Origin of the sequence: Streptomyces sp. NPDC085596 (genome assembly GCF_044541565.1) — a bacterium.
Classification (GTDB): Bacteria; Actinomycetota; Actinomycetes; order Streptomycetales; family Streptomycetaceae; genus Streptomyces.
On the sequence record NZ_JBITTC010000004.1, the window covers coordinates 110,628 to 191,742 of the forward strand.

Sequence of the window (81,115 nt, forward strand, 5' to 3'; positions counted from 1 at the left end):
TCCGTAGCGGTACGGTGCGCCCTTCTTGGACGCCGCGACCTTGAGTGCCTTCGTCGCGGTGGTGGCGGCGGATGCGTCGGTGGCCAGTCCCGGCACCGCGATGGAGCCGCCGACGGCGGCCAGGGTGAGGGCCGAGGCCGTACCGGCCCTGGCCATCAGCGACGGGACACGATTGAGCGCAGTCATGCGCAACCCTTCGTCAGCCGCCTGTGAAGGATGACCTGTCGGATTCGGGCTGGCGAAGTTGCCCGGCCGTGTCACCACGGCTTCACCCCAAGGGCTGCTCGGCACGACCGCCCGCTGCTGGCGGACGTTCGTCCCGGCGACCCGTCTTGCTCGGGTCCTCCACTCCTGCCGATGCACTTCTGTCGACCGGTCATCCGGGCGGCGGCAGGACTCGGCGTCCGCCCGGATGCGCCCCGCCGGTGTGGCGGGGGCTTGTCGTCAGACAGGGATCTTGGCCCACTCCTGTCCGAAAATCCCAATGGAACCGGGGGTTTGTGGTGTTACTCACCACTCACCCGTTCGGGTGGACAGGGGGGTGTCCGAGCCGTCGTCAGTTCCCCTCCGTAGCCCCGGACCTGGGCTTCGACAGCCGCGCGGCGGGCCGCCGGGCGCGCCGCGCGCAACTCGGCGGGCGCGGAAACGGGCGCGGAGATACACCGGTCGGCGGTAGCACGTTCGGCCCGTTTCGGCTCGGCGGACGACACGCGGGGCGCTGTCCGGCCGGAGGCGGTGTCCGGGTCAGCCGACGCCATCGGGCGGGAGCGCGACGCGCGCGGCCCGGCGCTCCCCGTCCAGCACCCGCAGCGCGTGTGTCAGCGTGCGCCCGTACAGCTCCGTCTCGCCCCGCCCGTGCATCAGCGCGAGCGCGTCACGGAGCGCGGCCGCCGTGCGCACCAGCGCCTGCGCCGCCCTGAGTGCCCGGTACGTGTCCCCGTGCCGGGCCGGGTTGATCCGGCCGAGCAGGTCGGCCGCCTCCAGGTAACGGTCGATCAGCTCGCCCTCCGCGCGGGTCAGCGCGGGCAGCGGCGGCAGCTCCTCCGGCAGCACGGCCCGCTCACCGGGCGCCGGGCAGGTTCTCACGGGCACCCACGATCCCGTCGACCAGGCCGTGCTCCAGGGCGCCGGCCGCGTCCAGCATCCGCTCGCGCTCCAGGTCCGCGTGGACGGTGGCGGCGTCCCGGCCGGTGTGCCGGACGAACATCTCCTCCATCAGCTCCCGCGTCCGGACCAGCTCCGCGGCCTGGATGGCCAGGTCGCTGGGCTGTCCCCGCACCGGCTCGGCCAGCTCCGGCTGGCGCAGCACGACCCGCGAGCCGGGCAGTGCGAACCGCTTGCCGGGCGCCCCGGCCGCGAGCAGCACGGCGGCCACCGAGACGGCCTGGCCCAGGCAGTACGTCTCCACGTCGCAGCCGACGTAGCGCATCGTGTCGTACACCGCCGTCATGGCGTGGAAGTCGCCGCCGGGGCAGTTCAGATACAGCGTGATGTCCCGGTCCGGGGCGGCGTGTTCGAGCTGCATGAGCTGCGCGATCACATCCGTGGCCGCCGCGGCGTCCAGCGGCGTGCCCAGGAACACGATCCGGTGTTCGAACAGCTTGGAGTACGGGTCGAGCGTGCGGTGGACGCCGCCGTCGCGTTCGGTGAACTCGGGCAGGACATGTCGGGCGTTCGATCGGGTCATGGCACACCCCTCCTGATCGACGGGGCCGCTTGAGCCCCGCTTCTGTAAAAAATGTACAGGACGTACGTGACGTTAGAATGGGGTCATGGCCTACGAGATTCCGGTGACGCAAGCCAGGGCCGAGCTGGCCGACCTGATCAACCGCGTGGTGTACGGCGGTGAGCGGGTCGTGGTGACCCGGCACGGCAAGCCGCTCGTCGCGCTGGTCTCGGCCGCCGACCTGGCACGGCTGGAAGCGCTCGACGCGCAGGCCGCGTTCGACGGGCGAGAGCAGGACGAGCAGGTGATCAGCTCCGTCTCCGGCGTGCGCGAGATCTCCGCCTCCCCGCCGCAGGAGCGGCAGCGCTTCGGCATCGCCGCCGAGCACCGCCGGCCGGGCACCTCCTGAGGTCGCTGGGCACCTCCTGAGGTCAAGGCGCGCCGAACGCCCGCCGGTTAACGTCGCCGAAACGCCGGCGAACTAGCCTTCGCTCCCACGCCACCAGGGGTTTTCCGTACCAGCCGGCCCCGAGTCGTGGCTGCGGCAACCGGGCCCCGCACGGTCCGGAGCGAGGACTGTGAGGTGGGACGTGCAACTGACCCCGCACGAGCAAGAGCGACTGCTGATCCATGTGGCGGCCGACGTGGCCGAGCGGCGCCGGGCCCGCGGCGTGCGGCTCAATCACCCGGAGGCGGTCGCGCTCATCACGTCGCACATCCTGGAGGGCGCCCGCGACGGCCGGACCGTCGCCGAGCTGATGTCCTCCGGCCGCAAGGTGCTCACCCGGGACGAGGTGATGGACGGCATCCCCGAGATGATCCACGACGTCCAGGTGGAGGCCACCTTCCCGGACGGCACCAAGCTGGTCACCGTCCACGATCCGATCGTCTGAGGGGCCCGACATGATTCCCGGAGAGGTGCTCTTCGCCGACGGCCCGGTCCTCTGCAACGAGGGCCGCGAGATCACGCCGCTCACCGTCCTCAACGCCGCCGACCGCCCCGTCCAGGTCGGCTCCCACTACCACTTCGCCGAGGCCAACCCCGGCCTGGACTTCGACCGGGCCGCCGCGCACGGCAAGCGGCTGAACATCGCCGCCGGTACGGCCGTCCGCTTCGAACCCGGCATCCCCGTCGCGGTCGAACTCGTCCCGCTCGGCGGCGCCCGGATCGTGCCCGGACTGCGCGGCGCGACCGGAGGTGCCCTGGATGCCTGAGATCTCCCGCGCCGCCTACGCCGACCTGTTCGGCCCCACCACCGGCGACCGCGTCCGCCTGGCCGACACCGACCTCCTCATCGAGATCGAGGAGGACCGCTCCGGCGGCCCCGGCGCCTCCGGCGACGAGGCGGTCTTCGGCGGCGGCAAGGTCATCCGCGAGTCCATGGGCCAGTCCCGCGCCACCCGCGCCGAGGGCACCCCGGACACCGTGATCACCGGTGTCGTCATCGTGGACCACTGGGGCGTGATCAAGGCCGACGTCGGCATCCGCGACGGCCGGATCACCGGTATCGGCAAGGCCGGCAACCCCGACACCATGGACGGCGTCCACCCCGACCTCGTCATCGGCCCCGAGACCGAGATCATCGCGGGCAACGGCCGCATCCTCACCGCGGGCGCCATCGACGCCCATGTGCACTTCATCTGCCCGCAGATCGCCGACGAGGCGCTGTCCTCCGGAGTGACCACCCTGGTCGGCGGCGGCACCGGCCCGGCCGAGGGCTCCAAGGCCACCACCGTCACACCGGGCCCCTGGCACCTCGCCCGGATGCTGGAGGCGATGGAGGCGTACCCGGTCAACGTCGGCTTCCTCGGCAAGGGCAACACCGTCTCGCACGAGGCGATGCTGTCCCAGATCAGGGGCGGCGCCGTCGGTCTGAAGCTGCACGAGGACTGGGGCTCCACCCCGGCCGTCATCGACGCGGCCCTCATCGTGGCCGACCGCACCGGCATCCAGGTCGCCATCCACACCGACACCCTCAACGAGGCCGGCTTCGTGGGCGACACCCTCGCCGCCATCGCCGGGCGGGGCATCCACTCGTACCACACCGAGGGCGCCGGGGGCGGGCACGCGCCGGACATCATGACGGTCGTCTCGCAGCCCAACGTGCTGCCCAGCTCGACCAATCCGACCCGGCCGTTCACCGTCAACACCGCCGAGGAACACCTCGACATGCTGATGGTCTGCCACCACCTCAACCCGGCCGTCCCCGAGGACCTCGCCTTCGCCGAGTCCCGCATCCGGCCGTCCACCATCGGCGCGGAGGACATCCTCCACGACCTCGGCGCGATCTCGATCATCTCCTCCGACTCCCAGGCCATGGGGCGCGTCGGCGAGGTCATCCTCCGCACCTGGCAGACCGCCCATGTGATGAAGGGCCGCCGGGGCGCACTGCCCGGCGACGGCCGCGCCGACAACCACCGGGTACGGCGCTACGTCGCCAAGTACACGATCAACCCGGCGCTCGCCCAGGGCCTCGCCGCCGAGATCGGCTCGGTCGAGACCGGCAAGCTGGCCGACCTGGTGCTGTGGGAGCCCGCGTTCTTCGGGGTGAAGCCGCTGCTCGTCCTCAAGGGCGGCCAGATCGCCTACGCGCAGATGGGCGACGCCAACGCCTCCATCCCCACCCCGCAGCCGATCCTGCCCCGACCGATGTTCGGCGCGATCGGCCGGGCGCCGGCGGCCAACTCCTTCAACTTCGTCTCGCAGTTGGCGATCGAGGACGGCCTGCCCGAACGGCTGGGCCTGGGCAAGGAGTTCGTGGCGATCCAGTCCACCCGCGCGGTGACCAAGGCCGACCTGCGCGAGAACGACGCCATGCCGGACGTACGGATCGACCCCGACAGCTTCGCCGTGCACATAGACGGCGAGCTGGTCGAAGCCGTACCGGCAGCCGAACTGCCCATGGCTCAGCGCTACTTCCTCTTCTGATGTCCAGGGCCGCACTGCTCGTCCTGGCCGACGGCCGCTTCCCCGCCGGAGGGCACGCGCACTCCGGCGGGGCCGAGGCCGCCGTCAAGGCGGGCCGCATCACCGACGCCGCGAGCCTTGAGGACTTCTGCCGGGGGCGCCTGCACACCACCGGCCTGGTCGCCGCCTCCCTCGCGGCGGCGGCCGTACTCGGCATCCCCGCCCGGGAGTTGGACGCGGCCGCCGATGCCCGCACCCCGTCACCCGCACTGCGCACCGCCGCGCGGAGGCTGGGCCGTCAGCTGGTACGGGCGGCACGCGCCACCTGGCCGTCGCCCGAACTGGACGCGCTGACAGGAGAGTTCCCCAAGGGTTCCCATCAACCGGTCGTCCTCGGCCTCACCGCCCGCGCGGCCGGCCTGGAGCCGCTGGACGCCGCCCACTGCGCGCTGTACGAGAGTGTGAGCGGCCCGGCGACCGCCACCGTACGGCTGCTCAGCCTCGACCCGTTCGACGCCACCGGCGTACTGGCCCGGCTGGCACCCGAGCTGGACCGGGTGGCGGACCGTGCCGTGGAGGCCGCCCGGCGCGCGCTGACCGAAGGAACCGACGCCCTGCCCGCCGCGTCCGCGCCCCTGCTGGAGATCGGCGCACAGGCGCACGCCGCCTGGCCGGTCCGCCTCTTCGCCTCATAGGGCCCGCACCGAACCGCACTTGGAGCCGCACATGCATCTCGACCACCCCCACACCGGTCCCGCCGCCGTCAGCGCCGACGCGCACCGCCCCGACGGCGCCCGGCGCGCCCTGCGTATCGGCCTCGGCGGCCCGGTCGGGTCCGGCAAGACCGCCACCGTCGCCGCCCTGTGCCGGGTGCTGCGCGACGAACTCTCCCTCGCCGTCGTCACCAACGACATCTACACCCGCGAGGACGCCGAATTCCTGCTGCGGGAAGCCGTGTTGCCGCCCGAGCGGATCACGGCCGTGGAGACCGGCGCCTGTCCGCACACCGCGATCCGCGACGACATCTCCGCCAACCTCGAAGCCGTGGAGGATCTGGAGGACGCGGTCGGCCCGCTCGACCTGATCCTCGTCGAGTCCGGCGGTGACAATCTCACGGCCACCTTCTCCAAGGGGCTCGTGGACGCCCAGATCTTCGTCATCGACGTCGCCGGAGGGGACGACATCCCGCGCAAGGGCGGACCCGGCGTCACCACCGCCGACCTGCTCGTGGTCAACAAGACCGACCTCGCCCCGTACGTCGGCTCCGACCTCGCCCGCATGGCCGCCGACGCCAAGGCGCAGCGGGCCGAACTCCCGGTGGTCTTCCAGACGTTGCGCGTCCAGGGCGGAGTCGGCGAGGTGGCCGGATGGGTGCGCGAGCGGCTCGCCGCGTGGACGGCGTGACCGGAGTCCGCGCCCGCGCCCGGATCGAGGCCCGCGCCGACGGCCGGGGCGGCACCGCGCTCCCGGTGCTGGAGGGCGACGGCCCCCTGGCCCCGCGCCGCACCCGCGCCCACGGCACCGAGGCCCGCGTCCTGCTGGTCGGCGCGATGAGCGGACCGCTGGGCGGCGACCGCTTCTCGATCGACGCCCGGGTGGGGGAGGGTGCCCGGCTGCACCTGGGCTCGGCCGCCGCCACCCTGGCGCTGCCCGGCCAGGCCAAGGGCGAGGCCCGCTACGACGTACGGCTCGACGTGGCCGCCGGAGGCGAGCTGCACTGGCTGCCCGAGCAGCTGATCTCGGCCCGGGGCAGCGACCTGTACGTCACCACGCGCGCCGAACTCGCGCCCGGAGCGCGGCTGTTGCTGCGCGAGGAGCAGGTGCTCGGGCGGGCCGGGGAAGAGCCGGGGCGGCTCACCAGCAGGCTCACCGTCCGCCTGTCCGGTGCCACGCTGCTCGACCAGGAGCTGTGCTGCGGTCCCGGAGCGCCGGGCGGCTGGGACGGCCCCGCCGTGCTCGGCGGACACCGGTCGGTCGGACAACTGGTACTCGTGTCACCGGAGTTGCGGGACATCCCGGCGGAGCCCCGGATGCTGGGGGAGGGCACCGCCCTGATGCCGCTCACCGGACCGGCGGTCCTCGTCAGCGCCGTGGCGCCCGACGCGCTCGCCCTGCGGCGCCGCCTGGACGAGGCGCTGGCGCTACTGACCGCCGATCGGAACTGACCATCCGTTTATCGGATTGGTAAAGAAGGTCCGCCAACCCTGTTCTCAGACGGCTCACAGCCGAGAGGATTCCCCGCCTGACCACTCGCAGTGAAGTCACGGGGAGGGGACCCCTTGAGGGAGAACAAACCGAAGAGCCGTCTGCTGGCGCTCAGTTCGGCCGGCGCGCTCGTCACCGCCACGCTGATAGCCGGCGCGGTGACGGCGCCCGCGGCCAGCGCCGACAGCCGCCACGGCCAGGACCGGGAGGCCCGCGGCGCCGCCACGGCCGCCGCCCGCGCCGCCAGGGCCGGCATCGACTGGCAGGACTGCCCCGCCGACTGGGGGCTGGAGAAGCCCATCCAGTGCGGCTGGGTCTCGGTACCGCTGGACTACGCCAAGCCGAACGGCAAGCAGATCAAGCTCGCCGTCGACCGCATCGGCAGCACCGGCACCAAGGAGGAGCGCCAGGGCGCCCTCATCTACAACCCCGGCGGCCCCGGTGGCTCCGGCCTGCGCTTCCCGCGCCGGGTCACCACCAAGAGCGCGCTGTGGACCAACACCGCCAAGGCATACGACTTCGTGGGCTTCGACCCGCGCGGCGTCGGCCACTCGGCCCCCATCTCCTGTATCGACCCGCAGGAGTTCGTCAAGGCGCCCAAGGCCGACCCGGTGCCCCGCGACGAGGCCGACAAGCGCGCCCAGCGCAAGCTCGCCCGCGAGTACGCCGAGGGCTGCGCCGAGCGCAGCGGCGCGATGCTGCCGCACATGACCACGCCGAACACCGCCCGCGACCTGGACGTCATCCGGGCCGCACTCGGCGAGAAGAAGCTCAACTACCTGGGCGTCTCCTACGGCACCTACCTCGGCGCCGTCTACGGCACCCTCTTCCCCGGTCACGTCCGCCGGATGATCGTCGACAGCGTCGTCGACCCCGCGCGCGAGAACATCTGGTACCAGGCCAACCTGAACCAGGACATCGCCTTCGAGGGCCGCTGGAAGGACTGGCAGGACTGGGTCGCCGCCAACGACGCCGCCTTCCACCTCGGCACCACCCGTGCCGCGGTGCAGGCCCAGTGGCTGGGGCTGCGCGCCGCCGCCGCGAAGAGCCCGCTCGGCGGAGTCGTCGGCCCGGCCGAGCTGATCTCCTTCTTCCAGAGCGCCCCGTACTACGACTCCTCGTGGGTGCCGGTCGCCACGGTGTTCAGCAAGTACGTCGCCGGTGACACCCAGGCGCTCGTGGACGCCGCCGCGCCCGACCTGTCGGACACCGCGGGCAACATCTCCGCGGAGAACGGCAACGCGGTCTACACCGCCGTCGAGTGCGCCGACGCCAAGTGGCCCACCAGCTGGCGCACCTGGGACCGGGACAACACCCGGCTCAACAAGGACAACCCGTTCATGACCTGGGCGAACGCCTGGATGAACCTGCCCTGTGCCACATGGGGCGCCAAGCAGCACACCCCGGTCGAGGTCGGCACCCACCGCGGTCTGCCGCCCGTGCTGATCGTGCAGTCCACCAACGACGCGGCCACCCCGTACGCCGGTGCCGTCTCGCTGCACGAGCGGTTCAAGGGCTCCCGTCTGATCACCGAGAAGGGCGCGGGCTCCCACGGGGTGACCGGACTGGTCAACCCGTGCGTCAACCAGCGCGTCGACGCCTACCTGCTGAGCGGCAAGCTCGACAGCTCCGACGTCACCTGCGCACCGCACGCCACGCCCCAGCCGTAACGGCCCGGAGCGAGTAGAAGGGGGCGACCGGACACCCGGTCGCCCCCTTCCGCGTTCCCGGACACCCGGTCGCCCCCTTCGGCGTTCCCGGACGGCTCAGCGCCGCCGGACGAACCGGCGGGTCCGCGCCGCCTCCGCCTCCGCCTTCACCTCGGCCGCGTACCGGTCCACGTACTCCTGGCCCGACAGCTCCAGCACCGCGTACATGATCTCGTCCGTGACGGCCCGCAGGACCGCCTTCTCGTCCTCCAGGCCCGCGTAGCGGGAGAACTCCAGCGGCTCGCCGAAGCGGATGGTGATGGGGCGCAGCCTCGGGATCTTCCGGCCGGGCGGCTGCGCCTCGAACGTGCCGATCATGGCGCAGGGCACGACGGGCGCCCCGGCCTTCAGTGCCATCACCGCCACCCCGACCTTCCCCTTGTACAGCCGCCCGTCGTGCGACCGGGTCCCCTCGGGGTAGATCCCGAGCAGTTCGTCCCGGCCCAGCACCTTCAGCCCCTCGCGGACGGCCGCCTGCCCGGCCTCCTTGCCCGAGCGGTCCACCGGGATCTGGCCCGCGCTGCGGAAGAAGAACGCCGTCAGCCGGCCCTTGAGCCCCGGCCCGGTGAAGTACTCCGCCTTGGCGAGGAAGGTGATCCGGCGCTTCAGGATGGCGGGCATCAGGAAGTGGTCGGAGAACGACAGATGGTTCCCGGCGATGATCGCCGCGCCCGACTCCGGCACATGGTCCAGCCCCTCGATCCGGGGCCTGAAGGCCAGCCTAAGCACCGGGCCCAGCAGCACGTACTTCAGCAAGTGGTAGAACACGGCTCCCTCTCGCTCGCAGCGGCCTGTGCAGTCACCTGTTACCGCCCGCGGCCGGGCTCATGCTCATCGCGCGGCGAATTCGCGGAAGCGGCTCCGCCCCGAACCCACGACCCGGTGCATCCACACCAGGCGAATCGGGAGAAATAGTGGCAGATTCGCCTGAGAACGGCTGACCCAGCGAAGAGGAGGGCCCGTCCATGTTGACGGTCGACCTGGCCAGGTACCCCATGCTCCTGGCCGCCGCCGAGCCGGATCAGCTATTGCCGGCCAGGGAACAGATGGCCTTCACCCTGGGCTTCCACATCATCCTGGTGCCCTTCGGCGTGGCACTGACCAGCCTGATGCTCATCGCCAACTACCGGGGACTGCGCAAGGGGGACGAGGCCGCGCTGCTGCTGGCCCGGCGCTGGTCCAAGGTGGCCGCCCTGCTCTTCGCGGTCGGCGCCATCACCGGAACGGTCCTCTCCTTCGAGCTGGGTCTGCTGTGGCCGGGGCTGATGGGGAAGTACGGCGCCGCCTTCGGCTTCCCCTTCGCCATCGAGGGGCTGTTCTTCTTCCTCGAAGCGATCTTCGTGGCCATCTACATCTACGGCTGGGACCGAATGCCCCCCTGGGCCCACTTCTGGTCGGGCGTGCCGGTGGCGCTGGCCAGCATCGGGGGAGCGGGCGCCGTCATCGCCGCCAACAGCTGGATGAACCAGCCCGGCGGTATCACCATGCGGGGTGGCGAACTCGTCGATGTCCGGCCGGGCGAGGTCTTCTTCAACAACGCCTTCTGGCTCCAGTTCTGGCACATGCTGCTGGCCGCCTACATCGTCGCCGGGTTCTGCGTGGCGAGCGTCTACGCGGTGGGCATGATCAGAGGGCGGCGCGGCCATTACCAGAAGCTCGGCTTCCTGATCAGCTTCATCACCGCCGCGGTCGCCCTGCCGGTGCAGATCTTCGTCGGTGACACCATCGCCCGGCAGGTCTTCGACGACGAGCCCGCCAAGTTCGCGGCCATCGAGATGCTGCCCACCACCGGCACCCATGTGCCCGAGACACTCGGCGGTGTGCTCATCGACGGCGAGGTCCGCTACGGCATCTCGGTGCCGTGGGTGGCCTCCATCCTCGCCGGGTTCAAACCCTCGACCCGCATCCAGGGACTCGACGCCGTCCCCGTCGACGTCAGACCCACCACCGCACAGGTCAACATCGTGCACTGGGCGTTCGACATCATGGTCGGCACCTCCATGCTGATGCTCGCCGTGGCCGCCTGGTTCGTCTGGATCTGGTGGAAGCGCCGGAACACCCTCCAGACCAACCGCTGGTTCCTGGGCGCCGCCTCGGTGTGCGGCATCGTCTCCATCCTCAGTCTGGAGGCCGGCTGGGTGACCACCGAGGTCGGCCGGCAGCCGTGGATCGTCGTCGGGCTGCTGCGCACCAGAGACGCGGTGACCACCCAGGGCAACCTCTGGCCCACCTTCGCGGGGGTGGTGGTGCTCTACACGGCGGTCGGCGCCGGTGCCATCTGGGTGCTGCTGTCGATGAAGCGACGCTGGCAGAAACAGGGCGACGAGAACGTCCACGTGCCCTACGGCCCCGACGCCACGCCCGGCTCCCGGCTCGAGCGTTCCAAGGGGAAGGTGCTGTAAATGGCCGAGTTGGTCGCGGTATTCCTCTTCATCGGCGTCGTCGCCTACGCGGTGCTCGGCGGAGCCGACTTCGGCGCGGGCCTGTGGGACCTGATGGCGGGCGGCGCCAAGCGCGGCCGCGAGCCACGCCACCTGATCGACGCCTCCCTCGCCCCGGTCTGGGAGGCCAACCACACCTGGCTGATCTACTGTCTCGTCGTCCTGTGGAGCGGCTTCCCGACCGCCTTCTCCGCCATCACCACCACGCTCTACATCCCGATGGTCCTCGCCCTGCTCGGCATCGTGCTGCGCGGCGCCGGATTCGCCTTCCGCAAGGCGACCGTCCGCACCCCGGAGCAACGCCTGTACGGCGCCGCCTTCGCACTCTCCTCCGTCCTGACGCCGTACTGCTTCGGCGCCATCGCGGGCGGCCTCGCCTCCGGCCGCGTGCCCACGGCGGGCAACGGCGACGCGGTGTCGAGCTGGGTCAACCCCACCAGCATCCTCGGCGGCATCCTCGCCGTGCTGGCCTGCTCCTACCTCGCCGCCACCTATCTGACCGTGGAGGCGCTGCACCGCGACGACCAGAAGCTGTACCGCTACTACCGTGACCGGGCGATTGCCGCCGGAGCGGTCACCGGCGCGGTCAGCATCGCCGGCATCTTCGTCCTCCAGGCCGACTCGCCGCGCCTCTTCGACCGCCTCAGCGGGCCGGCGCTGCCCCTGGTGGTCGTCGCGGCCGTCGGTGGCCTGGTCGGACTGGCCCTGCTGTGGGCCAAGCAGAAGCTCGGGACACGGGTGGCGGCGGCGGGCGCCGTCGCGCTGGTCGTGATCGGCTGGGGCGTGGCCCAGACGCCGTACCTCCTCGGCACCCACCTCTCCATCAACGAGGCCGCCGCGCCGGACGCCACCCTGGCCGTCGTCGTCGGCGTCGCCATCGTCGCGGCGGTGCTCATCGTGCCGTCCCTGGTACTGCTGTTCCGGCTCAGCGGGCGGGGCGACGTGGGAGTGGACGACCGGCCCTTTCGGGGCACTGTGACGGAGCGGGACCAGCGTGCCGGAACGGAGGGCCGCCGGGCCGTCGCGACCAGGGGCCATCGCGGTGCCGGGACGGGCCGGGTCTCCATGGCGAAGGCCGGCGGCGACCAGGTTCCCGCCGTACCGCTGGACCGGACCGCCGTCCAGGACGCGCCCCGCCCCCGCTGGGTGCCCTACGCGCTCTGCGCCGGGGCGGTGGCCGCGACCGCGGTCGCGGGAGCGCGCGTGGTACGGCGTTCGCGGGAGCGCGCGCGGCACGGCCGGACGCCCACAGGGACCGCGCGCTGAACACCCCTGACGGGCGGGCGTTCGCCGCGGTCTGAACCCCCGCTGTACGACTCCCTCGTCGTGGTGGGCGTCCGCGCCCTGAACGCCGCTCGTGGGCCCCGCCGCGCACCCGGGCGGCGAGTCCCGCCGTAGCCCGCGCGAGGGGCGCTCGTAGGATGACCGGCATGGTCGGCCCCCTGCACCAGCGCACCCCGCGACCGCCCCTGCGGCGCCCGCTCGCGCTGCTCGTGCTCGCGGTGCTGGCCGGGCTGCTCGGCATGCACGCGCTGGCGCCGGTCGGCGGCACCGGGCACCCGGAGCACGCCCACGCCGTCCACGCGGGTGCCGTCATCGACGCGCCCGGCGACTGCCCCGACGGCCACTGCGGCGGCCACCACATGCACCACGCCGACCCGACCTGCGCGTGCGGTGCAGTCGGCGGCGGGCCCGAACTGCCGGAGCCGGTCGTGGGACCGGCAGGCGCGCCCGAGCCGTGCGGCGACCCGCGCACCCGTGCCGCCACCGCGCCGGACAGCGCCCGCGCGCCCCCCTCACTCGCCGAACTCCAGCTCCTGCGGATCTAGAGGCACCCACGACCGCGCGCCCCTGAAGCGCGGCCGTCTCCAGGTGTGCCCAAAACCCCATCCACCAGCAGGAGTTCCCGCATGACCACCTCCCACGCGATCCGCCGTGCCGCGCTCGGCACCGCCACCGTCGCCGCAGCCCTCCTCCTCGCCGCCTGCGGCGGGGACAAGCACACCGGCGCCCACGGCGCCCCGGCAGCGTCGGCCGAGGCCGACGCCCACAACGCCCAGGACGTCACCTTCGCGCAGGGCATGATCCCGCACCACCAGCAGGCCCTGGAGATGGCCCGGCTGGCCCCCGGTCGCGCCGCCTCCGCCGAGGTGAAGGCGCTGGCCGGCCGGATCGAGAAGGCACAGGACCCGGAGATCCGCACCATGACCGGCTGGCTGAAGTCCTGGGGCGAAGAGGCCCCGATGGCTGGCATGGACCACTCGCGGCACGGCGGCATGGCAGGCATGTCCGGGATGATGAGCGCCGACGACATGACGGCCCTGGAGAAGGCCACCGGCGCGGACTTCGACAGGAAGTTCCTGACCCTGATGATCGCCCACCACCAGGGCGCCGTGGAGATGGCCGGCACGGAGCAGGCCAAGGGCCGTGACGGCCGCGCGATGAAGATGGCGGACGACGTGATCGCCGCGCAGAGCGCCGAGATCAAGGAGATGAAGGGCCTGCTCGGCGAGAAGTGACCGAAATGGGCGGGGCCGGAGCCGCGAGCTCCGGCCCCGCCCTCACGGGCTCAGCCCGCCTGCCCCAGCACCTTCTCCAGCGTGCCCAGCGCCGACCGCAGTTCATCCGCCGTCACCGTCAGCGGGGGAGCGAGCCTGATGGTGGAGCCGTGGGTGTCCTTGACGAGGATTCCCTCGCGCATCAGCCGCTCGCTGATCTCCCGGCCCGTGCCCAGCGCCGGGTCCACGTCCACGCCCGCCCACAGACCCCGCGCCCGGAACCCGGTCACCCCGTGACCGCGCAGCGCCTCAAGCCCCTCCCGCAGGACCGTACCCAGCTCGTCGGCGCGGCGCTGGAACTCGCCCGTCTCCAGCAGCTCGACCACCGCCGTGCCCACCGCCGCCGCCAGCGGGTTGCCGCCGAAGGTGGAGCCGTGCTCGCCCGGACCCAGCACGCCCATCACCTCGCGCCGGGCCACCACCGCCGACACCGGCACGATGCCGCCGCCCAGCGCCTTGCCCAGCAGCAGCACGTCCGGCACCACCGACTCGTGCTCGACGGCGAGGGTGCGGCCGGTGCGGCCGAGACCGGACTGGATCTCGTCCGCGATGAACAGGCACCCCTTGCGCCGGGTCAGCTCCCGGACACCGGTCAGATAGCCCTCGTCCGGGATGATCACCCCGGCCTCGCCCTGGATGGGCTCGATCAGCACCGCGGCCGTCGTCTCGTCGACCGCCTCCTCCAGCGCGGCCAGGTCGTTGTACGGCACGATCTTGAAACCGGGCGTGAAGGGGCCGAAGCCCGCCCGCGCCGTCTCGTCCGTGGAGAAGCTGACGATGGTCGTCGTACGGCCGTGGAAGTTGTCCGCCGCGACCACGATCGTGGCCTGCCCCTCGGGCACGCCCTTCACGTCGTACGCCCACTTGCGGGCCACCTTGATGCCGCTCTCCACCGCCTCCGCGCCGGTGTTCATCGGCAGCACCATGTCCAGCCCGGTCAGCGCCGCGAGCCGCTCCGCGAACTCGGCGAGCCGGTCGTTGTGGAAGGCGCGGGAGGTCAGGGTCAGCCGGTCCAGCTGGTCGTGCGCGGCCTGGAGCAGCGCCGGGTGGCGGTGGCCGAAGTTGAGGGCCGAGTAGCCCGCCAGCATGTCGAGGTACCGGCGGCCCTCGACGTCCTCCACCCAGGCGCCCTCGGCCCGTGCCACGACGACGGGCAGCGGGTGGTAGTTGTGCGCGAGCACCGGCTCCTCCGCCCGGATCAGGTCGGCGGACGTGCGCGCGTGCGCGGGTGCGGTCATGAGCGGATCTCCTGAGTGCAGCACTTGATGCCGCCGCCTGCCTTGTGCAGCTCCGACAGATCGACGGGCACGGGGTCGTAGCCATGCGTCGCCAGGCGCTCGGCGAGCACCTCGGCCTGGGGGGCGATGAAGACGTGCCGGCCGTCGGACACGGAGTTCAGGCCGAATGCCATCGCGTCGTCACGGGTGGCGAGCACCGCGTCCGGGTACAGCCGCTGGAGCACCTCGCGGCTGCCCGCCGAGAACGCCTCCGGGTAGTAGGCGATGTTGTCGTCGTCCAGCACGAACAGCGCCGTGTCCAGGTGGTAGAAGTACGGGTCCACCAGGGTCAGGGCGATCACCGGGTGGCCGAAGAACTCCTGCGCCTCGCGGTGGGCGTCGCGGGTGGTGCGGAAACCGGTGCCGGCCAGCACGTACCGTCCGGTCCACACGAGGTCGCCCTCGCCCTCGGTCACCGCCAGCGGGCGGTACACGTCGTACCCCGCCGTCTTGAACCAGGAGTCGTAGTGCAGCGACTCCGGGCGCCGCTCGGGCGCGTGGAACAGCGAGCCGAACACCCGGCCGCCGACCACGAAGGCGGCGTTGGCCGCGAAGACCATGTCGGGCAGGCCCGGCACCGGGTCGACCGCGTCCACGGTGTGACCATGGGCGCGGTAGGCGTCGATCAGCGTCTGCCACTGGGACTGGGCGAGATCGACGTCCACGGGGGCGTCGGGGCGCATCCAGGCGTTGATCGCGTACTGCACGGTGAAGTGCCTGGGTTCGCAGACCAGAAAGCGCCGGGGGCGCTGCGCACGGGTTTCGGCCACAGAGGGTTTCCTCCGCTTTCCAGTGTGTTACTCACGGCGGTGACACCACGGTAGAAACACCGGCCGAGGCGCGACAAGCGACGAAAGCTGCGTGATCGCGCAGGATCGCTGCGTGTCCACTGGTCAGGACGCACGAGACCTGCGCGCTGGGCAGGTTTGAGCGTGGTTCGGGTGGCGATCACTCGGGCGCGGCCTGGGTGGCGCCCGCCTCGGGGCTTTCCGGGAGGAGGTGGGACAGCACCATCACGCTGATCGTCTTCCGGATGAACGGTTCGGCGCGGATGCGCTCCAGCACCCCCTCGAAGTGCTCCACGTCCCGCGCCCGCACATGCAGCAGGGCGTCCGCGCCCCCGGTCACCGTCATGGCGGCCGTGATCTCCGGGTGGTTGCTGACCACCTCCGCGAGCCGCCGGGGCGGGGCGGCGCCCTCGCAGTAGACCTCGACGTACGCCTCCGTACGCCAGCCGAGCGCGGAGGGTTGCACGGTCGCCGTGAACCCGGTGATCACCCCGGTGTCCCGGAGCCGGTCCACCCGCCGCTTGACCGCCGTGGCCGACAGCCCGACGGCCGCGCCGATCTCGGCGAAGCTGCTCCGGGCGTTCGCCATCAGCGCGGTGATGATCTTGCGGTCGAGGTCGTCGAAGGACGCGGCCCTGCTGTTCATGCGGGCACTGTAATCAGCCGCGCCCGCCTCCCGGCCACGGCGACGCGGCCTCCTACGACTGCGTGACGGCCAGCGCCGCCGTCAGCAGCCCCAGCACCACCCAGCCGAACCAGAGCCAGCCGTTGCTGCCGAGCGCGACCGTGTACGCCGTGACGACGACGAGACCGCCCACGGTCAGCGCCCCCATCGCCCTGGTGGAACCGTCCGCCTTGCTGGAACCTCGTATGGAACCGGGCATCGCGGCACCCTCCTAGTGGTCCGTCCACCACCATCGTGCCCCGGTTCCGGCACCACCGGCACACCGATGGGCCGCGCAATCCGTGCGGGAATCAGCCCTCGCGCGCGCTCAGCGAGGCCAGATAGGCGTTGTACGCCGCCAGCTCCTGGTCGCCGTCCCGGTCCGCCGCCCGGTCCGTGCGGCGGGCCTGCCGCTGCTCGGAGCGGTACCACTGGAACAGCAGCGCGATCAGCACCAGCACCGACGGGATCTCACTGAACGCCCACGCGATACCGCCGGCCGCGCCCTGGTCCGAGAGCGCGTCGATACCCAGTGAGGCGGGCGGGTTCTTGAACGTCTTCACCATCGGCTCCGACGCCATCATCAGCGCGATGCCGAAGAAGGCGTGGAACGGCATGCCCGCGAACAGCTCCAGCATCCGCATCAGATGGTTCGGGCGGCGCGGGCCCGGATCGACGCCGATGATCGGCCAGAAGAACACCACGCCGACCGCCAGGAAGTGCACCATCATGGCGATGTGCCCGGCCCTGGACCCCATCAGGAAGTCGAAGGCCGGCGAGAAGTACAGCGCGTACAGGCTGGCGATGAACAGCGGGATCGTGAACGCCGGATGCGTGATGAACCGCATGTACCGGCTGTGCAGCAGCGCCAGCAGCAGTTCACGCGGGCCGGTGCGGCCCCGCCCCGCCGTCGGCAGCGCCCGCAGTGCCAGCGTCACCGGCGCGCCCAGCAGGATCAGGATCGGCGACAGCATGCTGATCACCATGTGCTGCACCATGTGCACGCTGAACATGACCATGCCGTAGTCGTTCAGCCGGGTGCACATCACCAGGGCGATGGTCAGCACACCGACGGCGTAGGACACCGTCCGCGACACCGGCCACGCGTCCCCGCGCCGCCGCAGCCGCAGCACACCCCAGCCGTACAGCGCGAGCCCGGCCAGGCAGGCGGCCAGGAAGAAGGGGTCCGCCGACCACACGAGCCCCCGTCCCAGCGTGAACGGCGGCAGATCCGGCACCATGCCGTGCCCGCTGTGGTCCATCCGGCGGCTCCTGGTTCGTGGGGGTTGAGCGGTTTCTGTCCGCACTCAGGGTACGGGCGCCCCCGCGCCCGGCCGTGAGCGGGGTCCGCCGCCGCCCGCTACAGCACGCACTCCGCCTCGGCGTACCGCTCCGCCGGGACCGTCTTCAGGGTGCTGACCGCCTCGGCCAGCGGCACCATCACGATGTCCGTGCCGTGCAGCGCGGTCATCCGGCCGAACTCCTCCCGGTGCACCGCCTCCACCGCGTGCCAGCCGAACCGGGTGGCCAGCACCCGGTCGTACGCCGTCGGTGTGCCGCCGCGCTGCACATGACCGAGGATCACCGGCCGCGCCTCCTTGCCGAGCCGCTGCTCCAGCTCCACGGAGAGCTGCCGGGCGATGCCGGCGAAGCGTTCATGGCCGTAGACGTCCCGGCCGCCCTCGTCGAACTCCATGGAGCCCGGACGCGGCTTGGCGCCCTCGGCGGCCACCACGATGGCGAACCGCTTGCCCGCCTCGAACCGGGCGCCGACCCGGCGCGTCAACTCCTCGATGTCGAAGGGCCGTTCCGGCACGACGATGGCGTGCGCGCCGGCCGCCGTGCCCGAGTTCAGCGCTATCCAGCCGGTGTGGCGGCCCATGACCTCCACGATCAGCACCCGCTGATGGGACTCGGCGGTGGTCTTCAGCCGGTCCAGCGCCTCGGTGGCGACTCCCACGGCCGTGTCGAAGCCGAAGGTGACATCGGTCGCCGCGATGTCGTTGTCGATGGTCTTGGGCACGCCCACGATCGGCAGCCCGCTGTCCGACAGCAGCCGGGCCGCCTTCAGCGTGCCCTCACCGCCGATCGGGATGATCGCGTCGAGCCCGAGCTCCTCGACATGGCCCTTGACCCGCTCCACCCCGCCGCGCAGATGCTCCGGACGGACACGGGAGGAGCCGAGGATCGTGCCGCCGCGCGCCAGGATGCCGCTCACGGCGTCCAGGTCGAGCTTCAAGTAGTCGCACTCCAGCAGGCCCTTCCAGCCGTCGCGGAAGCCGATGACCTCGTCGCCGTGGTCGACGAGGGCTCGGTGCACGACGGACCGGATGACGGCGTTCAGGCCGGGGCAGTCGCCGCCGGAGGTGAGGACACCAATGCGCATAGCCCGGATTACCTTCTCGACGTGGGCCGGGAGACCGGACCACGTTGTCCGGCGGGTTCCCGGCCAGACTACCGGCGGCAGGGCCCCCTCACCCAGCGGGCGTCCGCCTGCTGGACGCACCCGCACAGGTGAGCGGACGACGCGTCAGGCGGGCCCGCGAGAGCTCGCGGGCCCGCCTGACGGGTGTACGGATATGCGGTTATCGCGACGATTACGCCGGCTGCTGCGCCGAGGCGATGCGCTCGTCACGCAGCGCCTCGTACCAGTGGTCGTCGATCGGCGGCAGCGCGTTCACGTCCAGCGCCAGCTTCAGCAGCAGGTCCGCGACCTGCGGGTTACGGGCCAGCACGGGGCCGTGCATGTACGTACCGAACACGGTCCCGTTGTACGCGCCCTCCGTGCCGTCACCGGTGCCGTTGCCCCGGCCCAGCCGGACCTGGGCGAAGGCGCGGGCGGTCGGGCCCAGATGGGTGACGCCCTGGTGGTTCTCGAAGCCGGTCAGCGGGGGCAGGCCCAGACGCGGGTCGATGTCCCCGAGCACATCGCCCACACACCGCTCGCCCTCGCCGCGCGTCGACGTCACGTCGAGCAGGCCGAGGCCCGGCTCGCGCTGGCCGAGGTCGTTGATGAACTCGTGGCCGAGGATCTGGTAGCCGGCGCACACGGAGAACACGATCGCGCCGTTCTCCACCGCGCGCTGGAGGTGCCCGTCGCGGCGCAGCCGCTCGGCCGCCAGCCGCTGCGGACGGTCCTCACCGCCACCGATCAGGTAGATGTCGCCCGAGGTCGGGATCGGCTGGTCGCTGCGCACGTCGAGACGGGCCACGTCCAGGCCGCGCTGCCGCGCCCGGCGTTCGACGACGAGGGCGTTGCCCTGGTCGCCGTAGGTGCTCAGCAGATCGGGATAGATCCACACCAGCCGCAGTTGGTTGTCGCTCATGAGGAGGTTGTCGCCCTTCTGGCTCAGTTGCCGACGCGGCGGCGCAGGTCCTGGAACGCGGTGTAGTTGGCGATGACCTCGATGCGGCCCGGCGGGGCCGCGGTGACGGCCTCGTCGAGGTTCTCGCACACCTGGAAGTGCTGGTTCGCCACTTCCAGACGGACGGCGAGGTCCAGCTTCCGGTCACCGATGACGAAGATCGGGTGGCCGGTGAGCCGGGTGTAGTCCACGTCCCACAGCCAGGAGGTGTCGGTGCCGTCCGCCCCGCGCGCGTTCACGGAGAGGATCACCGGGGTGGGCGGCGGGTCGATCAGGGAGAAGGTCTCCAGCCAGCCGGCCGGGTTCTTCGCCAGCAGCAGACGCAGGTCGCGGTTCTGGAACTGGACGACGTCATAGCGTCCGGCGACCGCCTGCACCTGGTACATGCGCTCCAGCGCCACCTGCGGCGGCACCCCGAACACGGCGGCGACGGCGGCCGAGCTGGCCGCGTTCGCCTTGTTGGCGCGGCCCGGCAGCTGGAGGTGGATCGGCCAGGCCGAGCCGTGCGGGTCCAGGACGTGGTCGCCGGAGAGCGCCCAGGTCGGCGTCGGACGGCGGAAGCCGCACTCGCCGCAGAACCAGTCGTCGCCGGGGCGCTGCATCACACCGCCGCAGGACGGGCAGGACCAGGCGTCGTCCTTCCACATCTGGCCGGCCGCGACCCAGACCACGTTCGGGGAGGACGAGGCCGCCCACACCACCAGCGGGTCGTCGCAGTTGGCGACGACGACGGCCTTCGAGCCGGACAGGCCCTCGCGCCAGTTCTCCGCGAGCATCCGGGTCTCGGCCGCGCGGTCCAGCTGGTCGCGGGAGAGGTTCAGCAGCGCGATGCACTTCGGGCTGGTGTCACGTGCCACACCGGCCAGGTACTTCTCGTCGACCTCGATGACACCGAACTTGGCGTCCGAGCCACCCGCGAGGGCGGAGGTGATACCGGCCGGCATGTTGGCGCCGAGCGCGTTGGACACGACCGGTCCGGCGGCGCGCAGTGCCTCCGCGATCAGCCGGGTGGTGGTGGTCTTGCCGTTGGTCGCCGACACCAGGACCACGTCCAGGTGGGTGGCGAGCCGGGCGAGCAGGTCGGGGTCGAGCCGCAGGGCGACCTTGCCGCCGATCACCGACCCGCTGCCGCGTCCCGCGGCGCGCGATGCCGCCGCGACCGCCTTGCCCGCGGTCACGGCCAGCTTGGCCCGCGGCGAGAGCGGGTCCGAGTTGCCTGCCATCAGTCCTCGATCCTCCTTGCGTACGCGCCGCGCCTGGGGCCATCCGGCAGCGTGGTGGGGGCCTCAGCCTATCGAGAACCGTTCGCACACCCGAATCCCGGTCCACCCGGCCCGCCCTCGCGCGCTCGGCGCGGGCCGAACGAACCGTACCCTTGCCGCCATGCGACACCGCTCGATACCGGGTGCCCACGGGCGCGTCCGGCCTCTCACCCTCCTCGGCGACCCCGTGCTGCACGCACCCTGCCGGGACGTCACCGACTTCGGGCCGGAACTCTCCGCGCTCGTGGCGGACTTGTTCGCCACCATGTACGCGAACGAGGGGGTGGGCCTGGCCGCCAACCAGATCGGCGTCGATCAGCGGGTGTTCGTGTACGACTGCCCGGACGACGAAGAGGTGCGCCACCTCGGCCATGTGGTCAACCCCCGGCTGGTCGCCGCCGACGGCCTGGAGTTCCTGGGCCCCGAGGGCTGCCTGTCGCTGCCGGGCCTGGAGGCGGGGACGGAGCGGTACGACCACGCCGTGGTCGAGGGAGTCACGATGGCGGGGGAGCCGGTCACCCTCGACGGCACCGGGTTCTTCGCCCGCTGCCTCCAGCACGAGTGCGACCATCTGGACGGCACGGTCTACGCCGACCGTGTGACGGGCCGCCGCCGGCGCAGACTGGACCGGCAGGTACGGCGGGCCCCCTGGCGCGGGTGAGGCCGGCCGGGGCGGTTCAGAAGCCCGGACCGCCCACGCGGTCACCGGCGGCCGCGAGGCGGCCCCACAGCAAGTCGGCCAGGGAGCGCACCAGTTCGGCTCGCGAGCAGGGGCGCTCGCCCAGCCACCAGTCTCCGGCGGCGTGCATCATGCCGACGATCCCGTGCCCCCAGACACGGGCCAGCTGCTGACTGCCCGGGCCGAGGTCCACCCGCTCCTCGATGACCTGGGCCAGCTCCTCGCCCATCCGGCGCAGCAGCGGGGCGCTGTGCTTGCCGACGTCGAAACCGTGGTCGCCGCCCTGGCCGCCCTCGGAGGGGTGCATCAGGAACCGGTACACCTGCGGCCGGGCCTCGATGGCGGCGAGGTAGGTGTCGAGCGTGGACTCCACACGCTCACGCCGTTCGGCCGGCGCGTCCAGCGCGGCGCGCAGCGAGTCGAGCAGGGCGTCGGTGTGCCGCATGGCGAGGGCCGCGTAGAGCCCGCCCTTGTCGCCGAAGTGGCGGTAGAGGATCGGCTTGGTGATGCCCGCCTCCGCGGCGATGGCGTTCATCGACGCCTGCGGGCCGTCGCGCAGCACCACCCGGTCGGCGGCCTCCAGCAGCTCCCGCCGTCGTCGGTCGGCGGACCGTTGCTGATCGGTCCGCTGTGTGGTGTCCATGTGGTCTCCCCACCCGTGCTGATTCGGTGACGCCTGCGCAAACTAACACTCACCGCGCCCCTGACATCGAACGGGATACCGAGGCGTCATCCGGAGTTGACTTTGCCTACCGGTCGGTAACACACTCTGGTTACCGCTAGTAACACCGTACGTGCTGCCGCTGGAGGGGACATGGCCGAGTTCACCATGGAGCTCAACGACGAACAGAAGGAGGTCCGGGACTGGCTGCACGGCTTCGCCGCCGACGTCATCCGGCCCGCGGCCGCCGAATGGGACGAGCGTGAGGAGACTCCCTGGCCGGTCATCCAGGAGGCCGCGAAGATCGGCGTCTACTCCCTCGACTTCTACGCCCAGCAGTTCTTCGACCCCACCGGCCTCGGCATACCGATGGTCATGGAGGAGCTGTTCTGGGGGGACGCCGGCATCGCCCTCTCCATCGTCGGCACCGGCCTCGCGGCCGTGGGCGTCCTCGCCAACGGCACCGAGGAGCAGATCGGCACCTGGATTCCGCAGATGTACGGCGATGTGAACGACGTCAAGGTCGCCGCCTTCTGCTCCTCCGAGCCCGACGCGGGCTCCGACGTGGCCTCCATGCGCACCCGCGCGGTGTACGACGAGGCCAAGGACGAGTGGGTGCTCAACGGCACGAAGACCTGGGCGACCAACGGCGGTATCGCGGGCGTCCATGTGGTCGTCGCCGTGGTCGACCCGGAGCTGGGCTCCAAGGGGCACGCCTCCTTCATCGTCCCGCCGGGGACGCCCGGGCTCAGCCAGGGCCAGAAGTTCAAGAAGCACGGCATCCGCGCCTCGCACACCGCCGAGGTCGTCCTGGAGAACGTGCGGGTGCCCGGTTCCTGCCTGCTGGGCGGCAAGGAGAAGCTGGACGAGCGGCTGGCCCGGGCGCGGGAGCGGGCCCGTAGTGGTGAGCGCGTGAAGAACGCGGCGATGGCCACGTTCGAGGCGTCTCGGCCCGCCGTGGGGGCCATGGCTGTGGGTACCGCTCGGGCCGCTTATGAGGTGGCCCTCGAATACGCCGTCACCCGTGAGCAGTTCGGGCGCCCCATTGTTGACAACCAGGGGGTCGCCTTCCAGTTGGCCGACATGCGGACGTCCATCGACGCGGCTCGGCTGCTGGTGTGGCGGGCGTCGTGGATGGCGGTGAACGGGAAGCCGTTCACCGCCGCCGAGGGGTCGATGTCCAAGCTGTTCGCCAGTGAGACGGCGAAGAAGGTCACCGGGCAGGCGATTCAGATTCTCGGGGGGAACGGGTACACCCGGGAGTATCCGGTCGAGCGGATGCATCGGGATGCGGCCATTTACACGATCTTCGAGGGGACGAGTGAGATTCAGCGGCTCGTCATTGCTCGGACCTTGGCCGGGGTGCCCATTCGGTAGCAGGTCGCGCCGGGCGCGGCGGAGCCGCATATGGGCACAGCCCCGCGCCCCTTCAGGTTGGCACTCTCACCGGTGTTTCAAGGGTGTGAGTTGCTCGATGTCGTAGCGCTTCCTCAACTCCTCTATCGCCTCTTGGTCCGGGGGGCCTCCCGCGTCCAGGATTTCCAGGAGTTCTTCGAAGTAGCGCTCGTGGTCCGGTGGGGGAGACGCCTGGAAGAACATGCGGGCCGGGGCGTCGGTCGGGTTGGCGAAGGCGTGGGGGCAGCCGGGCGGGACGACGATGACCGTGCCCGGTGTCGCCCGTACCACCCTTGTGCCCGAACTCGACTCCCACTTCTGCCAGTTGTCGGGGGTGCGGATGCGGGGCTCGAAGGCGAGGACATCGAGTTCGCCGTCGAGGACGTAGAACAGTTCCTCGCTGCGGGTGTGCACATGGGCGCCCACGTCGAAGCCCGGCGGGACCTCCACCTCGAAGGTGGAGGCCGTCCGCGAGTGGGTGCCGGTGACCTTGAACGTGACCCGCTGGGCGGCCGTCTCCATCACCCGGCCGTGCCCCGGCGGTACGAGCAGTCCCTCGGCCGTCGTCATGACCGGCTCACCAGGTCACCGGCAGGGCCTCGGGGCCCCGGATCAACGCGCCCTTGCGGAAGGGGACTTCCTCCGGCGGCACCGCGAGCTTCAGGCCCGGCACCCGGTCCAGCAGGACGTCCACCAGCAGCTCGGACTCCAGCCGGGCGAGCATCCCGCCGGGGCAGTAGTGCGGGCCGAAGCCGAACGCCACATGCGGATTGGGACTGCGCTCGACGTCGATGGTGTCCGGGTCGGGGAAGACCTCCGGGTCGCGGTTGGCGGCCAGGTAGGAGTTGTAGACCGCGTCGCCCGCGCGGATGCGGACGCCCCCGATCTCCACGTCCTCCAGAGCGATCCGGGAGAGGCCCACCGTGTTGCGGTGCGGGATGTAGCGCAGCAGCTCGTCGATCGCTCTCGGCCGGATCTCCGGGTCCGAGCGCAGTCGCTCGGCCAACTCCGGCCGGGTCAGCAGCAGATAGAACATCTGCCCGCTGTTGTTGGTGACCGCCTCGCCGCCGATCTGGAGCAGTACGGCGAGGCCGACCGCCTCCACCAGCGTGATCTCGTCCTGGTCCACGGCCGCGCTCAGCAGCGAGCAGACGTCGTCGCCGGGGCCGTACGCGCGGTGTCCGATGAGGTCCGTGAAGTAGGCGCTCATCTCGCGTTTGGCCTGCTCGCTGACCTCCTTGCCGTGCGCGGAGGACAGGATCAGCTGGGTCCACTCGTGCATGGCGTGCTGGTCGGCGGGCGGGACGCCCATCAGCTCGCAGATCACCGCGATGGGGAACGGGCTGAGCACCGCGCTGGTGAGGTCGGCGGGCGGGCCGTCCCGGAGGAGTCTGTCCACCAGCTCCTCCAGCACGGTCCGCGAGCGCTCCCGGACCCGTTCCACGCCCTTGGCGGTGAACGCGGCGGCTACCGCGCGGCGCAGCCGGGTGTGGTCGGGCGGGTCGAGGAAGCCGACCGCGCCCCGGTCCGGGATGAAGTGCGGAGCGAGCCGGGTGACCTGCTTGTCCATCACGGCTTCCCGGCCGAAACGGGGGTCGTTGGTCACCATCCGTACGTCGTCGTACCTGGTGACCAGCCACGCCCAGCCCTCGCCGTTGGGCAGCTGGATGCGGGTGACCGGGCCCTCGTTCATCAGCTCGGTCAGCACCGGGTCGAAGTCGGTGCCCGCCAGGTCGGTCGCGGGCCACTCCCGGATCGGGGGCGGGGTCCCGGTGAGCGTCTCGTCGGTCATGGCGCCCCTCCTAGTCCCGGTCGGCCCAGCGGCCGACGGTCATCTCGGCGGTGATGCCGGGCCCGAACCCGGCCAGCAGTCCGCGCGCCCGGTTCTCGGCACCGCCGTCGTCGAACAGCCGGCGCAGCGCGTCCAGGACGACGGCGCTGGCGATGTTGCCGTACTCGGTGAGCGTGGCCCGGCTGAACCGGAACGCGTGCGGCTCGACCTTCAGGAACTTGCTGAGGTCGTCGAGTATTCGGGGGCCGCCGGCGTGGATGATGTAGAAGTCCAGGTCGGAGGCGTTCCAGCCGTGGGTGCCGGCGAGGTCCTGGAGCGCCGGGGCCAGCGGCTCCATCGTGGTCGGCACCCGCTTGTCCAGCAGGAAGTGGAACCCGGTGTCCCGGACGTCGTACGAGATCCAGTCCTCGGTCTTGGGGATCAGGTACGAGCCGTTGCGCTCCAGTTCCACACCCGTGCCGCCCCGGCCGCGCACCACGGCGGCAGCGATGCCGTCGCCGAACAGGCCGTTGGAGAGCAGGGAGCCGACGCCGAGGTCGGTCGGCTGGTAGCAGAGCGAGCAGAACTCGCAGGCCACGATGAGGGCGTTGGCCTCCGGGTAGGCCGTGCAGAAGTCGTGCGCCCGGTTGATGGCGGCGCCGCCGGCCGCGCACCCCAGCTGGGCGATGGGCAGCTGCCGGGTGGTGCTGGAGAAGTCCATCTCGTTGATCAGCCACGCGGTGAGCGACGGCATCATGAAGCCGGTGCACGACACGTAGACGATGACATCGATGTCAGAGGTGAGGAGTTCGGCCGAGTCCAGCGCCTGCTGGATCACCGCGGGCACCCGGGCCTTGGCCTCGTGCTCGTACAGCTTGTTGCGCTGCTCGAAGCCCGGATGCTTCAGGGTCTCCTCGATGGGCTGCACGATGTGCCGGGTGCGCACTCCGGTGTTCTCGATCAGCCGGAGGGCCAGTGGGAGCTGTGGGTTGTCCGCGTGGTGCGTGCGGGCCAGCTCCAGGGTCTCCTCCATGGTGATCACGTGTTCCGGCACGGACACCGAGGGTCTGCACAAAGTCGCCATGAGCGGTCCCTGCTTTCGCCGTCCGGCGGGCCTTCGTCCGCCGGTCAGAAGGTGGTCCACCCACACTCACCCGGAAGGCCGACGATCTCGCGCCGAATTACTCCGAACCGGCGAGAACAGAGAGTCACAAAAGCGGGTTTCAGCAGCTCAGGGCGACTAGAAAAGGGGCGCGGGGAACTGCGCGACAAGCCACGCCGCCGCAGCACCCCACCACGCACCGGACCCCCTACGGCGCCCCACTGCTATGAGCGATGCACGCCACATCGATCCGGTCCGCCAGCTTCGCCAACTCAATGGTCAGCTCGGCAACGGTGTCCTCATCGAGCCCCCGCTCCCCAGCCTCCACCAGATGCACCCACCGCGCGCCCACGCTGCGCAGCAACTTGCTGACGTCGGACGCCGACACCCGCAGCGCACCACGCTCGTCCACGATCAGGGGCAGGGTCACTTCGCCGTTCACAGACCGGATCGTATCCGTGCGATCCTCACGCTCCCTGCCAAACGGTGGTGATGTTGCAGAACTCCCGGATTCCCTGCGCGGACAGTTCACGTCCGTACCCGGACCGCTTGATCCCGCCGAAGGGGAACGCGGCGTGCGAGGCGGTCATGCCGTTGACGAACACGCCCCCGGCCTCCAGGTCCCGCGCGCAGTGCGCCATCTCGTCCTCGTCCCGCGTCCACACGCTCGAACTCAGCCCGAACGGCGAGTCGTTGGCGATCAGGATCGCGTCCTCCAGGTCGTCCGCCCGGTACACGGTCGCCACCGGGCCGAACGCCTCCTCTCGGTGGATGCGCATCTCCCGCGCGACGTCCGCGATCACGGTCGGCGGGTAGTACCAGCCCACGCCCTCGGGCCGCTCGCCCCCGCACAGCACGGCGGCCCCGCTGCGGCGCGCGTCGTCGACCAGTTCCTCGACGTCCGCCCTGCCCTGCTCGGTGGCGAGCGGCCCGACGTCGGTGTTCTCGTCCATGGGGTCGCCGACGGTCAGGTCCCTCATCCCGGCGACGAACTTCTCCAGGAAGGTGTCGTACACGTCCGTGTGCACGATGAACCGCTTCGCGGCGATGCAGGACTGCCCGTTGTTCTGAACCCGAGCCGTCACCGCGACCTTCGCCGCCCGGTCGAGGTCGGCGGAGGGCATCACCAGGTACGGGTCGCTGCCGCCCAGCTCCAGCACCGTCTTCTTGACCATCTCGCCCGCGGTGGAGGCGACCGCCCGCCCGGCCGGTTCGCTGCCGGTGAGGGTGGCCGCCTTGATCCGCTCGTCCCGGAGGATCTCGTCGACGGCGGCCGAGCCGACCAGCAGCGTCTGGAAGCAGCCGGCCGGGAACCCGGCCCGCTGGAACAGGTCCTCCAGGTAGAGGGCGGTCTGCGGCACGTTGGAGGCGTGCTTGAGCAGTCCGACGTTGCCCGCCATCAGCGCGGGCGCGGCGAACCGGATCACCTGCCAGAGCGGGAAGTTCCACGGCATCACCGCGAGCACCGGGCCGAGCGGGCGGTAGACGACCCGGACCCGCGAGGCTCCGGAGTCCCGTACGTCGGCCTCGTCCGGCACCTCGTCGGCGAGCAGCCCCTCGGCCCGCTCGGCGTACCAGCGCATCGCCTTGACGCACTTGGCGGCCTCCGCGCGGGCCTGTGCCAGCGGCTTGCCCATCTCGGTCGTCATGACCCGGGCGACCTCGTCGTTGTCCGACTCCAGCAGGTCGGCGGCCCGGTTCAGCAGGCGGGCCCGGTCGGCGAACGCGGTCGTCCGGTAGGTCCGGAAGGTGGCCTCGGCGAGCTGGAGCCGGCGCTCCACCTCGGCGTCGTCCATCGGCTCGTACGTCTTGACCGTCTCGCCGTTCGCCGGGTTCACCGTGGCGATGGGCATGGCTGACCTCCTGGTACCGGGGTGTGCGTCGACCTTCGCGCGCGGCATGCGGTACCGCAACGCTTCGGTCCCCTGTTCAGCCCGAGTGCTCCGCCAGACGGTCGAGAAACGTGCCCTGTCCGGAGACCATCAGCGGCCGGGCCTCCTCGGGGGTGAACCAGGCCACCCGGTCCAGCTCGGGGAACTCCTGGACGCGGCCCGAGTGGGGCGGCCACTCCATGGTGAAGGTGCCGGGCGCGATGGTCCCGGGGTCGAGGTCGGCCTCCACCGCCCAGGCGGTGACGATCTTGCCGTTGCGCTGTGTGATCTCGCCCAGCGGCAGTGCCGGGCCGTCCGGCGGGACGAGGCCCAGCTCCTCCTGGAACTCCCGGCGGGCCGCCTCCCAGGCGGGTTCGTCCGGCTCGTGCTCGCCCTTGGGCACCGACCAGGCCCCCTCGTCCTTCTTGGCGAAGAACGGGCCGCCCATATGGCCGAGCAACACCTCCAACCCTCGGCCGGTGTGGCGGAACAACAGCAGTCCCGCGCTGCGCTTCGTCGCACGCACTGTCACGTCTTGACCTCCGGGTGGGCCGCGAGCAGGGCCTCCACGGTATCGGCGTCCTCGGGCCGTTTGTCCTCGCGATAGCGGAGCACCCGCGCGAACCGCAGGGTGACTCCGGCCGGGTAGCGGGTGGAGCGCTGGAGTCCGTCGTAGGCGATCTCCACGACCAGGTCGGGGCGTACGGTCACGCCCCAGCTCTTCTCCTCCACCGCGAGTTCGCCGAGCCGTTCGGTCTGCCAGGCGAGCATCGCGTCCGTCATGCCCTTGAAGGTCTTGCCGAGCATCGCGTAGCCACCGTCGGCCGTGCGGGCGGCCAGGTGGAGGTTGGAGAGCTTGCCGGTGCGGCGGCCGTGGCCCCACTCGGCGGCCAGCACCACCAGGTCGAGGGTGTGCACGGGCTTGACCTTCAGCCAGGACGCGCCGCGTCTGCCCGCGCTGTACGGCGCGTCGAGTCCCTTGGCGACCACGCCCTCGTGCCCGCGCGCCAGGGTCTCGGCCGAGAACTCCTCCGCCGCCGCGGTGTCCTCGGGCCCGGCCACCAGTGCCCGGCGCACCCGCATCGGCTCCGGCACCAGCCGGGCCAGCTCCGCGTGCCGCTCGGCGAAGGGCAGGTCCAGCAGGTCCCGGCCGTCCACCGAGAGGGCGTCGAAGAACACCGGGGAGACCGGGACCTCCTCGGCCGCCCTGGCCACGTCCACCCGCGAGCCGACCCGGCCCGCCGTCTCCTGGAAGGAGCGGGGCCGCCCGTCCGGGCCGAAGGAGATCACCTCGCCGTCCAGCACGAACCGCTCGCCCGGCAGCGCCAGCGCAGCCGACGTCACCTCCGGCAGCCGGTCGGTGATGTCGTCCAGCGTCCGGGTGTACACCCGCACCTCGTCACCGTCCCGGTGCACCTGTACGCGGATGCCGTCGAGCTTCTCCTCCACCGCGCACGCCCCGAGCTTCTCCACCGCCTCCGAGACCGAGGAGGCGCTGCGCGCCAGCATCGGCAGCACCGGGCACCCCACCGTGAGCCGGAACCGGTCCAGCGCGCCGGGCCCTTCGGCCAGCAGCGCCTGGGCGACCGTCTGGAGCGACCCGGCCAGCATCACCGCCCGCCGCACCGTGGCAGGGTTGGCGTCCGTGGCACGGGCCAGCCCCTCCACGGCGAGCGCGTCCAGGGCGCCCTGGCGGACCTCGCCGGTCAGCAGGCCCCGCAGGAAGCGCTGTTCGTCCTCGGTGGCCGCGCCCATCAGCTCCCGGACGATCCGCGCCCGCTCGGCCTGCGCACCGGTCCCGGACACCGCGCCCAGCTCGCTCAGCAGGGTGTCCACCCCGCGCACGGTGAGCGTGGGCTCGTCAGCGGGCGGCACCGCGCGGCTCAGCACCTTCCAGCCGACGCCGAGCCGGCCCTGCGGCAGCCGTCCCGCGAGATACGGGATGACCACCGGAACGTCGTCCGGTTCCGCGTCCCGGAACAGCTCCGCGAGCAGATCGGTCTTGCGGGTCCGGGACGCCGTAGCGGCGACCTGACCCGACACCTCCGCGAGCCGGGTGAGCAGCATGCAGCAATGGTGCACCGCCAAGGCCCCGCTCACACCTGCCGGATTGACAAACGGCGTTGCCGAATCTGCAATACAGGCATGAGTGAGACGAGCGACGCGGGCGCGGAGAGCACCGACGAGGTGCTGGCCGCCGTGGGCCCGAGGCTGCGCCGCATCCGCAAGGAGCGGGACGTGACCCTGGCCGCGCTGTCGGAGACGACCGGCATCTCGGTCAGCACCCTCTCCCGGCTGGAGTCCGGGCTGCGCCGGCCCAGCCTGGAACTGCTGCTGCCCATCGCCCAGGCCCACCGGGTCCCGCTGGACGAACTGGTCGGCGCCCCGCCGGTCGGTGACCCGAGGGTGCGGACCGAGCCGGTCAAGCGGGACGGCCGCACCTTCTATCCCCTCACCCGGCGCCCTGGCGGTCTCCAGGCGTACAAGGTGCTAGAACCGCGCCGGGACCGGCAGCCCGACCCGCGCACCCACGAGGGCTACGAGTGGCTGTACGTCCTCTCCGGGCGCCTCCGGCTGGTCCTCGGCGACCACGACGTGGTGCTGGGGCCGGGCGAGGCCGCCGAGTTCGACACCCGCGTACCGCACTGGTTCGGGTCGGCGGGGGACGGGCCCGTGGAGTTCCTGAGCCTGTTCGGGCCGCAGGGCGAGCGGATGCATCTGCGGGCACGGGCCGGGCGGCGGGCCGAGGGGGAGGGCTGACGGATTCCGGGGCCGGTGGACTGTTCTCCCGGCGGCTGTTCCCTGATCGGCAAGCGACCGCTTAGTATGCCGGGGACCCGGTGAAGACGACGCAGTCCCGTGGAGGCCCGGCATGCAGGCATGGCAAGTGCGCGAGAACGGCGAGCCGCGCGAGGTGATGCGCCTGGCGGAGGTGGAACGTCCCACGCCCGGCGAGGGCCAGGTGCTCTTGCGTGTGCGCGCCGCCAACGTCAACTTCCCGGACGCCCTGCTCTGCCGGGGCCAGTACCAGATCCGGCCCCCGCTGCCCTTCACCCCCGGCGTGGAGATCTGCGGCGAGACCGAGGACGGCCGCCGCGTCATCGCCAACCCGGCGCTGCCGTACGGCGGTTTCGCCGAGTACGCGCTCGCCGACGCCCGCGCGCTGCTGCCCGCGCCCGACGCGCTGGACGACGCCGAGGCCGCCGCCCTGCACATCGGCTACCAGACCGGCTGGTTCGGCCTGCACCGCCGGGCTCACCTGGAGGCGGGGGAGACCCTGCTCGTACACGCCGCCGCGGGCGGTGTCGGCAGCGCGGCCGTACAGCTCGGCAAGGCCGCCGGGGCGCGGGTCATCGGCGTCGTCGGCGGCGCCGACAAGGCCGCCGTCGCCCGTGAACTGGGCTGCGACGTGGTGGTGGACCGGCGCGCCGAGGACGTGATCGCCGCCGTCAAGGAGGCCACCGGCGGCAAGGGCGCCGATGTGATCTACGACCCCGTCGGCGGTGAGGCGTACGCGCAGTCCGCCAAGCTCGTCGCCTTCGAGGGACGGATCGTGGTCGTCGGCTTCGCGTCCGGCGCCATCCCGAGCCCCGCACTCAACCACGCCCTGGTGAAGAACTACTCGATCGTGGGCCTCCATTGGGGCCTGTACAACACCAAGAACCCCAAGCTGGTGCTGCGCTGCCACGAGGAGCTGACCGAGCTGGCCGCGCGCGGCGCGATCAAGCCGCTGATCAGCGAGCGTGTCCCGCTCGCCGGGGCCGCCGACGCCGTGCAGCGGGTCGCCGACGGCGTGACCACCGGCCGGATCGCCGTCCTGCCGCAGAACGGAGCCACCGCATGACCGACGCCGGTGAACTGCGCCGCCGCACACAGGAGTTGCTGGCCGCGCACCCGCCCGCCACCACCGACCGGCTCGACTTCCTCCGGGCCCGCTTCGACGCCGGGCTCGCCTGGGTGCACTACCCGGAGGGCCTCGGCGGACTCGGCGCCCCGCGCTCCCTCCAGGCCGTGGTGGACGAGGAGCTGGCCGCCGCCGGCGCCCCCGACAACGACCCGCGCCGCATCGGTATCGGCCTCGGCATGGCCGCCCCGACCGTGCTGCGCTACGGCACCGACGAGCAGAAGGCCCGCTTCCTGCGCCCGCTGTGGACCGGCGAGGAGGTGTGGTGCCAGCTGTTCAGCGAGCCCGGCGCCGGGTCCGACCTCGCGGCCCTGGGTACCCGTGCCGTGCGCGACGGCGACTCCTGGGTGGTCGACGGCCAGAAGGTGTGGACCTCCAGCGCGCATCTGGCCCGCTGGGCCATCCTGATCGCCCGCACCGACCCGGCCGCGCCCAAGCACGCGGGCATCACCTACTTCATCTGCGACATGACCGACCCCGGCGTGGAGGTCCGGCCACTGCGCCAGATCACCGGGGAGGCCGAGTTCAACGAGGTCTTCCTCACCGGCGTCCGCATCCCCGACAGCCGTCGCCTCGGCGAGGTCGGCGACGGCTGGCGGGTCGCCCAGACCACGCTGATGAACGAACGCGTCTCCATCGGCGGCATGCGGCTGCCCCGCGAGGGCGGCATGATCGGCCCCGTGGCGAAGACCTGGCGGGAACGCCCGGAGCTGCGCACCCACGACCTGCACCAACGGCTTCTGAAGCTCTGGGTGGAGGCCGAGGTGTCCCGCCTCACCGCCGAACGCCTGCGCCAGCAGCTCAACGCCGGCCAGCCCGGCTACGAGGGCTCCGGCATGAAGCTCGCCTTCGCCCGCCTCAACCAGGAGATCAGCGGCCTGGAGGTCGAACTCCGGGGCGAGGAAGGGCTTCTCTACGACGACTGGACCATGCGCCGTCCCGAGCTGGTCGACTTCACCGGACGCGACGCCGGGTACCGCTATCTGCGCTCCAAGGGCAACAGCATCGAGGGCGGGACCAGCGAGGTCCTGCTGAACATCGTCGCCGAGCGCGTCCTCGGCCTGCCCGCCGAACCGCGTACCGACAAGGACGTCCCCTGGAAGGACCTGGCCCGATGAGCACGCCGAACGCCGAGCCCGACCTCCTCTACTCCGAGGAGGAGGAGGCGCTGCGCGCCGCCGTCCGCGACCTGCTCACCGACCACTGCGGGCCCGCCGCCGTGATCGCCCGCACCGAGTCGGACACCCCGCACGACCCCGCCCTGTGGAAGCAGCTCGCCGAGGGCATGGGGCTGGCCGGACTGCTGATCCCCGAGGCGCAGGGCGGCCAGGGCGCCACCCACCGCGAAGTCGCCGTCGTACTGGAGGAGTTGGGGCGGGCCGTGGCACCGGTGCCCTACCTCACCAGTGCCGTCGTGGCCACCGAGGCGCTGCTCGCCTGCGACGATGCCGAGCTGCTGGGCCAACTGGCCACCGGCCGCACGGTAGGCGCGCTCGCCGTCTCCCTGACCACGGCACCCGGCGCTGCCTTCGCCGGCGTGCGTGTCGAAGACGGCTCGCTGCACGGTGAGTTGACCTCCGTCGCGGACGCGGTCGCGGCCGACGTGCTGCTGGTCCCTGCCGACGACGGCGACCTGTACGCCGTGGCCGCCGACGCCGTCACCCTCACCCCACAGATCCCGCTCGACCTCACCCGCCCGCTCGCCACCGTCACCCTCGACGGCGCCCCCGCCCGCCGCCTCGGCCCCGCCGAACCCGCCGTACGACGCGCTCTACGGGCCGGTGCGGGGCTGCTCGCCTCCGAGCAACTGGGGATCGCGGACTGGTCGTTGACCGAGACCGTGCGCTATCTGAAGGAGCGCAAGCAGTTCAACCGGCCGGTCGGCGGATTCCAGGCGCTCAAGCACCGGCTCGCCCAGCTGTGGCTGGAGGTGGTCAGCCTCCGCGCGGCCGCCCGCGCCGCCGCCGACGCGCTCACCACGGGCCACGGCGCCGACCTCACGGTCGCCGTCGCCCAGTCCTACGCCGCCCCCGTCGCCGTCCGCGCCACCGAGGAGGCGCTGCAACTGCACGGCGGGCTCGGCATGACCTGGGAACACCCCGTGCACCTGTACCTGAAGCGGGCCAAGGCGGACTCCCTCGCCTACGGCACCGCGGGCGCCCACCGCGAGGCCCTCGCCGGACTGGCGGACCTCCCGGTTCCCACGTCCGGCTGACACCACCCTTACGGGGGACACGTCAGCGACCCGGAACAACCCTCCGCTACGCCACACTTGCGGCCGAACGCCGCACACCGGGCGTGGCGGAGGAGGTTCCGATGGCTGTTTCCATCTCAGTGGTGCTGCTGCTCCTGATCCTGGCCGTGGTCTTCATGCGCAACGGCGCGCTGAAGATCTCGCACGCCCTGGTCTGCATGATGCTCGGCTTCTACCTGGCCAGCACCAGCATGGCCCCCACCATCAGCAGCGGCCTCACGGCCACGGCGGACCTGGTGAGCGGCCTGCGGCCGTGACGCGGGCCCGCTAGGAGTCGATCACGCGGGAGCGGATCAGGAAGCGGACGCCCTCCGGGGCCTCCAGGGAGAAGCCGCTGCCCCGGCCGGGGACCACGTCCACGATCAGACGGGTGTGACTCCAGAGGCCGAACTGCGACTTCGACATCCAGAAGCCGACCGGTTCCGGGACGCCGTCCACGGTCAGCTCGGCCAGGAGGACATCGGAGCCGCCGGTGCGGAACTCGCCCTCGGGGTAGCACATCGGGGCGCTGCCGTCGCAGCAGCCGCCGGACTGGTGGAACATCAGCGGACCGTGCTGCTCACGCAGCTTCCGCACCAGTCCAGCCGCCTCGGGCGTGAACTCGACACGCCGGCTCTCTTGCGTTTCCACGTTCACCGTCCAGGAAGAGCGGGGCGTCCGACACCCCCAGTCTGGGCGCTCGCCGGAAGGCAGTCCAGCGGTCAGCGATGGCTGAGCACGTTCACCACCCGGCCGCCGGGGTCCATGACGTCTCCTTCGCCGGGCTGGGCACGCGAACGGCCGTGGCCGGTCCCGGTGGGGGAGGGACCGGCCACGGCCGCAGTGTGTCAGTTCTTGGTCTTTGGCTTGGCCGGCTTCGGCGCGCCGGCGGCCGCCGGAGGCTCCTGCACGTCCACGTCGCTCGCCCGTACATAGGCCAGTCGGTGGTCGAGCTGGATCTCGTAGTACTCCTCCTGCCCCTTCACCACCGGCGCCGGGGTGTCGCCGAACGAGGACCGGTCGACGTAGGTGCCGTGGACGACGGACTGCGTCACATACCGCTGCCCCTCCTGGATCGTGTACGGCAGCGGCGCCTCCTGCTGCTCGTCCACCCCCTCCGGATACGCCGACTCCTCCGGGAGCGCCCGCCCGAACACCGGGATCTCCTGGCGAGACTCCTTCGGCGTCACCGTCCGGGCCCGCTCGCCCACGGCGGTCGGGTGGTCCTTCGGGTTCTTGAACCACGCCTTGTGGCCCTGGAACCAGATCGCCGTCCAGTCACCGCTGCGGTCGGCCACCGCGAACGTCTGGCCCGCCGACACCCGCGACCCCAGGTCGTTGACGTCCACCGTGGTGTCGTCGCCGTCCGGCTTCCGGCCGGGGTCCTGGATCAGCGCGGAGTCCTCGCTCGGCTCGGTGTGCAGCCGGACCGCGCTGGAACCGTGCGGCGCGCACTTCTCGCCGCTCTCCACGCACCCGGTGAACACCGGCTTGTGCTTGGCGTACTCCGGAAGGATCATCACCGTGTCGCTGTCCGGGCCGGCCGTCGCCTTCAGCGGGGCGCCGAGCAGGTCGAAGTAGTGCCGCCAGTCCCAGAACGGACCCGGGTCGTCGTGCATGTCCGGGATGGTGTCCTCGGTCGGCGCGGGCACATTGTCGTGGCCGAAGATGTGCTGACGGTCCAGCGGGATGTCGTACTTCTTGGTCAGGTACTTCACCAGCCGGGCGGAGGAACGATACATCTGCTCCGTGTACCAGGCGTCCGGCTGCCGCAGGAAGCCCTCGTGCTCGATGCCGATCGAGCGGCCGTTCACGAACTGGCTCCCCGAGTGCCAGGCCGCGTCCTTGGTCTTGACGTGCTGGGTGACACTGCCGTCGCTGGAGCGGATCGAGTAGTGCCAGGACGCCTCCGTCGGGTCCTGGACGGTCAGCAGCATCGAGGCCAGCGGCGCCTCGGTGTCATGGATGACGATGTACTCGATCCGCTGGTCCTTGGGCCGGTCGGCCAGGTCGTGGTTGCCGTACGCCTCGTCGTCGATCCTGACGTACGGCGCGCTCAGCCAGGAACACGACAGCTCCGCCGGGCACTCCACGTTCTTCGAGCGGGACGAGCCCGCCGCTCCGGCGTGCGGGCGCACCTTGGGGCTCGCGGCCAGGACGACGTGCTGACCGGCGTCGGTGACGCGGTCCGCACCCCGGCGGATGATGTCGAAGACATCGTTGGCATAGGCCGCCGCCGAGCCGGCGTCGCTGGTGCCCGGGAAACGCGACACCGCGTCCCACCAGTCGGCCGGGTCGTTGCTGAGCGGCTTGCCCAGCCCTCGCTGGGCCGCCGCGAGCAGTGCCGCGCCGCCGCGCACATTGGCGGCGTCGTCCGTGCGCAGCCGCTCCACCGGAAGACCGACCAGATCGGCCGCCCGCCGCAGATCCGCCGAGCGCTGTGCGTCCTCGGCCGCCTTCTGCGCCGGGGACGGGCTGGCCTTCTGCACCTTCGGATGGGGCGTCACATGGTGCGGGGGTGTCGCGGCCGGCGGTCCGGCCGAGTCCACCAGGTGCATCGGCCCGTAGCCGCCGATGACGCTGGGGGCGCCCTGGTGGGAGTCCCACCGCGACTGGAGATAGGACACCCCCATCAGCACACTGCGGGGGACACGGAACTCGTCCGCCGCGGCCGTGTAGTCGTCCTGGAGGCGTTGGTCGGGGGGTCCGCCCGAGTCGTCCGAGCGGTCGATCAGCAAGGGCACCAGAAGCGCCGCCGACGCGGCGGTCACGCAGACGATCCGCCGATGCCCGCGCATGGCACTGGACAGGCGGGGGGCGACGCGTTTTCTCATACGGGTGGCTCCAACGAGGTTCGGCGCGGCCTGGACATGCGGCCAGGGCGCGAACCAGGGCGCGCCCCGCATGTCACCCCGCTCACGTTTCCTTGCCTCGCGCGCCGCGTCGCGCCGAGCGTCACTGGCGTGGACCAGCCCCCGCGCTCAGGCCACCCGGTCGGCGGCAGCGGAGGCCGCCGGGTGGGGGGAGGGCGTTCACTCCTTCTCGACCGGGTCCACCCGCCAGTCGGGGTGGCCGGGCATGGGCGGGGTGTGCGACCCGTACAGCCAAGGGGCCAGAAAGCCCGTCAGGTCCTCGCCCGCCACCTTCGAGGCGAGTCTGACGAAGTCTCGGCTACCGGCCACCCGCCCCCGATACGTCGTCACCCAGGCTTTCTCGACGCGCTCGAAGGTGTCCGCGCCGACCTTCTCCCGCAGCGCGTACAGCACCAGCGCCGAGCCGTCGTAACGCATCTGCCGGAACAGGCCCTCCTCGTGCGGCTCGGCGGGCGCGCCGTCGTCGTGCCGCCACTGGTCGTGCTGCTCGTAGGCCGAACGCATCATGTCCTCCAGGCTCGGACCGCCCCGCGTGTCGGCGTACAGCAGCTCGTAGAAACGGGCGTGACCCTCGCTCAGCCACAGGTCGGACCAGCGGCGGATCGCCACGCTGTCGCCCGTCCAGTGGTGGGTCAGCTCGTGCACGAGATTGCGCTCGGCGGCGACCTGATCCCCCAGCAGATCCGCGCTCGGCACCACCGACAGCGACTGCGTCTCCAGCGCCACCGGCAGCTCGGTGTCGCCCACCAGCACGCCGTAGCGCCGGAACGGGTACGGGCCGAGCCGCTTCTCCAGCCAGGTGAGGTGGTCCGGCGTCAGCGCCCGGTACGCCCTGGTCTCCGCCACCAGCCCCCGTGGCACCACGTCCCGCAGGGGAAGCCCGTGCGGGCCGGTGCCGTCCACCACGTCGAACCGGCCGATGGCCAGCTGGACCAGCTGCGGCGCGACCGGGTGCTCGGAGTCGTACGTCCACCGGACCCGGCCGTCGCGCTGGGGTGCGCGGGTGACGAGCCGGCCGTTGGCCACCGCAGTCAGGCCGGGCGGGGTGGTGACGTGGAAGGTGAACGGCGCCCGCAGGCTGGGGTGGTCGTCCGCCGGGAAGATCATCCGAGCGCCGTTCGGCTGCGGCGACAGCACGGTGCCGTCGGCCGTGGGCACCCAGCCGTAGTCCTGGATCGCATCGGTGCGGTGACGATGCTGCGTGGGGTCGGCGGTGTAGGCGACCCGCACGGTGAAGGCGCGGCTCCGCGCGATCGGCCGCGCCGGGGTCACGACCAGCTCGTCCCCCTTGCGCGCGGTCCTCGCGGGCACGCCGTCGACCGTGACACCGCCCAGGGTGTTGCCCGCGAAGTCGAGGTCGAAGCGGGAGAGGGACTGGGTCGCGGTGGCGCTGATCGTGGTGGCGGCGGCGAACGGCGTCCGGGGCGCCTGCCAGTCGAAGTCCAGCGTGTAGCGGCGGACCGTGTAGCCGCCGTTCCCGTCCAGCGGCATGAGCGGGTCGCCGATGCCGGGGGCGCCGGGGGAGGGGACGTCCGAGGGGCCGGGGGCGGGATGGCCGGGGAGAGCGGGGGTGCGGGGTTCGTCCGAGGACAGGTCGAGCGCGAGGACGACGCCGCCCGTGATCCCGAGGGCACAGGCCAGCGCGAGGGCCGCGCGGCGGTGGCCGCCGTCCCGCCGCGCGCCGTTCTTACGGGGCGTGAGGGTCATGGCGGCACTATGCCAGCGGTCGGGCGGTATGCGGCTTATATGTCTACGTGTTTGTTCAGGCGGCAGGAGTCGGCGTGCTGGAGGGCCGACTGATAAAATTGAGCCCTTTATTACGTATGTTCCCGTGAGACCGTCAGGACAGTGACCTCGGGATGAGGACTCCCCGAGCCGACGCGCTCCGTGCCCCGCGCCGCGTGACCCGGCCGACGCCGTACGCGGCTCTGCTGATCGCGGGCTGCCTCCTGCCGGCGGGTGCGGGACTTCCGGTGCTCTCCGGACCGCCGGCGGCGATCGCCGTTTCCGCTCCCACCGACTCCGCGCTGAAGCCCATCGATCAGGCGGCGCTCCAGTCCGCCGTGGAGCGAGCGGCGCGGGGGCTCAAGGTGCCCGGTGCGGTGGTCCTGCTCCGCACCCCGCAGGGCACCTACCGGGCGACCGTCGGCACGAGCCGGCTCGGCGGCGACCAGGCGCCCACCACGGCCGAGCACTTCCGGATCGCCTCCAACACCAAGACCATGACCTCGGCGCTGATCCTCCTCCTCACCCAGGACGGCAGGCTCCGGCTGACCGACCCGGTGTCCGACTACGTGCCCGGCGTCCCGAACGGCGACCGCATCACCCTCGCCCAACTGCTGAAGATGCGCAGCGGGCTCTACAACTACACCGAGGTCCCCCGGCTCGCCGCCTCCCTGGACGCCGATCCCGCCAAGGCCCGCACCCCACGCGAGATGCTGGCCCTCGCCTTCCAGCACCCGCCGAACTTCGCGCCCGGCGCGTCCTACGAGTACAGCAACACCAACTACGCCCTCCTTGGTCTCGTCGCCGAGAAGGCGGGTGGCAGGCCGCTGGAGCGGCAGTTCCGCGAACGTCTCCTCGCGCCCCTCGGCCTCACGGGCACCTCACTGCCGGGCATCCACGACACCTCCCTGCCCACCCCCTACGCGCACGGCTACATGTACGGCGGTACGGCCTACGCGCTGACCGACCGCCCCTACCCGGCCCGGCTGGAGGCGGCGGCCCGGTCCGGGAAGCTCCAGCCCCTGGACTACACCCACCAGAACCCGTCGTACGCCACCGCGGCCGGAGGCGCCATCTCCACGGCGGACGACCTGGCCACCTGGATCAGGGCCCTGGTGACGGGCAAGGTCCTCGACGCCGCGCACCAACGGCAGTGGCTGCGCAGCCCGCAGGCCGAAGACCCCTCGGACCCGCCCGGCGGGCAGAGCTACGGCTACGGCATCACCCACCAGCGGTTCGGCCCGAACGCCGCGATGTACTACCACGGCGGCGAACTCCCCGGTTTCAACTCCTTCATCGGCCACGACCCGGACCACGACGTCACCCTCGTCATCTGGACCAACCTCACCCTGTCCCCGGGCGGCAACACCACGGCCAACGCCCTGCTGCCGACCGTCCTCAACGAGACCTACGCGGGGCTGTCCCTGCCCACCGACGCCGACTGAGGGCGCGTTCAGTGTCCGCCGGTCATCTGGTCCATCTCCCGGCCCGGTTCGGTGGGGCCGTACAGGGCGGTCGGGTTGTTCGTCTGGAGGGCCCAGTAACGGTCGCCCCAGCTCCAGTGCCACCACTCCGTGGCGTAGTTGACGAGGCCCGCCTCGGACAGAACGGTGGCCAGGATGTTCCGGTTGGCCCCGGCCTCGGGGGTGATGTTCGTGGCCGAGGTGTAGCAGGCTCCCTCGCTCTCCTCCGGGTCGGCGTTCATCCGGGTGCCCAGGTCCAGTTCGTGGCCGTCGACGTCCACCAGGGTCAGGTCCACGGCGGCGCCCGCGCTGTGCGGGGCTATCTCCGGCGGGGAGACGAAGCGGCTGGCCGCCTCCCGGACACGGGCCTGGGTCCAGCCGGGGTTGTCCCGGCCGAGCACGTCGACGTACTCCTCGAAGTAGCGGCGCTGGAGGGCGGGCGGCCGGTACCCCTCGACGAACAGCAGCCGCAGGCCGTTGGGCAGGAGCGACTGGGCGTGCAGCAGGCGGTGGAGGACGCCTTGACGCAGGTGCGCGAAGGCGCCCGCGGCATCATGCTTGCGCGGGTCGACCCGGAGGGCGCCGTGCGCCCGGACGTCGACCAGCGGTTCGCCGCACTCCCGCACCGGGATCGCCGCCACCCGCCGGTCCGACATCAGTACGACGCTCATTCCGTCCCCCAGTCCCAGGTGTCGAAGTAGGCGGCCACACCGGTGCGGCGGGCCTCCCGTACCGCGCCGAGCCGCGCGAAGTCCCGTGGCGGCATCAGCGGCCGCCACTCCGGAAGCGGCAGCACCCGGACCTCGTCGTGCTCACGCGGGTCCAGCACGATGTTCCGGATCTGCCCCTCGTCGAGCCGGCCGCCGTCGAAGACGAGCCCCATCGTGCTGTACGGCCACTCGGCGCCGGGCAGCCCGTACACCGTCGCCAGCAGTCTCGGCGGCCCGCTCAGCTCGATGCCCGTCTCCTCCCGGCACTCCCGGACGGCCGTCTCCCAGGGCCGCTCGCCGGGGTCCATCGTGCCGCCGACCAGTTGCCAGGGGTGGGTCGCGCTGTAGACCCCGTGGAGCTGTACGGGCCGGTCGCTGGTGTCGGTGAAGAGGAGGCAGGCGAAACCGGTGGCCTTCATGACCGTCTCGGCGTACTGCTCCAGCGGCAGCCAGACATGGCCGGTCCTCTCGTCCACCCGGCCCCGGACCGGCGGCTCGGGCCATGTCATCCGCATGGGCGCCAGGCTGCCGCAGAATCCCGAGGCGCGGAAGAGCGCCACCGAAGCGCCGGACACGTCCGCCTCCACGGGCGACACCCGCTCGGCCCGCAGCCGGTCCAGCAGCGCGGTCAGCACCGACCCGGCGTATCCCCGGCGCCGCCACGAGGGATGCGTGGCGACCGCGTGCACCCGCGCCGCCCGCCCCGTGGGCGACGCGGGCTCCGGCAGCACGGGGTGGAGCAGCGCGAGCGCACAGGACGCGAGGGCGCCGTCCGGGGCATCGACGACACAGGCACGGGCGTCGCCACCGGGAGCGAGCCGGGCGGCCAGTTCGGCGCCGGAGCGGACGATCCACTCCTTTGCCAACGGCTCGGCGAGGACGAAGGCGGACCGGAGCCGGACGATGCCCTCCGCGTCGGCGGGCGTGGCGGGCCGTGCGGCGTGCGCGGTGCCGGAGTGCTGGCGGCGGGTGTGCAGGGCCTCACTGTTCACGATGCGTCTCCAAGAGGTGCGACGGGCCGGCCCGGTGCCGAACTCCGCGGAGGAGGCGAGGGGTTGACGCCGGGAACGGGGCGGAGCCGGTCGGCCGTCGTGTCGTGGGCGATCGGGTCGTCCGGCCGCTGGAAGTGCACGGCCAGCCGCTCCCAGGAGCGGTACGCGTCCAGACCGGCCCGGCAGTACGCCACCATCGCGGCGGGGAGCGCGTCCAGCCGGACCCAGGTCATGGCGTCGCAGACGTGCGGCTCCATGAGGCGCGGCTCGCCCGCCCACCGCCGCACCTCGAAGAAGAAGCCGACCCGTGCCTCCCCGCCGGGGGCTCGGTGGTGGACGGTGACGGCGGCGCGTACGTCGGCCCGGTCGATGACGACACCGGTCTCCTCCCGTGCCTCGCGGAGCAGCGCCTCGACCACGTCCTCGTGCGGGCCGTCCAGGTGCCCGGAGGGCAGATGCCAGAGCCCGGCGGCGTACACCGCCCCGGCCCGCCGCGACACCAGCACCTCCGGACCGCTCCCGCTCTCCCGGCGCAGGATCAGATGCACGTCGACCGGCACGGTGTGCCGCTCCCGCCGGGCCCCGGGGATCATGGCGCTCATGCCGGGCACCAGCCCATCTCGGAGTAGGCGCGGCCCGTGCGGATGCCGTCGATGGCCGTGCGGGCGTACGGCACGAGCGGCTCCGGCAGCCGGTCCGGGTCCCACCAGCGCCAGTCGAGACACTTGTCCGGCTCTCTCAGCCACGGTGTCCCCTGCCAGCGGCGGGCGCGGAAGACCAGTTGTACGCGTGGCCGCGCGCTCGGACCGTGCAGCACATGCACCACATGGGCCAGCTCCACATCGCCCGGGTCGATGAGCAGGCCGGCCTCCTCGTGCGCCTCCCGCACCAGGCATGCGACGGCGGACTCCCGCTCGCAGTGCCCGGCCAGAAAATGCCAGGTGGAGCCCGCGAAGACCGCGTCGGGATGGCGGAGGCCGAGCAGTACGCGGCCGTCGTCGTCCTCCGCGTAGAGGTGGACCCCGACGATGTTCAGCTCCGTGCCGCCCGCGTCGGGGGCCTTCGCCGGGCGGGGGATCGCCGGGGTGCGCACAGCCGGGCGGGCCGCGTGGCGCAGGAGGAGTTCACGGGTCCCGGGGGCCAGCCGCAGCCGGTGCAGCATGTCCGGGCGGAACCAGCGCAGCAGCACGCCCTCCGCCAGCCCCACCCCGTCCGGATCGCCGGTCCAGCGGCCGGAGAAGACCTGCACCGGCACGCACAGCCCTTCGGCACCGGTGGCCTCCTCGACGGTGTACGGCTTGAGGTCGGCCGGATCGAGTCCCGGCACCTCCTCGGCCAGTTCACGCCGCAGGGTGTCCTCCAGCGTGCGGTCCCCGGGCTCGCGGCCGCCGCCGAGCAGGGCGAACGCTCCTGGCTCCCAGATGCCCGGAATGTGGTCGCGCAGATGGAGCAGGTAACGGCCCTCGCCGTCGTGGATCAGTGCCGAGGCGTTCACCGGCGCCGGCCTCCCGTCGAGCGCCGCCGCACTCGACTTGGCCCTGAGGCCGGCCGAGTTGAGCTGGTCGAGGGGTAACCAATCGACATCGGGCAGCGGTTCGGACAGGTCGCGGGCCAGGTACAGGGCGAAGGTGAACTCGTAGTGGGCGGGCCCCACGGCCTCGACATGGACCGGGGTGGTCAGGAGCTCCGGGGTCAGGCACAGATCGCCCGGTGCGAGCCGCGTCCGCTCGGTCACCGCCCGCAGCGCCGCCCCCAGCAACGTGCGGTCGCCCGTCCCGGCCCGCGCGCCTGGCGCCACGGGAAGGCTCCCGGCAGGGTCCCGTACCCGCAGGACGCGCCGCTCGCGGTCGATGACGAGCGCGCGGCAGGTGAGGTGCGCGGAACCAGGGGCGAACGTGCTCATGCCGTCGACCTCCTCCATCCGGGTGGCAAGTGAACTGGTGCTCTAAAAACGCGCCGGACACCGGCCTTGTTACGGCTCCGGCGAGGCAAATTCCGGAACATGTGTTCCCGTCGCCCGCCCGGCCCGGCGCGCCAAGGGTTGCCGTTCCCAAATTCGTTCGATCGAGGGAGGTGGAGTGCGATCAACGGGTCCGCCATGTCACGATAAGTAGCAAATGTGACCATCCTCCACGCCGAGGAGGTAATCGGCATGACGGAGACCTACCACGGTCAGGCCGCCCTGGAGGGCTTCCTCGACATGTGGACCACCGGTACCACCGCCGGCCGCCGCGCCCCCGTGCTGCGCAGGCCGGGCGAGGTGGGTCTTGAGTACGAGGACGTGTTCTTCCCGTCCATGGACGGGGTCCCGCTCGACGGCTGGTTCATCCCCGCCGACTCGGACAAGCTCGTCATCCAGAACCATTTCCTGCCGGGGAACCGGTATGGATATCCAGGCCAGTTGCCTGAATTCGGTGGCCTCGGCGGATTCGAGGTGAATTTCCTCCCCGAGTTCAAGGCCCTGCACGACGCCGGCTACAACATCCTCTGCTACGACATCCGGAACTTCGGCCTCAGCGGGGCCGGAAACGGTGACACCGTGGGCATCGGGCTGCTGGAGTACCGGGACGTGATCGGCTCGGTGCGCTACGCGAGGTCCCGGCCCGACACCAAGGACATGACGACGGTGCTGCTCAGCGTGTGCCTGGGTGCCGACTCGACCTGCGTCGCCATGGCCAGGCACCCCGAGGATTTCGAGGACATCCCCTCGCTCATCCTCCTTCAGCCGGTCTCGGGCAGTTACATCATCGAGGAATTCGTCAAGGCGAACGACATCCCGGACGGATACGCCCGCTTCGACAAAGGACTCGTCGAGCGGACCGGATTCCACCTGGCCGAGCAGTCACCGCTCGAATACGCCAAGTCGATCCACATCCCCACCCTCGTCGCCCAGGTACACCACGACTCGATGACCCGCCCCGAGGACGTGCAGTCGATCTACGACGCCATTCCGGCCGAAGACAAGAAACTCGTGTGGATCGAGGGCACGACCAGGCGCTTCGACGGCTACAACTACTTCGGCGAGCACCCCGAAGTGGCGATCGAGTGGTTCGACTCGCACCTGTCGTAGCCGCACCAGGGCACTCACCCTCAGGCAGCCGCTCCCGGGGCGGCTGCCTTTTCCGTGTCCGCGCACGCCGCTCCCGTCAGAGTCCCGTCAAAGCCGTGGCCATGGCCGTATGAGGGGCGTCAACGCGGGGCCCGGACCGGCCGGAGCAGGGGTTTCCTCGAGGGGTTCCCCTTTCGATCCCGAGTCCGTTCAGGAGTCCCAAGATGGCCGACCTGGCCTTCGTCGTCACCGTGCTCGCGGCCTTCGCGCTGGTGGCACTCGTCGCCAAGGGGGTGACGAAGCTGTGACCGCCGAGAACGTCGTCGGCCTGGTCGTGGCCGTCGCCCTGCTGGGCTATCTCGTCCTCGCCCTGATCTTCCCGGAGAGGTTCTGAGAGCCGGCATGGGTTCCGTACTCGCGGGCGTGCTCCAACTGCTCGCCCTCATCGCCGCGCTGGCCCTCGTCCACGCGCCCGCCGGAAACTACATGGCCAAGGTGTACTCCTCGCACCGGCATCTGCGGGCCGAGCGGTGGATCTACCGGGCCATCGGCGCCGACCCCGACACCGGGATGCGCTGGCCCGCGTATCTGCGCGGAGTACTCGCCTTCTCCCTGGCCGGTGTCCTCTTCCTCTACCTGCTCCAGCGGCTCCAGGGGGTGCTGCCCGGCTCGCTCGGCTTCTCCTCGGTGAACCCGGCACAGTCCTTCAACACGGCCGTCTCCTTCGTCACCAACACCAACTGGCAGTCGTACTACGGCGAACAGACCATGGGCCATGTCGTGCAGACGGCGGGGCTCGCGGTGCAGAACTTCGTGTCCGCCGCCGTGGGCATGGCGGTCGCGGTCGCCCTGGTGCGCGGCTTCGCCCGGTCGCGCACCGGCGAGCTGGGCAACTTCTGGACCGACCTGGTGCGCGGCACGCTGCGTGTCCTGGTCCCGGCGGCGGTGCTGGGCGCGCTGGTCCTGGTCGCCTGTGGGGTGATCCAGAACTTCTCCGGTATCCACGAGGTCGGCCAGTTCACCGGCGGCACCCAGCAGTGGAACGGTGGCGCGGTCGCCTCCCAGGAGGCCATCAAGGAGCTGGGCACCAACGGTGGCGGCTACTTCAACGCCAACAGTGCCCACCCCTTCGAGAACCCGACCCCCTTCACCAACCTGTTCGAGATCTTCCTGATCCTCGTCATCCCGTTCTCGCTGACCCGCACCTTCGGCCTGATGGTCGGCAGCGTCCGGCAGGGCTACGCGATCCTCGCCGCCATGGCCACCATCTGGCTGGGCTTCACCGCCCTGATGATGTGGGCCGAGTTCAGCCACCACGGCCCGGCGCTCCAGGCCGCCGGCGGCGCGATGGAGGGCAAGGAGGTCCGCTTCGGCGTCGGCGGCTCCGCGCTCTTCGCGGTGTCCACCACGCTCACCTCCACCGGCGCCGTGGACTCCTTCCACTCCTCCTTCACCGGGCTCGGCGGTGGTATCGCGATGCTCGGCATGATGCTGGGCGAGATCGCGCCCGGCGGCACCGGCTCCGGGCTGTACGGCATGCTGATCATGGCCGTGATCGCGGTGTTCCTCGCCGGTCTGATGGTCGGCCGCACCCCCGAGTACCTGGGCAAGAAGATCGGCGCGCGCGAGATGAAGCTCGCCGCCTGCTACATCCTGGTCACCCCCGCGCTGGTCCTCGTCCTCACCGCGGCCTCGATGGCACTGCCGACCCCGCCGCACTCCATGCTCAATCCGGGCGCGCACGGGTTCTCCGAGGTGCTGTACGCCTTCACCTCGGCCGCCAACAACAACGGCTCGGCCTTCGCCGGGCTGAACGCCGACACCGACTGGTTCAACACCACGACCGGTCTCGCCATGCTGCTGGGCCGCTTCCTGCCGATGGTGTTCGTCCTCGCACTGGCCGGCTCGCTCGCCGCGCAGCGGCCCGTCCCGGCCGGTGCGGGCACCCTGCGCACCGAGAAACCGCTGTTCGCGGGCCTGCTGGTCGGGGCGATCCTGATCATCACCGGCCTGACGTACTTCCCGGCGCTGGCGCTGGGACCGCTCGCCGAGGGGCTGGCGTGATGACCGTCCGTACAGACAAGTCAGAGGACTCGATGTCCACAGCTACTCCCGTCGGGGCGCCGCACAGCGATGTGCCCGCCGGTCACCAGCCCGCGGACGGACGCGTCGGCGCGGGCCTGTTCGATCCCCGGCAGCTGGTCAGATCGCTGCCGGACGCCTTCCGCAAGCTCGATCCGCGCGTCATGGTCAAGTCGCCCGTGATGTTCGTGGTGTGGATCGGCTCCGTGCTCACCACGGTGTTCTCCTGCACCGACCCCACCGACTGGTTCGGCTGGACGATCAGCGCCTGGCTGTGGCTGACCGTGCTCTTCGCCAACCTCGCCGAGGCGGTCGCCGAGGGGCGGGGCAAGGCGCAGGCCGACACCCTGCGCAGGGCCAGGGCGGACACCGTCGCCCGCCGACTGACCGGGGCCGCCGAGGAGCAGGTGTCCGGCACCGCACTGCGCGTCGGTGACCTGGTGGTCTGCGAGCCGGGCGATGTCATCCCCGGTGACGGCGATGTCGTGGAGGGGGTCGCCTCGGTGGACGAGTCCGCGATCACGGGCGAGTCGGCGCCGGTCATCCGGGAGTCCGGAGGGGACCGCAGCGCCGTCACGGGCGGCACCAAGGTGCTCTCCGACCGGATCGTCATCCGGATCACGACCCGGCCGGGGGAGACCTTCATCGACCGGATGATCGGACTGGTGGAGGGCGCGGCCCGGCAGCGCACGCCCAACGAGATCGCGCTGAACATCCTGCTCGCCTCGCTCACCATCGTCTTCCTGCTGGCCTGCGCCACGCTGCCGCCCTTCGCCGCCTTCGCGGGCACCCGGCTCACGATGGTCGTGCTGGTCGCCCTGCTGGTGTGCCTGATCCCCACCACCATCGGCGCGCTGCTCTCCGCCATCGGCATCGCGGGCATGGACCGCCTGGTCCAGCGCAATGTGCTCGCCATGTCGGGCCGGGCCGTCGAGGCGGCCGGTGATGTGTCGACGCTGCTGCTGGACAAGACCGGCACCATCACCCTCGGCAACCGCAGGGCCGCCGAGTTCGTGCCGGTGGGCGACGCGAGCGAGGCCGAACTCGCGGACGCCGCCCAGCTGTCCTCGCTCGCCGACGAGACCCCCGAGGGCCGTTCCGTCGTCGTCCTGGCCAAGGAGGCGTACGGCCTGCGCGAACGCCACCAGGTCGAGCCGGCCGGCGCCGAGTGGGTCGCGTTCACCGCGCAGACCCGGATGTCCGGCGTCGATGTGGACGGGCGCCGCATCCGCAAGGGCGCGGCGGGCTCGGTACTGCGCTGGGTGCGCGAGCAGGGCGGCACGGTCGCCGAGGACACCGAGCGGACCGCCGACCGGATCTCCCGCGCCGGTGGCACCCCGCTGCTGGTCGCCGTGCGGGACCGGAAGGGTGCCCGCGTGCTGGGCGTCGTCCACCTCAAGGACGTCGTCAAGGAGGGCATGCGGGAACGGTTCGCCGAGCTGCGCCGGATGGGCATCAGGACCGTCATGATCACCGGGGACAACCCGCTGACCGCCCAGGCCATCGCGGAGGAGGCGGGAGTCGACGACTTCCTGGCGGAGGCCACTCCCGAGGACAAGATGGCCCTCATCAAGCGGGAGCAGGCGGGCGGCAAGCTCGTCGCCATGACCGGGGACGGCACCAATGACGCCCCCGCGCTGGCCCAGGCGGACGTCGGCGTGGCCATGAACACCGGCACGTCGGCCGCCAAGGAGGCCGGCAACATGGTGGACCTGGACTCCGACCCGACCAAGCTCATCGAGATCGTCGGGATCGGCAAACAGCTCCTCATCACCCGGGGCGCGCTGACCACGTTCTCCGTCGCCAACGACGTGGCCAAGTACTTCGCCATCATCCCGGCGCTGTTCGCCGCCGTGTATCCGGGCCTCGACCGGCTGAACATCATGCGGCTGGCCTCGCCCGACTCCGCGATCCTCTCGGCCGTCGTCTTCAACGCGCTGATCATCATCGCGCTGGTACCGCTCTCCCTGCGCGGCGTGCGGTACCGGCCGGTCAGCGCCGACCGTCTGCTGCGGCGCAACCTCGCCGTGTACGGCCTCGGCGGCCTCCTCGCGCCCTTCATCGGCATCAAACTCATCGACCTGCTCCTCTCCTTGATCCCAGGGATCGGCTGACCATGAACAACTCCCTCACCGGCAGAGCCCGTTCGCTGGGTGCGGGCCTGCGCGCCCTGCTCGTCCTCACCCTCGTCACCGGCGTCCTCTACCCCTTCGCCATGACCGGCGTCGCCCAACTCCTCTTCCCAGAGCGGGCGAACGGCTCCGAAACCCGGGCGGACGGTCGGGTCGTCGGCTCCTCCCTCATCGGGCAGTCGTACGCGCTGCCGCAGAAGAAGGGACAGGAGACGCCGGAGCCGGACCTCAGGTGGTTCCAGGGGCGCCCGGCGGCCGGCCTCGGCACCAACAGCGAGAACACCCGCTACTCGCTGCTGCTGTCCGGCGCCACCAACCTCGCGGCCGACAGCAAGGTCCTGGTCCAGCGGGTGCGGGCCGCCAAGGCCGCGGTCGTCAGGGACAACTCCGTACCCGGCCACGCTGTGAGCCCGGCCGACGTCCCCGCCGACGCGGTCACCTCCTCCGGCTCCGGCCTCGACCCGGACATCTCCCCTCGGTACGCCCGGCTCCAGACCAACCGCGTCGCCGCCAGGAACCACCTCCCCGTGGCCGAGGTGGCCCGGCTCGTCCGCGCCCACATCGAGGGCCCCACCCTCGGCTTCCTGGGTGAACCCCGCGTCAACGTGCTGGAGTTGAACATCGCGCTCAAGGACCTGGCGGCCCGGCGCTGACGACGTGCAGCGTGTCGGCGGTGTCCGGAAGCCGCACCGGAACCACCGACTCCCGCCCGGATGACGTAGGTTGCTGCCGTTGATCCGGCGTACGACAGGAGGGCGCGCGTCCATGACACGGGTGCTCGTGGTGGAGGACGACCCGCAGCTCGTACGGGCCCTCGTGATCAACCTCCAGGCCCGCCGGTACGCCGTCGACGCCGCCCCGGACGGTGCCACCGCGCTCCGGCTCGCGGCCGCCCGCAGTCCGGACGTGGTCGTGCTCGACCTCGGGCTGCCCGACATGGACGGCGCCGACGTCATAAGGTCCCTGCGCGGCGGCCGCAGCCGTGTCCCGATCCTCGTCCTCTCCGCCCGGCAGGCATCCGAGGAGAAGGTCGCCGCGCTGGACGCCGGGGCCGACGACTACGTCACCAAGCCGTTCAGCATGGACGAACTGCTCGCCCGGCTGCGCGCAGCCGTCCGCCGCGCCGAGGCCGCCCGGACCGCCCCGGAGACCACGACGGTGCGGACGGCCGGCTTCACCCTCGACCTGGCCGCCAAGAAGGCCGTGCGCGACGGCAGGGACATCCGCCTCACCCCGACCGAATGGCATCTGCTGGAGATCCTCGTCACCAGCCCCGGCCGCCTGGTCAGCCAGAAGCACCTGCTGCGCGAGGTCTGGGGCGTCTCCCTCAGTGACAAGACCAACTACCTGCGCGTCTACATGGCCCAGCTCCGCCGCAAGCTGGAGGCGGACCCCTCCCACCCGCGCCATCTCATCACCGAGCCCGGTATGGGCTACCGCTTCGAGGGCTGAACCACCTTCGAGGGGCACCGCGTCGTCGCGCCCGGGTCCGGATGGGTGAATGATGTCACCCGGACTGGTCACGCCCGGATCTTCGCACTGAGTATGCTCATCCAATGTTGTCGGTCGACAACTTCTGACGGCGGGCGGCACGAGCGGAGCGGAAAGGGCGGGACCATGGTGACGTCGCGGGCTGATGCCGATGAGCTGATGCCGGTGACCGTGGACGGGATCGACACGGAGTGGGACGAGCGACAGCCGTCGGTCCTCCTGGTCGAGGACGATGCCGGCGACGCGCTGCTGGTCGAGGAACTGGTCGCCGACAGCGCCCTGAAGATGCGCCTGCGCTGGGTGCGCTCGATGGCCGAGGCCGCCGAGGTGCTCTCCGCCGAGCGCCCCGACTGCGTCCTGCTCGACCTGCACCTGCCCGACGCGAGCGGCCTCGAAGCGGTCTCCCTGGTCAAGGCGCGCGCCGACCAGGTGGCGATCGTCGTCCTCACCGGCCTGGCCGAGGAGCAGACCGGGCTCGCCGCGGTCACCGCCGGAGCCCAGGACTACCTGGTCAAGGGCCGCGTCGAACCCGAGCTCTTCGGGCGCGCCGTCCGCTACGCGATCCAGCGCAAGCAGGCAGAACAGTCCGCGGTGGCGCTCCAGGCCAGCCTGATGCAGGCCCAGGAGAACGCCCGCCTGGAACGCGGACTGCTGCCCCGCCCGCTGCTGCGCGCCGACGGCGTCCAGGTCGTCGCCCGCTACCGCCCCGGCCGCGCCCAGGCCCTGCTCGGCGGCGACTTCTACGACATCGTGCAGAGCGCCGACGGCACCGTCCACGCCGTGGTCGGGGACGTCTCCGGCCACGGACCGGACGAGGCCGCCCTCGGGGTCGCTCTGCGGATAGCCTGGCGCACACTGGTCCTCAGCGGTATCACCGGTGCCGAGCAGGTGGGCCGCCTGGAGGAGATCCTGGTCGCCGAGCGCGCCCGGGACGAGGTCTTCGCCACCCTGGTCAGCCTGTCCGCCGTACCCGGCGAGCACCGGGCCAGCGTGGTGCGGGCCGGCCATCACGGGCTGCTCCGGCGCGGCGGCGGGGACGTGGACTGGGTCGAGGTGCCGGGCGGGCCCGCGCTGGGCCTGGTCCCCGGCGGCGCGCGCTGGCCGACCGCGGAACTGCCGGTGCCACCGGGCGCCTCCGTCGTCCTCTTCACCGACGGCCTCTTCGAGGGGCACGTCAGCCACGGCCCGCAGCGGCTCGGCGAGGAGGGGCTGCTCCAACTCGCCCGCGACGCGGCCGGACTGGCGCCCGAAGAGTTCGTGGACCGGCTGATCGACGAGGCCGAGGGGCTGGCCGAGGAACGCGGCGGCCTCGCGGACGACGTGGCCGTGGTCCATGTGGGCTGGAACTGAGAACGTTGAGACGAGAGAAACGAGTGGGACGCGTGAGTGACGAAGCGGTTCGGAGCACAGGGTGAACAACGTCACGGGCAAGCCGTGGACCGGACGCCGTCTGACCGTGCAGGGCTGGTTCTACCTGGTGCTGTCGCTCATGACACTCCTGGTGCTCCTCGGCACCGTGGTCGGCGCCGCCCTGCTCAACCGCACGGCCCAGGCGACCGACACACTGCTGGAGGGCGTACAGCCCGCCCAGACCGAGGCGTACCGGCTCCAGTCCGCCATGGTCAACCAGGAGACCGGTATCCGGGGCTACGCCATCACCGCCGACAAGCGCTTCCTCGGCCCGTACACCGAGGGCAAGAAGAGCGAGGCGGAATCCGCCGCCCGGCTGCGCAGCCTGGTCCAGGACCGGCCCGAGCTGCGTGACGACCTGGCCGCCGTCGAGCGCCAGGCCGCCGAGTGGCGCCTCAACTATGCCGAGCCGCTCGTCACCTCCGTGACCCCCGGCGCTCCGAAAGCCGTCGACCAGCGCAAGGTGGAACGCGGCAAGGAGGACTTCGACAAGCTGCGCGCCAGTTGGGCCGACCAGAACGGCCACCTGGCCCGCGTGGTCAAGGACGGCCGCGCCCACATTGCCCAGGAACGGACGCTGCGCAACTCGGTGCTCGTCGCCATGGTCGCCGCGTTCCTGCTGACCGGTGTGGCCCTCGCCGTCTTCGTGCGGCTGCTCGTCACCCGGCCCCTGGAGCGGCTGCGCACCGCGTCCCGCCGGGTCGCGGGCGGCGACTTCGACCATGTCATCACCGGTGGCGGGCCGGCCGACCTGACCGCGGTGGCGGTGGACGTGGAGGGCATGCGCACACGGATCGTGGCCGAGCTGGAGGCATCCCGCGCCCACCAGCACATCCTGGCCACCCAGGCCGCCGACCTCGACGCCCAGGCGATCGAACTGCGCCGCTCCAACGTGGAGCTGGAACAGTTCGCCTACGTCGCCTCCCACGACCTCCAGGAGCCGCTGCGCAAGGTCGCCTCCTTCTGCCAGCTGCTGGAGAAGCGGTACTACGACAAGCTGGACGACCGCGGCCGGCAGTACATCGACTTCGCGGTGGACGGCGCCAAGCGCATGCAGGTGCTGATCAACGACCTGCTCACCTTCTCCCGCGTCGGCCGTCTCAACGACGACCGCGTGCCCGTCGGCCTGGACAAGGCGCTGGAGAAGGCGATGATGAACCTGGGTGCCGCCGTGGAGGACTCCGGCGCCCGCGTCGAACGGCCGCGGGAGATGCCCGACGTGGTGGGCGACCCGACCCTGTTCACCATGCTCTGGCAGAACCTGATCGGCAACGCCCTGAAGTTCCGCCACCCCGACCGCGCCCCGCAGGTCACCGTCACCTGTGAGGCCGACCCGGACGAGCCGGGCAGTCTGCGCGTGAGCGTCACGGACAACGGGATCGGCATCCCCGGCGAGTTCGCCGAGAAGGTCTTCGTCATCTTCCAGCGGCTGCACAGCCGGGACGCCTACGGTGGCACCGGAATCGGCCTGGCACTCTGCAAGAAGATCGTGGAACATCACGGCGGCAGGATCTGGCTGGACACCGAGTACACCGACGGCACCCGCTTCCGCTTCACCCTGCCCGTGGCCACCGCCCCGGACGAGCCCGGCATCCACTCCGAGGAAAAGGCCCTGACATGACGACTCCCGACGCCACCCCGATCGACGTCCTCCTGGTGGAGGACGACCCCGGTGACGAGCTGATGACCCGGGAGGCGTTCGAGGACAACAAGATCGGCAACACGCTGCACGTGGTCCGGGACGGCGAGGAGGCCCTGGACTTCCTCTACCGGCGCGGCGGCCACACCGGAGCGCCCCGGCCCGACCTGATCCTGCTGGACCTGAACCTGCCCAAGTACGACGGGCGCCAGGTCCTGGAGCGGATCAAGTCCGACCAGGACCTCGCGGACATCCCGGTGGTCGTCCTCACCACCTCGGCGGCCGAGGAGGACATCCTCCGCAGCTACAAGCTGCACGCCAACGCGTATGTCACCAAGCCGGTCGACCTGGACCAGTTCATCGCCGCCGTCCGCCAGATCGACGACTTCTTCGTCCAGGTGGTCCGCCTGCCCCGGCGGGGGTGAACCCGCGGTTCGCGCAAGCAGAACACCCCCCGACCGGCCCGGTCGGGGGGTGTTCTGTTCGCTGTCCTCAGCTCGCGGCCGGGCGGCGGCCGCCACGGCGGTCGGAACCGCCGGTGCCCGCCGTGCGCTCGCCCGGCGCCCTGCGGGCGGTGCCCCGCGCGGCCGCCTTGCCGGGAGCGGCGCCACCGGAGCTGCGGCGCCCAGAGGCGCCGCCGCCCTTGTTGCCTTCCGCGGCCGTACGACGGCCCGTGCCGCGCCCGCCGGACGCTGCGGAGCCACCGCTCGCCGCCGAGGCGCCCGGCTTGGACCGGCCCTCGGGCTTGCGGCCCTGCCCGCCCGTGGCCTCGCCGGTGGCACCGCCCGGACGGCGCCGGCGGCCGGACGACCGGCCACCGCCGTCCGACCCGGCACCGGACCTGCGGGCCGGACGCGACGCCTTCGGCGGCGTCGGCTCCGGGGCGGCGATGACGATGGCCACGCCGGAGGGCTCGCGGGCGCCGGTGATGGTGACCAGCTCCGGGGCGCTGGACGTGACGCGGGCCGTCTTCGGGCTGATGCCGGCGGCCGACATGAGCTGGTTGATCTCCCGCTTCTGCTCGGGCAGCACCAGCGTGACCACACTGCCGGAACCGCCCGCGCGGGCCGTACGGCCGCCGCGGTGGAGGTAGTCCTTGTGGTCGGTCGGCGGGTCGACGTTCACCACGAGGTCGAGATCGTCGATGTGTATACCGCGCGCCGCGACGTTCGTCGCCACGAGCGCGGTGATCTCGCCGGTCTTGAACTGCTCCAGGGCGCGGTTGCGCTGTGGCTGGGAGCGGCCGCCGTGCAGGGCGGCGGCGCGGACCCCGACCGACAGCAGCCGCTTGGCGAGCCGGTCGGCGGAGCGCTTGGTGTCCAGGAACAGGATGACCCGGCCGTCACGGGCCGCGATGCGGGTGGTGACGGCCTTCTTGTCGGTCTCGTCCTGAAGATGGAGCACATGGTGCTCCATCGTGGTGACCGCACCGGCGGACGGGTCCACCGAGTGCACCACGGGATCGGTCAGGAACCGCTGCACCAGACGGTCGATGTTCCGGTCCAGGGTGGCCGAGAACAGCATCCGCTGGCCGTCGGGGCGCACCTGCTGGATCAGCTTGGTGATCTGCGGCAGGAAGCCCATGTCCGTCATCTGGTCGGCCTCGTCCAGCACCGTGATGCGGACGTCGTGCAGCACGCAGTCCCCACGCTCCACCAGGTCGTTGAGGCGGCCGGGGCTCGCCACCAGCACCTCGGCGCCGCGCCGGAGCGTGGCGGCCTGCTTGGTGATCGACAGTCCGCCGACCACGGTGGCCATCCGAAGGTTGACCGCCGTCGCGTAGGGGGTCAGCGCGTCGGTCACCTGCTGGGCCAGCTCGCGGGTGGGCACCAGGATCAGGGAGAGGGGAGCCTTGGGCTCGGCGCGCAGTCCGGCCGTACGGGCCAGGAGGGCGAGGCCGAAGGCGAGGGTCTTGCCGGAGCCGGTGCGGCCGCGGCCCAGGAGATCACGGCCCGCCAGCGAGTTCGGCAGCGTGGCGGCCTGGATGGGGAAGGGGGTGGTCACCCCTTGCGCGGTGAGCGTCTTCAGCAGTGCCGCGGGCATGTCGAGGTCGGCGAACTCAGCGACGGCGGGCAGTGCGGGCGTCGTGCTCTCCGGCAGGCGGAATTCCTGGGGAGCCTGGGGAGACGACGAGGGCCGGGACGGCGACGAGCCGCGGTTCGGCTTCTGATACCTGCGGGGCATGCGGTTACTGCCTTCCTCAACACAGCACAAACCGGGGTCCGCACCATGACGGTGCGGACCCCGGTGAGCGGAATACGCGTTCAGCTATTAGGCGGGAACGATGTTCTCGGCCTGGGGGCCCTTCTGGCCCTGCGTCACGTCGAAGCTGACCCGCTGGCCCTCCTGGAGCTCACGGAAGCCCTGGGTGGCGATGTTCGAGTAGTGGGCGAAGACGTCCGGACCGCCACCGTCCTGCTCGATGAAGCCGAAACCCTTTTCGGAGTTGAACCACTTGACGGTTCCCTGTGCCATGACTTTCTCCTTCTGATGGCAGAGGCCCCATCCGGAAGATGCCGGAAAACAAAATGCGCCTAAAGAGAAAACATTTCCCGTCAGGCGCACATAAAGTTCATGGGTACCACAACTGCAACAAGAGAAAGAGTAGCACACATCCGGCTTGGCGGTCGGGGACGTCGTGCCGTCCCGGCGTGTCGGAGTCGATCACCTGACAGGGCATCGACGCCGGTCGGCGGGGGTGGAAGCATCACCGGTGCGACAAGCCTACGACCCCCGACGCTGTGGAGGACTCCATGACCGCCTACGCCGTAGCCCATCTCCGCGAGGCCGCGCCGCACCTGCAAATCGCGGAGTACATCGAGCGCGTCACCGCCACCTTCGAGCCGTACGGCGGCCGTTTCCTCGTCCACGGCGCGCAGCACGAGGTGAAGGAGGGCGGCTGGCCCGGCCATGTCGTGATCATCGGCTTTCCGGGAATCACCGAGGCGCGGGACTGGTGGGACTCGCCCGCCTATCAGGAGATCGCCCCGCTGCGCTCCCGGCACATCGCCGGCGACATCATCCTGGTCGACGGCGTCCCCGAGGGGTACGACCCGAGCGCCACCGCGAAGGCGCTGCGCGAGGCGCTGCCCGCCGAGTGAGCGCCCGTCCGACCGCGTTGTCAGTGCCGGTTGGTAGAACTTCTGCGTACGCCGTGGACCGCACACGTTCGCGCCCATCGCACGTCAGGAGCAGCCCGCATGACCATCGGTCACCACCTGGAGGAGCTGTACGGCCTCCCCGCGTTCGCCTTCCCCGGACCCGACGCGAAGGCCGAGCTGCCCGAGCCGGACGCCGTCGCCTGGCGGATCGCCGGGGACGTGTACGACGCGGAGGAGGAGTGGGAGGACGCCTTCGCCCGCTTCCTCGCCACCGTGGACACCACGCGGGTGCGGGCGCTGGTCGTCGGCGCCTGGACGGAGGCGTACGAGACGGACTCCTCCGCCGTCATGGCGGCGCTGCTCGCCGCCCGTGACCGGCTGCCCGCCCTGCGCGCGCTGTTCCTCGGCGACCTCGTCATGGAGGAGGCGGAACTCTCCTGGATCCAGCAGACCGATGTCACCGGACTGCTCGCCGGATTCCCGGAGTTGACCGAGTTCGGCGTGCGCGGGGGCACCGGGCTGAGGTTCCCCGCGCTCGGCCACACCGCGCTGCGCAAGCTGGTCGTGGAGACCGGCGGCCTGCCCGTGGAGGTGGTGCGCGGCATCGGCGGCAGCGACCTGCCCGCGCTGGAGCACCTCGAACTGTGGCTCGGCGACTCCTCGTACGGCGCCGACAGCGAGGCGTCCGACCTGGAGCCGATCCTCTCCGGCACCCGGCTGCCCGGCCTGCGTCATCTGGGGCTGCGCAACAGTGAGATACAGGACGAGATCGCGGCCGCCGTCGCCTCCGCGCCCGTCGTGGCCCGGCTGGAGACGCTCGACCTCTCCATGGGCACCCTGGGCGACGAGGGCGCCGCCGCGCTGCTCGCCGGTCAGCCGCTGACCCACCTCGGCTTCCTCGACCTGCACCACCACTACATCACCGAGCCCCTCCAGCAGCGCCTGCGGGAAGCCCTCGAACCGGCGGGCGTCCGGCTGAACCTGGACGCGGACGACGCCGACTCGTACGAGAACGAGGACGGCACCGTGGAGCGTTTCGTGGCCATCGGCGAGTGAGCGGCCGTCCATGAACCGGTGTTTCGCGGTGGTCGGCAACCCCGCCAACCGCAGGGTCACCCTGTTCGCGGAGGCGGTCCGGGCCGCCGGGCTGCCCGCGCCCCGCGTGGTGCCCTGGCTGGAGGTACTGCGCGCGGGCGGCGCCGACTTCGGCCCCGAAGAGATCGTCCGCGTCGACTCGCCCGGCGAGGACGCCGAGGTCGACCTGCTCCTGCGCGGCGTCCCCGACCCGACCCGCGTGGAGGGCACCGCCCGCTGGTACGAGCGCTTCACGGCGGCCCTGCGCACCCTGCGCGGCGGCATCCGGCTGGACGGCGCCGACGACGTGGCGGTCATGTTCGACAAACGGCGCTGCCACGCGGCCCTCGCCGGGGCGGACGTACCGGTGCCTGAGTCGCCCACCTCCGGTGCGGCGGGCGCCCCGGTGCGCGGCTGGGACGACGTGCGCGCGCTGATGCGCGAGCACCGGATGCCCCGGCTGTTCGTCAAGCCGGCGCACGGCTCGTCGGCTTCCGGCGTGCTCGCCGTCGACTCGGCCGGGGGCGGCCGGATCAGGGCCACGACCTCCGTCGAACTCGACCCCGAGGGGCGGCTGTTCAACTCCCTCAAGGTGCGCAGCTACCAGCGGGAGCGGGACATCGCCGCCATCGTGGACGCGCTCGCACCGGACGGCCTGCACTTGGAGCGGTGGGTGCCCAAGGCGTCCCAGGACGGCCGCGCCGCCGACCTCAGGGTGGTCGTGGTGGACGGCCGCGCCACCCACGCCGTGGTCCGCACCAGCGCCGGACCGCTCACCAATCTCCACCTCGGCGGCCGCCGGGGCGACCTCGCCGGGGCCCGGCAGGCCGCCGAGGCGGCGGGGCTGCGCTGGTCCGAGGTGCTCGGGATCTGCGAGCGGGCCGCGGCCTGCTTCCCGGACACCCTCTGCGTCGGCGTCGACCTGCTGCCCGCCGTCGGCTGGCGCCGCGCCTTCGTCGGCGAGGTCAACGCCTTCGGTGATCTGCTGCCCCGGCTCACCGGCCTGCCCGGCAGCGGCGCCGAGGGCCTCGACACCTACGCGGCGCAGGTCGCCGCCGCCCTGCGCCGGGTCCCGCTCACCGGGCGGCCCGGCCCGCATCACCCGCACAGAACAGGAACCACCCATGCCAGCGCCTGACCCGGCCACCGCCCGCCTGCCCGAAGTGGCCCCAGGCGTCCCGGACATGAACCGAATCGTCGGCAGCCACGACATCCTGCTGCTCACGCTCGACACGCTCCGTTTCGACGTGGCCGCCGAACTCGCCGAAGCAGGCCGCATCCCGAACCTCGCCCGCCATCTCCCCGGTGGCCGCTGGGAGAAGCGGCACGCGCCCGGCAGCTTCACCTACGCCTCCCACCAGGCCATGTTCGCGGGCTTCCTGCCCACCCCGGCCGTGCCCGGCCGCCATCCGCGCCTGTTCGCGGCCTCCTTCGCGGGCAGCGAGACCACGGCGGACGGCACCTTCGTCTACGACACCCCCGACCTCGTCTCCGGCCTCGCCAAGGCCGGGTACCGCACGGCGTGCGTCGGGGGCGTGGGCTTCTTCAACAAGCAGGGCGCGCTGGGCTCGGTGCTGCCCGGACTCTTCGAGGAGTCGCACTGGGAGCCGGAGTTCGGGGTCACCTCCCCGACCTCCTTCGAGTCCCAGGTGACCCGCGCCGAGGAGATCGCCGGCCGGACGGCCCCGGAACAGCCGCTGTTCCTCTTCGTCAACGTCTCCGCCCTGCACCAGCCCAACTGGTTCCATCTGCCCGGCGCGAGCAAGGAGGACGGCGACTCCCGCGCCACCCACGCCGCCGCGCTGGAGTACGTGGACCGGCACATCGGCCGCCTCTTCACCGTCATGAGCAGCCGGCGCCCCTGCCTCGCCATCGTCTGCTCCGACCACGGCACGGCCTACGGCGACGACGGCTGGACCGGCCACCGCATCGGCCACGAGTCGGTGTGGACCGTGCCCTACGCCCACTTCCCGCTCGACTTCCCGCTCGACCAGGGGGCCACCCGATGACCCCGGCCGCCGTGGCCGTCCCGGCCCCGTACCAGAGCTATGTGTACGCCTACCCGCACAAGACCGCGTACGGGGAGCTGAAGGACCGGCCGCTGCTGGAGGAGCTCTGGGCGAGGGAGCCCAAGGACGCGCTCTCCCTCTATCTGCACATCCCGTTCTGCGAAATCCGCTGCGGGTTCTGCAACCTGTTCACCCGCATCGGCGCCCCGGACGGCCTCACCGGCGCCTATCTCGACGCGCTGGAGCGGCAGGCGGGCGCCGTACGGGAGGCGCTGGGGGAGCGGGACCAGGTCCGGTTCGCCACCGCCGCCTTCGGGGGCGGCACCCCGACCTTCCTCACGGCCGCCGAGCTGACCCGGCTCTGCGACATCGCCGAGCACCGGATGGGCGCCGACCTGCGCGCCGTCCCGCTCTCCGTGGAGGCGTCCCCGGCCACGGCCACCGCCGACCGGCTCGCCGTCCTCGCAGAGCGCGGCGCCACCCGGCTCAGCCTCGGCGTGCAGAGCTTCGACGACACCGAGGCGCGGGCCGCCGTACGCCCGCAGCGCCGCGCCGATGTGGAGGCGGCGCTCGGCCGGGTCCGGGACGCGGGGATACCGGTGCTCAACATCGACCTGATCTACGGCATCGACGGCCAGACCGAGCACAGCTGGCTGCGCTCGCTGGACGCCGCCCTGGCCTGGCGGCCCGAGGAGCTGTACCTCTACCCGCTCTACATACGCCCGCTCACCGGCCTCGGACGGCGTGCCGACGCGGCCGACCCGGAGTGGGACGAGCAGCGGCTCCGGCTGTACCGCGCCGGACGCGACCATCTCCTCGCGCACGGCTACGAGCAGCGGTCCATGCGCATGTTCCGCCGCTCCGACGCCCCGGCCGAGGGCGCGGACGACTACGCCTGCCAGACCGACGGCATGATCGGACTGGGCTGCGGGGCCCGCTCCTACACCTCCGGACTGCACTACTCCTTCGACTACGCCGTCGGCATGCACGAGATCCGCGCGATCATCGACGACTACACCGCCCGCCCCGCCGCCGACTTCGCGCACGCCGAGTACGGGCGCCCGATGACCGGCGACGAGGCGCGCCGCCGCCATCTGCTCCAGTCGCTGCTCCAGGCCGACGGGCTCGCGGTCGGTGACTACCGTGCCCGGTTCGGCGGCCGCACCCCGGGCGAGGACTTCCCGGCCGAACTGCAGCGGTTCGCGGACCTGGGCTGGCTGGAGTCCGGCGCGGACCCGGTGCTGCGCCTGACCCCGGAGGGGCTGGCCCACTCCGACGCCCTCGGCCCCGAACTGTTCTCCCCGGCCGTGCGGGCCGCGATGGCCGCCTATGAGCGCAAGTGAGCCGCCCGTCATGGACCTGACCCTGCTGTACCGGGGCCCGCTGGCCTCCTGCGACTACGACTGTCCCTACTGCCCCTTCGCCAAGCGCCGGGACAGCCGGGAGCAGCTGCGGGCCGACCGGGCGAGCCTGGAGCGGTTCGCCGACTGGGCCGCCGCCCGCACCGAGGACCGGCTCTCGGTGCTGTTCACGCCCTGGGGAGAGGGCCTGGTGCGTTCCTGGTACCGGCGCGCCCTGACCGACCTCTCCCACCGGCCGCACATCCGCCGGGTCGCCATCCAGACCAACCTGAGCTGCCGCACCGACTGGCTGGCCGACGCCGACCGCGACACCCTGGCGCTGTGGTGCACGTACCACCCCGGTCAGACCCCCTACGACCGCTTCCTCGGCAAGTGTCACGAGCTGGACCGGCTCGGCATCCGGTACAGCGTCGGCATCGTCGGGCTGCCCGGGCATCTGGAGGCGGCCCGCCGGCTGCGGGCCGAGCTGCCGGCGCGGGTGTACCTGTGGGTGAACGCGGCCGAGGGGCACACCTACGACGACGCGGAGGCCGAGGTGTGGACCGCGCTGGACCCGCTGTTCCCGTACAGCCGGCACCCGCACGCCAGCGCCGGGCTGCCGTGTCGTACCGGTGAGTCCGTGATCTCGGTGGACGGCGACGGCACGGTCCGCCGCTGCCACTTCGTCCGCGCGGAACTCGGCAACCTCTACGACGGCTCCTACCGTGCCGCGCTCCGGCCCCGCCCCTGCCCCCTGACCAGCTGCGACTGCCATATCGGCTATGTCCATCTGGAGACGCTGCCCCTGTACGACGTGTTCGCGGGCGGGGTGCTGGAACGGATTCCGGCCGCCGTCGAATGAACCGGGGCCAAAGGGGCAGCCGGTGCAGGTAAGACCGGTGCCCCGGACACCGCCGCGAGCGGGTCCGCGTACCGGGAACCAGGGGGAGACGGGAGGAGTACGAATCCATGGCTCTCGACGGTAAGAGCGTCCTCGTCCTCACGACGAACTACGGGACGGAACAAGACGAACTTCAGAAGCCGGTGGCGGCCCTGCGCGAGGCGGGCGCCCACGTCGTGGTCGCGGCACAGAAACCGGAGGTCATCGCCACCCTCGTCTCCGACAAGGACCCCGGCGACAAGGTCGAGCCGGACACCACGCTCGCCGAGGCGACCTCCGACGGCTACGACGCGGTGATCATCCCCGGCGGCACCCTCAACGCCGACCAGCTCCGCACCGACCAGGACGCGCAGCGCCTGGTCACCGCGTTCGCGCGGGAGGGCAAGCCGGTGGCGGCGATCTGCCACGGCCCCTGGCTGCTGGTGAACAGCGAACTCACCGAGGGCCGCGACATGACCTCCTACCCGTCGCTGCTGGACGACCTGGTGAACGCGGGCGCCACCTGGACGGACCAGGAGGTCGTGGTCGACACCGAGGGCGGCCATCCGCTGATCACCTCACGCAACCCCGGTGATCTCGACGCCTTCTCGTCCGCGATCATCCGCAGTCTGGAGGGCTGAGCCCCAAGGAGCGGGGCGGTCAGCGGTTCCCGACCGCGGCCGCCCCGCTTCCGCGGGTCAGGGACCGCTGCAAGAGTGCCATCGCGTCCGCGAAGGAGCGGCGGATACCCAGCGCGGCCCGCGCCGCGTTGGCGCCGGGGGCGCCGTGCACCCCGCCGCCGGGGTGTGCGGAGGCGGAGGCGAGATACAGCCCGCGGACCGGGGTCTCGGGGCGGCCCGTGCCGGGGATCGGGCGGAAGATCGCCTGCTGGTGCAGGGCGGTCGTGCCGCCGTTGAGGGCGCCCTCGCTCAGATTGGAGTCGGCGGACTGGAGGGTGGGCGGCGCCAGTACGCGCCGGCTCAGCACCCGTGCGCGGAAGCCGGGCGCGAACTGCTCGACGCGCTGCTCCATCCGGTCCACCATGATCTCGCGCTGGGTGGCGTCCCAGGAGCCGTCGAGCCCGGCGTCCCCGGCGTCACCGCGCACCACGCGGGGCAGATGGGTGTAGGCCCAGGCGGACTCGGTGCCCGCGGGCGACCGGGTCGGGTCGGCGGTCGTCATCTGCCCCACCAGCAGGAACGGCCGGTCCGGGACGAGCCCCATGGCGATCTGCGCGGCGAACCGGGTGAGGTCGTCCACGCTGTCCGCCAGATGCACGGTGCCCGCGCCGGCCGCCGCGCCGGCCTTCCACGGGATGGTGGAGTCCAGCGCCCAGTCGATCTTGAAGGTGGCGAAGTCCCACTGGAAGCGCCGCATGTCGTCGAGCACCTGCGAGGGCAGATGCTCGGGCGCGACGAGCCGGCCGTAGAGGGCGGGCGCGGACACGTCCGCGAGCACGGCGCGCCGGGCCGGGACCGTGTCGCCGCCCGCCGTGCGCACCGCGACGGCTCTGCCGCGCTCCACGACGATCTCCGTCACCGGCTCCCCGCAGCGGATCACCCCGCCCCGGCGCCGAAGGCGGCTGACCAGGGCGTCGGTGAGGGAGACCGCGCCGCCGACCGGCACGGGAAAGCCGTACTGCTGGCCGAGCATCGACATGAGCCAGCCGAAGCCGCCGCCGATCGCCGACTCCGGGCCCAGGTCCGCGTGCAGGGCGTTGCCCGCGAGCAGCAGCCTGGCGCCCTCACCGTCGAACTCCTCCTCGCCGAGGCGGCGCACCGGCAGCAGCATGGCGCGGGCGAGCCGCAGGGCACCGCCGCCGCGCAGCTTCATCCCGAGCCCGGCGAGCGCCCGGACCGGCGGCATCGTGGTGAACAGCGCCTGGAGGAGGTCGTGGCCGGCCCGGTCCCAGGTCGCGCACTGGGCGCGCCAGGACCGGCCGTCCCCGGCGCAGAGCTCGTCCAGACCCTCGGCGGTGACGTCCATGTCGCGGTCGATCACCGCGCAGCGGCCGTCGGCCAGGGGGTTGGCCAGCACCTGCGGGGCGTGCGACCAGCGCAGTCCCTCGTCCTCCAGCCGGAGTCCGCCGATGACCGGTGAGGCGGCGGCCAGGGGGTAGAAGGAGCTGAAGACGTCGTTGACGAAGTCCGGGTGGACCTCGCGGTCGCTGAACACGGCGCCGCCGGGCCGCTCCTGAGCCTCCAGCACCTCCACGCTCCAGCCCTGGTCGGCGAGGAGGTTGGCCGCGACGAGGCCGTTCGGCCCCGCCCCGATGACCACTGCGTCACTCACGGCCCGCCTCCTCGGCGCTGGACGGCTTCGACGCGGAACCCTGCCGGGCCCCGTCGCGGGACTTCCGAGGTGTCTCCCGCTCGACCAGCCGGGCCAAGCGGCCCAGCATGCCCCGGTGCCGGAGCTGGATCACGGCGTCGAGCGCGACGTTGTGCAGCTTGTCGCCGAGCCCGCGCAGCGGGTGCTCGTCCACGACGACGAGGGACTCGCCGCCCCAGTCGCGTACGTCGATGGCGATGCGCGCGTTGCCGAAGGGTGCCTTGGCCTCCAGCTCCAGATACCTCGGCGGCTCGTAGCGGCGTACCACGGTGTAGCCCTCGATGCGCCGCGGGCCGACCTTCAGCGTGTAGGCGAGCGACGAACCCAGCTCGGGCCAGCGGCCCTCGCGGGGAGCGGTCTCGTGCGTTCCCACGACCCAGTCCGCGTAGCAGGAAGGCTGCTCGAGAACCTTCCACACGGCGGCCGGCGGACGCCGGATGAGCTGGTACCGGATGGCCACGGTTTCCTCCTTCGCGCAAACACCCGCCGCGGACCGGTGCCGCCCGCGCGCTGCCGCACGAGTAACCCGGTGACCACGGATCACGCGTCCGCGCGCCGAACGGATGCGGGGGGCGGCTGCCACACCTCGGGTCCGCCCGGGGAAAAGGCGGCATAAAAAACACGTAAAGATTGCCGGATTCAGGCAATGAAAAGGGCGAAAGCCTGTGTGAACATTCCGTCAAGCCGGAGATCAGCGGCTGACGGGAGGGGGACGGCGCGTATGGCCTGGTTTCTTGGAATCGGCATCACGGGGGTCGTGCTGCTCGTCCTGTCGCTGGTCTTCGACGGGCTGCTGGACGGCCTGTTCGACGGCGCGCTGGGGGGCGCGCTGGACGGGTGGCTGTCGCTGCCGGTCATCGCCGGGTTCCTGTCGATGACCGGCTTCGGCGGGGTCATCGCCCACGAGGGGCTGGGCATCGCTCCGGCGGGGGCCACCGCGATCGGCGCGGTGGCGGGCGTGGGCACCGCCTGGCTGACCTACCGCCTCAGCCGGATGCTGCTGCGCGACCAGACGGACGCCACGCCCACCGGGAACGACCTGATCGGCACCTCGGGCAACGTGGTGACGGCCATCCCGGCCGCCGGCTTCGGCGAGGTCCTCGTCCGGCTGGGCGGCCAGACCGTCAAGTTCGCCGCGCGCAGCTCCGTGCCGGTGGCGCGCGGAACCGAGGTGTGGGTGGAAGCGGTGCCGTCGCCGACCTCCGTCGTGGTGCGTCCGGTGGAGCGCTGAACCGGGCAGCCCGGTCCGGCCGTTCACCTCAACGAAGCTCAACCGCCCCTCGAGGGGCGGTTCTTTCCCACCCCTGCCGGGGTGTCATCTGGCCGGGGTGTCATCTGTCTGCGTCTTATGTCTGGGGGCATAGATATGAGTCCTGTCGTCATCGCCGTGGCCGGAGTCGTCGTACTCCTCGTCCTGCTGGCGCTCACCGTGGTCAGCCGTTACAAGGTGGCCGGGCCGAGCCAGGCGTTCATCGTCACCGGCCGCCGGGGCAAGAAGTCCACCGATCCGGAGACCGGGCGCGTCTTCACCGACAACAGCGGCCAGAAGGTCGTCGTCGGCGGCGGCGTGTTCGTCGTGCCGTTCGTGCAGCAGCGGTTCACCCTCGACCTGTCCTCGCGGCACATCCCGGTCGCGGTGCGCGGGGCCGTCACCCTGCGCGGGGTGAAGGCCAACCTGGACGGTGTCGCCATCGTCAAGGTCGGCGGCACCGAGGACTCCATCCGCGCCGCCGCCCAGCGCTTCCTGATGCAGCAGGACGGCATCGTCGGCTTCACCCAGGAAGTGCTCTCCGGCGCGCTGCGCGCCATCGTCGGCCGGATGTCCGTGGAGGACGTCATCCGCGACCGCGCCGCCTTCGCCGGGCAGGTCGCCGAGGAGGCCGAGGCCAGCCTGTCCGGGCAGGGCCTGGTGCTGGACGCCTTCCAGATCCAGGACATCACCACCGAGGGCTCCTACCTGGAGGACCTCGGCCGCCCCGAGGCCGCCCGCGCCAAGCAGGAGGCCGACATCGCCGAGGCGGTGGCCCGGCGGGCCGCCGAGCAGGCCCGGCTCAAGGCCGAGGAGGAGATCGCCGTCGCGCAGCGGACCTTCGCGCTGAAGCAGGCGGAGATCAAGGCGGAGACCGACGAGGCCGCCGCCCGCGCGGCCGCCGCGGGCCCGCTCGCCGAGGCCGCCCGCCAGCAGGAGATCCTCGTCGAGCAGGAGCGGGTCGCCGAGCGCCAGGCCGCCCTGACGGACCGTCAGCTCGACACCCAGGTCCGCAAGCCCGCCGACGCCAAGCGCTACGCCGCCGAGCAGGAGGCGGAGTCACGCCGGGTCGCCCGCGTCAAGCAGGCCGAGGCGGAGCGGCTGGCGGCCATCGCGGCGGCCGAGGCCGAGGCGGAGCGGGCGCGGCTCACCGGTGAGGGCGAGAAGCAGCGCCGTGGTGCGCTGGCCGAGGCCGACGCCATCGAGGGTCTCAAGCAGGGCGAGGCCGAGCGGTCCCGCCGTGCGGCGGCGGCCGAGGCGGTCCGGCTTGAGGGTGACGCGGAGGCCGCGGCGATCACCGCCAAGGGCGCGGCCGAGGCCGAGGCCATGCGCAAGAAGGCGGACGCGTACGACCAGTACGGCGACGCCGCCGTCCTCCAGATGCTTGTCTCGGTGCTGCCGGAGGTCGTCGCCAAGGCGTCCGAGCCGCTCAGCGCCATCGACAAGATGACGGTCATCTCCACCGACGGCGCCGGCCGGATTCCCCGCGCGGTCGCCGACAACGTGGCCCAGGGCCTGGAACTGCTCGGCTCCACCACCGGCGTCGACCTGACCCGGCTCCTCAAGGACGTCACCGGGCGCGCCGCAGCGAGCGTCACCCCTGTGGAGGGCCCCGTCCAGGGCAACGGCAAGGTCGAGATCACGGGCTGAGTGTCCGGAACGACAGGGGGCCCGTCCCGGCGGCGGGCCCCCTTCGCCGTGCTCACAGCTCCCGCGCGGGCCACCCCAGCAGCCGGGCCCCGATGACGGCCGTCTGTAACGTGTACCGGTGCACCGGATCGGCCGGATTGTTCCCGGTCAGCTGGTGGATGCGCTCCAGCCGGTACGTCAGCGCGCGCACGCTCAGCGCCAGCCGGCGCGCCGCCTCGGCGGCCCGGCACCCCGACTCGAAGTACGCCTCCAGCGTCCGCAGCAGCGGCTCCGCGCCCCCGCGGGCCTCCCGCAGCGGCCCCAGCGCGCTGAGCACCAGGTCCGCCATCGCCTGCCGGTCCCGCAGCAGCACCGGGTACACCAGCAGGTCGGCCGCCCGCACCACCGGTTCCGCGAGATCCAGCCGCTCCGCCAGCTCCAGCGTGCTCAGCGCCTCCTCGTACGACTGCACCACGCCGCCCGGGCCCTGCCGGGGGCGGCCGATGGCCACCCGGCCGCAGTCCGGGGTGACCCGCACCTGCTCGGCGAAGCAGGCCAGCACCTCCTCCTGGTCGCCGGGGGCGATGCAGATCAGCTTGCCGTTCTTCGTGGTCAGCAGGATGCGCCGCTCACTGAACCGGGTGATCAGCGCGGACTCCACCTGCCGGGTCACCGGGGCGGTGTCGACGTACGCCTCCGGACCCTCCGCCACCGCGACGGCGTGCGCGTGGGACAGGACGAGACCGAACCGCTCGGCCCGCTCGGCCAGCCGCCCCAGATCGCTGCGGCCGTACAGCAGGTCGTCGATGAACTCCCGCCGCGCCGCCTCCTCCTGCCGTACGGCGAGCCGCTGCGCCCGCTCGTACCCCTCGGCGAAGGCGTCCACCGCCTGCTCGACGGCGGCCAGCACGCCGCCCACCGACCCCGCCGGGGTGCCGTTCGGCCAGGCCGTCCGGGTGGCCAGCAGATGCGCGCGCACCAGGGCCCGCAGACTGTGCCCCGCCTCGGCGGCCCGCTCCCCGAGCGCGCGCCGCTCACCCAGTTCCGTACGGGTGGGGCGCCGCCCGGTGCGGGAGACCTCGGCCAGCATCCGCGCGTACCCGCCCAGATACTCGGCCATGTCCAGCTCCGCCACCGCGCCCTCCCGCTCTCCCCGCCACATCTGTTGATGTGCCCCTGACGTGATCCGTCCGGTGGAGCGTATCCGCCGCCACCGACAACGCACGCCGGGCGATGGGGAGCCGCGCGCGGGGAGGGGTACCCGGCCGTGCACGACGAGACGAGAAGGGAGACCCGTCATGGCCCAGCACGTGCGCGACATCATGACCAGTGAACTCGTGACCGTGGAGCCGCAGGCGTCGGTGGCGTCCGTGGCCCGGCTGATGCGCGACGAGGACGTGGGCACCGTCCTGGTGACCGAGGACGGACGGCTGCGGTGCCTGGTGAGCGACCGCGACCTGGTGGTACGCGCCTTCGCCGAGGGCGTGGACCCCGACGAGACCACCGTCGTCCAGGCGGCCTCGGACGACCTGGTCACCATCGGCCCGGACGAAAGCATCGACCACGCCGTGGAGTTGATGCGCGACCACGCCGTCCGCCGGCTCCCCGTGGTCGAAGGGGACCAGGCCGTCGGCATCATCGCGCTCGGGGACGTGGCCATCGAACGGGACGAGACCTCGGCCCTGGGCGACATCAGCGCGGCCGGGCCGAACAGGTAGGAGGGCTCAGTGGGCGGCCGCGCCGAACTCGGCGTGCTGGGTACGCAGCGCGACCGCCGAATCCTCCGCGGGCGGCCTGCCGAACCGCAGCCGGCGCGCCTCCTGCCGGGCCTCGCGCATCAGCTCACGGAACTCGTCCTCCGTGAGCCGGCGCCGAGCACGCGGCAGGTCCGCCTCGCCGGGTGCCTCGCTGTCCACGTCGTCCGGCATCTCCCGGCCCCCCTCACACCTGCGACGGATCTATCGGCCACGGGGTCTTACGGCCTGCCCGCTCCGCCGCCTCACAGCGACGGCACGCCCGCACGACCAGACCCACGAGACCGGCCACGGTGAGCAGCCACACGGCCGCGATCGCCCAGGCCAGATACGACTGCCGCAGCACGATGTCGAGGCCGAGCAGCGTCAGGGTCACCAGCGCGCCCAAGGCCACCCACAGTGCGAGCGCCCGGCGCCGCGCCCGGTGGACCCAGGTCACCGACCGGCTCGAGACGCGCATGGTGCTCAGCCGCTGGGCGAACACCTCGTCCTCGCTCAAGCTCTCCTCTATCTCGGCCAGTCTGCGCGATTCCTGCGGGGTAAGGCCGGCTGCGCCCACCGTGAACACTTCCTCTTGGCTGCTGGTACGACTGCCTGCGGGTATCCGTCTGTTTTGTCCTCAAACGCGAAACGTTCAATTGCTTGGCGGCTCGGCTTTGGGCCGACCCGCACGCGCGGCGACGGGCCGGCCCCGCATGTCCGCCGGACTCAGGGGTACCCGCGACGGACCGCTCGCCGCGATCCGCGCGCGGGCGGTGACCCCGGCCGACGAAGGAGGAGCCATGACGGAGCAGCACCACGACCCGGACACCCGGCGTGTCCCCAGGGATCTGCCCGACCAGCAGGCGAGCCATGGCGAGGACCGCTGGGACGCCCGTACGCGGGACGACGCCCGCGAGGTGCCCGACATGGACGAGGCGGGCGCGGGCCCGCGCGGGGCACCGGAGTCCGCCGGGGTGCGCCCGGACCAGCCCGTGCCCGACGAGCCCTCCGGCTGAGGCGAGCGGCGCGGTGTCCGGCGAGGCCGGCACCGGCCGCGGCCGCCATGCCGTCACCCGCATCTCGGGATGCGTCGGCTCGAAGGCGTCCAAGTGCCGCTCCAGGCAAGGCTTTTCCCGGCAGTACGCGGCTTGCGGCCAGGCATCGCCGGTGGCGCCGACGAGCACGGCCCGCCACGCGCCGGGTAAGCACCGGGGCGCCGGGTACCCGGCGGGGAGCGAGACGCAGCATCTACATCCCTGGAGGAGACATGCGCGCTCTCACCTGGCAGGGCAGGAAAGACGTACGGGTCGAGACAGTCCCCGACCCGCAGTTGCAGGACCCCACCGACGTGATCGTGCGCGTGACGTCGAGCGGACTGTGCGGATCGGACCTGCATCTGTACGAAGTCCTCGGCGCCTTCCTCGACCCCGGAGACATCCTCGGCCACGAGCCCATGGGCATCGTGGAGGAGACCGGTTCCGAGGTGTCCGCCCTCGCCCCCGGAGACCGGGTGGTGGTGCCCTTCAACATCTCCTGCGGCGAGTGCTTCATGTGCGGTCAGGGCCTGCACTCCCAGTGCGAGACCACCCAGGTGCGCGACCGGGGCAAGGGCGCCTCCCTCTTCGGCTACACCAAGCTGTACGGCCAGGTCCCCGGCGGGCAGGCCCAGTACCTCCGGGTGCCCTTCGGTGACCGGCTCCCCGTCAAGATCCCCGACGGGCCGCCCGACCAGCGCTTCCTGTACCTCTCCGACGTACTGCCCACCGCCTGGCAGGCCGTCGAGTACGCCGACGTACCGCCCGGCGGCACCCTGGTGGTCCTCGGCCTCGGCCCGATCGGCGCGATGGCCTGCCGCATCGCCCGGCACCGGGGCGTCGAGAACATCATCGGCGTCGACCTCGTCCCCGAACGTCTCCAGCGCGCCAGGGAAGACGGCATCACCGTCTACGACCTCGAGCAGTACGGCGACCGCCTGGCCGACGCGATCCGCGACGCCACCGACGGCCGTGGCGCCGATGCCGTCATCGACGCCGTCGGCATGGAGGCGCACGGCGCGCCCGTGGCCAAGGCCGCCCAGTGGGCCACCGGACTGCTCCCCGACGCCCTCGCCCAGCGCATCATGGAGAAGGTGGGCGTCGACCGGCTCGGCGCGCTGCACCTGGCCATCGACATCGTCCGCCGGGGCGGCACCATCTCGCTCTCCGGCGTGTACGGCGGCATGACCGACCCGATGCCGATGCTGACCCTGTTCGACAAGCAGATCCAGCTGCGCATGGGACAGGCGAACGTCCACCGCTGGGTCGACGACATCCTCCCGCTGCTCACCGACGAGGACCCGCTGGGCGTGGACACCTTCGCCACCCACATCCTCCCGCTGGAGCAGGCCGCCCAGGCGTACGAGACGTTCCAGACGAAGAGCGACGGAATGATCAAGGCGGTCCTCGAACCGTGGTGAGCCCCATCCCGTGGTGAGCCGTGTCCGACCGCGCCTCAACCCGGCCGCCGCCCGGCCGGGTTGAGGCGCGTCGCCGTCACCGCTCGCGCACGAGGCGCAGGACGACGACCACGAGGTCCACGGCGGCGAACAGCGCGAGGACCCCGCAGATGACGGCCAGCACCGTGAGCTGGGTGGGGTCCGGTACGTCCCGCTCCGTCACCGTGCCCGCCCACAGGGCGAAGAGCGCCGTACCGAGCAGGAAGACGAGCAGCCCGATCACTCCGAGCACGAGCCGCAGCCTCAGCGCGCTGCGGGCGGTGACCGGTTCGGTCCCCGTGTGCTCCCGGCGGCGGCCGGTCGTCCCCGGACGCGAGCGCGGCACGTGTGCCGTGTCGTCCTGAGTGTGTCGTCGGCTCATGCCCCTCATCCCCGTCCCACGTCGTAGGAAGGTGCGGCCCGCCGCACGACGGACGGCCGGGCTGCCCGGTGCCGCCTCCGCGTACCCGCGCGCACAGCCGGGCAATCACCCCCGCGCGCCCGGCGGGAGGCGGTGTGCGGGAACGGGGCCGGGGTACTCGGGCGGAGTACCCGGCGGGCCGACGACCGGCCCGCCCATCCACTCAACTCACCCAGCGGGAGAGGCGATGTCCACCGCACAAACGCTGATCGCCATTCTGGTTCTCATCGCGGTCATCCTGATCCTGATCGCCGCGGGAGTGTGGCTCGTGACGCGCCGCCGCCGGCGCCACCTCCAGGAGAAGTTCGGGCCCGAGTACGACCGGGCCGTGCAGTCCGGCGAGAGCAGGCGGGAGGCGGAGCGCGAACTCCAGGCCCGCGAGAAGCGGCACCGCGACCTCGACCTCAAGGAGCTTTCCCCCCAGGAGCGGGACCGGTACGCCACCGAGTGGAGCGGCACCCAGGAGCGGTTCGTCGACCACCCGGCGCAGAGCGTCGACGACGCCGACCGCCTGGTCACCCAGCTCATGCGGGACCGCGGCTACCCCACCGAGGGGTACGAGCAGCAGCTGCGGGACCTGTCCGTCGAGCACGCCCAGACCCTGGAGCACTACCGCGACGCCCACGACGTGAACCTCCGCAACGAGAACGGCGAGGCGACCACCGAAGAGCTGCGCGGCGCCATGGTGCGCTACCGCACCCTCTTCGACGACCTGCTGGGCAGCGGCCGGCCCCCGCACCACGAGAGCACCGGGCACGACGCGGCCTGACCCGGCGCGCATTCCATCACGGCACGAGCGGAAACGAGGTTGTCATGTCAGATCGGCACACCAACAGCGGCCCCGGCGAGGGCGAGTTGACCACGGAGGACCTGGCCCGCCCCGGCCGGGACAGCCGTCCCGACGCCCGCTCCGGCCCCCTGTCCGACGCGCCCGGGACGCGGTCCGGCGCGCCGTCCGACACCGGCCACGACGCCCCGCCCGACACCCGCTCCGGCCCGCTGACCGGCGCGCGCACCGACGACCGGAGGTCCGACACGCCCCCTCCGGCCTACCCCGGCGAGGCGTCGGCCGTATCGGAGGACCCGCGGGACTCGCGGGACTCGCGGGGCGCCAGGGACGAGCGGACCGGCAGGGACGAGCGGACCGCCACGGACGAGCGGACCGGCACCCCTGAGCCGTCCGGCCGTGACCAGCCGCGGGGCGAGCGTCAGCCGCGCTCGGTGGACGAGGGTGCCGACCCCCTGATCGCCCACCAGGAGGCGGACAACTACCGCGAGCGCTGGGCGAAGATCCAGGGCACCTTCGTCGACGACCCCAAGGACGCGGTCCGTTCGGCGGACGCGCTGGTCGCCGACGTGATCCAGTCGCTGGCCGCGACCTTCGCCGACCACAAGAAGGACCTCGAGGGCCAGTGGAGCCGGGGCGAGCAGGTCGAGACCGAGGGGCTGCGCGTGGCGCTCCAGCAGTACCGCACCTTCTTCAACCAGCTCCTGGACGCCTGAGCACCGCTCACGCCAGACGCGGTGGCGGCCCGGACCGAAGAGGTCCGGGCCGCTCGGCGTCGTACGGCGGTCACGGCAGCGGTGTGCCGCCGGTCGCGTTGAGGATCTCCGCGGTGATGAAGCTCGCGTGCGGTGAGGTCAGGAAGACGTAGGCGGGCGCCATTTCGGCCGGCTGGGCCGGGCGGCCGAGCGGGGACTGCTTGCCGAACTCGACCGTGTCCGGCATCGTCGCCGGGGTGGAGGGGATTCTCGGTCACGGGGACCTCCTTGCCGTATCGCCCTGCCGCGAGGTGCGCAGGGCGCTGTGCTGTTGCCGCCACGCCTTCAGCACATGGGCGCCGAACCGGTCCTCCAGCAGACCGGTGGCGTGCACGCCGAAGGCGATGTCGGCCTCGAGGTGCGGCTCGTCGGCCAGCAGCCCGCCGACCACGTCACGGCGGACGACCTGCTCGTGCACGGCGTCCGCCTCCACGTGCTCGTCGTAGAACCGCTGCGCGGCCGCCCCCGCCCCGGTACGGCGCAGGGCCGCGGCCATCCGCCGGGAGCCCGGCGACGACGTCACCTCGACCGTGGCGAAGTGGCCGACCAGGGCGCCCCGCAGGGCGCGGTGCAGCCCGAACAGGGACATCAGGTTGACCGTGGCCAGCGCGGAGGCGGGCGCCCGGTCGAGATAGCGGCCGTACGCCGTGTCCAGGCCGAGGTCGCTCATCAGGTCGGCGTACAGCTGGGCGTGGATCTCGTCCGGGCGTCCGGCGCCGAACTCGTCGAACTCGACGGCGACCATGGCCGCCTTGGCCCGGCCACGCAGCCTCGGGATGACCCAGGCGTGCGGGTCGGCCTCCTTCAGGTGGTACAGCGAGCGCAGGGCCGCGTACTCCTTCAGCTGCCACAGCTCGCCGTCGCGCTGGAGATGGTGGCTGACACTGCTGTCGTCGTGCCCCACGGGCTCGACCAGCAGCGCGTCCAGCGCCTCCGCGGCGCTCGCGCCCGGCGGCACGTCCCGGCGCAGCGCGGCGAGGAACGGCCGCTCCAGCGACCGGCGCAGCGCCAGCAGGCCGGGATCCCACTCCAGTTCCTCGGGCACACCCTCGAAGCCCCGGTAGTGCAGCTCGTAGAGGGTGTACAGGGCCAGCTGGAGGTCTTCGCCGTACGGGTCGACGGTAGCCGGAAGCGTGTGGTCCAGCGCGGTGTCCCCGCCGGTCAGCGCGGAGACGACCGAGGCGGACAGGTCGCCACGCGGCTGGGGGAGCGCGGGCGCCGTCACCTCGTCTCCTTCGCGTTCTTCGCGCGTCGGCGGTGGCTGGTGTCGCACCAGGGGTAGATACGGCTGCGGCGGCAGGTGCAGAGGGCCACCGTGAAGCGCCGCGAGGTGACGACCGTGCCGTCGGGGCAGGTCACCTCGACCGGGCCGGGCAGGAGCAGCGGGCCGTCGGGCGTGATCGTCACGCCGGTCACGGTCTCGGCTTCTCGGCGCACGGCTGACCACCGTCCTCTCGGCTCGGGTCCTCGCGTCCCCCCACGAGTACCCGCTGGAAGCCGGCGAAACGGCCCGTCCGGGTCAGTGGCGCACGGCGCGGATCACCACCAGCTCCTCCTGGTCCTCGTGCCGGTCGCGCAGCATGCCCCGGCTGTGCAGCCAGGACCGGCGCTCGCGCAGCACGGGACCGAAGGGCACGGTGGCCCGGTCCACCACGGTGGCGTCCAGTCCGGTGGCGGCGAGCCGGTCCAGGGTCGGGGTGGTGCCGCACAGGGCGGAGTGCACGAGCAGGAGGACCCCGCCGCTGTGCAGTACGCCGGAGGTGCTGTCGCAGATCCGGTCCACGAAGACCCGGCCGTCCGGCCCGGCGTCCCAGGCGCGGGCCGGGCCCCGGCTCGGCGGACTCGGGGCGGGCGCGGGGACGTAGGGCGGGTTGCTCACCACCAGGTCGTATCTTCGGCCCGGCACGGCCGCGACGAGGTCGCCGTGGCGGACGGTGATGCACTGCCCGGCGAGCAGCGCGTTGCACCACGCGGTGGCCAGGGCGCGCCAGGAGATGTCGACCGCCGTGACCCGTGCCCCGCGCAGCGCGGCCCGTACGGCGAGTGCGCCGCTGCCGGTGCACAGGTCGAGGACGGCGGAGCCGTCGTCCAGGCGTTCGTGCTCCAGGGCGCGGGCGATGAGGCCGGTGTCGTGCTGCGGGGTGTACACGCCCGGTGGTGTCGGCAGCGCTGCCAGTGTTCCCATGTCCGCCTCCTGGACGCCGGGCGTTCTCGTGCCTGTGTCTGAGTGCCCTTCGTCGCGGTGGCCACACGTCGGGGGCGACGGGCGTGGTCCGGCGTCACCGCATGGAGGCGGCCGGTGACGCACGAGCGCGCCACGGCCGGGGTGGCCGTGGCGCGCCGGGAGCGGGGCCCTCGTCAGCAGTAGAGGTTGCCGCCGGGGGAGACGCCGAGGATCTGGGAGAAGCGCTGGTAGGCGTCGACGCGGCTCTGCACCTGGGCGGGGTTGCGGCCGTCGCACTCCAGGGAGCCGTTGATGCTGCGGATCGTCTGCCCGAAGCCCGCCTGGTTCACCATGGCGTTGTGCGGGGTCATGGAGCCGGGGCCGGACTGGGTGTTCCAGTACCAGAGGCCGGTCTTCCAGGCGACGGCGCTGTCGTTCTGCACCAGGTTCGGGTTGTGCAGCAGGTCGATGCCGAGCGCGTCACCGGCCGCCTTGTAGTTGAAGTTCCAGCTGAGCTGGATCGGGCCGCGCCCGTAGTACGCCGCCTGGCCGGCCGGGCAGCCGTACGACTGGCTCCAGTCGCAGTACGTCGGGTAGTTCGCGGTGTTCTGCTCGACCACGTAGACCAGACCGCCGGTCTCGTGGTTCACGTTGGCGAGGAAGGCCGCGGCCTCCTGCTTCTTCACCGTGTCGCTGCCGCTGTTGGCGAAGCCGGGGTACGCGCCGAGTGCGTTCACGAGCCCGCTGTAGGAGTAGAACGAGTTCCGGTTCGGGAACATCTGGTTGAACTGGGCCTCGGTGACCACGAAGTTGCCGACGGGCGTGTTCCCGCCGCCGCCGTCGCAGTTGTACGGGTCCCAGTACCAGGTGCTGATGATCGGGTCGTAACCCGGGTTGTCGTGCTCGGCGATGTACGCCTTGCCGTCCGTGTACCGGACGATGTCACCGGCCCGGTACGACTTGCCGGCCACCCAGCTGGGGTAGCTCGAACAGGAGGCCGCCGGAGCGGCCGACGCGGCCGGCGCCGGAAGCAGCACGGGGGCCACGGCGAGGGTGAGCGCGGCCAGCGCGGCGGAGATGTGTCGTCTCGACACTGAATCAACTCCTTGGATTTTCACGGCCGTTCCAGCACAGGACAGAACGCGAGCGCGCTCCCTGCGGACACACCGGAGACACCGGCGAAGGCGTGGGGGGCGGCCGTGATGGGGGGTGTGGGGCCACACTCAAACGCATTGGTCTGTACCAGTCAAGCGGGTGGGCGGGGGAAGGGCGAAGTTCGGTCAAGTTGCTTGTGGGCGAATCGGCGTGAACCCCTGTCAAGTCCCGCGGGTGATCTCTACGGTTGGACCCGTCGGTGGAACGACAGGCGACCGGAACGTGGGGAGAGCGGTGGAAGCCGAGATGATGGCGCTGGCGGCCATGTGCGCCAGCAGCCTCATGGGACTGGCCCTGCAGGACCTGTGGGGATGGGGCAAGAAGCGCTTCGCCACCCTCCTCGACCGGGGTGCGCGCGGCCGGCACGCCCCGGTCGAGGACGAGTTGGAGAACCTCCGGCAGGTCCTGCTCGACGCGCGCGGAACCGGCGACGAGGACGCGGCCCAGGCCGCCTTCACCGCCTGGGCGCTTCGCTTCGAAGGTCTCCTCGCCCAGCACCCCGAGATCGCCGACCGGGCGCGCGCGGTCGTCGGCGAGACCATCGAACGCAGCCCCGCTCCGGTCGCCTTCGCCAACATCGTCCACTACGTCAACAACTCGGCCGTCCTGCGGGCGATGAACGACCACTGGACGCGCTGCACGGCCGAGCACCGCATGACCGCGATGTTCCTGTGCGGCCTGCCGGGCGTCGGCAAGCGCACCACGCTGCGCCAGTGGCTCCAGTCCCGGCAGGACGCGCTCCCCGACGAGGTGCTGCACGCCGACCTGTCCCCGGACGAACGCGGGCGCCCGGCCGACCTGGCGGCGATCCTGGAGCGCTGGCTCGACGAACTCGGCGTCCCGAGACAGGACCGCCCGGCCGACCTCGATCTGAAGGCGGCCGAACTACGGCGCGTCCTGCGCCGCCGGCCCAGGTCCGTCCTGCTGGAGAACGTGACCAGGCTCGGCCAGGTCCGCGCCCTGCTCCCGGACTCGCCGCGTTGCGTCCTGCTGATGACCGGACAGCAGGTCCCGGCCGCACTGGAGTCCCTGCTGGACTTCGAACCCGTCGACGTGACACCCCTGCGGGACGACCACGCCCTCGAACTCCTCGTCAAGGTCAGCCGCAGCACCGAGAGCCCCGAGCGACTCCGGCCGATCGTCCGGCAGTTGGGCGGGCTGCCCCTGGCGGTGCGACTCGTCGCGGGACAGCTCAAGACGCCGGTGCCGGGGGTGCTAGAGGACATCACCGCCCGTCTCGCGGACCGGGTTTCACGACAGGAGCTGCTGACCGTGGACGACGCGCAGAACCTGCCCGGCGCACTCGACACCGGCTACGCCCACCTCGCCGCGGACGCCGCCCTGCTCTACCGACGGCTCGGCGTCCTGCCCCGCCTGGACCTCCAGATGGACTCCGTACTGGCGCTCCTCCCGGACCGGGAACCGGCCGCCGCGCGGCGCGCTCTGCAAGCCCTCGTCTCGGCACGGCTCGTGGAGTTCGAGGGTGTGGACACCTACCGCATGCACCCCCTGGTCCACGACCATGCCGTGAGCGTCGCCGAACGCGGGACGACCGAGGCCGAGCGCGCGGAGACGGAGGGCTGGTTCGTCCGCCACCACCTGCGAACGGCCGAGTCCGGCGAGGCGGCCCTGTCCTCCCGCTGGCGGTACGACCCGATGAACGTCTACGCGAGCCACGTCCGCCGGCCGCAGAGCACTTACACCGAACGCGAACTCGGCCGCCGCCGCGCGGGCCTGCTCGCCGCGGTGCACCTGGCCCATGACACCGGACTGCACAGCGAGGCATGGCGCCTGTGCCAGGGCCTGTGGACCTTCTACCTCCGCACGGCCGGCCACGCCGAGTGGATCGAGTCCCACGAGGCCGGCCTCGCCTCGGCCGAGCGGACCGGCGACCCGCTGGCGACGGCGCGGATGCATTACCAGCTCGGCTTCGCCCACCTGGACCGCTGGAACGTGGAGGAGGACGACCCGCGCCGGGCGCGCGAACACCTGGAGGCCGCACTCGACCACGCACGCCCCGAAACACCGGACCGCGGCGAGGGGGAGCGGCGCACCCGGTCGAGCGCGCTGGAGGGCCTGGGCCTGCTGGAACTGAAGCTGAAGCGCCCGCAGCACGCCCTCGCACGCCTCGACGAGGCCATCGCCGCGCTCGACGGCGTCGACCACCCGCGTGGCCTCGCCCTGCTCGCGTACCACCGCGCCCCCGCCTACACCGCGCTGCGCCGCCACGACGACGCCGAGCGCACCCTGCGAGAGGCGCGCGAACGCTTCACGGCGCTCGGCGAGGGCAAGGACATCGCGCTCAACATCGGCAAGACCTGGCTCAGGTGCGCGGAGGACCGCCGAGTGCGCGGACAGCTCGACGCGGCGGCCGACGCCATGGACGCGGCCATCGCGGAACTGCCGAAGGCGGAATCCGCCTACACCCTCGCCGCGGCCCACCTGCTCCGCGGCGACATCCACCGGGACCGGGGCGACAGGGACCGGGCCGCAGCCGACTGGGAGAACGCCCGCGAACTCTTCACCGCCGCTCGCAGCACCCGCGCGGACGAGGCGCGCGAGCGGCTGGCTGAGTCAGCGGACGGGGGCGACTTCGAGTAGGGCGGGGGCGAGGCGGTCACCCGCCCGAACCTCGATACGGACGTGTTCACGGACGGGGAAGCGCTCTGCCCAGGCGTGGACGGCCGAGGCGGCGACGGTGAACGAAGCCCACGTGGGACGGTCGGTCCAGCGCGCCCGCAGACGTGTGTCGTCGGCGAACAGGACCGTGCAGCCCCGGTCGGCCTCCTCGACGGCGACCAGACCGCACGCGGGATACCGGGCGGCGAAGTCGGACCACTTCACCGCCTCAGCACGCGGACACCGCTCGCGCGGGAGGACCAGTACATCGGCCGACCTCGGCCAGCGAGGGTCCGGGTCGTCCGGGTCGGCGGTCAGATGCGCACCGGCGAGGTGACGCTGCTGACTGCCCTGCAACGGGCCGGGATGGCGCCGCACGGAGACGGTCGCTTCGCGTTCCTCGACCTCGGTGGTCACCGCCATGGCCGGCAGCTGGGGCAGCCGGCGCCCGTCCTCGGCCGGAATCGACGGTACGGGGATCGCCCGGGTCGCGGCCGGGTGCGAGGGCTCGGCCAGGTCCAGCCGCGAGTAGAGGAGTCGGCGCAGGAGGGCGGCCGACCTGCCCGGCTCCGACGTCACGCTTCCTCGCAGCGCGGCGAGTTCCGGGTCGTCGCGCTGGGCTTCGGCGGCGCGGGTGAGCTGATCGGGCAGCGGTCGCGCGGCATCGAGCCGGGGTACGAGGTCGCCCAGTTTCCGCATGGGGGAATCCGGGGCCACGACGGAATCCTGAAAGGCGCCGAGCAGGGTGGGAATTCCGAGTTCGATGCCGTACAGGCTCAGTGATCCACTGTCGCCTATCAGGAAATCCGCCGCGCAGAGTGCCGATTTCCATGTCTCGGATTCGGGGGAGGGGAGAATGAGGCCGTGGTCGAGGAGCGGGGCGAGCCAGGTGCGGATCTGCCAGGCGCCGTGTGCGTACCAGGCATTCGGGTGTATGGCCGCCAGAATTCGGAATTCGTCGGCGGGGAGTTCCGCGAGGGCGCGCCGCAGGGCGGTGGTACTCGGCGAGCCGAGAACGGAGCCGCGCCCCCAGGTCGACGACACGACCACCAGCCGCTGGCCGGGCAGGAGGCCGAGTGCCCGTCGGTACGTCTGACGGAACGCGGTACCTGTCGTCAGCTGGTCGAGACACGGGTCTCCAGCGACATAGGCCACCGGTAGCGCCTCCGGACACCCCTGGGCGAGCCGCCCGAGCTGTTCCCTGTGCGACAACACGATGGCGGACGGAATCACCTGCCCGTCGTGCATGAGCCACTCGTCCGTCAGGCCAAAGGCTTCCGGCTTCCGGCTTCCGGCTTCCGGCTTCCGGCTTCCGGCTTCCGGCTTCCGGCTTCCGGCTTCCGGCTTCCGGCTTCCGGCTTCCGGCT

Annotated in this window: 84 protein-coding genes, 1 pseudogene and 1 riboswitch (1 of these 86 running past the window's edge); of the genes and pseudogenes, 44 read left to right on the forward strand and 41 right to left on the reverse strand. The window is 72.0% G+C overall.

Annotated features, from left to right (window positions below; all coding sequences use genetic code 11):
• The 3 genes from ACIGA3_RS13625 to ACIGA3_RS13635 form a co-directional block, all read right to left on the reverse strand.
• Window positions 1-186: the beginning of a C40 family peptidase gene (locus ACIGA3_RS13625; RefSeq protein ID WP_399714284.1), read on the reverse strand. It extends 288 nt beyond the left edge of the window; the window shows 186 of its 474 coding nt (coding positions 1-186); its start codon is at window positions 184-186; its stop codon lies off the left edge, out of view.
• A gap of 2 nt (window positions 187-188) precedes the next feature.
• Window positions 189-319: riboswitch (cyclic di-AMP (ydaO/yuaA leader) on the reverse strand.
• A 425-nt stretch (window positions 320-744) separates the two neighbouring features.
• Window positions 745-1,053: a hypothetical protein gene (locus ACIGA3_RS13630; protein WP_399715376.1), complete on the reverse strand. Its 309-nt coding sequence runs from the start codon at window positions 1,051-1,053 to the stop codon at window positions 745-747.
• A 7-nt stretch (window positions 1,054-1,060) separates the two neighbouring features.
• Complete coding sequence (locus ACIGA3_RS13635; RefSeq protein WP_399714287.1) at window positions 1,061-1,687, reverse strand: ATP-dependent Clp protease proteolytic subunit; 627 nt, start codon at window positions 1,685-1,687, stop codon at window positions 1,061-1,063.
• Window positions 1,688-1,772: 85 nt separating this feature from the next.
• Between ACIGA3_RS13635 and ACIGA3_RS13640 the strand changes: the two genes are divergently transcribed.
• From ACIGA3_RS13640 to ACIGA3_RS13675, 8 genes are all read left to right on the forward strand, one after another.
• Window positions 1,773-2,075 (forward strand): type II toxin-antitoxin system Phd/YefM family antitoxin, encoded by a 303-nt coding sequence (locus ACIGA3_RS13640; protein WP_399714289.1) that lies wholly within the window; start codon window positions 1,773-1,775, stop codon window positions 2,073-2,075.
• Window positions 2,076-2,256: 181 nt separating this feature from the next.
• On the forward strand, window positions 2,257-2,559 hold the full coding sequence (locus tag ACIGA3_RS13645) for an urease subunit gamma (protein WP_399714291.1): 303 nt from the start codon (window positions 2,257-2,259) through the stop codon (window positions 2,557-2,559).
• A gap of 10 nt (window positions 2,560-2,569) precedes the next feature.
• Complete coding sequence (locus tag ACIGA3_RS13650) at window positions 2,570-2,881, forward strand: urease subunit beta (RefSeq protein WP_399714293.1); 312 nt, start codon at window positions 2,570-2,572, stop codon at window positions 2,879-2,881.
• The gene (locus tag ACIGA3_RS13655) at window positions 2,874-4,595 is read left to right on the forward strand and encodes an urease subunit alpha (protein ID WP_399714296.1); all 1,722 of its coding nucleotides are present in this window, start codon (window positions 2,874-2,876) and stop codon (window positions 4,593-4,595) included. The genes ACIGA3_RS13650 and ACIGA3_RS13655 overlap by 8 nt, the downstream gene beginning before the upstream one ends.
• Complete coding sequence (locus ACIGA3_RS13660; protein ID WP_399714298.1) at window positions 4,595-5,269, forward strand: urease accessory protein UreF; 675 nt, start codon at window positions 4,595-4,597, stop codon at window positions 5,267-5,269. Before ACIGA3_RS13655 ends, ACIGA3_RS13660 begins: the two co-directional genes overlap by 1 nt.
• Window positions 5,270-5,300: 31 nt before the next feature.
• A complete protein-coding gene (gene ureG / locus ACIGA3_RS13665; RefSeq protein WP_399714300.1) occupies window positions 5,301-5,978 on the forward strand; it encodes an urease accessory protein UreG in 678 nt (225 codons plus the stop codon).
• Entirely contained in the window at window positions 5,942-6,739 is a 798-nt protein-coding gene (locus tag ACIGA3_RS13670; protein WP_399714303.1) for an urease accessory protein UreD, read from the forward strand. Before ureG ends, ACIGA3_RS13670 begins: the two co-directional genes overlap by 37 nt.
• A gap of 114 nt (window positions 6,740-6,853) precedes the next feature.
• The gene (locus ACIGA3_RS13675; RefSeq protein ID WP_399714305.1) at window positions 6,854-8,449 is read left to right on the forward strand and encodes an alpha/beta hydrolase; all 1,596 of its coding nucleotides are present in this window, start codon (window positions 6,854-6,856) and stop codon (window positions 8,447-8,449) included.
• Between the two features lie 96 nt (window positions 8,450-8,545).
• Here ACIGA3_RS13675 and ACIGA3_RS13680 read toward each other — a convergent pair whose 3' ends face one another.
• Complete coding sequence (locus ACIGA3_RS13680) at window positions 8,546-9,256, reverse strand: lysophospholipid acyltransferase family protein (protein ID WP_399714308.1); 711 nt, start codon at window positions 9,254-9,256, stop codon at window positions 8,546-8,548.
• Window positions 9,257-9,453: 197 nt separating this feature from the next.
• On the opposite strand from ACIGA3_RS13680, the gene ACIGA3_RS13685 reads away from it, so the two are divergent.
• From ACIGA3_RS13685 to ACIGA3_RS13700, 4 genes are all read left to right on the forward strand, one after another.
• The gene (locus ACIGA3_RS13685; protein WP_399714311.1) at window positions 9,454-10,890 is read left to right on the forward strand and encodes a cytochrome ubiquinol oxidase subunit I; all 1,437 of its coding nucleotides are present in this window, start codon (window positions 9,454-9,456) and stop codon (window positions 10,888-10,890) included.
• Window positions 10,891-12,195 (forward strand): cytochrome d ubiquinol oxidase subunit II, encoded by a 1,305-nt coding sequence (locus tag ACIGA3_RS13690; RefSeq protein WP_399714313.1) that lies wholly within the window; start codon window positions 10,891-10,893, stop codon window positions 12,193-12,195.
• 164 nt (window positions 12,196-12,359) lie between these two features.
• Complete coding sequence (locus ACIGA3_RS13695; protein ID WP_399714316.1) at window positions 12,360-12,758, forward strand: DUF6153 family protein; 399 nt, start codon at window positions 12,360-12,362, stop codon at window positions 12,756-12,758.
• Between the two features lie 81 nt (window positions 12,759-12,839).
• Window positions 12,840-13,448, forward strand: a complete 609-nt coding sequence (locus ACIGA3_RS13700) for a DUF305 domain-containing protein (RefSeq protein ID WP_399714318.1) — start codon at window positions 12,840-12,842, stop codon at window positions 13,446-13,448.
• Between the two features lie 50 nt (window positions 13,449-13,498).
• Here ACIGA3_RS13700 and rocD read toward each other — a convergent pair whose 3' ends face one another.
• The 8 genes from rocD to ACIGA3_RS13740 form a co-directional block, all read right to left on the reverse strand.
• Window positions 13,499-14,725: an ornithine--oxo-acid transaminase gene (rocD, locus tag ACIGA3_RS13705; RefSeq protein WP_399714321.1), complete on the reverse strand. Its 1,227-nt coding sequence runs from the start codon at window positions 14,723-14,725 to the stop codon at window positions 13,499-13,501.
• Complete coding sequence (gene ddaH, locus ACIGA3_RS13710; protein WP_399714323.1) at window positions 14,722-15,534, reverse strand: dimethylargininase; 813 nt, start codon at window positions 15,532-15,534, stop codon at window positions 14,722-14,724. Before ddaH ends, rocD begins: the two co-directional genes overlap by 4 nt.
• 178 nt (window positions 15,535-15,712) lie before the next feature.
• On the reverse strand, window positions 15,713-16,198 hold the full coding sequence (locus ACIGA3_RS13715; RefSeq protein WP_399714324.1) for an Lrp/AsnC family transcriptional regulator: 486 nt from the start codon (window positions 16,196-16,198) through the stop codon (window positions 15,713-15,715).
• A 52-nt stretch (window positions 16,199-16,250) separates the two neighbouring features.
• Entirely contained in the window at window positions 16,251-16,436 is a 186-nt protein-coding gene (locus ACIGA3_RS13720) for a hypothetical protein (protein WP_399714327.1), read from the reverse strand.
• A 91-nt stretch (window positions 16,437-16,527) separates the two neighbouring features.
• A complete protein-coding gene (locus ACIGA3_RS13725) occupies window positions 16,528-17,478 on the reverse strand; it encodes a cytochrome c oxidase assembly protein (RefSeq protein WP_399714330.1) in 951 nt (316 codons plus the stop codon).
• A gap of 98 nt (window positions 17,479-17,576) precedes the next feature.
• On the reverse strand, window positions 17,577-18,602 hold the full coding sequence (locus tag ACIGA3_RS13730) for a 6-phosphofructokinase (protein ID WP_399714333.1): 1,026 nt from the start codon (window positions 18,600-18,602) through the stop codon (window positions 17,577-17,579).
• A 211-nt stretch (window positions 18,603-18,813) separates the two neighbouring features.
• Entirely contained in the window at window positions 18,814-19,542 is a 729-nt protein-coding gene (locus ACIGA3_RS13735; RefSeq protein WP_399714335.1) for a type 1 glutamine amidotransferase, read from the reverse strand.
• A gap of 23 nt (window positions 19,543-19,565) precedes the next feature.
• Complete coding sequence (locus ACIGA3_RS13740) at window positions 19,566-20,804, reverse strand: MurT ligase domain-containing protein (RefSeq protein WP_030809069.1); 1,239 nt, start codon at window positions 20,802-20,804, stop codon at window positions 19,566-19,568.
• Window positions 20,805-20,964: 160 nt separating this feature from the next.
• Here ACIGA3_RS13740 and def point away from each other — a divergent pair, with 160 nt between their 5' ends.
• Window positions 20,965-21,504, forward strand: a complete 540-nt coding sequence (gene def, locus ACIGA3_RS13745) for a peptide deformylase (protein ID WP_399714338.1) — start codon at window positions 20,965-20,967, stop codon at window positions 21,502-21,504.
• A 16-nt stretch (window positions 21,505-21,520) separates the two neighbouring features.
• Here the strand turns inward: def and ACIGA3_RS13750 are convergent, their stop codons facing one another.
• A complete protein-coding gene (locus ACIGA3_RS13750; RefSeq protein WP_399714341.1) occupies window positions 21,521-22,165 on the reverse strand; it encodes a TetR family transcriptional regulator in 645 nt (214 codons plus the stop codon).
• 171 nt (window positions 22,166-22,336) lie between these two features.
• On the opposite strand from ACIGA3_RS13750, the gene ACIGA3_RS13755 reads away from it, so the two are divergent.
• Window positions 22,337-23,560: an acyl-CoA dehydrogenase family protein gene (locus ACIGA3_RS13755; RefSeq protein WP_399714343.1), complete on the forward strand. Its 1,224-nt coding sequence runs from the start codon at window positions 22,337-22,339 to the stop codon at window positions 23,558-23,560.
• A 66-nt stretch (window positions 23,561-23,626) separates the two neighbouring features.
• Here ACIGA3_RS13755 and ACIGA3_RS13760 read toward each other — a convergent pair whose 3' ends face one another.
• The 7 genes from ACIGA3_RS13760 to ACIGA3_RS13790 form a co-directional block, all read right to left on the reverse strand.
• Window positions 23,627-24,148, reverse strand: coding sequence for a cupin domain-containing protein (locus tag ACIGA3_RS13760; RefSeq protein WP_399714345.1), 522 nt, complete (start codon window positions 24,146-24,148; stop codon window positions 23,627-23,629).
• 7 nt (window positions 24,149-24,155) lie between these two features.
• Window positions 24,156-25,370 (reverse strand): cytochrome P450, encoded by a 1,215-nt coding sequence (locus ACIGA3_RS13765; RefSeq protein WP_399714348.1) that lies wholly within the window; start codon window positions 25,368-25,370, stop codon window positions 24,156-24,158.
• A gap of 10 nt (window positions 25,371-25,380) precedes the next feature.
• Entirely contained in the window at window positions 25,381-26,433 is a 1,053-nt protein-coding gene (locus ACIGA3_RS13770) for a type III polyketide synthase (RefSeq protein WP_399714351.1), read from the reverse strand.
• Window positions 26,434-26,659: 226 nt separating this feature from the next.
• On the reverse strand, window positions 26,660-26,893 hold the full coding sequence (locus tag ACIGA3_RS13775; RefSeq protein WP_217460603.1) for a DUF6213 family protein: 234 nt from the start codon (window positions 26,891-26,893) through the stop codon (window positions 26,660-26,662).
• A gap of 25 nt (window positions 26,894-26,918) precedes the next feature.
• Complete coding sequence (locus ACIGA3_RS13780; RefSeq protein ID WP_399714355.1) at window positions 26,919-28,304, reverse strand: NADP-dependent succinic semialdehyde dehydrogenase; 1,386 nt, start codon at window positions 28,302-28,304, stop codon at window positions 26,919-26,921.
• A 76-nt stretch (window positions 28,305-28,380) separates the two neighbouring features.
• The gene (locus ACIGA3_RS13785; RefSeq protein WP_399714357.1) at window positions 28,381-28,854 is read right to left on the reverse strand and encodes an NUDIX domain-containing protein; all 474 of its coding nucleotides are present in this window, start codon (window positions 28,852-28,854) and stop codon (window positions 28,381-28,383) included.
• Complete coding sequence (locus ACIGA3_RS13790) at window positions 28,851-30,389, reverse strand: ATP-dependent DNA ligase (protein WP_399714359.1); 1,539 nt, start codon at window positions 30,387-30,389, stop codon at window positions 28,851-28,853. Before ACIGA3_RS13790 ends, ACIGA3_RS13785 begins: the two co-directional genes overlap by 4 nt.
• A gap of 78 nt (window positions 30,390-30,467) precedes the next feature.
• On the opposite strand from ACIGA3_RS13790, the gene ACIGA3_RS13795 reads away from it, so the two are divergent.
• The 5 genes from ACIGA3_RS13795 (at window position 30,468) to ACIGA3_RS13815 (ending at window position 34,737) form a co-directional block, all read left to right on the forward strand.
• Complete coding sequence (locus ACIGA3_RS13795) at window positions 30,468-31,082, forward strand: helix-turn-helix domain-containing protein (RefSeq protein WP_399714361.1); 615 nt, start codon at window positions 30,468-30,470, stop codon at window positions 31,080-31,082.
• A 112-nt stretch (window positions 31,083-31,194) separates the two neighbouring features.
• The gene (locus ACIGA3_RS13800; RefSeq protein ID WP_399714363.1) at window positions 31,195-32,166 is read left to right on the forward strand and encodes an NADPH:quinone oxidoreductase family protein; all 972 of its coding nucleotides are present in this window, start codon (window positions 31,195-31,197) and stop codon (window positions 32,164-32,166) included.
• A complete protein-coding gene (locus ACIGA3_RS13805; RefSeq protein ID WP_399714365.1) occupies window positions 32,163-33,344 on the forward strand; it encodes an acyl-CoA dehydrogenase family protein in 1,182 nt (393 codons plus the stop codon). Before ACIGA3_RS13800 ends, ACIGA3_RS13805 begins: the two co-directional genes overlap by 4 nt.
• Window positions 33,341-34,441, forward strand: coding sequence for an acyl-CoA dehydrogenase family protein (locus ACIGA3_RS13810; RefSeq protein WP_399714368.1), 1,101 nt, complete (start codon window positions 33,341-33,343; stop codon window positions 34,439-34,441). The genes ACIGA3_RS13805 and ACIGA3_RS13810 overlap by 4 nt, the downstream gene beginning before the upstream one ends.
• 101 nt (window positions 34,442-34,542) lie before the next feature.
• Entirely contained in the window at window positions 34,543-34,737 is a 195-nt protein-coding gene (locus ACIGA3_RS13815) for a hypothetical protein (RefSeq protein WP_399714371.1), read from the forward strand.
• Window positions 34,738-34,747: 10 nt separating this feature from the next.
• Here the strand turns inward: ACIGA3_RS13815 and ACIGA3_RS13820 are convergent, their stop codons facing one another.
• The 3 genes from ACIGA3_RS13820 to ACIGA3_RS13830 form a co-directional block, all read right to left on the reverse strand.
• Window positions 34,748-35,110, reverse strand: coding sequence for a DUF779 domain-containing protein (locus ACIGA3_RS13820; protein ID WP_399714372.1), 363 nt, complete (start codon window positions 35,108-35,110; stop codon window positions 34,748-34,750).
• A gap of 197 nt (window positions 35,111-35,307) precedes the next feature.
• Complete coding sequence (locus ACIGA3_RS13825) at window positions 35,308-37,293, reverse strand: N-acetylmuramoyl-L-alanine amidase (protein ID WP_399714375.1); 1,986 nt, start codon at window positions 37,291-37,293, stop codon at window positions 35,308-35,310.
• 198 nt (window positions 37,294-37,491) lie between these two features.
• Window positions 37,492-39,039 (reverse strand): M1 family metallopeptidase, encoded by a 1,548-nt coding sequence (locus tag ACIGA3_RS13830; protein ID WP_399714378.1) that lies wholly within the window; start codon window positions 39,037-39,039, stop codon window positions 37,492-37,494.
• A 152-nt stretch (window positions 39,040-39,191) separates the two neighbouring features.
• On the opposite strand from ACIGA3_RS13830, the gene ACIGA3_RS13835 reads away from it, so the two are divergent.
• On the forward strand, window positions 39,192-40,502 hold the full coding sequence (locus ACIGA3_RS13835; protein ID WP_399714380.1) for a serine hydrolase domain-containing protein: 1,311 nt from the start codon (window positions 39,192-39,194) through the stop codon (window positions 40,500-40,502).
• 8 nt (window positions 40,503-40,510) lie between these two features.
• On the opposite strand, the gene ACIGA3_RS13840 is transcribed toward ACIGA3_RS13835, so the two are convergent.
• From ACIGA3_RS13840 to ACIGA3_RS13855, 4 genes are read right to left on the reverse strand one after another with little or no spacing between them, the layout of a single operon-like run.
• The gene (locus tag ACIGA3_RS13840) at window positions 40,511-41,191 is read right to left on the reverse strand and encodes a M15 family metallopeptidase (RefSeq protein ID WP_399714382.1); all 681 of its coding nucleotides are present in this window, start codon (window positions 41,189-41,191) and stop codon (window positions 40,511-40,513) included.
• On the reverse strand, window positions 41,188-42,222 hold the full coding sequence (locus tag ACIGA3_RS13845; protein ID WP_399714383.1) for a GNAT family N-acetyltransferase: 1,035 nt from the start codon (window positions 42,220-42,222) through the stop codon (window positions 41,188-41,190). The genes ACIGA3_RS13840 and ACIGA3_RS13845 overlap by 4 nt, the downstream gene beginning before the upstream one ends.
• Window positions 42,219-42,824 (reverse strand): NUDIX domain-containing protein, encoded by a 606-nt coding sequence (locus tag ACIGA3_RS13850; protein ID WP_399714385.1) that lies wholly within the window; start codon window positions 42,822-42,824, stop codon window positions 42,219-42,221. The genes ACIGA3_RS13845 and ACIGA3_RS13850 overlap by 4 nt, the downstream gene beginning before the upstream one ends.
• Window positions 42,821-44,125: an NUDIX domain-containing protein gene (locus ACIGA3_RS13855; RefSeq protein WP_399714387.1), complete on the reverse strand. Its 1,305-nt coding sequence runs from the start codon at window positions 44,123-44,125 to the stop codon at window positions 42,821-42,823. Before ACIGA3_RS13855 ends, ACIGA3_RS13850 begins: the two co-directional genes overlap by 4 nt.
• A 249-nt stretch (window positions 44,126-44,374) precedes the next feature.
• Here ACIGA3_RS13855 and ACIGA3_RS13860 point away from each other — a divergent pair, with 249 nt between their 5' ends.
• The 9 genes from ACIGA3_RS13860 (at window position 44,375) to ACIGA3_RS13900 (ending at window position 54,450) form a co-directional block, all read left to right on the forward strand.
• Complete coding sequence (locus ACIGA3_RS13860) at window positions 44,375-45,292, forward strand: alpha/beta hydrolase family protein (protein WP_399714390.1); 918 nt, start codon at window positions 44,375-44,377, stop codon at window positions 45,290-45,292.
• Between the two features lie 283 nt (window positions 45,293-45,575).
• Window positions 45,576-45,665: a K(+)-transporting ATPase subunit F gene (gene kdpF / locus ACIGA3_RS13865; protein WP_009326374.1), complete on the forward strand. Its 90-nt coding sequence runs from the start codon at window positions 45,576-45,578 to the stop codon at window positions 45,663-45,665.
• Window positions 45,666-45,673: 8 nt separating this feature from the next.
• The gene (gene kdpA / locus ACIGA3_RS13870; RefSeq protein ID WP_399714393.1) at window positions 45,674-47,335 is read left to right on the forward strand and encodes a potassium-transporting ATPase subunit KdpA; all 1,662 of its coding nucleotides are present in this window, start codon (window positions 45,674-45,676) and stop codon (window positions 47,333-47,335) included.
• Between the two features lie 32 nt (window positions 47,336-47,367).
• Window positions 47,368-49,467 carry a potassium-transporting ATPase subunit KdpB gene (gene kdpB / locus ACIGA3_RS13875; protein WP_399715379.1) on the forward strand — a complete coding sequence of 700 codons (2,100 nt, stop codon included), beginning with the start codon at window positions 47,368-47,370 and terminating at the stop codon, window positions 49,465-49,467.
• Between the two features lie 2 nt (window positions 49,468-49,469).
• Entirely contained in the window at window positions 49,470-50,138 is a 669-nt protein-coding gene (locus ACIGA3_RS13880; RefSeq protein WP_399714395.1) for a potassium-transporting ATPase subunit C, read from the forward strand.
• Window positions 50,139-50,250: 112 nt separating this feature from the next.
• Entirely contained in the window at window positions 50,251-50,937 is a 687-nt protein-coding gene (locus ACIGA3_RS13885; RefSeq protein WP_399714399.1) for a response regulator, read from the forward strand.
• A 165-nt stretch (window positions 50,938-51,102) separates the two neighbouring features.
• A complete protein-coding gene (locus tag ACIGA3_RS13890; protein ID WP_399714401.1) occupies window positions 51,103-52,326 on the forward strand; it encodes a PP2C family protein-serine/threonine phosphatase in 1,224 nt (407 codons plus the stop codon).
• A gap of 139 nt (window positions 52,327-52,465) precedes the next feature.
• Window positions 52,466-54,007: a CHASE3 domain-containing protein gene (locus ACIGA3_RS13895; protein ID WP_399715382.1), complete on the forward strand. Its 1,542-nt coding sequence runs from the start codon at window positions 52,466-52,468 to the stop codon at window positions 54,005-54,007.
• Window positions 54,004-54,450, forward strand: coding sequence for a response regulator (locus tag ACIGA3_RS13900; RefSeq protein WP_399714403.1), 447 nt, complete (start codon window positions 54,004-54,006; stop codon window positions 54,448-54,450). The genes ACIGA3_RS13895 and ACIGA3_RS13900 overlap by 4 nt, the downstream gene beginning before the upstream one ends.
• 67 nt (window positions 54,451-54,517) lie before the next feature.
• On the opposite strand, the gene ACIGA3_RS13905 is transcribed toward ACIGA3_RS13900, so the two are convergent.
• Both ACIGA3_RS13905 and ACIGA3_RS13910 read right to left on the reverse strand, forming a co-directional pair.
• Window positions 54,518-56,209, reverse strand: coding sequence for a DEAD/DEAH box helicase (locus ACIGA3_RS13905; RefSeq protein ID WP_399714405.1), 1,692 nt, complete (start codon window positions 56,207-56,209; stop codon window positions 54,518-54,520).
• 87 nt (window positions 56,210-56,296) lie between these two features.
• Window positions 56,297-56,500 (reverse strand): cold-shock protein, encoded by a 204-nt coding sequence (locus tag ACIGA3_RS13910; RefSeq protein ID WP_007502648.1) that lies wholly within the window; start codon window positions 56,498-56,500, stop codon window positions 56,297-56,299.
• A 278-nt stretch (window positions 56,501-56,778) separates the two neighbouring features.
• Here ACIGA3_RS13910 and ACIGA3_RS13915 point away from each other — a divergent pair, with 278 nt between their 5' ends.
• From ACIGA3_RS13915 to ACIGA3_RS13945, 7 genes are all read left to right on the forward strand, one after another.
• Window positions 56,779-57,126, forward strand: coding sequence for a DUF1330 domain-containing protein (locus ACIGA3_RS13915; protein ID WP_399714408.1), 348 nt, complete (start codon window positions 56,779-56,781; stop codon window positions 57,124-57,126).
• Between the two features lie 99 nt (window positions 57,127-57,225).
• Complete coding sequence (locus tag ACIGA3_RS13920; protein WP_399714411.1) at window positions 57,226-58,182, forward strand: STM4015 family protein; 957 nt, start codon at window positions 57,226-57,228, stop codon at window positions 58,180-58,182.
• Between the two features lie 10 nt (window positions 58,183-58,192).
• A complete protein-coding gene (locus tag ACIGA3_RS13925; RefSeq protein ID WP_399714414.1) occupies window positions 58,193-59,338 on the forward strand; it encodes an STM4014 family protein in 1,146 nt (381 codons plus the stop codon).
• 46 nt (window positions 59,339-59,384) lie between these two features.
• Window positions 59,385-60,209 (forward strand): STM4013/SEN3800 family hydrolase, encoded by an 825-nt coding sequence (locus ACIGA3_RS13930; RefSeq protein ID WP_399715385.1) that lies wholly within the window; start codon window positions 59,385-59,387, stop codon window positions 60,207-60,209.
• Window positions 60,206-61,552, forward strand: a complete 1,347-nt coding sequence (locus tag ACIGA3_RS13935; protein ID WP_399714416.1) for an STM4012 family radical SAM protein — start codon at window positions 60,206-60,208, stop codon at window positions 61,550-61,552. The genes ACIGA3_RS13930 and ACIGA3_RS13935 overlap by 4 nt, the downstream gene beginning before the upstream one ends.
• Window positions 61,553-61,562: 10 nt before the next feature.
• Window positions 61,563-62,411, forward strand: a complete 849-nt coding sequence (locus ACIGA3_RS13940) for an STM4011 family radical SAM protein (protein ID WP_399714418.1) — start codon at window positions 61,563-61,565, stop codon at window positions 62,409-62,411.
• Window positions 62,412-62,518: 107 nt separating this feature from the next.
• Window positions 62,519-63,070, forward strand: coding sequence for a type 1 glutamine amidotransferase domain-containing protein (locus tag ACIGA3_RS13945; RefSeq protein WP_399714420.1), 552 nt, complete (start codon window positions 62,519-62,521; stop codon window positions 63,068-63,070).
• 19 nt (window positions 63,071-63,089) lie between these two features.
• On the opposite strand, the gene ACIGA3_RS13950 is transcribed toward ACIGA3_RS13945, so the two are convergent.
• Together ACIGA3_RS13950 and ACIGA3_RS13955 are read right to left on the reverse strand one after the other, a co-directional pair.
• A complete protein-coding gene (locus ACIGA3_RS13950) occupies window positions 63,090-64,721 on the reverse strand; it encodes a phytoene desaturase family protein (RefSeq protein WP_399714423.1) in 1,632 nt (543 codons plus the stop codon).
• Complete coding sequence (locus ACIGA3_RS13955) at window positions 64,714-65,220, reverse strand: SRPBCC family protein (protein ID WP_399714425.1); 507 nt, start codon at window positions 65,218-65,220, stop codon at window positions 64,714-64,716. The genes ACIGA3_RS13950 and ACIGA3_RS13955 overlap by 8 nt, the downstream gene beginning before the upstream one ends.
• Window positions 65,221-65,481: 261 nt before the next feature.
• Between ACIGA3_RS13955 and ACIGA3_RS13960 the strand changes: the two genes are divergently transcribed.
• Both ACIGA3_RS13960 and ACIGA3_RS13965 read left to right on the forward strand, forming a co-directional pair.
• Complete coding sequence (locus ACIGA3_RS13960) at window positions 65,482-65,991, forward strand: NfeD family protein (RefSeq protein WP_399714427.1); 510 nt, start codon at window positions 65,482-65,484, stop codon at window positions 65,989-65,991.
• A 135-nt stretch (window positions 65,992-66,126) separates the two neighbouring features.
• Window positions 66,127-67,659: an SPFH domain-containing protein gene (locus tag ACIGA3_RS13965; protein ID WP_399714429.1), complete on the forward strand. Its 1,533-nt coding sequence runs from the start codon at window positions 66,127-66,129 to the stop codon at window positions 67,657-67,659.
• Between the two features lie 52 nt (window positions 67,660-67,711).
• Here the strand turns inward: ACIGA3_RS13965 and ACIGA3_RS13970 are convergent, their stop codons facing one another.
• Window positions 67,712-68,758, reverse strand: coding sequence for a PucR family transcriptional regulator (locus tag ACIGA3_RS13970; protein WP_399715388.1), 1,047 nt, complete (start codon window positions 68,756-68,758; stop codon window positions 67,712-67,714).
• 178 nt (window positions 68,759-68,936) lie between these two features.
• On the opposite strand from ACIGA3_RS13970, the gene ACIGA3_RS13975 reads away from it, so the two are divergent.
• On the forward strand, window positions 68,937-69,356 hold the full coding sequence (locus ACIGA3_RS13975; RefSeq protein ID WP_399714431.1) for a CBS domain-containing protein: 420 nt from the start codon (window positions 68,937-68,939) through the stop codon (window positions 69,354-69,356).
• A 6-nt stretch (window positions 69,357-69,362) separates the two neighbouring features.
• Here the strand turns inward: ACIGA3_RS13975 and ACIGA3_RS13980 are convergent, their stop codons facing one another.
• Both ACIGA3_RS13980 and ACIGA3_RS13985 read right to left on the reverse strand, forming a co-directional pair.
• The gene (locus ACIGA3_RS13980) at window positions 69,363-69,566 is read right to left on the reverse strand and encodes a hypothetical protein (protein ID WP_399714433.1); all 204 of its coding nucleotides are present in this window, start codon (window positions 69,564-69,566) and stop codon (window positions 69,363-69,365) included.
• A gap of 13 nt (window positions 69,567-69,579) precedes the next feature.
• The gene (locus tag ACIGA3_RS13985; RefSeq protein ID WP_399714435.1) at window positions 69,580-69,960 is read right to left on the reverse strand and encodes a DUF3040 domain-containing protein; all 381 of its coding nucleotides are present in this window, start codon (window positions 69,958-69,960) and stop codon (window positions 69,580-69,582) included.
• A 214-nt stretch (window positions 69,961-70,174) separates the two neighbouring features.
• Here ACIGA3_RS13985 and ACIGA3_RS13990 point away from each other — a divergent pair, with 214 nt between their 5' ends.
• Together ACIGA3_RS13990 and ACIGA3_RS13995 are read left to right on the forward strand one after the other, a co-directional pair.
• Window positions 70,175-70,390 carry a hypothetical protein gene (locus ACIGA3_RS13990; RefSeq protein WP_399714438.1) on the forward strand — a complete coding sequence of 72 codons (216 nt, stop codon included), beginning with the start codon at window positions 70,175-70,177 and terminating at the stop codon, window positions 70,388-70,390.
• A 251-nt stretch (window positions 70,391-70,641) separates the two neighbouring features.
• Window positions 70,642-71,829 carry a zinc-dependent alcohol dehydrogenase gene (locus ACIGA3_RS13995; protein WP_399714441.1) on the forward strand — a complete coding sequence of 396 codons (1,188 nt, stop codon included), beginning with the start codon at window positions 70,642-70,644 and terminating at the stop codon, window positions 71,827-71,829.
• Between the two features lie 76 nt (window positions 71,830-71,905).
• On the opposite strand, the gene ACIGA3_RS14000 is transcribed toward ACIGA3_RS13995, so the two are convergent.
• Window positions 71,906-72,229 (reverse strand): DUF6343 family protein, encoded by a 324-nt coding sequence (locus ACIGA3_RS14000; protein WP_399714443.1) that lies wholly within the window; start codon window positions 72,227-72,229, stop codon window positions 71,906-71,908.
• Between the two features lie 226 nt (window positions 72,230-72,455).
• Here ACIGA3_RS14000 and ACIGA3_RS14005 point away from each other — a divergent pair, with 226 nt between their 5' ends.
• A complete protein-coding gene (locus ACIGA3_RS14005; RefSeq protein ID WP_399714446.1) occupies window positions 72,456-73,037 on the forward strand; it encodes a hypothetical protein in 582 nt (193 codons plus the stop codon).
• A gap of 44 nt (window positions 73,038-73,081) precedes the next feature.
• Window positions 73,082-73,771, forward strand: a complete 690-nt coding sequence (locus ACIGA3_RS14010; RefSeq protein WP_399714449.1) for a hypothetical protein — start codon at window positions 73,082-73,084, stop codon at window positions 73,769-73,771.
• Between the two features lie 70 nt (window positions 73,772-73,841).
• Here the strand turns inward: ACIGA3_RS14010 and ACIGA3_RS14015 are convergent.
• From ACIGA3_RS14015 to ACIGA3_RS14035, 5 genes and pseudogenes are all read right to left on the reverse strand, one after another.
• A pseudogene (locus tag ACIGA3_RS14015) lies at window positions 73,842-74,015 on the reverse strand (SDR family oxidoreductase); the annotation flags it as partial.
• A 9-nt stretch (window positions 74,016-74,024) separates the two neighbouring features.
• Window positions 74,025-75,035 carry an iron-containing redox enzyme family protein gene (locus ACIGA3_RS14020; RefSeq protein WP_399714452.1) on the reverse strand — a complete coding sequence of 337 codons (1,011 nt, stop codon included), beginning with the start codon at window positions 75,033-75,035 and terminating at the stop codon, window positions 74,025-74,027.
• The gene (locus tag ACIGA3_RS14025) at window positions 75,032-75,217 is read right to left on the reverse strand and encodes a CDGSH iron-sulfur domain-containing protein (RefSeq protein WP_399714455.1); all 186 of its coding nucleotides are present in this window, start codon (window positions 75,215-75,217) and stop codon (window positions 75,032-75,034) included. Before ACIGA3_RS14025 ends, ACIGA3_RS14020 begins: the two co-directional genes overlap by 4 nt.
• A gap of 112 nt (window positions 75,218-75,329) precedes the next feature.
• Window positions 75,330-75,995: a HemK2/MTQ2 family protein methyltransferase gene (locus tag ACIGA3_RS14030; protein ID WP_399714457.1), complete on the reverse strand. Its 666-nt coding sequence runs from the start codon at window positions 75,993-75,995 to the stop codon at window positions 75,330-75,332.
• Between the two features lie 173 nt (window positions 75,996-76,168).
• Complete coding sequence (locus ACIGA3_RS14035; RefSeq protein WP_399714459.1) at window positions 76,169-77,068, reverse strand: glycoside hydrolase family 19 protein; 900 nt, start codon at window positions 77,066-77,068, stop codon at window positions 76,169-76,171.
• Between the two features lie 295 nt (window positions 77,069-77,363).
• Here ACIGA3_RS14035 and ACIGA3_RS14040 point away from each other — a divergent pair, with 295 nt between their 5' ends.
• Complete coding sequence (locus ACIGA3_RS14040; RefSeq protein ID WP_399714462.1) at window positions 77,364-79,730, forward strand: NB-ARC domain-containing protein; 2,367 nt, start codon at window positions 77,364-77,366, stop codon at window positions 79,728-79,730.
• On the opposite strand, the gene ACIGA3_RS14045 is transcribed toward ACIGA3_RS14040, so the two are convergent.
• The gene (locus ACIGA3_RS14045; RefSeq protein ID WP_399714464.1) at window positions 79,704-80,996 is read right to left on the reverse strand and encodes a hypothetical protein; all 1,293 of its coding nucleotides are present in this window, start codon (window positions 80,994-80,996) and stop codon (window positions 79,704-79,706) included. The genes ACIGA3_RS14040 and ACIGA3_RS14045 overlap by 27 nt on opposite strands.
• Window positions 80,997-81,115 lie beyond the last annotated feature (119 nt).

Coding starts and splice junctions, on each gene's coding strand:
- ACIGA3_RS13945 (WP_399714420.1), top strand. CDS start 62,519: ATGGCTCTCGACGGTAAGAGCGTCCTCGTCCTCACGACGAACTACGGG.
- ACIGA3_RS13735 (WP_399714335.1), bottom strand. CDS start 19,542: ATGAGCGACAACCAACTGCGGCTGGTGTGGATCTATCCCGATCTGCTG.
- ACIGA3_RS13770 (WP_399714351.1), bottom strand. CDS start 26,433: ATGGCGACTTTGTGCAGACCCTCGGTGTCCGTGCCGGAACACGTGATC.
- ACIGA3_RS14000 (WP_399714443.1), bottom strand. CDS start 72,229: ATGAGCCGACGACACACTCAGGACGACACGGCACACGTGCCGCGCTCG.
- ACIGA3_RS13840 (WP_399714382.1), bottom strand. CDS start 41,191: ATGAGCGTCGTACTGATGTCGGACCGGCGGGTGGCGGCGATCCCGGTG.
- ACIGA3_RS13670 (WP_399714303.1), top strand. CDS start 5,942: ATGGGTGCGCGAGCGGCTCGCCGCGTGGACGGCGTGACCGGAGTCCGC.
- ACIGA3_RS13910 (WP_007502648.1), bottom strand. CDS start 56,500: ATGGCACAGGGAACCGTCAAGTGGTTCAACTCCGAAAAGGGTTTCGGC.
- ACIGA3_RS13900 (WP_399714403.1), top strand. CDS start 54,004: ATGACGACTCCCGACGCCACCCCGATCGACGTCCTCCTGGTGGAGGAC.
- ACIGA3_RS13740 (WP_030809069.1), bottom strand. CDS start 20,804: ATGGCAGGCAACTCGGACCCGCTCTCGCCGCGGGCCAAGCTGGCCGTG.
- ACIGA3_RS13725 (WP_399714330.1), bottom strand. CDS start 17,478: ATGGACCACAGCGGGCACGGCATGGTGCCGGATCTGCCGCCGTTCACG.
- ACIGA3_RS13800 (WP_399714363.1), top strand. CDS start 31,195: ATGCAGGCATGGCAAGTGCGCGAGAACGGCGAGCCGCGCGAGGTGATG.
- ACIGA3_RS13930 (WP_399715385.1), top strand. CDS start 59,385: ATGAACCGAATCGTCGGCAGCCACGACATCCTGCTGCTCACGCTCGAC.
- ACIGA3_RS13760 (WP_399714345.1), bottom strand. CDS start 24,148: ATGACGACGGCCGAGGGACTGCTCGTACCGCCGGGGCACGGCCGGGTG.
- ACIGA3_RS13895 (WP_399715382.1), top strand. CDS start 52,466: ATGACACTCCTGGTGCTCCTCGGCACCGTGGTCGGCGCCGCCCTGCTC.
- def (WP_399714338.1), top strand. CDS start 20,965: ATGCGACACCGCTCGATACCGGGTGCCCACGGGCGCGTCCGGCCTCTC.
- ACIGA3_RS13790 (WP_399714359.1), bottom strand. CDS start 30,389: ATGCTGCTCACCCGGCTCGCGGAGGTGTCGGGTCAGGTCGCCGCTACG.
- ACIGA3_RS13905 (WP_399714405.1), bottom strand. CDS start 56,209: ATGCCCCGCAGGTATCAGAAGCCGAACCGCGGCTCGTCGCCGTCCCGG.
- ACIGA3_RS13795 (WP_399714361.1), top strand. CDS start 30,468: ATGAGTGAGACGAGCGACGCGGGCGCGGAGAGCACCGACGAGGTGCTG.
- kdpA (WP_399714393.1), top strand. CDS start 45,674: ATGGGTTCCGTACTCGCGGGCGTGCTCCAACTGCTCGCCCTCATCGCC.
- ACIGA3_RS13835 (WP_399714380.1), top strand. CDS start 39,192: ATGAGGACTCCCCGAGCCGACGCGCTCCGTGCCCCGCGCCGCGTGACC.
- ACIGA3_RS13805 (WP_399714365.1), top strand. CDS start 32,163: ATGACCGACGCCGGTGAACTGCGCCGCCGCACACAGGAGTTGCTGGCC.
- ACIGA3_RS13935 (WP_399714416.1), top strand. CDS start 60,206: ATGACCCCGGCCGCCGTGGCCGTCCCGGCCCCGTACCAGAGCTATGTG.
- kdpB (WP_399715379.1), top strand. CDS start 47,368: ATGTCCACAGCTACTCCCGTCGGGGCGCCGCACAGCGATGTGCCCGCC.
- ACIGA3_RS14045 (WP_399714464.1), bottom strand. CDS start 80,996: ATGCACGACGGGCAGGTGATTCCGTCCGCCATCGTGTTGTCGCACAGG.
- ACIGA3_RS13965 (WP_399714429.1), top strand. CDS start 66,127: ATGAGTCCTGTCGTCATCGCCGTGGCCGGAGTCGTCGTACTCCTCGTC.
- ACIGA3_RS13755 (WP_399714343.1), top strand. CDS start 22,337: ATGGCCGAGTTCACCATGGAGCTCAACGACGAACAGAAGGAGGTCCGG.
- ACIGA3_RS13650 (WP_399714293.1), top strand. CDS start 2,570: ATGATTCCCGGAGAGGTGCTCTTCGCCGACGGCCCGGTCCTCTGCAAC.
- ACIGA3_RS13940 (WP_399714418.1), top strand. CDS start 61,563: ATGGACCTGACCCTGCTGTACCGGGGCCCGCTGGCCTCCTGCGACTAC.
- ACIGA3_RS13850 (WP_399714385.1), bottom strand. CDS start 42,824: ATGAGCGCCATGATCCCCGGGGCCCGGCGGGAGCGGCACACCGTGCCG.
- ACIGA3_RS13970 (WP_399715388.1), bottom strand. CDS start 68,758: ATGGCCGAGTATCTGGGCGGGTACGCGCGGATGCTGGCCGAGGTCTCC.
- ACIGA3_RS13730 (WP_399714333.1), bottom strand. CDS start 18,602: ATGCGCATTGGTGTCCTCACCTCCGGCGGCGACTGCCCCGGCCTGAAC.
- ACIGA3_RS13700 (WP_399714318.1), top strand. CDS start 12,840: ATGACCACCTCCCACGCGATCCGCCGTGCCGCGCTCGGCACCGCCACC.
- ACIGA3_RS13915 (WP_399714408.1), top strand. CDS start 56,779: ATGACCGCCTACGCCGTAGCCCATCTCCGCGAGGCCGCGCCGCACCTG.
- rocD (WP_399714321.1), bottom strand. CDS start 14,725: ATGACCGCACCCGCGCACGCGCGCACGTCCGCCGACCTGATCCGGGCG.
- ACIGA3_RS13715 (WP_399714324.1), bottom strand. CDS start 16,198: ATGAACAGCAGGGCCGCGTCCTTCGACGACCTCGACCGCAAGATCATC.
- ACIGA3_RS13690 (WP_399714313.1), top strand. CDS start 10,891: ATGGCCGAGTTGGTCGCGGTATTCCTCTTCATCGGCGTCGTCGCCTAC.
- ACIGA3_RS13695 (WP_399714316.1), top strand. CDS start 12,360: ATGGTCGGCCCCCTGCACCAGCGCACCCCGCGACCGCCCCTGCGGCGC.
- ACIGA3_RS14030 (WP_399714457.1), bottom strand. CDS start 75,995: ATGGGAACACTGGCAGCGCTGCCGACACCACCGGGCGTGTACACCCCG.
- ACIGA3_RS13880 (WP_399714395.1), top strand. CDS start 49,470: ATGAACAACTCCCTCACCGGCAGAGCCCGTTCGCTGGGTGCGGGCCTG.
- ACIGA3_RS13640 (WP_399714289.1), top strand. CDS start 1,773: ATGGCCTACGAGATTCCGGTGACGCAAGCCAGGGCCGAGCTGGCCGAC.
- ACIGA3_RS13765 (WP_399714348.1), bottom strand. CDS start 25,370: ATGACCGACGAGACGCTCACCGGGACCCCGCCCCCGATCCGGGAGTGG.
- ACIGA3_RS13810 (WP_399714368.1), top strand. CDS start 33,341: ATGAGCACGCCGAACGCCGAGCCCGACCTCCTCTACTCCGAGGAGGAG.
- ACIGA3_RS14005 (WP_399714446.1), top strand. CDS start 72,456: ATGTCCACCGCACAAACGCTGATCGCCATTCTGGTTCTCATCGCGGTC.
- ACIGA3_RS13750 (WP_399714341.1), bottom strand. CDS start 22,165: ATGGACACCACACAGCGGACCGATCAGCAACGGTCCGCCGACCGACGA.
- ACIGA3_RS13885 (WP_399714399.1), top strand. CDS start 50,251: ATGACACGGGTGCTCGTGGTGGAGGACGACCCGCAGCTCGTACGGGCC.
- ACIGA3_RS13990 (WP_399714438.1), top strand. CDS start 70,175: ATGACGGAGCAGCACCACGACCCGGACACCCGGCGTGTCCCCAGGGAT.
- ACIGA3_RS13780 (WP_399714355.1), bottom strand. CDS start 28,304: ATGCCCATCGCCACGGTGAACCCGGCGAACGGCGAGACGGTCAAGACG.
- ACIGA3_RS13660 (WP_399714298.1), top strand. CDS start 4,595: ATGTCCAGGGCCGCACTGCTCGTCCTGGCCGACGGCCGCTTCCCCGCC.
- ACIGA3_RS13685 (WP_399714311.1), top strand. CDS start 9,454: ATGTTGACGGTCGACCTGGCCAGGTACCCCATGCTCCTGGCCGCCGCC.
- ACIGA3_RS13975 (WP_399714431.1), top strand. CDS start 68,937: ATGGCCCAGCACGTGCGCGACATCATGACCAGTGAACTCGTGACCGTG.
- ACIGA3_RS13635 (WP_399714287.1), bottom strand. CDS start 1,687: ATGACCCGATCGAACGCCCGACATGTCCTGCCCGAGTTCACCGAACGC.
- ACIGA3_RS13815 (WP_399714371.1), top strand. CDS start 34,543: ATGGCTGTTTCCATCTCAGTGGTGCTGCTGCTCCTGATCCTGGCCGTG.
- ACIGA3_RS13855 (WP_399714387.1), bottom strand. CDS start 44,125: ATGAGCACGTTCGCCCCTGGTTCCGCGCACCTCACCTGCCGCGCGCTC.
- ACIGA3_RS14010 (WP_399714449.1), top strand. CDS start 73,082: ATGTCAGATCGGCACACCAACAGCGGCCCCGGCGAGGGCGAGTTGACC.
- ACIGA3_RS13720 (WP_399714327.1), bottom strand. CDS start 16,436: ATGCCCGGTTCCATACGAGGTTCCAGCAAGGCGGACGGTTCCACCAGG.
- ACIGA3_RS13920 (WP_399714411.1), top strand. CDS start 57,226: ATGACCATCGGTCACCACCTGGAGGAGCTGTACGGCCTCCCCGCGTTC.
- ACIGA3_RS13830 (WP_399714378.1), bottom strand. CDS start 39,039: ATGACCCTCACGCCCCGTAAGAACGGCGCGCGGCGGGACGGCGGCCAC.
- ACIGA3_RS13860 (WP_399714390.1), top strand. CDS start 44,375: ATGACGGAGACCTACCACGGTCAGGCCGCCCTGGAGGGCTTCCTCGAC.
- ACIGA3_RS13890 (WP_399714401.1), top strand. CDS start 51,103: ATGGTGACGTCGCGGGCTGATGCCGATGAGCTGATGCCGGTGACCGTG.
- ACIGA3_RS13995 (WP_399714441.1), top strand. CDS start 70,642: ATGCGCGCTCTCACCTGGCAGGGCAGGAAAGACGTACGGGTCGAGACA.
- ureG (WP_399714300.1), top strand. CDS start 5,301: ATGCATCTCGACCACCCCCACACCGGTCCCGCCGCCGTCAGCGCCGAC.
- ACIGA3_RS13655 (WP_399714296.1), top strand. CDS start 2,874: ATGCCTGAGATCTCCCGCGCCGCCTACGCCGACCTGTTCGGCCCCACC.
- ACIGA3_RS13960 (WP_399714427.1), top strand. CDS start 65,482: ATGGCCTGGTTTCTTGGAATCGGCATCACGGGGGTCGTGCTGCTCGTC.
- ACIGA3_RS13925 (WP_399714414.1), top strand. CDS start 58,193: ATGAACCGGTGTTTCGCGGTGGTCGGCAACCCCGCCAACCGCAGGGTC.
- ACIGA3_RS13825 (WP_399714375.1), bottom strand. CDS start 37,293: ATGAGAAAACGCGTCGCCCCCCGCCTGTCCAGTGCCATGCGCGGGCAT.
- ACIGA3_RS13980 (WP_399714433.1), bottom strand. CDS start 69,566: ATGCCGGACGACGTGGACAGCGAGGCACCCGGCGAGGCGGACCTGCCG.